At 49.9% G+C, this 115,343-nt stretch carries 104 protein-coding genes and 3 tRNA genes (2 of these 107 cut by a window edge); 26 read left to right on the top strand and 81 right to left on the bottom strand.

Going from position 1 to position 115,343, the window contains the following annotated elements; genetic code table 11:
• The 4 genes in view from murA to rseP are tightly spaced (at most 28 nt apart) and all read left to right on the top strand, a layout consistent with a single transcriptional unit that may run on beyond the window.
• A protein-coding gene (gene murA, locus T496_RS0100795) for a UDP-N-acetylglucosamine 1-carboxyvinyltransferase (protein ID WP_027449048.1) crosses the window boundary here: on the top strand, window positions 1-1,094 show its 3' portion. The gene continues 211 nt to the left of window position 1, outside the view; the window shows 1,094 of its 1,305 coding nt (coding positions 212-1,305); its start codon lies beyond the left edge, outside the window; its stop codon occupies window positions 1,092-1,094.
• Window positions 1,091-1,597 (top strand): ribosome maturation factor RimM, encoded by a 507-nt coding sequence (gene rimM / locus T496_RS0100790; protein ID WP_027449047.1) that lies wholly within the window; start codon window positions 1,091-1,093, stop codon window positions 1,595-1,597. The genes murA and rimM overlap by 4 nt, the downstream gene beginning before the upstream one ends.
• The gene (locus tag T496_RS0100785; protein ID WP_027449046.1) at window positions 1,594-2,739 is read left to right on the top strand and encodes a 1-deoxy-D-xylulose-5-phosphate reductoisomerase; all 1,146 of its coding nucleotides are present in this window, start codon (window positions 1,594-1,596) and stop codon (window positions 2,737-2,739) included. Before rimM ends, T496_RS0100785 begins: the two co-directional genes overlap by 4 nt.
• Window positions 2,740-2,767: 28 nt before the next feature.
• Complete coding sequence (gene rseP, locus T496_RS0100780; RefSeq protein ID WP_027449045.1) at window positions 2,768-4,135, top strand: RIP metalloprotease RseP; 1,368 nt, start codon at window positions 2,768-2,770, stop codon at window positions 4,133-4,135.
• Here rseP and T496_RS13095 read toward each other — a convergent pair.
• Window positions 4,109-5,149 carry a ComEC/Rec2 family competence protein gene (locus T496_RS13095; protein ID WP_081783486.1) on the bottom strand — a complete coding sequence of 347 codons (1,041 nt, stop codon included), beginning with the start codon at window positions 5,147-5,149 and terminating at the stop codon, window positions 4,109-4,111. The two genes, rseP and T496_RS13095, sit on opposite strands and share 27 nt — an antisense overlap.
• Window positions 5,150-5,167: 18 nt before the next feature.
• Complete coding sequence (locus T496_RS0100770) at window positions 5,168-6,001, bottom strand: sensor histidine kinase (protein WP_081783485.1); 834 nt, start codon at window positions 5,999-6,001, stop codon at window positions 5,168-5,170.
• Between the two features lie 145 nt (window positions 6,002-6,146).
• On the opposite strand from T496_RS0100770, the gene T496_RS13090 reads away from it, so the two are divergent.
• Window positions 6,147-7,403 carry a glycosyl hydrolase 53 family protein gene (locus T496_RS13090; protein ID WP_081783484.1) on the top strand — a complete coding sequence of 419 codons (1,257 nt, stop codon included), beginning with the start codon at window positions 6,147-6,149 and terminating at the stop codon, window positions 7,401-7,403.
• Between the two features lie 449 nt (window positions 7,404-7,852).
• Here the strand turns inward: T496_RS13090 and T496_RS0100760 are convergent, their stop codons facing one another.
• Window positions 7,853-11,179 carry a DUF5107 domain-containing protein gene (locus tag T496_RS0100760; RefSeq protein ID WP_027449043.1) on the bottom strand — a complete coding sequence of 1,109 codons (3,327 nt, stop codon included), beginning with the start codon at window positions 11,177-11,179 and terminating at the stop codon, window positions 7,853-7,855.
• A gap of 42 nt (window positions 11,180-11,221) precedes the next feature.
• Window positions 11,222-12,538, bottom strand: a complete 1,317-nt coding sequence (locus tag T496_RS0100755) for a sugar porter family MFS transporter (RefSeq protein WP_027449042.1) — start codon at window positions 12,536-12,538, stop codon at window positions 11,222-11,224.
• 232 nt (window positions 12,539-12,770) lie between these two features.
• On the opposite strand from T496_RS0100755, the gene T496_RS13085 reads away from it, so the two are divergent.
• Window positions 12,771-13,694: an AraC family transcriptional regulator gene (locus tag T496_RS13085; RefSeq protein WP_044108969.1), complete on the top strand. Its 924-nt coding sequence runs from the start codon at window positions 12,771-12,773 to the stop codon at window positions 13,692-13,694.
• A 16-nt stretch (window positions 13,695-13,710) separates the two neighbouring features.
• The gene (locus T496_RS0100745) at window positions 13,711-16,266 is read left to right on the top strand and encodes a family 78 glycoside hydrolase catalytic domain (protein ID WP_394331331.1); all 2,556 of its coding nucleotides are present in this window, start codon (window positions 13,711-13,713) and stop codon (window positions 16,264-16,266) included.
• A 71-nt stretch (window positions 16,267-16,337) separates the two neighbouring features.
• On the opposite strand, the gene T496_RS0100740 is transcribed toward T496_RS0100745, so the two are convergent.
• From T496_RS0100740 to T496_RS0100725, 4 genes are all read right to left on the bottom strand, one after another.
• The gene (locus T496_RS0100740) at window positions 16,338-16,649 is read right to left on the bottom strand and encodes a hypothetical protein (RefSeq protein WP_027449040.1); all 312 of its coding nucleotides are present in this window, start codon (window positions 16,647-16,649) and stop codon (window positions 16,338-16,340) included.
• Window positions 16,650-16,662: 13 nt separating this feature from the next.
• Window positions 16,663-16,977: a thioredoxin gene (gene trxA, locus T496_RS0100735; protein ID WP_027449039.1), complete on the bottom strand. Its 315-nt coding sequence runs from the start codon at window positions 16,975-16,977 to the stop codon at window positions 16,663-16,665.
• A 69-nt stretch (window positions 16,978-17,046) separates the two neighbouring features.
• Window positions 17,047-20,832, bottom strand: a complete 3,786-nt coding sequence (gene dnaE / locus T496_RS0100730; RefSeq protein WP_027449038.1) for a DNA polymerase III subunit alpha — start codon at window positions 20,830-20,832, stop codon at window positions 17,047-17,049.
• Between the two features lie 8 nt (window positions 20,833-20,840).
• Window positions 20,841-21,146: a Dabb family protein gene (locus T496_RS0100725; RefSeq protein WP_027449037.1), complete on the bottom strand. Its 306-nt coding sequence runs from the start codon at window positions 21,144-21,146 to the stop codon at window positions 20,841-20,843.
• A 239-nt stretch (window positions 21,147-21,385) separates the two neighbouring features.
• Between T496_RS0100725 and T496_RS0100720 the strand changes: the two genes are divergently transcribed.
• Genes T496_RS0100720 through T496_RS13080 form a run of 3 tightly spaced genes read left to right on the top strand, consistent with a single transcriptional unit; the run spans window position 21,386 to window position 23,163 of the window.
• On the top strand, window positions 21,386-22,075 hold the full coding sequence (locus tag T496_RS0100720) for a phosphatidylserine decarboxylase family protein (protein ID WP_027449036.1): 690 nt from the start codon (window positions 21,386-21,388) through the stop codon (window positions 22,073-22,075).
• Between the two features lie 21 nt (window positions 22,076-22,096).
• Entirely contained in the window at window positions 22,097-22,771 is a 675-nt protein-coding gene (locus T496_RS0100715) for a CDP-alcohol phosphatidyltransferase family protein (protein WP_027449035.1), read from the top strand.
• 11 nt (window positions 22,772-22,782) lie between these two features.
• The gene (locus T496_RS13080; RefSeq protein WP_044109398.1) at window positions 22,783-23,163 is read left to right on the top strand and encodes a DUF4834 family protein; all 381 of its coding nucleotides are present in this window, start codon (window positions 22,783-22,785) and stop codon (window positions 23,161-23,163) included.
• 7 nt (window positions 23,164-23,170) lie between these two features.
• On the opposite strand, the gene pyrH is transcribed toward T496_RS13080, so the two are convergent.
• Both pyrH and T496_RS0100700 read right to left on the bottom strand, forming a co-directional pair.
• Complete coding sequence (gene pyrH / locus T496_RS0100705) at window positions 23,171-23,881, bottom strand: UMP kinase (RefSeq protein ID WP_027449034.1); 711 nt, start codon at window positions 23,879-23,881, stop codon at window positions 23,171-23,173.
• 53 nt (window positions 23,882-23,934) lie between these two features.
• Window positions 23,935-24,651 carry a biotin--[acetyl-CoA-carboxylase] ligase gene (locus T496_RS0100700; protein ID WP_027449033.1) on the bottom strand — a complete coding sequence of 239 codons (717 nt, stop codon included), beginning with the start codon at window positions 24,649-24,651 and terminating at the stop codon, window positions 23,935-23,937.
• Window positions 24,652-24,832: 181 nt separating this feature from the next.
• Between T496_RS0100700 and T496_RS0100695 the strand changes: the two genes are divergently transcribed.
• From T496_RS0100695 to T496_RS0100685, 3 genes are all read left to right on the top strand, one after another.
• A complete protein-coding gene (locus T496_RS0100695; protein WP_044110295.1) occupies window positions 24,833-26,998 on the top strand; it encodes an alpha-galactosidase in 2,166 nt (721 codons plus the stop codon).
• Window positions 26,999-27,097: 99 nt separating this feature from the next.
• Window positions 27,098-27,262 (top strand): hypothetical protein, encoded by a 165-nt coding sequence (locus tag T496_RS14810; protein WP_155808562.1) that lies wholly within the window; start codon window positions 27,098-27,100, stop codon window positions 27,260-27,262.
• 108 nt (window positions 27,263-27,370) lie between these two features.
• A complete protein-coding gene (locus T496_RS0100685) occupies window positions 27,371-27,814 on the top strand; it encodes a nucleoside deaminase (RefSeq protein WP_027449031.1) in 444 nt (147 codons plus the stop codon).
• 54 nt (window positions 27,815-27,868) lie between these two features.
• Here T496_RS0100685 and T496_RS0100680 read toward each other — a convergent pair whose 3' ends face one another.
• Both T496_RS0100680 and rsmI read right to left on the bottom strand, forming a co-directional pair.
• On the bottom strand, window positions 27,869-28,720 hold the full coding sequence (locus tag T496_RS0100680; protein WP_027449030.1) for a Cbp1 family collagen-binding glycoprotein adhesin: 852 nt from the start codon (window positions 28,718-28,720) through the stop codon (window positions 27,869-27,871).
• A gap of 48 nt (window positions 28,721-28,768) precedes the next feature.
• Complete coding sequence (rsmI, locus tag T496_RS0100675; protein ID WP_027449029.1) at window positions 28,769-29,440, bottom strand: 16S rRNA (cytidine(1402)-2'-O)-methyltransferase; 672 nt, start codon at window positions 29,438-29,440, stop codon at window positions 28,769-28,771.
• 137 nt (window positions 29,441-29,577) lie between these two features.
• Here rsmI and T496_RS0100670 point away from each other — a divergent pair, with 137 nt between their 5' ends.
• Window positions 29,578-30,186 (top strand): thymidine kinase, encoded by a 609-nt coding sequence (locus T496_RS0100670; protein ID WP_044109396.1) that lies wholly within the window; start codon window positions 29,578-29,580, stop codon window positions 30,184-30,186.
• Between the two features lie 63 nt (window positions 30,187-30,249).
• Window positions 30,250-30,322 (top strand) — tRNA-Lys (locus T496_RS0100665).
• Between the two features lie 425 nt (window positions 30,323-30,747).
• On the opposite strand, the gene T496_RS0100660 is transcribed toward T496_RS0100665, so the two are convergent.
• Genes T496_RS0100660 through T496_RS0100645 form a run of 4 tightly spaced genes read right to left on the bottom strand, consistent with a single transcriptional unit; the run spans window position 30,748 to window position 32,500 of the window.
• Complete coding sequence (locus T496_RS0100660; protein ID WP_027449027.1) at window positions 30,748-31,008, bottom strand: DUF1294 domain-containing protein; 261 nt, start codon at window positions 31,006-31,008, stop codon at window positions 30,748-30,750.
• 14 nt (window positions 31,009-31,022) lie between these two features.
• On the bottom strand, window positions 31,023-31,268 hold the full coding sequence (locus T496_RS0100655; protein ID WP_027449026.1) for an MPN domain-containing protein: 246 nt from the start codon (window positions 31,266-31,268) through the stop codon (window positions 31,023-31,025).
• Window positions 31,265-31,471: a DUF4250 domain-containing protein gene (locus tag T496_RS0100650; RefSeq protein WP_027449025.1), complete on the bottom strand. Its 207-nt coding sequence runs from the start codon at window positions 31,469-31,471 to the stop codon at window positions 31,265-31,267. The genes T496_RS0100655 and T496_RS0100650 overlap by 4 nt, the downstream gene beginning before the upstream one ends.
• Before the next feature lie 48 nt (window positions 31,472-31,519).
• Complete coding sequence (locus tag T496_RS0100645) at window positions 31,520-32,500, bottom strand: DUF3089 domain-containing protein (protein WP_231477969.1); 981 nt, start codon at window positions 32,498-32,500, stop codon at window positions 31,520-31,522.
• A gap of 99 nt (window positions 32,501-32,599) precedes the next feature.
• Here T496_RS0100645 and T496_RS0100640 point away from each other — a divergent pair, with 99 nt between their 5' ends.
• The 3 genes from T496_RS0100640 to T496_RS15070 all read left to right on the top strand — a co-directional run bounded on the left by T496_RS0100640 (window position 32,600) and on the right by T496_RS15070 (window position 35,080).
• Window positions 32,600-33,328 (top strand): peptidylprolyl isomerase, encoded by a 729-nt coding sequence (locus T496_RS0100640; RefSeq protein ID WP_027449023.1) that lies wholly within the window; start codon window positions 32,600-32,602, stop codon window positions 33,326-33,328.
• Window positions 33,321-34,781, top strand: a complete 1,461-nt coding sequence (locus T496_RS0100635) for a Y-family DNA polymerase (protein WP_231477968.1) — start codon at window positions 33,321-33,323, stop codon at window positions 34,779-34,781. Before T496_RS0100640 ends, T496_RS0100635 begins: the two co-directional genes overlap by 8 nt.
• 131 nt (window positions 34,782-34,912) lie before the next feature.
• Window positions 34,913-35,080 carry a hypothetical protein gene (locus tag T496_RS15070; protein ID WP_197018910.1) on the top strand — a complete coding sequence of 56 codons (168 nt, stop codon included), beginning with the start codon at window positions 34,913-34,915 and terminating at the stop codon, window positions 35,078-35,080.
• A 5-nt stretch (window positions 35,081-35,085) separates the two neighbouring features.
• On the opposite strand, the gene bglX is transcribed toward T496_RS15070, so the two are convergent.
• The 12 genes from bglX to T496_RS0100570 form a co-directional block, all read right to left on the bottom strand.
• Window positions 35,086-37,347: a beta-glucosidase BglX gene (gene bglX, locus T496_RS0100625; protein ID WP_027449021.1), complete on the bottom strand. Its 2,262-nt coding sequence runs from the start codon at window positions 37,345-37,347 to the stop codon at window positions 35,086-35,088.
• Between the two features lie 8 nt (window positions 37,348-37,355).
• Window positions 37,356-39,560 carry a beta-glucosidase gene (locus T496_RS0100620; RefSeq protein WP_027449020.1) on the bottom strand — a complete coding sequence of 735 codons (2,205 nt, stop codon included), beginning with the start codon at window positions 39,558-39,560 and terminating at the stop codon, window positions 37,356-37,358.
• 58 nt (window positions 39,561-39,618) lie between these two features.
• Complete coding sequence (locus T496_RS13075; RefSeq protein WP_081778410.1) at window positions 39,619-40,461, bottom strand: glycoside hydrolase family 16 protein; 843 nt, start codon at window positions 40,459-40,461, stop codon at window positions 39,619-39,621.
• An 84-nt stretch (window positions 40,462-40,545) separates the two neighbouring features.
• Entirely contained in the window at window positions 40,546-44,529 is a 3,984-nt protein-coding gene (locus T496_RS0100610; RefSeq protein WP_081783483.1) for a glycosyl hydrolase, read from the bottom strand.
• A 105-nt stretch (window positions 44,530-44,634) separates the two neighbouring features.
• The gene (locus tag T496_RS14805; protein WP_155808418.1) at window positions 44,635-44,811 is read right to left on the bottom strand and encodes a hypothetical protein; all 177 of its coding nucleotides are present in this window, start codon (window positions 44,809-44,811) and stop codon (window positions 44,635-44,637) included.
• A 17-nt stretch (window positions 44,812-44,828) separates the two neighbouring features.
• Entirely contained in the window at window positions 44,829-46,997 is a 2,169-nt protein-coding gene (locus tag T496_RS14285) for an Ig-like domain-containing protein (RefSeq protein ID WP_081783482.1), read from the bottom strand.
• A gap of 461 nt (window positions 46,998-47,458) precedes the next feature.
• Entirely contained in the window at window positions 47,459-50,281 is a 2,823-nt protein-coding gene (locus tag T496_RS13065) for a galactose-binding domain-containing protein (protein ID WP_081783481.1), read from the bottom strand.
• Between the two features lie 69 nt (window positions 50,282-50,350).
• Entirely contained in the window at window positions 50,351-51,418 is a 1,068-nt protein-coding gene (locus T496_RS13060) for a glycoside hydrolase family 16 protein (RefSeq protein WP_052341989.1), read from the bottom strand.
• A complete protein-coding gene (locus T496_RS14280) occupies window positions 51,419-52,915 on the bottom strand; it encodes a glycosyl hydrolase (RefSeq protein WP_081783480.1) in 1,497 nt (498 codons plus the stop codon).
• Between the two features lie 6 nt (window positions 52,916-52,921).
• Entirely contained in the window at window positions 52,922-53,758 is an 837-nt protein-coding gene (locus tag T496_RS0100580; protein WP_027449018.1) for a hypothetical protein, read from the bottom strand.
• Window positions 53,759-53,797: 39 nt separating this feature from the next.
• Entirely contained in the window at window positions 53,798-55,378 is a 1,581-nt protein-coding gene (locus T496_RS0100575) for a RagB/SusD family nutrient uptake outer membrane protein (protein ID WP_027449017.1), read from the bottom strand.
• Window positions 55,379-55,411: 33 nt separating this feature from the next.
• A complete protein-coding gene (locus T496_RS0100570) occupies window positions 55,412-58,579 on the bottom strand; it encodes a SusC/RagA family TonB-linked outer membrane protein (RefSeq protein WP_197018909.1) in 3,168 nt (1,055 codons plus the stop codon).
• Window positions 58,580-58,846: 267 nt separating this feature from the next.
• On the opposite strand from T496_RS0100570, the gene T496_RS0100565 reads away from it, so the two are divergent.
• Window positions 58,847-61,732, top strand: a complete 2,886-nt coding sequence (locus T496_RS0100565; RefSeq protein ID WP_081783478.1) for a triple tyrosine motif-containing protein — start codon at window positions 58,847-58,849, stop codon at window positions 61,730-61,732.
• A 576-nt stretch (window positions 61,733-62,308) separates the two neighbouring features.
• Window positions 62,309-62,842, top strand: coding sequence for a hypothetical protein (locus tag T496_RS0100560; RefSeq protein WP_027449014.1), 534 nt, complete (start codon window positions 62,309-62,311; stop codon window positions 62,840-62,842).
• 152 nt (window positions 62,843-62,994) lie between these two features.
• On the opposite strand, the gene T496_RS14800 is transcribed toward T496_RS0100560, so the two are convergent.
• The 13 genes from T496_RS14800 to T496_RS0100500 form a co-directional block, all read right to left on the bottom strand.
• Window positions 62,995-63,066 (bottom strand) — tRNA-OTHER (locus tag T496_RS14800).
• Between the two features lie 330 nt (window positions 63,067-63,396).
• Window positions 63,397-64,026: a hypothetical protein gene (locus tag T496_RS0100555; RefSeq protein WP_027449013.1), complete on the bottom strand. Its 630-nt coding sequence runs from the start codon at window positions 64,024-64,026 to the stop codon at window positions 63,397-63,399.
• A gap of 1,146 nt (window positions 64,027-65,172) precedes the next feature.
• Complete coding sequence (locus T496_RS0100550) at window positions 65,173-66,348, bottom strand: penicillin-binding transpeptidase domain-containing protein (protein ID WP_231477966.1); 1,176 nt, start codon at window positions 66,346-66,348, stop codon at window positions 65,173-65,175.
• The gene (locus tag T496_RS0100545; protein ID WP_027449011.1) at window positions 66,345-66,728 is read right to left on the bottom strand and encodes a LytTR family DNA-binding domain-containing protein; all 384 of its coding nucleotides are present in this window, start codon (window positions 66,726-66,728) and stop codon (window positions 66,345-66,347) included. The genes T496_RS0100550 and T496_RS0100545 overlap by 4 nt, the downstream gene beginning before the upstream one ends.
• Before the next feature lie 183 nt (window positions 66,729-66,911).
• Window positions 66,912-67,991, bottom strand: coding sequence for a trypsin-like peptidase domain-containing protein (locus T496_RS14275; protein WP_081783477.1), 1,080 nt, complete (start codon window positions 67,989-67,991; stop codon window positions 66,912-66,914).
• Between the two features lie 210 nt (window positions 67,992-68,201).
• On the bottom strand, window positions 68,202-68,594 hold the full coding sequence (locus tag T496_RS13045; protein ID WP_052341982.1) for a hypothetical protein: 393 nt from the start codon (window positions 68,592-68,594) through the stop codon (window positions 68,202-68,204).
• 52 nt (window positions 68,595-68,646) lie between these two features.
• Window positions 68,647-69,189 carry a hypothetical protein gene (locus T496_RS0100530; RefSeq protein WP_155808560.1) on the bottom strand — a complete coding sequence of 181 codons (543 nt, stop codon included), beginning with the start codon at window positions 69,187-69,189 and terminating at the stop codon, window positions 68,647-68,649.
• Window positions 69,190-69,691: 502 nt separating this feature from the next.
• Window positions 69,692-70,711, bottom strand: a complete 1,020-nt coding sequence (locus T496_RS0100525; protein WP_027449009.1) for a DUF3871 family protein — start codon at window positions 70,709-70,711, stop codon at window positions 69,692-69,694.
• Window positions 70,712-71,054: 343 nt separating this feature from the next.
• Window positions 71,055-72,800 carry a hypothetical protein gene (locus tag T496_RS0100520; RefSeq protein ID WP_231477965.1) on the bottom strand — a complete coding sequence of 582 codons (1,746 nt, stop codon included), beginning with the start codon at window positions 72,798-72,800 and terminating at the stop codon, window positions 71,055-71,057.
• Window positions 72,801-72,920: 120 nt separating this feature from the next.
• Window positions 72,921-73,406, bottom strand: coding sequence for a hypothetical protein (locus tag T496_RS0100515; protein ID WP_044110288.1), 486 nt, complete (start codon window positions 73,404-73,406; stop codon window positions 72,921-72,923).
• Window positions 73,407-73,588: 182 nt separating this feature from the next.
• Complete coding sequence (locus T496_RS0100510; protein ID WP_027449006.1) at window positions 73,589-74,428, bottom strand: hypothetical protein; 840 nt, start codon at window positions 74,426-74,428, stop codon at window positions 73,589-73,591.
• 61 nt (window positions 74,429-74,489) lie between these two features.
• Window positions 74,490-75,707 (bottom strand): site-specific integrase, encoded by a 1,218-nt coding sequence (locus tag T496_RS0100505; RefSeq protein ID WP_027449005.1) that lies wholly within the window; start codon window positions 75,705-75,707, stop codon window positions 74,490-74,492.
• A gap of 123 nt (window positions 75,708-75,830) precedes the next feature.
• Window positions 75,831-75,903: transfer RNA gene (locus T496_RS0100500), tRNA-Pro, on the bottom strand.
• A gap of 159 nt (window positions 75,904-76,062) precedes the next feature.
• Here T496_RS0100500 and T496_RS0100495 point away from each other — a divergent pair.
• From T496_RS0100495 to T496_RS0100470, 6 genes are all read left to right on the top strand, one after another.
• Window positions 76,063-77,322 (top strand): 3-phosphoshikimate 1-carboxyvinyltransferase, encoded by a 1,260-nt coding sequence (locus tag T496_RS0100495; RefSeq protein WP_044110286.1) that lies wholly within the window; start codon window positions 76,063-76,065, stop codon window positions 77,320-77,322.
• A gap of 9 nt (window positions 77,323-77,331) precedes the next feature.
• Window positions 77,332-77,541: a hypothetical protein gene (locus T496_RS0100490; protein WP_027449003.1), complete on the top strand. Its 210-nt coding sequence runs from the start codon at window positions 77,332-77,334 to the stop codon at window positions 77,539-77,541.
• 15 nt (window positions 77,542-77,556) lie between these two features.
• Window positions 77,557-80,484: a type IX secretion system periplasmic lipoprotein PorW/SprE gene (gene porW, locus T496_RS13040; RefSeq protein ID WP_052341981.1), complete on the top strand. Its 2,928-nt coding sequence runs from the start codon at window positions 77,557-77,559 to the stop codon at window positions 80,482-80,484.
• Between the two features lie 4 nt (window positions 80,485-80,488).
• Window positions 80,489-82,039 carry a T9SS response regulator signal transducer PorX gene (porX, locus tag T496_RS0100480; protein ID WP_027449002.1) on the top strand — a complete coding sequence of 517 codons (1,551 nt, stop codon included), beginning with the start codon at window positions 80,489-80,491 and terminating at the stop codon, window positions 82,037-82,039.
• Between the two features lie 91 nt (window positions 82,040-82,130).
• Window positions 82,131-82,556, top strand: a complete 426-nt coding sequence (tsaE, locus tag T496_RS0100475) for a tRNA (adenosine(37)-N6)-threonylcarbamoyltransferase complex ATPase subunit type 1 TsaE (protein WP_027449001.1) — start codon at window positions 82,131-82,133, stop codon at window positions 82,554-82,556.
• 2 nt (window positions 82,557-82,558) lie between these two features.
• Window positions 82,559-83,104, top strand: a complete 546-nt coding sequence (locus T496_RS0100470) for a M48 family metallopeptidase (protein WP_081783476.1) — start codon at window positions 82,559-82,561, stop codon at window positions 83,102-83,104.
• On the opposite strand, the gene T496_RS0100465 is transcribed toward T496_RS0100470, so the two are convergent.
• The 40 genes from T496_RS0100465 to rplJ all read right to left on the bottom strand — a co-directional run.
• Complete coding sequence (locus T496_RS0100465) at window positions 83,097-84,803, bottom strand: CotH kinase family protein (protein ID WP_027448999.1); 1,707 nt, start codon at window positions 84,801-84,803, stop codon at window positions 83,097-83,099. The two genes, T496_RS0100470 and T496_RS0100465, sit on opposite strands and share 8 nt — an antisense overlap.
• 93 nt (window positions 84,804-84,896) lie before the next feature.
• On the bottom strand, window positions 84,897-85,418 hold the full coding sequence (rplQ, locus tag T496_RS0100460; RefSeq protein WP_027448998.1) for a 50S ribosomal protein L17: 522 nt from the start codon (window positions 85,416-85,418) through the stop codon (window positions 84,897-84,899).
• A gap of 66 nt (window positions 85,419-85,484) precedes the next feature.
• Window positions 85,485-86,477, bottom strand: a complete 993-nt coding sequence (locus tag T496_RS0100455) for a DNA-directed RNA polymerase subunit alpha (protein ID WP_027448997.1) — start codon at window positions 86,475-86,477, stop codon at window positions 85,485-85,487.
• A 17-nt stretch (window positions 86,478-86,494) separates the two neighbouring features.
• The gene (gene rpsD / locus T496_RS0100450; RefSeq protein WP_027448996.1) at window positions 86,495-87,103 is read right to left on the bottom strand and encodes a 30S ribosomal protein S4; all 609 of its coding nucleotides are present in this window, start codon (window positions 87,101-87,103) and stop codon (window positions 86,495-86,497) included.
• An 82-nt stretch (window positions 87,104-87,185) separates the two neighbouring features.
• A complete protein-coding gene (gene rpsK / locus T496_RS0100445) occupies window positions 87,186-87,575 on the bottom strand; it encodes a 30S ribosomal protein S11 (RefSeq protein WP_027448995.1) in 390 nt (129 codons plus the stop codon).
• 37 nt (window positions 87,576-87,612) lie between these two features.
• Window positions 87,613-87,993, bottom strand: coding sequence for a 30S ribosomal protein S13 (rpsM, locus tag T496_RS0100440; protein WP_027448994.1), 381 nt, complete (start codon window positions 87,991-87,993; stop codon window positions 87,613-87,615).
• Window positions 87,994-88,111: 118 nt separating this feature from the next.
• Window positions 88,112-88,228, bottom strand: coding sequence for a 50S ribosomal protein L36 (gene rpmJ, locus T496_RS0100435; protein WP_009160995.1), 117 nt, complete (start codon window positions 88,226-88,228; stop codon window positions 88,112-88,114).
• 20 nt (window positions 88,229-88,248) lie between these two features.
• Window positions 88,249-88,467, bottom strand: coding sequence for a translation initiation factor IF-1 (gene infA / locus T496_RS0100430; RefSeq protein WP_027448993.1), 219 nt, complete (start codon window positions 88,465-88,467; stop codon window positions 88,249-88,251).
• Between the two features lie 9 nt (window positions 88,468-88,476).
• On the bottom strand, window positions 88,477-89,277 hold the full coding sequence (gene map, locus T496_RS0100425; RefSeq protein WP_027448992.1) for a type I methionyl aminopeptidase: 801 nt from the start codon (window positions 89,275-89,277) through the stop codon (window positions 88,477-88,479).
• 4 nt (window positions 89,278-89,281) lie between these two features.
• Window positions 89,282-90,646 carry a preprotein translocase subunit SecY gene (secY, locus tag T496_RS0100420; RefSeq protein ID WP_027448991.1) on the bottom strand — a complete coding sequence of 455 codons (1,365 nt, stop codon included), beginning with the start codon at window positions 90,644-90,646 and terminating at the stop codon, window positions 89,282-89,284.
• Between the two features lie 7 nt (window positions 90,647-90,653).
• Entirely contained in the window at window positions 90,654-91,100 is a 447-nt protein-coding gene (gene rplO, locus T496_RS0100415; RefSeq protein WP_027448990.1) for a 50S ribosomal protein L15, read from the bottom strand.
• Window positions 91,101-91,131: 31 nt separating this feature from the next.
• Entirely contained in the window at window positions 91,132-91,308 is a 177-nt protein-coding gene (gene rpmD / locus T496_RS0100410; protein WP_027448989.1) for a 50S ribosomal protein L30, read from the bottom strand.
• A 14-nt stretch (window positions 91,309-91,322) separates the two neighbouring features.
• Complete coding sequence (gene rpsE, locus T496_RS0100405; protein ID WP_027448988.1) at window positions 91,323-91,835, bottom strand: 30S ribosomal protein S5; 513 nt, start codon at window positions 91,833-91,835, stop codon at window positions 91,323-91,325.
• Between the two features lie 6 nt (window positions 91,836-91,841).
• Window positions 91,842-92,186 (bottom strand): 50S ribosomal protein L18, encoded by a 345-nt coding sequence (gene rplR / locus T496_RS0100400; protein ID WP_027448987.1) that lies wholly within the window; start codon window positions 92,184-92,186, stop codon window positions 91,842-91,844.
• Between the two features lie 33 nt (window positions 92,187-92,219).
• Window positions 92,220-92,789, bottom strand: coding sequence for a 50S ribosomal protein L6 (gene rplF / locus T496_RS0100395; protein WP_027448986.1), 570 nt, complete (start codon window positions 92,787-92,789; stop codon window positions 92,220-92,222).
• Window positions 92,790-92,803: 14 nt separating this feature from the next.
• On the bottom strand, window positions 92,804-93,199 hold the full coding sequence (rpsH, locus tag T496_RS0100390) for a 30S ribosomal protein S8 (protein WP_027448985.1): 396 nt from the start codon (window positions 93,197-93,199) through the stop codon (window positions 92,804-92,806).
• Window positions 93,200-93,338: 139 nt separating this feature from the next.
• A complete protein-coding gene (gene rpsN / locus T496_RS0100385; protein ID WP_027448984.1) occupies window positions 93,339-93,641 on the bottom strand; it encodes a 30S ribosomal protein S14 in 303 nt (100 codons plus the stop codon).
• 5 nt (window positions 93,642-93,646) lie between these two features.
• Complete coding sequence (gene rplE, locus T496_RS0100380) at window positions 93,647-94,201, bottom strand: 50S ribosomal protein L5 (RefSeq protein WP_027448983.1); 555 nt, start codon at window positions 94,199-94,201, stop codon at window positions 93,647-93,649.
• Complete coding sequence (gene rplX, locus T496_RS0100375; RefSeq protein ID WP_027448982.1) at window positions 94,201-94,518, bottom strand: 50S ribosomal protein L24; 318 nt, start codon at window positions 94,516-94,518, stop codon at window positions 94,201-94,203. The genes rplE and rplX overlap by 1 nt, the downstream gene beginning before the upstream one ends.
• Window positions 94,519-94,538: 20 nt before the next feature.
• Entirely contained in the window at window positions 94,539-94,904 is a 366-nt protein-coding gene (gene rplN, locus T496_RS0100370) for a 50S ribosomal protein L14 (protein WP_027448981.1), read from the bottom strand.
• Window positions 94,905-94,906: 2 nt separating this feature from the next.
• Complete coding sequence (rpsQ, locus tag T496_RS0100365; RefSeq protein ID WP_044109388.1) at window positions 94,907-95,173, bottom strand: 30S ribosomal protein S17; 267 nt, start codon at window positions 95,171-95,173, stop codon at window positions 94,907-94,909.
• A 2-nt stretch (window positions 95,174-95,175) separates the two neighbouring features.
• A complete protein-coding gene (gene rpmC / locus T496_RS0100360; RefSeq protein ID WP_027448979.1) occupies window positions 95,176-95,370 on the bottom strand; it encodes a 50S ribosomal protein L29 in 195 nt (64 codons plus the stop codon).
• Window positions 95,371-95,375: 5 nt separating this feature from the next.
• Window positions 95,376-95,804, bottom strand: a complete 429-nt coding sequence (rplP, locus tag T496_RS0100355; RefSeq protein WP_027448978.1) for a 50S ribosomal protein L16 — start codon at window positions 95,802-95,804, stop codon at window positions 95,376-95,378.
• Between the two features lie 17 nt (window positions 95,805-95,821).
• On the bottom strand, window positions 95,822-96,559 hold the full coding sequence (gene rpsC, locus T496_RS0100350) for a 30S ribosomal protein S3 (protein ID WP_027448977.1): 738 nt from the start codon (window positions 96,557-96,559) through the stop codon (window positions 95,822-95,824).
• A 4-nt stretch (window positions 96,560-96,563) separates the two neighbouring features.
• Window positions 96,564-96,971, bottom strand: coding sequence for a 50S ribosomal protein L22 (rplV, locus tag T496_RS0100345; RefSeq protein ID WP_027448976.1), 408 nt, complete (start codon window positions 96,969-96,971; stop codon window positions 96,564-96,566).
• Window positions 96,972-97,017: 46 nt separating this feature from the next.
• Window positions 97,018-97,284, bottom strand: coding sequence for a 30S ribosomal protein S19 (rpsS, locus tag T496_RS0100340; RefSeq protein WP_027448975.1), 267 nt, complete (start codon window positions 97,282-97,284; stop codon window positions 97,018-97,020).
• Window positions 97,285-97,306: 22 nt separating this feature from the next.
• Window positions 97,307-98,134 (bottom strand): 50S ribosomal protein L2, encoded by an 828-nt coding sequence (gene rplB / locus T496_RS0100335; protein WP_027448974.1) that lies wholly within the window; start codon window positions 98,132-98,134, stop codon window positions 97,307-97,309.
• A 5-nt stretch (window positions 98,135-98,139) separates the two neighbouring features.
• Entirely contained in the window at window positions 98,140-98,436 is a 297-nt protein-coding gene (gene rplW / locus T496_RS0100330; RefSeq protein WP_027448973.1) for a 50S ribosomal protein L23, read from the bottom strand.
• A 16-nt stretch (window positions 98,437-98,452) separates the two neighbouring features.
• Window positions 98,453-99,082, bottom strand: a complete 630-nt coding sequence (gene rplD, locus T496_RS0100325; protein WP_027448972.1) for a 50S ribosomal protein L4 — start codon at window positions 99,080-99,082, stop codon at window positions 98,453-98,455.
• Window positions 99,083-99,084: 2 nt separating this feature from the next.
• Window positions 99,085-99,699, bottom strand: coding sequence for a 50S ribosomal protein L3 (rplC, locus tag T496_RS0100320; protein ID WP_027448971.1), 615 nt, complete (start codon window positions 99,697-99,699; stop codon window positions 99,085-99,087).
• 382 nt (window positions 99,700-100,081) lie between these two features.
• On the bottom strand, window positions 100,082-102,097 hold the full coding sequence (locus T496_RS0100315) for a protein-disulfide reductase DsbD family protein (RefSeq protein WP_027448970.1): 2,016 nt from the start codon (window positions 102,095-102,097) through the stop codon (window positions 100,082-100,084).
• A 150-nt stretch (window positions 102,098-102,247) separates the two neighbouring features.
• A complete protein-coding gene (gene rpsJ, locus T496_RS0100310) occupies window positions 102,248-102,553 on the bottom strand; it encodes a 30S ribosomal protein S10 (protein ID WP_027448969.1) in 306 nt (101 codons plus the stop codon).
• A gap of 122 nt (window positions 102,554-102,675) precedes the next feature.
• Window positions 102,676-104,802 (bottom strand): elongation factor G, encoded by a 2,127-nt coding sequence (fusA, locus tag T496_RS0100305; protein ID WP_027448968.1) that lies wholly within the window; start codon window positions 104,800-104,802, stop codon window positions 102,676-102,678.
• A 39-nt stretch (window positions 104,803-104,841) separates the two neighbouring features.
• Window positions 104,842-105,318, bottom strand: coding sequence for a 30S ribosomal protein S7 (gene rpsG / locus T496_RS0100300; RefSeq protein ID WP_027448967.1), 477 nt, complete (start codon window positions 105,316-105,318; stop codon window positions 104,842-104,844).
• A 159-nt stretch (window positions 105,319-105,477) separates the two neighbouring features.
• A complete protein-coding gene (rpsL, locus tag T496_RS0100295) occupies window positions 105,478-105,858 on the bottom strand; it encodes a 30S ribosomal protein S12 (protein ID WP_027448966.1) in 381 nt (126 codons plus the stop codon).
• Window positions 105,859-106,114: 256 nt separating this feature from the next.
• Window positions 106,115-106,435 (bottom strand): DUF3467 domain-containing protein, encoded by a 321-nt coding sequence (locus T496_RS0100290; RefSeq protein ID WP_027448965.1) that lies wholly within the window; start codon window positions 106,433-106,435, stop codon window positions 106,115-106,117.
• 104 nt (window positions 106,436-106,539) lie between these two features.
• Window positions 106,540-110,871, bottom strand: coding sequence for a DNA-directed RNA polymerase subunit beta' (gene rpoC, locus T496_RS0100285; RefSeq protein WP_027448964.1), 4,332 nt, complete (start codon window positions 110,869-110,871; stop codon window positions 106,540-106,542).
• Window positions 110,872-110,912: 41 nt separating this feature from the next.
• The gene (gene rpoB / locus T496_RS0100280; protein WP_027448963.1) at window positions 110,913-114,725 is read right to left on the bottom strand and encodes a DNA-directed RNA polymerase subunit beta; all 3,813 of its coding nucleotides are present in this window, start codon (window positions 114,723-114,725) and stop codon (window positions 110,913-110,915) included.
• Between the two features lie 133 nt (window positions 114,726-114,858).
• Window positions 114,859-115,239 carry a 50S ribosomal protein L7/L12 gene (gene rplL / locus T496_RS0100275; protein WP_027448962.1) on the bottom strand — a complete coding sequence of 127 codons (381 nt, stop codon included), beginning with the start codon at window positions 115,237-115,239 and terminating at the stop codon, window positions 114,859-114,861.
• Between the two features lie 50 nt (window positions 115,240-115,289).
• Window positions 115,290-115,343, bottom strand: partial view of a 50S ribosomal protein L10 gene (gene rplJ, locus T496_RS0100270; RefSeq protein WP_027448961.1) — the final stretch only. It continues 462 nt past the right edge of the window; 54 of the gene's 516 nt are visible here — the last part of the coding sequence; the start codon falls outside the window, past its right edge — the gene reads right to left on this strand; its stop codon occupies window positions 115,290-115,292.

Genomic DNA, 115,343 nt, shown 5'->3' with positions numbered 1-115,343 from the left:
CCTATACGTTCACGGCAGACGACCTGGACCTGAAGTACCTGGAGAGCGACGAGTTCGTACAGAAATGTGCCCAACTGCGTGGCTCAGTCATGATGATTGGACCACTGCTGGCACGTATGGGTAAGGCCATCATCGCCAAACCCGGTGGTGACAAGATTGGCCGCCGCCGTCTGGACACCCACTTCCTGGGCTTCCAGCGCTTAGGAGCACAGTTCAACCACGTAGCCGAACGCAACGTTTACGAGATAGCAGCCACACGCCTGAAAGGCACCTACATGTTGCTCGACGAAGCTTCGGTCACCGGTACGGCCAACATTGTCATGGCTGCCGTTCTGGCTAAAGGCACTACAACGATCTATAACGCAGCATGCGAACCCTACCTGCAGCAGCTCTGCAAGATGCTGAACAGCATGGGTGCACGCATCAGCGGCATTGCATCCAACCTGCTCACCATCGAGGGCGTTGACCACCTTCATGGCACCACCCACCGCATCCTGCCCGACATGATTGAGGTAGGCTCATTCATTGGTATGGCAGCCATGGTAGGCGATGGCATACGCATCAAGGACGTCTCTATCAAAGACCTTGGTATCATCCCCGACACGTTCCGTCGCATGGGTATCAAGGTGAAGGAAGAGGGCGACGACCTCTTCATCCCCCGCATGCGTCACTATGAGATACAGTCTTTTATTGACGGCACCATCCTCACACTTGCCGATGCACCCTGGCCTGGCCTGACGCCCGACCTCCTTTCGGTGCTGATCACCGTGGCCACACAGGCTCGCGGTTCTGTGCTGGTGCACCAGAAGATGTTTGAGAGTCGCCTGTTCTTTGTCGATAAGCTCATCGACATGGGCGCACAGATCATTCTTTGCGACCCCCATCGTGCGGTGATCGTGGGTCACGACCGCAAGCTTCAGCTTCGTGGCGGCCGCATGTCGAGTCCCGACATCCGTGCAGGTATTGCCCTGCTCATTGCAGCCATGAGTGCTAAAGGTGTGAGCCGCATCGACAACATCGAACAGATAGACCGCGGTTACGAGAATATTGAAGGACGCCTGAATGCCCTTGGCGCAAAGATTCAACGCATATGATACGCAAAGAAGACGTCTATAAGATAGGAAAACTGGGAAAGGCGCACGGCGTGAAGGGCGAAATCAGCTTCATGTTCGATGACGACATCTTCGATCGTGCCGATGCCGACTACCTCATCCTGGAGGTCGATGGCATCCTGGTGCCGTTCTTCATGGAAGAATACCGTTTCCGTTCCGACTCCACCGCGCTGGTGAAGTTCTGCGACATCGACACACTTGAGCGCGCAAAGGAACTGACCAACTGCGATGTGTTCCTGCCACGCGACATGAACGAAGATCAGGAGGACATCACCTGGACCTTCCTTGTTGGCTTTTCTATCATCGACCACGACAGTCAGAAGACGGTGGGACGCATTGCCAGCATCGACGATTCCACCATCAATATCCTGTTTTGCCTGGAAGACGGACAACTCATTCCCGCCTCCGAGGATCTTATCACAGCAATTGATCAAAACAAGAAAACAATAACAATGGCCCTGCCTCAGGGCATCTTTGACATATGAAACAAATAGCAATTCTTGGTTCTACAGGCTCTATCGGCACACAAGCCCTTGAAGTCATCGAGGAGCATGCCGACCTCTACGAGGTGTATTGCCTGACGGCCAACAATAAAGTGGAGCTTCTGGCTCAGCAGGCCCATAAGTTCAAGCCTGCTGCCGTTGTCATTGCCAACGAAGCTCGCTACGAAGAACTCAAACAGCTGATGAGCGACATGCCCGACGTGAAGGTCTATGCCGGTGCGCGTGCGCTCGACGAGATTGTGGAAGCAGGTCCTATCGACATGGTTCTGACCGCCATGGTTGGTTTTGCCGGCCTTTCTCCCACCATCCATGCCATCAAGGCTCATAAGACCATCTGTCTGGCCAACAAAGAGACACTGGTGGTGGCCGGTGAACTGATCTGCAAGCTGGCCCTTGAGAACCGCGCCTCCATCCTGCCTGTTGACAGTGAGCATTCTGCCATCTTCCAGAGCCTGGTGGGCGAGGACAACAACCCCATCGACAAGATTCTATTGACAGCCTCTGGCGGTCCTTTCCGCCTGAAGAGCATGGAAGAGATTGCACACGTCACCAAGGCTGATGCACTGCGTCATCCCACCTGGGATATGGGCGCCAAGATCACTATCGACTCTGCTTCGATGATGAACAAGGGCTTCGAGGTGATTGAAGCCAAATGGCTCTTTGGCGTCGAGGCTTCGCAGATACAGGTATTGGTACACCCCCAGAGCATCGTACACTCGGCCGTACAGTTCCAGGACGGTTCGGTGAAAGCACAGCTCGGCGTGCCCGACATGCGCTTACCCATCCAGTATGCCTTCTCTTTCCCACAGCGTCTGCCCCTCAGCGGTCAGCGCCTGGACTTGTTCAAGCAGCCCCTCGAGTTCTTCGAGCCCGACCTCAACAAGTTCCGCTGTCTGGCCATGGCCTACGAAGCCATCCGTCAGGGAGGCAACATGCCCTGTATTGTCAATGCAGCCAACGAGATCGTGAACCGCGCCTTCCTCGAGGACCGTTGCGGATTCCTGCAGATGGGCGACATCATTGCCCAGACCATGCAGCGCGCCACCTTTGTGAAGGCACCCACCTACGAAGACTATCTCAACTCCGACGCCGAGGCACGTCGCATCGCCACGGAGCTCTTATAATTAACCACAAACACCCAACAAGAACAACATGGAAGTATTTCTCATAAAACTCCTGCAGTTCATGCTTGCCATCGGACTGCTTGTGCTCCTTCACGAAGGAGGCCACTTTTTCTTCTCTAAGCTCTTTGGCGTACGCGTAGAGAAGTTCTACCTCTTTTTCGACGTCAGCATCGCCAAATGGAAAGGTGCCCTTCTCAAGTTTAAGCCTAAGAAGAGCGACACCGAGTACGGCATCGGTTGGCTTCCCCTGGGAGGCTACTGCAAGATTGCCGGTATGATCGACGAGAGTTTCGACACCGAGCAGATGAAACAGCCCGTGCAGCCCTGGGAGTTTCGCGCTAAGCCCGCATGGCAGCGCCTGTTCATCATGATTGGCGGTGTGCTGGTCAACTTCCTCCTGGCGCTGTTCATCTATTCTATGGTGCTCTACACTTGGGGCGAGTCGTATGTACCCGTCAGCGAGATGACACAAGGCATGGAGTTCAACAAGCAGGCCCACGAGCTTGGCTTCAAGGATGGCGACGTCCTGCTGGCTGCAGACGGCCAACCCTTCGAGAAGTTTGGCAGCGACCTGTTCCGCTCTATCTCAGAAGCAAAGCAGGTGGACGTGCTGCGCCAAGGACAGCCTGCCACCGTCACTCTGCCTGGCGACCTGAACCTGCTAGAGATGATTCAGTCGGCACCCATCTTCTGTCGTGCCTATCTTCCTGCCGTGGTCGATAGCGTACTGCCCAACACAGCAGCTGCTGCCGCCGGTCTTCAGAAAGGTGCCGTATTGCTGAGCATCAATGGCAAGGCCATCAACTCCTACAATCAGTTTGTAGATGAGATTGGCAGAATGAGCGATGTGTTCAAAGCCGCACAGACACCACAAGAGCAGTTGGCTGCCCGTGCTATCACCCTCGTCTATCGTCAGCAGGGCCGCACGTACCGCGCCAGCACCACATTGAATTCCGAGATGAAACTTGGCTTCTCGCCAAAGGCTATCTACGAGCCTGTCACCACCGAGTATAGCTTCTTTGAGAGCTTCCCCGCTGGTATAAAGTACGGTTGGAACGTGCTTGCCTCGTATGTGGACGACCTGAAGTATGTCTTCACCTCTGACGGCGTCAAGTCGCTCGGCGGCTTCGGCACTATTGGCAACCTGTTCCCTGCCACTTGGAACTGGCATCAGTTCTGGCTGATGACGGCTTTCCTCAGCATCATCCTGGCCTTCATGAACATCCTGCCTATCCCAGCCCTCGACGGTGGTCACGTGCTGTTCCTCATCTACGAGATGATCACACACCGCAAGCCCTCTGAGGCCTTCATGATACGCGCAGAGTATGTAGGTTTCGGCATTGTCATCCTGCTGATGATCGTTGCCAACCTAAACGATATTTTGAGACTTCTGTAAGAGCTTTAGGACGGCTGCATACCAGCATCCAAAGCCCACATAGATAAGTATGGTCTGCACCACTGAAGGATGCAGATTGTCAATCACTGAATAAGGTATTTGTGCCAACAGCGCAAGTACCTTATTTAATATATGTACCACTCCCACCAGCAGCTCACCGACCACATCGAAGGGTGTCACCCAGAAAATCAATGCCAGATACAGGATGACGGTGACCGAAGGAATAGCTATGAGGTTGGTCAACAGGAAATAGGGGGAGAACGTACCGAAATGATAGGCCAACAGCGGCGCCACGCCTATCTGCGCAGCTACCGACACCACCATCAAATCCCACATCCATTTGACAAGCGGATGCGCCATCATCCAGCTCTTATCCACCAGTTCATCGACCACAGACGTGATGAAGATGATAGACAATACCGCTGCAAACGACAACTGGAAACCGATGTCATACACCACCATACGGTCGGCCAACATCAGGATCAGGGCCGTCAGTGCCAACACGTTGAGCGGTTGGCCGCGCCGCCCACCCAGCGACAGCAGCGAATAGACGGTCAGCATGATAGCAGAACGCACCGTGCTCGTGGCCAGGCCCGTGAGCAGCGTGTAGCCCCACACCATCGAGAGGATCAGCGTCTGCACCAATATGCTCCGCTGTCTGTTCAGCGTCAGCCTCATCAGCAACATATAGATGATGCTGAGATGCAATCCGCTCAGCGCCAGCACATGGGCAGCCCCCGTCACTGCGTAGATCCGCCTCAGTTCGCGGCTCACCCCTTTCTTTTCGCCCAGTGTCATCGCCGCCAGCACACTGCGGTCGGCCTCATCGGTGGTCAGCGTGGCATATCGCGCAGCCATCTGGTGACGATAGTTATCCATCATTTTGTGCGCAGAAGGAGCCTGTGAAGCGTGCCGCGCCTGCTCATCGGCCGGGTGGAAGCTATTATACAAAATGAGACCCACCATCATACAAATGGTGAGTCCCAATAGTGCTGTGAAATGCAATCGCCTCATGCCGATGTTCACGTGTGTTTACTCTTCCAATGGTTTGATGGGCAGCTCCAGGACAAAGCGTGTGCCCTCGTAATACGTACGGTCGATATACAACTTACCGTGCAACGCCTCGGCAAGACGACGACTAATGGGCAGACCCAGTCCGACGCCCTCGCTATATTCGTTCAACTTGACGAAGTTCTCGAACACCTCGTCAAACTTATCCACTGGTATGCCGATACCCGTGTCGGTGACTGTGATCTGGAGGTTGAACTCGTGCAATCGGCAGCCCAACGTGATGCCACCCTCCTCCGTAAACTTCACGGCATTGTTGAGCACCTTATTCAATATCTCGGTCACGATGTTCGGATTACTATTGATGATGTAGTCGTCGGGCAACTCGCTCTCGAACGAGAACATCAGATCCTTACGCTGGGAAGCCTTGGCCAGGTTCAACACATTTTTGCACACCTCGTTCACGCGCATCGGCGTGCGCTCCTGTTCCACCACGATACTCTCGCCGTGAGCCAGTTCCAGCAGTTCGTTGATGATCACGGTGATGATCTCCACATTCGTCGATATGCGCTGTTCCAGCTCCATACGCTCATGCTCGCTCAGGTCCATGCCGTTCAGACAGAGCACCTGCGAGAAACCATTAATAGCATTGAGGGGTGTTCGTATCTCATGACTCATCGAGCGGATGAAGGCCGACTTCATGCGGTCGGATTCTTCTGCACGGTCGAGTGCGATACGCAACTGCTGATTGCGCTTCCAAATGGTGCGCATCAAGTTCCTTCGTCCCATGATATAGACGAAGATATAAACAAAGAGTGATATGTAAAAAATGAGTTCCCAGTTCATCGTTGATCTCATTAGGTTATTGCAAAAGTAGAAAAAAAATTAAGTATCCGCAAAGAATTTAGGAGTTTTAACTAAAATAGAACAATATTTTACGTTCGAATATTGAAAAAAATAGTAATTTTGCCAACAGAAGAAAATCACTTAAAACACACTAACAATGAATCTACGCAAATTAACCCTTCTATTTTTTATCATGGCGAGTGTCGGTCTATCGCATGCACAATCATTCTATCTCTGCACTCAAGGCGACACGCGCACAACTAGTCAGGTGACGTTTTCCAACAATGGTTCCACGCTGAATGGCAATATCCAGACTAATACCATAGACAGCATCACCATGCATGTGCCAGCGTTGAAGTACGTTGGTGGCGACATATCCCTGCTACCCAAATACGAAGAGCAGGGGGCTCAGTTCAAAGACAAGAATGGCAATGCCATTACCGACCTGGTGTCTTTCGTCAGGGAACAAGGTTGGAACACCATCCGTGTGCGCTTGTTCGTTGACCCGGTAAAAGGCCAGGCCATCACCGACGATGTCAACAAGAAAGAGGTGGTTCAGGACCTCGACTTCGTGACAGCGCTGGGCAAGCGTATCAAGGATGCCGGCATGCTGTTCATGCTCGACTTCCACTATAGCGACACTTATGCCGATCCCAGCAAACAGTGGACACCACAAGACTGGCAGTCGCTCAACAACGACCAGCTGAAGACGAAGCTTTACGAATACACCCGCGACTGTCTGCAACAGCTGAAAGACAATGGTGCTGCCCCCGACTTCATCCAGACTGGCAACGAGATTAGCTATGGCATGTTATGGGGTGTCAAGGGTACCTCGGCCAACAGGTGCTACAGCACATCGGATGCCGCCAACTGGAATCGCTTCTTCGACCTGTTGCGCCAGGCAGGCAAGGCTTGTCGCGAGGTGTGCCCACAGGCCAAGATCATCATTCACAGCGAGCGCGTGCCGAAGGTCGCCATCTTGACAGATTACCTCGACCGCATGAAGAATGCCGAGATTGACTACGACATCATCGGTCTGAGCTACTACCCCTACTTCCACGGGGCACTGTCTGTATTAGACAACACCCTTACTACGCTGGAAAACAAGAAATATGGCAAAGACATCCAGATAGTGGAAACCGGCTATCCATGGCAATGGGTCGTACCGGGTACTACAACTGATTTGCGGAGCACATACCCCTACTCCAACGAAGGACAGAAGAAATACACCACAGACTTGATTTCTCTTTTGAAGAATCATCCACAGGTGAATGGTCTGTCGTGGTGGTGGGCCGAGGCCAATGCCAAGGGCGCCACTGGCAACCTGAACACAGATTGGTATAACGCCAGCCTCTTCGACAACGAGACGGGCAAAGCGCTGGATGCACTCTACGAACTGCAGAATTTCAAATAAGCAACAAGTAGCCTGTTTCGTAGGTTTCAGAGCATAACTGCAGCTAGCCAACCCCATAAAAGCTATGGTTTTGCATCGCAAAAGCAGCCGTTTCATTTCCTAAGAGTGGCAGTATTGACTTCTAATTCGGTAAGTTTTGATCCGCATCCAGCCCCTGGAAGTTCGCTATCCAGGGGCTGGATGCGCTCATTCTAGGGGCTAGATCCACCCCATCCAGGGGCTGGAATAGACCATTCCAGGGGCTGGAACAAAATCAAAAGTAAAACTACTGGTGTTTTAAACTCTTTCTCTTACCTCTCAAAAGAGAAAGAACAGGCCCTCCATTCTTCCCAAACAAAAGCATAAAAGAACCAATCCCTCCCCTCGGGGAGGTGAGGAGGGGGTTACAAAAATAGGCAGCGCTCTTTGTGGTGACACAAACAGCAACTGCCTATTCCGGAATACAATTATTATAATAGGTTGATTAACGAGCGGAACTGCTGGATACCCTGATGGTTATTGTCCAGGGCTTCCACTTCAGCCAGATAGCGCAAGGCATGAGCTTTGTCGCCCAGTCCGTAGTAGCCCAGCGCCAGCATATACTTACAGTGTATCTGATTCTTTAAGTCAAGCGAGTCCTCCCATATCAAGAGGTCTGGCAGCGACACGGCGAAATAGTCCATCACCTGATGCTCGAAGATGTGCTGTTTGCCATAGTTGATCAACTTGTTAAACAGTCCGCGGGCCTTGTCTTCCTGTCCCAGCTGGCGATAGCACAGACCGGCATAGAATATCTTGTCGGGCTTGGCATCATTATAATACATCGCTGCAGCGGGCTCGGTGGGGCCGGCGGTGCCTTCCTCGTAGCGTCCCAGGAAGTAGAGGAAGTCATTGTCCTGAGCGCCATACAGCTTGCCCTCGCCCAGATGGGCAGGATAAACCAGACATTCCTCCAGCAACTTCTTCGCTTCGGCCGACTGCGGGTCGGCCTTCAGCAACTGCTTAGCCCGCTCCACACGACATATCTGATACTGTGCAGGCACCTTGCCTTCGCCGCCCTCCCATGGGTGGAAGATGTGGGCATCCAACTTCTTCATGGCTTCCTCATAGCGGCCCACCTGGTTCAGCAGGGTGATTTCCTCAAGCACCAGGTCGTCGCGCTGGGCGATGAGCTGCGGATAGCGCTGCAAGAACTGCAGGCGCTCTATGTGCGGACGATGCAGGCGCTTGTAGAGTTGATCCAGTTCCATCAGCACGCGTGCATCGCTCTCGTCGAGATGGAAGGCACGCTCCATGCACTCCAGCGCCAAGGCCTCGCGGTGCTGCTTGTTGAAGTAAGCCAGAGCCAGATTGCGCCACACCGTCGGGAAGTCGGCCTTGCGCTGGCTGGCCATCTCCCAGTTTTCCACAGCCAGGTCATACTGACGGGCTGCATAATAGAGGCAACCCAGGTAGTAGGGTGCCAAGGCACAACCATGTTTCTTAGCCTCTTCCAGCACGATAACATCCTCCTGTCGGTTGGGGAAGCAATAGTCGGGGCATACCTTCTCGGCCTGTTCGAAGTAGGCGGTGCCGTCGGCCTGCTGCTGTTCGGCGATAAAGCCCATATAATAATAGGTCATCGGTGTGACGGCCTTAGCCTCGATGGCCAGTTGCCAGATGGCCATCGCCTCGTCGTCGAGACCGGCAGCCTGATAGTCGAGCGCCAGCTCGTCGTAGTTCTTGGCCAGTCCCTGCATCAGTCCTTGCAGTTCGTCGAGCGTAGCCTGACTATTGCTGATGAGATACTGCTCGTAGCGACAACCATAGTTGAAGAGGTCGGTCTTCAGCGCTGCCTCGCACACGTGCTCGGCACAGTCGGCCTTGCCCATGCGGCGAAGCACGGCAGCCTTCAGTGCCAGCGCTTTCTGGTTGTGGGCGTTGAACACCAGCGAACGGTCCAGTTCGTCGATGGCCTCATCATAGCGACCCTGTCGGGCACTGATCTTGGCGGCCTCAAAGAAGCCTGCGTCGGCCCACGCCTTACTCCATGTGGCTTTCCAGAAGAGCTCGTAGGCCTCATCGTAGCGCTGCTGATACTTCAGCGCCAGCGCCAGGTTGTAGATGGGCTCACTGTCGTAGGGGTTAGGATTGCGCTTCTGCGACAGTTTCACGGCCTTGCGCAGATAGGTCTCGGCCAGTGCGAAGCGTCCCTTACGGATGTACCACAGTCCCATGGCGTTGAGACAGCGGATGTCGTTAGGATCGCGTCGCAGTGCCTCTTCGTAGTAGTCCAGCGGACTCCACGTGGCGTGGCGATACTGCTCCAGATGCAGACCCGTGAGGTACAACTGCTCGTTGGTCTTGATCTGCTCGGGCAGCAGCGCTGCTTCGGCACTGTCGGGTATGGGACGGATCTCATCGGGCTCGGCATGCCATTGCAGCACGCAGCGTTCGGTGTTGTTGTACATGCGTTTGTAGATGCTGAGGTTCAGCGTCTGCAGGTCGGCCAGCGGGAAGGTCTCGGTCAGCACGGCCTCGGGTGTGAGCTCTTTTTCCTCGTCATAGAGCACCTCGCCAGCATCTGTTGCCAACACGAGTCTCACCTGCTGACGCGAGGTGGCAAACACCTTCATCATGGTGCGCTGCTGACCCTCGGCATCCTCGGTCAGATCTACATTCACCAAGAGGTCTTTAGAGGCTTCCTTCACCACGCCCAGCTCACGGTAGGGCATGAAGTACTGCACAAACTGCTTCTCCTCATAAGGCATGAGCCACGAGAAGTCGGGCTGGTTCTCGGTATAGACGCCGGCCATCAACTCGATATAGGGACGGAAGCCCGGTTTCAAGTGAGAGGTAAGAGGTGAGAGAGACGAAGTGTCCTCACCTTTATCGTCGGCGATATCGTCGGTGAGGTTGCGGTCCCAGGCGCGTCCGAAGTCGCCATTGCCCCAGGTCCACTGTTTCTTTCCGGGCGAGAAGTGATGACTGGCCACGTGCAGCATGCCTGCGTGGGTGTCATTCTCGTAGCCGCCCTCGAAGTTATAGCGTGAGTTCACGCCCATATACGAAGTAGGCACGTAGATGTTCTTATAGTTGGAGATATCTACACCTGCCGAATAGTCCATCTTATAATAGGTGCCGGTGGCGATGGGGAACGATGAAACGGCACGTTTTCCGTGGTCAAACACGGCATTGATGTCGGGTGGGAACACCGACTGATAGGCGTCGTTCACCTCTACTGCGGGATTGGCCCACCAGAGGAAGGTTTGTGGCACGTCGGTGCGGTTGTACAGCACACCGCGAATCTCCAGGTAAGCACAGCCCGGGCGCAGCACAAAACCGGCCATGCCCTTCTGGTGGAACATCTTCTCCATCTCGCTCACCCACACACATACCGAACCGTCTTCGCGCTCCTCGATGGTGCAGTCGGCCGGCATAAACGTGGTGGGACGATGGTGCTGGGGCCAGTTGAACTCTATACCGCCCGAAATCCAGGGACCTACCAGACCTACCAGCGCAGGCTTGATGACGTGGTTGTAGTACACAAAGTGGCGCTGGGCTATCTTGTCGTAGGCCATCTGCACCCTGCCGCCCAACTCGGGCAGCACCATCACCTTGATATATTCGTTCTCCAGATAGACGGCCTTATACTCCTTGTCCACCTTCTCATTGCTGATGCTCTCTATCACAGGATAAGGATAGACCACACCACTGGACCCCTGATACACGCGTTTCTCCAGGAACATGGGGTTCTTGTCGGGACGTCCCACCTCGTAGGTAGGTATCGTCACCATCTCTCTCCAGGCTTTTACCATTTTTTTATGTTATATGCTATGTTGTTTTTATGAATGTTTCTATTACTCTTCTGCCAGCTGCTTTCCCTTGGTCTCAGGACAACGGCGATACAGGAACACCAGTGCGCCGGCACAGATTACGGCATAGATCCAGAACGAACCGCTGCTGCCCAGGGCGGCATTCATCGAGGGGAACGAGAACGTCAGCGTGCAACAGCCCACCCACAGGGCAAACGTGCAGATGGACATGGCCAGACCACGGATGCGATTGGGGAATATCTCGGCCAGCAGCGTCCACGTCACTGGGCCCAGGGTCATGGCATAGACCGAGATGGCTGCCACCACCAGCACCACCATGACCAGGCCCTTCACCTCGAAGTAGTAGCAGGTGCCCAGCGTGAGGTAGATCAGGGCCAGTCCGCTGGCACCCATCAGCATCAGCGTGCGACGTCCCCACTTCTCGATGGTGTAGAGGGCTACGAAGGTGAACACCACATTGGCCACACCGGTAATGACGATATTGATAAACATGCCATCCACATCGAAACCGGCACTGGTGAAGATCTCTTGTGCATAGTTGAAGATCACGTTGGTGCCGCACCACTGCTGGAACACAGCTATTACCAGGCCAAGCAGCAGAACCTTACTGTATTGTGGAGAATTGAAAAGTTGAAAGATTGAAGGATTGAAGTTTTTTCCTTTAGATTTCAATCCTTCCATTCTTCCACTCTTCAATTCTTCAATTCTTCCATTCTTCAATTCTAAATACACCGGACTTTCGGGGATGAAGCAGCTCAGCAACAGGAACAGGGCTGCAGGTATGGTCTCGGCCCAGAACATCCAGCGCCAGCCCCACTCCACGTTCCATGACAGATTGTCGGCCACGGCCGAGTCGCGCGCCAACAACATGTTGACGACCTGTGCAGCGAGGATGCCCAGCACGATGGTCATCTGGTTGAGACTCACCATGCGGCCTCGGATATGTGCCGGGCTGACTTCCGCGATATACATGGGAGCCAGCGCCGATGCCACACCGATGCCCATGCCTCCTACGAGGCGGGCTATATTAAACAAGGTAAAGTCACTGAATGCGCCTGTGGCCACGGCAGACACGGTGAACAGTACGGCCGAGGTAAACAGCAGCGGCTTGCGTCCGTACCTGTCGGCAGCAACGCCTGCCACCATGGCACCCATCAGACAGCCCACCAGCGCCGATGTCATGGCTACGCCCTGATACAACGGACTGTCGGCAATCGAGAAAAACAATTCGTAGAAAGGTTTGGCTCCACCTATCACCACCCAGTCGTAGCCAAAGAGCAAACCGCCCATGGCCGACACCATACAGATGAAATAGATGTAACCTTTACTGTGATTTTGCATAAGGCTTTTATAGTTTATTGGTTATTTAGTTTATAATTTCGGTGCAAAGGTAGTTATTTTCCGCATTCCAGTTTATAGACTTTTCTCTTCTTTATATGGACTATTTCACTTCAATAACGCACACGTTTATCAATTATTGTAGTATTTTTCTCTAATTCTTATGGTTATTAGCCGCACACGCATGTCAACATAAAGAAATAATGCCTACCTTTGTAGCGCTAAATAGTATATCATGCCAAAACTAAAAGACGGATTCCTTGGGGAACAATCAATCATACTACCACCTATGATCGTAGATATAGAGGAACGCGACCCGCTGGTCAGCAGTCTGTATATCACCGACATCGGTTTCTATCCCATGGCTGAGCATCATTATCGCAGCCGCAAGAATGGCATCGACCAGTATGTGCTCATCTACTGCGTCGATGGCAAGGGGTGGTATCGCGTAGGCGACAAGGAATATCAAGTAGAGCGCAATCAGTATTTTATTCTCCCGGCCGGTGTACCCCACTCCTACGGGTCGTGCGAAGGACAGCGCTGGACCATCTATTGGGTGCACTTCAAAGGGGCACATGCTGCCATCTATGCCGAGGGGGCACAGAAGCCGCAGACCATCGGTGTGGCTATCAACTCGCACATCAGCGAGCGCAACAACATCTTCGACGAGATTCTCAACACGCTGCGGGCAGGCAACGAGATTGAAGACCTGCGCTATGCCTCCAGCCTGTTGCACTACTATCTGGCCTCCATGCGCTACTTGCAACAGTGGCGACGGGCGCCCCAACTGGTTGACATCGTCGAGGCTGCCATCCACTATATGGAAGAGAACATCGAGCGGCGCATCACACTGCAGGACGTCACGCATTACGTGGGCTTCTCGATGAGCTATTTCTCGGCTCAGTTCAAGAGGAAGACGGGCGTCAGTCCGCTGGCCTATTTCAACAGGCTCAAGATCAGACATGCCTGTCAGCTGCTGGAGGGCACTGACCTGCACGTCAACCAGATATGCTACAAGCTGGGGTTCGAAGACAGCCTATACTTCTCCCGCCTTTTCTCAAAAATCATGGGAGTATCTCCCACGACATATCGTCAACAAAACAAACCGAATCAACAAAACCAAACTAAAAACAACCAAGATGAAAAAGAACACCTTTAATGTGTGGTGCTTGGCAATGGTCATGATGAGCATGACTGTCAGTAGTAGTTGTATGGCTAATGGCCACCATGTTTCAGGAAAGCGCGTAGAAGCGCTCAGCACCTCGGCTTGGAAAAAGTCGAAGTGGATTTCAGTGAAGAACGCCCCTGTTGTGACGGGCGAAGTGAGAGACGGCAGCCGCGCTGCCGACGGTGCCAACTGGTTTATGTGCACCATTGACAACGAGCAGAAGGTGCGCAAGGCCACGTGGATGACGGCATCGCTGGGCGTGTCGGAACTCTTTGTCAACGGCAAGCGCATTGGTGAGGAGGTGCTGCGCCCTGGTTTCACACATCGCGAGAAGACCAAGCGTTCGTTCACCTACGACGTGACCGACGTCTTTCTCAAGAAAGCGGGACAGCGCAATGTGCTCTCGGTACAGGTCACCCCGGGCTGGTGGGCCGACAAGATTGTCACGCCCTGGGGTACCAATGGCATGATTGGACATAAGTGTGCCTTCCGTGGCGTATTAGTGATTGAGTATGCCGACGGCAGCAAGCAGACCTATGGCACCAACCTCCAGGATTGGAAAGCTGGCATCGCCGGACCGGTGACGCATGCTGGCATCTACGACGGCGAGGCCTACGATGCACGTATCGCTCAGGGCTTCAGCACGCCAGAGGCCTTCTCGACACCTGAGGAGAACACCGAGTTCCGAGGCGATATCCTACCCTCTTGCGGTGCTGAGGTCTATGCCCGCGAAGACCTGGCACTGCCACCTGTTCAAGCCTACATCTGGAAAGAGGTCAGCGGTGCCCGCGACGGTGAGTTTGGCAAGGTGGTCATAGACCGCACGTTCAAGCCTGGACAGGAGATAACGCTGCATGCCGGCGAAACACTGGTGGTTGACTTCGGTCAGAACTGTGCCGCCGTGCCTTCCTTTGTCTTCAAGGCTGCTGCAGGCACACGCCTCAGCTGTCTGCCGGGCGAACTGCTGAACGACGGCAACGGTGCACGCAGTCGCGGCATGGACGGGCCCGAGGGTAGCGTACATCGTGAGAACCTGCGTGCGCATGACAACTGTTTCCGATTGGACTACACCTTTGCCGGCAATGGTCAGTATGAGACCTATCAGCCTCGTGCCACCTTTTTCGGCTATCGCTATGTTTCTATCTCGGCCACAGCCACCGTGTGTATCAAGTCGCTGAAGTCTGTTCCCATCACCTCTATCCACAGAAACCTTGAGATAGGCACCATCAGCACTGGTCATGAACTGGTGAACCGCCTGATCTCCAACACGCTGTGGGGACTGCGCTCCAACTACCTGTCTGTGCCTACCGACTGCCCTCAGCGCAACGAGCGACTGGGATGGACGGCAGACACACAGGTGTTTACCGAGACAGGCACATTCTTTGCCGACACCAAGAAATTCTTCCACAAATGGATGCGTGACATGAGCGACTCGCAAGATGCGCTGGGCGGTTACCCGGGCGTGGCTCCCGTGGCACAATACGGTGGTGAGTGTATGCGTCTGGGATGGACCGACGCTGGCATCATCGTGCCCTGGACCATCTGGAAACAGTTTGCCGACACCGAAATCATCAACCAGAGCTGGGAGTCTATGAAGCGTTTCATCGATCGCGTCAATGCCACCTGCTATCGCCATCAGGACCTGATTGGACAAAACGGCAACTACCAGTGGGCCGACTGGCTGAGCTATGAGCCACTGGAGAGCTGCGGTGGTTCGGCCTTCGATAGCCATGGTCCGCTGCCCGAGGCGGTGGAATACTGGAACTACCTCAGTGCTTGCTACTGGCAGATGGATGCCGAGATGATGCGCGACATGGCAAAAGCCACCGGTCGCGACTATAAGACCTACGAGGAGATGGCACTTCGTGCCAAGGCCTACACCAAGGAACACTTCCTCAATGCCGACGGTACCTTCAAGACACAGATTCTGAACACCATGCAGACCCCTGCCCTCTTTGCACTGAAAAACCACCTGGTGGATGGACAAGCCAAGCAGCAGATGGTGGCACGTCTGCGTCAGAACTTCAAGGACCATGACGGCTGTCTGCAGACGGGCTTCCTCGGCACCTCTATCATCATGGGCACACTGACTGACAACGGCATGGCCGACATCGCCTACGACCTGCTTTTCCAGCGCAAGAACCCCAGCTGGCTTTACAGTATAGACAATGGTGCCACCACCATGTGGGAGCGCTGGAACAGCTATATGAAAGACAAGGGCATGGGACCTCGCGGTATGAACTCGTTCAATCACTATGCCTATGGCGCTGTGTGCGAATGGATCTGGGAGACCGTGGCAGGCATTGCTGCCGACCCCACACAGCCTGGTTTCAAGCATATCATCATGCGCCCCGTGCCCGACAAACGTTTAGGTCATCTCGATGCTCAATACCAGTCGGCTGCCGGCCTCATCAAGAGCCACTGGCACTACGACAAGGATGGTCAGTGGACCTGGCAGTTCACCATCCCCAAAGGCGCTTCCGCCACCGTCTATCTGCCGGGAGAGACTATGCCTAAGGAATACAAGAGTGGTACTTACAAGATTAAAAAAGTACAAGAGTAGTACTTACAAGATAAAGAAAGCATATAAAAAAAGTACACTGAGCATGCTCAGTGTACTTTTTATGTTTGTTATCAGCAGTTTTGCTCCTGAAAGTCGAGGTCGGCCTGAACGATGAAGAAGACTTCCTGGGGATCGAACGCCCCCTGTTTCTCCTTCTTAGCCTGCTGACAGACATAGTCAGCAACCTTCTCTAGGTCGATTTCCACTTCCTCGTCGGCACTTTCGAGGATGCCAGAAGAGAAATAGTAGTCAACAATGGTATCCATCATCCAGAGGATCTGGGCATCGGAATACTTCTCTTTGACATCAGCGGGCACCTGTTTGCGGATAAACGCCAGCTCGCGGCGGTTCTCCTCCTCGTCCATGAGGAGTTCTTCGTCCATCGTTGCCATGGGCTTAGAGCAAAGACTGGAACTTCTCGTCGAATACCTGCTTTGACATGGCGCCAACAACCTTATCTACCTGCTGGCCACCCTTGAAGAAGAGTACGGTAGGGATGTTGCGGATGCCGAACTCCATGGCGAGCTCTTCGTTCTCCTCTACATCACACTTACCTACAACAATCTTACCATCATATTTCTCTGCAAGTTCAGACAGGATAGGACCTACCAGACGGCAAGGACCACACCATGTTGCCCAGAAATCGAGCACGAGTGGCAGGTTGCCATTCTTCAGCTCCTTAAAATTCTCGCTTGTGATTTGTACTTCCATAACTTTTCACTTTAATTTGTTAATACTAGGATATTTCATAAATAGTCTGTGCAAATATCATGCCAATGACTAATTGATGGTGTAGTCCAGCGCCTCGGTGCGCTCGATATAGTCTATGAGCGTGTGGCGCACATCGATGGCTTTGTTCTGCGAGCGCAGCAGCATGTGGCGCTTGCCTGTGGTGTCGCGCAGCAGGAACAACAGTTTGGTACTGCCAGGATGTTCGTCGATCAGGTCGTTGAGCTCGGTCACGATCTGATCGTTGAGCAGTTCTACGTTGAGCTGGATGGTGATGGTCTCAATAGCCTTCTCCTTGATGGTCTGCAGATACTCCACATTACCCACCTTCAGTTCTTTCTGATTCTCATTGTAGAAGCGCGCCTTCATCTTACCTGTGATATAGACGGCTGCACCCTCTGTGAACCAGCCATTGAAGCGGCCCCAGTCCTCGCCAAAGAAAGCCAGCTCGCCAGATCCATTGAAGTCTTCGAGCGTGACGAAACCGCAGGGCTTGCCCGTCTTGGTGAAGCTGGAGCGCACATTGGTGACAATGCCTCCCAGCACAATATCCTCGCGGTCGTTCATCTGCGACTGGTCTTTCAGTTCCTCGCAACGGGTGTTGCAGAGGTTATCGAGAATGATCTTATATTCGTCGAGCGGATGGGCCGAGAGATAGATGCCCACCAGGTCGCGCTCTTTATTCAATCGCTCGATGTCGCTCCAGCGAGCATCGGTTTTTGGGACGGGCGGTGTAGCTATCTCGATATCATCGAAGCCACCGAAGAGCGAGTTCTGCGCTTCGTTTTTAGCCTGCTGATACATCTGACCATAGCGCACCAGCGAGTCGAGGAACAGCTCGCCCTTGTTGTTCTCTGCAAAATAGATCTCACGACGGATGCCAAAGCTGTCGAAACCGCCACTCAGTGCCAACGACTCGAAAGCCTTACGGTTGACACTGGAGAAGTTGATGCGCTGGGCAAAGTCGAAGATGTCCTTATAGGGGCCGTTGGACTCACGCTCGGAAATGATGGCCAGGGCAGCATTGTCGCCCAGACCCTTGATGGCTGCCAGACCAAAACGAATCTCACCCTTATGGTTGACACCGAACTTCTGATAGGACTCGTTCACATCGGGACCCAGCGTGGCAATGCCCATCTGCTTGCACTCATCCATCAGTTTGGTGATCTCAGTGATCTGATCGCGACGGCGACTCATGATGGCTGCCATGAACTCGGCAGGATAGTTGGCCTTGAGGTAGGCAGTCTGATAGGCCACCCACGAGTAGCAAGCAGCATGCGACTTGTTGAACGCATAGGAAGCAAACTTCTCCCAGTCGGCCCAAATCTTGTCGAGCACCTTCGGATCGTGACCATTCTTCTTACCGCCCTCGATGAACTTAGGCTTCATGGCATCTACGATATCCTTTTTCTTCTTACCCATGGCCTTACGCAGGGCGTCACTCTCACCACGGGTGAAGTCGGCCAACTGACGGGAGAGCAACATCACCTGCTCCTGATAGACGGTGATGCCATAGGTATCCTTCAGGTATTTCTCCATACAGGGGATGTCGTACTTAATCTCCTCACGTCCGTTCTTACGGGCAATGAACGAAGGGATATAGTCCATAGGTCCCGGACGGTAGAGGGCGTTCATGGCAATGAGGTCCTCGAACACAGTGGGATGGAGCTCGCGCAGATACTTCTGCATACCTGCCGACTCAAACTGGAAGGTACCGATGGTGCGACCTTGCTGATAGAGCTCGTAGGTCTTGGGGTCGTCAATGGGGATGTGGTCCAGGTCGATATCGATGCCGCGTGTCTGCTTGATGATGGCGCAGGCCTCCTTCTGCTCGGACAGCGTTTTCAGGCCCAGAAAGTCCATCTTGATGAGTCCGGTGGACTCGATGACGTGGCCGTCGTACTGCGTACAGTTGGTCTTGGTATCCTTGAAGTCGGGGTCGTCGGCCGTAGAGACTGGCACCCAGTCGCTGATAGGGTCGCGGCAGATGATGAAGCCACAGGCATGAATACCCGTACCGCGCACAGTGCCCTCCAGCATCTTGGCATACTTAATGGTGTTGGCCAGAACAGGGTCGCTAGAGGCTTCGGCATCGCGCAACTCGGGAACGCACTTGATGGCGTTGCTCAGGTTCATCTTCAACCCATCGGGCAGACGGTCGGGGATGGCCTTACACAGCGCATTCGACACGCTGAGTGGCAACTTCTCGACACGTGCCACGTCCTTGATAGAGTTCTTGGTGGCCATCGAGGCATAGGTGATGATGTGCGCACAGTTCTCGTGTCCGTACTTGTCCATCACCCACTTCAGCACCTTACCGCGACCGTCATCGTCGAAGTCGGTATCGATATCAGGCAATGAGATACGGTCGGGATTCAGGAAACGCTCGAACAGCAGGTCGTACTTTAGTGGGTCTATCTTGGTGATACCCAGACAATAGGCCACCACCGAACCGGCTGCCGAACCACGTCCGGGGCCCACCCACACGTCGAGTTCGTCGCGCGCCGAGTTGATAAAGTCTTGCACAATGAGGAAGTAGCCCGGGAAACCCATGGTCTTCATGATGTGCAGCTCAAAACGGATGCGGTCGTCCACCTCCTTAGGCAGCGACGAGTGTAATATGGTATAATGTGATTGGGGATTGCCGGTGTCCACCTCTACCTTGTCGAGCACCAGCTCGTCGTTGGGCAGATAGCGTTCCTTACCGCCTTTATAGGCAAGCTCGGCCAGATAGTCGGCCTCAAACTTGATGCGATAGAGTTTGTCGTAGCCTCCCAGCTTTTTGATTTTCTTCTCACCATCCTCACGCGACATGGGGTTCAGTCCGTTTTCGTCACGGGTGAACTCCTCGTAGAGCATCTCCTCGGTGATGCGCTCGCGCCACGCTTCCTCAGTACCAAAGCTCTCGGGAATGGGATAGAATGGCATGATAGGGTCGTGGTCGATGGAATAGATCTCGCACTTATTGAGAATCTCGAGTGTGTTGCTCAAAGCCTCGGGCACATCGCTGAAGATTTCATTCATCTCGGCCTGAGTCTTGAACCACTCCTGCTTGGAGTAGAGCATACGCGAGGGATCGTCTAGATCCTTACCCGTGGAAAGACAGAGCAGGTGGTCGTGGGCCTCTGCATTCTCCTGGTCCACGAAGTGAACATCATTAGAACAAATCAGCTTGATGCCATACTCACGGGCCAGCTCAATGAGCACCTTGTTGGCCTGCTGCTGCAGTGGGAAGGTCTCGCGGTTGGCACGCTGCGAAGGGTCTTTCACCTCGTGGCGCTGAAGTTCCAGGTAATAGTCGTCGCCAAAGATATTATGATACCATTCGAGCGCCTCGCGTGCACCAGCCATATCGCCAGCCAGAATCTTATGAGGTACCTCGCCGGCAATACATGCCGAACAAACAATAAGTCCCTCGTGGTAGCGCTCCAGCTCGGCACGGTCTGTACGCGGACGCATGTAGTAGCCATCCACCCACGAGTTTGACACCAGCTTGATCAGGTTCTTATAGCCCTGATAGTTCTTAGCCAGTACGATGAGGTGATAACCGCTCTGATCTTCACGACCATTCTTCTGCTCCTTAGGACCATGCTTCGCCACATACATCTCGCAACCGAAGATGGGGATAAAGGGATCGAGACCCTCCTTCTTGCGGCCTTTGTTCACGCCCATCACGATGTCGTGAAACTCCTTGATGCCGAACATGTCGCCGTGATCGGTGATGGCCATGCCACGCATGCCGTCCTTGATGGCTTTGTCCACCAAGTTCTTGATCTTTGACTGTCCGTCAAGGATGGAATAATATGTGTGTACGTGCAGGTGTATGAAGTCTTCCATGCGCCGATTTAAATTTCGAAGTCAAGACACGTACGACTAACAGTATAGGGACGAACCTTGCTGTTGGCCACAGCCACATGCTCAGGATGCTGGGCATAGCCTTTCAGCGCCTCGGCCGACTCGAGTGTGGAGTCGAGCATCACGTCGGCATTCGACGAGTCGAGACGTCCGTCGATATGCACTTTCACTTCGAGAAGTCCGGGCACCTTGCCCATGAGTCCTTCGAGTCCGGCCTTGATACCTGCCTTTATTTCTTGCTTTTCACTTTCCGATAGTTCGGGATTTAATGTCCAAAGAATGATATGCTTTACCATAACTAAAAATATTATGAGGGCAAAGTTACGAAAACTTGAGCGCAATACAAAGAAAGTATTTTCTTTTTTTTCCGAAACCCATTTATTTTTTTCTTCCCAATGCTAAGTAAGTTCGAAGCGAGAGCGCCAAAGTGGCGAAAAAAGGTCTATTCAGTAGCAAAAAGACAAAGAAATCAATAAAAACTTTGATTTATTGACAGAAAAGCATTACCTTTGCAGGGTAAATTTTAAAACTAACCATGGGAGAAAGAATTAAGAAGCTCAAGAAGATCAGAATTCACCGTGAAGGAACGGACGAACTTCTATATAGTTTGTTTTTCGTCATTGCCGTAGCAGTGATCCTCTGGCGCTCTTTTGACACACCTATACCATTCGCCATATTCATCGCTATTTTCGGCACGGCCTGGCTGCTGATGCTGAACTTCTATCGCTGTCCTATTCGCTACTTCAATGGCGACACAGAGAAGACGGTGGTAGCACCTGCCGACGGTAAGGTGGTGGTGATTGAAGAAACAGATGAAGACGAGTATTTCCACGACAAGCGACTGATGATTAGCATTTTCATGAGTCCGCTGAATGTACATGCCAACTGGTTTCCTGTTGACGGCCGCGTGAAGTTCGTGAAGCACTTCGACGGCAACTATCATCGTGCATGGTTGCCCAAGGCTAGTCTGGAAAACGAGCATGCCGACACCATGATTGAGATGCCTAACGGCGAAAACATACTGGTGAGACAGGTGGCTGGCGCTATGGCCCGCCGCATTGTGACCTACGCAAAAGAGGAAGAGGATTGCTACATCGACGAGCACCTGGGCTTTATCAAGCTGGGCTCACGCGTGGATGTCTATCTGCCACTGGGCGCTCAGCCCTGCGTCAAAATGGGACAGCCCACCACGGGCGACCTGACCGTCATTGCGAAACTGCCCTAAGCTGTTCAAAGAAGCACTGCTATGAAGAAGCACATACCTAACATCATCACGTGCTGCAACCTGATTTCTGGTTGCATCGCCACCTATTGGGCCTTTCAGAGCGAACATCAGTTGGCACTGCTATTCATCGTGATTGGTGCTGCCTTCGACTTCTGCGACGGCATGACGGCTCGCCTGCTCCACGTGTCCTCGCCCATTGGCAAGGAACTGGACTCGTTGGCCGACGATATCACCTTTGGCTTTGCGCCCTCTGCCATCATCTTCGATTTCTTGTGTCAGCAGCATATCCACCACCCACTGGTGCCTTTCCTGGCCTTTATCATGGCTGCCTTCTCGGCATTACGACTGGCTAAGTTCAACCTTGACGAGCGACAGGCCATGGGATTCATCGGACTGCCCACACCTGCCAACGCCCTGTTCTGGGGTGCACTGATAGTAGGTGGCGGCGACTGGCTGAGTTCTTCACCATTATATATATATGGTATGCTGGCACTAGTATTTGTGTTCAGCTATCTGCTCGTGTCAGAGGTTCCCATGTTTGCACTGAAATTCAAGACGTGGGGATGGAAAGGCAACGAGGTGAAGTATATCTTTGTGATCAGCAGCGCCGTGATGCTGGCCGCTCTTGGCATTGCAGGCATCGCTGTGGTCATTCTGTGGTATATCATCCTATCAGCCCTTTGCTATAAACGCTAAAAAGACTTCGCATGGATTTCTTCGTATTTTTGTTTCTCGCCCTTGTCGTTGCAGCCGCCTCGGTTTTCCTGGTGGTGATGTTCTATATTGGCAGAATCATACGCATGGTACGCAGATACATGCATGGAGAGATGAGCGACGAGGAGTTTCAGCGCAAGTCCAACAAATACTACTATCAGCAACAAGAGCGACAAGGTCCGCAGTTTGCAAAAGACTACTTCAAAGGCAGCAATGAGCGCAGTCAGAAGAACTATCAGGAGCAAGCTAAGCAGCACAAGACCTACACCACAAGGACCGAAGACGGACACACCATCTTTGATCAAAGAGAAAATACAAGCAAAAAAATATTCGCCCAGGATGAGGGCGAATATGTAGATTTCGTTGAGGAGTAAACAACGATTAGTTGTGCACCAAGGTGCCAATCTCCTCGCCTTCCATCACCTTTTTCAGATTGCCCACGATGTCCATGTTGAACACATAGATAGGCAAATTATTGTCTTGACACATGCAGATGGCGGTGAGATCCATCACCTTCAGACCGCGTGCCAGCACCTCCTTATAAGTGATATCATTAAACTTGGTTGCCGTGGGATCCTTCTCGGGGTCGGCCGTGTAGATTCCATCCACACGAGTACCCTTCAACATCACATCAGCCTCAATCTCGATGCCGCGCAACGATGAACCGGTGTCGGTGGTGAAGTAAGGAGAGCCTGTGCCTGCAGAGAAGATGCACACCTGTCCCTGCTCCATAGCCTCGATGGCCTTCCACTTGGTATAGAACTCACCGATTGGCTCCATGCGGATGGCAGTCATCACCTTGTTCTTCACGCCAATGGCACCCAGTGCCGACGAGAGAGCCAGCGAGTTGATGACTGTGGCACACATGCCCATCTGGTCGCCCTTCACGCGGTCGAAGCCTTTCTGACTGCCACTGAGGCCACGGAAGATGTTGCCACCACCAATAACGATGCCAATCTGCACACCCATCTCGGCTATTTCCTTAATCTGCTGAGCATAGTCGCTCAGACGCTCAGGGTCGATACCGAAGCCCTGCTTTCCCATCAGACTCTCGCCCGAGAGCTTCAGGAGGATTCTTTTAAATCTTGCCATAATCAATAATATTTTGTTTATACTTTGTTTCGTTGCTGAGAGATCGTAACAACCTATATAATGAAGCTCACCTCCTTGAACGCATAGCGCCGCTTCTGTACATTGTCGTCGCACAGACAAAGATGGCCATCCGCCTCAACATCTGTTATCTCGGCCATAAAAGGACCATTCGCATCGGCATAGGGATGAAAGCCCTTGCGACGATAGAGACGGGCACAATAGGCAGCCTTCAGGTCTTGACCCAACAAGCGGTCGAAGGCTTGCAGAATATCCTCCAACAACTGCTGACGACTGGTCTCATGCCCATGAATCTGAAAGAGCGACACCGGATTGGGGGCTTTCGACAGAAACTGGCGCTGATTCACATTCAGACCAACGCCAATGATGCTGTCATGGATGACAGTCCCCTGGAGTTGGTTTTCTATTAGGATGCCCGCCAACTTACCGTTGCGCCAATAGATATCGTTGGGCCACTTGATGCTGACATCGCCTATCTGCTGGTCGAGGACCTGACAGATGGCCAACGAGATAGCCATTGAGATATGAAACTGCTTGGCGGCGGGCAACGACTTGGGGTGAATTAGCATCGAGAACAGCAGGTTCTTGCCGCGTTCCGACTCCCAGGTGTTGGTACCACAGCCGCGTCCTGCCGTCTGATAGTCGGTCCATACGGCAATTGGCTGTTCACCATCCACTGCCGACTGTCCCTGTTCACGCAGCCATCGGTTGGTGCTGTCAGTCTCATCTATATGAATGAGTTTCCATTCCACGATGCAAAAGTACGAAAAAAATCCGTGAACCCTATTCTGTTCTCACAAAATAATTCGCAACTTTATTTCGAATTCTAACTTAATTAATTTTTATTAAGAGACACTGGTAATGGGTTGTATTATTATTTTTTGTATCTTTGCAGCAATGAAATGCCTAAACAACACTTAACCCCATAATCCAATGAAAAAAATCTTTTCTTTGCTGGCGTTCTGCCCATTGCTTTTTTCCGTGGGCAAACTCTCTGCCAAGGACGTGTTTGTGAACACGCCCAAGACCACCCTCATGCTCTCGGTCAACGAGGGTTCCACTCCCCGCATCCATTACTACGGTTCGCGCATCAGCCACAGTCAGGCGCAGGAAATCTATGATGCCATGAGCATCAACTACGATGCATACCCTGCCTTCGGGCGCACCAGTTTCGACGAGACGGCACTTAGCGTGACACACGCCGACGGCAACATGAGCACAGAACTCGCCATTACGGGATCGCGTCAGGAGGGCGACCTCACCATCATCTCGCTCAAGGACAAGGCGTACAAATTCTTCGTTGATCTCTATTATAAGGCGAACTCGGAGAGCGACGTCATAGAGACCTGGACCGTCATCCGCAACGGCGAGAAGAAGCCCATCCGACTCGAGCAATACGCCAGTGGTGTGATGACCCTCCGTCAGGAAGGTGCATGGATAACCCATTTTCACGGCACATGGGCCGCTGAAAGTCAGATGACGGAAGAACCCCTGACACCAGGTCTGAAGACCATCGTCAACCACGACGGCGTGCGCACTGCTATGGACGACCGCGCAGAGGTAATGATTTCGCTCGACGGCAAGCCCCAGGAAAACAGCGGTCGTGTTATTGGCGCAGCACTCTGCTGGACGGGCAACTACAAACTGCGGTTGGAGACGCGCGGTAAATATCGCCACACGCTCATTGCCGGCATCGATGAACTCCACACCGCCTACACCCTCCGCCCGGGCGAATCGTTCCAGACACCCGAACTCGCCCTCACCTACAGCACCGAGGGAAAGGGTGGTGTCAGCCGTGCCTTCCACCGCTGGGGGCACAACGTCAAACTCCACAACGGCCATCAGGTTCGCGACATCCTCCTCAATTCGTGGGAGGGCGTGTACATGAACGTCAACCAGGAAGTCTGCGAGCAGATGATGGACGGCATCAGGGAACTGGGCGGCGAACTCTTCGTTGTTGACGACGGTTGGTTCGGACGCAAATACCGCCGCACCGACGACACTCAGGGCCTCGGCGACTGGATGACCGACACGCAGAAACTGCCCGACGGTGTGCCCGCTCTGTTAAAGGCAGCCGAGGACCGCGGCCTCAAGTTTGGTATATGGATTGAGCCTGAGATGACCAACTCAAAGAGCGAACTCTACGAGGCACATCCCGACTGGGTGCTTGCACATCCCACACGCGAACTGTCGAAAGGCCGTGGCGGCACGCAGCTCGTGCTCGACATGTCGAACCCCAAGGTGCAGGACTACGTATTCAGCATCGTAGACAACCTCGTCAAGGGAAACCCCAAGCTGCACTACATTAAGTGGGACTGCAACATGTCGATGAATAACTACGGTTCCAGCTACCTCACCTCCGACAGGCAGAGCCACCTCGTTGTCGATTTCCACCGCGGTCTGCGCAGCACACTGGAGCGCATCCGTGCCAAATACCCAGACCTCGTCATCCAGCTGTGCGCCGGTGGCGGAGGGCGTGTCAACTGGGGATTCATGCCCTACTTCGACGAGTTTTGGGTAAGCGACGACACCGATGCCCAGCAGCGCCTCTTCATCCAGTGGGGCACGAGCCATTTCTTCCCCACGATGGCTATGGCGCAGCACGTCAGTGCATCGCCTAACCATCAGACCGGGCGCATCATCCCCCTGAAGTTCCGCTTCGATGTTGCCATGACAGGTCGCCTCGGTATGGAGATGAAGCCCAGCGACCTCAACGACCGCGAGCGCGAGTATGCCAAGAAAGCTGTCGCGTTCTATAAGGAGATTCGCCCCGTCATTCAGCTCGGCGACCAGTACCGCTTGCTCTCGCCCTACGAAGGCAATGGTTTCTGCAGCCAGATGTTCGTCACCGAGGACAAGTCGGAGGCCGTATTCTTCTGCTATAAGTTCGAGCACTATGTCGATCTCCACACCCCCCGTTGGCACATGGCAGGCCTCGACCCCGATGCCACCTATCGCCTCACCGAGTTCGAGTGTTCCGAGCACGAGCATTACTTCGAGGGCAAGACCTTCTCGGGCAAGTTCCTCATGGAGACAGGTCTCGATGCCAACCTCTCCCGGCAATTCTCCTCGCGTGTGATTCGCCTGAAGAAAATCTGACCAGCTAATAAAAACGAAAAGCCGCACATCCGTATTTGCATGGACGTGCGGCTTTTTTGTCTGCAGTGAAATAGGGTGAGGGAAAGGCAATATTTGGCAATGTCCAGGGAAAGTCAAGAGGAGTTGGCTAAAGATGAACTTTGCCCTGCCCGTTTGGCTTGTCGAATGCGTTTGAGCGGTGCTGCGAAAATCCTGAAGAAAGGCCGTCTCTTCATTGAGAAGAACGGACAGCGCTTCAATGCCCTGTGTATTGACATGAAGTAGTTCACACCAATCACCTATAACAAGTGGCGGATGGCATCTCGTACCATTCCGCCACTTTTTGTATCTATAATATTTGCTTATATGCTTACTTCTTAGTACTTTTGCATCATGGAGCAACAAAATAAAGACGAACAGTATATGCGCAAAGCGCTGGCTGAAGCCCAGCTGGCACTGCGCGAGGGAGAGATACCCATTGGGGCTGTTGTGGTGTGCAAGGACAGAATTATTGCCCGCGCACACAACCTGACCGAGACGCTGACCGACGTGACAGCGCATGCCGAGATGCAAGCTATCACGATGGCTGCCAACGAACTAGGAGGTAAATACCTCACTGAATGTACGCTCTACGTCACCGTTGAGCCTTGCGTGATGTGCGCCGGTGCTATTGGCTGGGCACAGATACCAAGGGTAGTCTTTGGTTGTGCCGACGAGAAGCGCGGCTATCAGAAATATGCCGCCCACGCCCTGCATCCGAAAGCGCAGGCCATAGGCGGTGTACTGGAAGAAGAATGTCGCGAGTTGATGCAGACGTTCTTCCGCGAAAAACGCTAATCTCATAAAAACAACATGCGACAACCCGATGGGCTGACGCATGTTGTTTTTATATTACTTTACCTGAACAACCAGGTACTTGCTGGTGCTCCAGAAGCGCTGGGGATCAGTGATGCGCAGCACATACTGCTTGTTGGCATCACGCAACAGGTTGTAGGTTCCGGCAGGATGATTGGTGAGCAACTTAGCATCACGAGACATCAACTTGATTTCCTTGTCCACACGGATGTCTATCTTCGTGAAGTAGTTCTTGTTGAAGTTGCCCTGCAACACCTCACCCTTCTTCAGGATGTTCTGCTCTTTCAGCTCTTTCTTTGTGCCAAACACAAACCAAGCTGTGTTCAACTCCTTATCCTGCGTCGTGATGGTCTCCTGCTTGTGCTTGTTGTCCTCGGCCAGCGTGCTCACATTATCTGCCAGATTGCTTACCTTTTCATCGAGCTCAGCAATGTGGATATCTTTCTCAGCCAGTTCCTTACGCAGTTCCTCGAGCTCGGCAGTCTTGGCCTGCAACTGTTCCGACAGGCTCTCCACCGTCTTCTTCAGTTGTTCGCTGGCAATGCTGCCTTCACGCAGACGGATGCGCAACTTATTGATCAACTCACGGTTCTCAGCAAGTTTCGACTGGATAAACTGCACATTCTCACGAATCTTGGTCTCGTTGTTAGCGCCTTCACCTGTACGCTCCACGGTGACGCGACCTTCAGCCTCGTTGATGGCCTTAAAACCTTCCTGTATCACGTTCAGGGTTTCCAGCATATCGCTAATTTCGCTATCCTTCTGATAGTTCACTCTGTTCAACGAATCAATCGTATGATTCAGAGCCAAGTCATTGGCATCCTTAGCACCATTCTTACATGCGACAACAGCCAACATGCAAACGCACCATACCAAAATCTTTTTCATATACTTTATTATATTTATTATGTTCAAAAACTAAGATTTTAAGCAAACTCAACTCTTTCCAGCCAGCACAATGACTATCTCGCCACGGGGCTCAGTAGTCGTAAAGTGCGCAATGACCTCCTCAAGACTGCCACGCACGCTCTCTTCGTGTATCTTCGAAATTTCACGGCACACACTCACCTGGCGGTCGGCACCAAAAAACTCAGCAAACTGCTGCAGGGTCTTCAGCAATCTGTAGGGCGACTCATAGAAAATCATGGTGCGCTCCTCGTCAACCAGCGACTGCAACTTCGTCTGGCGTCCTTTCTTCTGAGGCAAGAAGCCCTCGAAGGCAAAACGGTCGCAGGGCAGTCCGCTGCTCACCAGCGCCGGCACAAAAGCCGTTGCTCCAGGTAGGCACTGCACCTCCACCCCAGCCCTCACAGCCTCACGGGCTAGAAAGAAACCAGGGTCGCTGATGCCGGGCGTTCCTGCATCGCTGATCAGTGCCACGTTTTGTCCGGCCAGCAATCGTTGAACCACCGAGGCACTGGTGCCATGTTCGTTGAATTTGTGATGGGAAAGCAACTGATTCTTAATGTCGAAATGCTTCAGCAGGATGCCCGATGTACGGGTATCCTCGGCCAATATCAAATCGACTTCTTTCAGGATGCGTATGGCGCGCAGCGTCATATCTTCCATATTGCCCACAGGCGTGGGTACTATATATAATGTTCCCATATCGGATGCAAAGGTAGTGATTTTTAGTTCATTGTTTGTAGTTCGCAATTCATAATTGGCGCAAATTAACAACATTTTACTAAAAAAAACTCTGACCAACGAACTACGAAGTATAAACTTTTTGCTATCTTTGCACCATGATTACATATCCTACAACAGGCGAGAACCATCGTCCCGGCAGAATCGAAGTGGTTTGCGGATCCATGTTTTCCGGAAAGACCGAAGAACTGATCCGACGCATGCGCCGCGCTCAGTTTGCCAAGCAGCGCGTGGAGATATTCAAACCAGCCATTGATGTGCGCTATTCCGAGGAAGACGTGGTGAGCCACGACCAAAAACATATCCAGTCAACACCCATTGAATCCTCGGCCAGCATTCTCTTGCTGACCAGTGACATCGACGTGGTGGGCATCGACGAGGCTCAGTTCTTCGACGATGGCATTGTCAACGTGTGCAACGAACTGGCCAACCGTGGCGTTCGTGTCATCGTGGCAGGACTTGACATGGACTTCCGTGGTGTTCCCTTTGGTCCTATGCCTGCCCTTTGCGCCATTGCCGACGATGTCACCAAGGTGCATGCCATCTGCGTCAAATGCGGTTCGCTGGCTTACGTCAGTCACCGAAAAGTGCAAAACGACAAGCGCGTGCTGCTGGGCGAAACACAAGAATACGAGCCCCTTTGCCGCACTTGTTATCAGCATGCCATAGCCGAAGAAAAAGCAAAAAACGAAAAAACATCGCAATAAATTTGGCGGGTTCAAAAAAAGTTCGTACCTTTGCACCCGCTTTTATTTAAAAGCACTGAGGTTGATCCGCTAGCTCAGTTGGTAGAGCACAACACTTTTAATGTTGGGGTCTTGGGTTCGAGCCCCAAGCGGATCACAAAAAGAAGAGGTCGCAAGACCTCTTTTTTTGTTTTCTCACGCTTGAGCCTCTCACCCAAGGGTTCTTTCAGTCGCTATGCTTGGTGAAAGCGAGCAAGCTCGAGCGCGAGCCACAAGCGGATCTGAAATCCAACAACGGCACTTTGATGGGGTTATAGCAGCACCTTTGTAACTCAATAGTGGCACTTTGGCGATCTTTCGACTTAAGTCGTGAGATCTGTTGACTCCAGTCGTGAGATCTGTTGACTCCAGTCGTGAGATCTGTTGACTTAAGTCGTGAGATCTGTTGACTTAAGTCGTGAGAACTGTTGACTTAAGTCGTGAGATCTTTCGACTTAAGTCGTAAATTAGAATAGTGGCACTTTTGGGTTAGTAAGGCGTTGTTGTTGGGTTACTAAAATGCAGTAACCAGGTGGGGAAAGATTAAATGAGCATTAAAGCCACCACTATTTGTAGCGCCATGATGAGCGGAACGCCATACCTGAACTTCTTATGCAACGTCTTATGATGGAAAAGCCTCATCGCAAACAGTGCACCGACGCTGCCACCAATCACTGCCAACATCAGAAGCGTACATTCCGAAATGCGCCAAGCCTTCCGTTTTGCCTTAGACTTGTCTATGCCGTAAACAAGGAATGTCAGGATGTTTACGCCAAGCAAATAATATAATACCCAATCACTCATTTCGACATGCTGAGTTACAACATCTGTTCTAGTACCTCGACAGCTTTGGTGATATCTTCCAGAAAACACGCATGGTCGTGCAAGAAATCCTCCTTACCATTGCTAATCAACGCATACAACTCCTGGTTCATAGAATCAGCATAGTCGGCAATAGCCATCTCGATGTCGTCTTTCTGCCAGTCGAGCGTGGAGTGTGCATAGATCCTCTGCTTCTGGTGCAGGAAGCTATAGGCTGTCTCAATACTATCTTTTGTCATCATCTTACTGCATCATAACCAATGGGGCGAAACTGCCGTTGCTGTTCACTGTACACAAAGCCGTTACCCTTTAGGTAACTCTTCAGATCTTCTGGCTCCGTATTAAAATTATAACATAGCGACTCCAAGGTATCGAACTCGTCGTCGCGCAGCAACATATTAACGCTCGATACCAGTATAGCAGGATCCTTGGGTAAGTATTCCATGATCTTAATGAGAAGTTAAATTGAGAGTTTAACGCAGAGGTTTTGAAATTATTCTTTGCGATGACGCCAGGCTTGGGCACGTACCTTGATATTTCGCTGCAGACACTCACTGTAGAGCCAGGGCTCGCAACTGTGGATGTCGCCCACGTTCAGGAATCCTTTATACGGCGGATACTCCTTGCCGTCATAGCCTTTCACCACCAGCACATGATGCTCGGGCGACAGTGTCACGGTGATGGTGTCGTGCAGCACTGCCGGTGTCGCATCCGTATGCCAGTTCACGGGGTTGATGCTCATACAGGTAGCCGCAATCACGGGATGGGCATACTTCACATCTTTCACCGTGTTATAACAGATGGTGACACCCGTATCGCTCTCGCCTTGCGCCGCCTTCAGGTGCTTCGACTGCAGCGTGTCGGCCTCCGTCACCTTGTAGCCCAGCACATAGGCGGCTGCCAACTGGCGGTAGGTGTCGTCGCTCATGTGTTTCAGCAGTTCTACCACGGCCATGCCGCCCTGACTAAATCCTGCCACTATCAACGGACGCGTAGAGTCGCGTCGCGCCAGGAAATAGTCGAAGGCTGCGCACACATCGTCCATCGCCATGCGAGCACGACGGCGAATACTGTCTTCATCGGCCACCATGAAGGTCTCTATCGTAGCGTGGCGGTAGTAGGGCGCGTAAAACCTGTTGCCTGGTGCCATATAGGCTGCCACCTTGTTCATCTCGCGGGCCATATGTTTACGATGATGCTCGTTCCACACATCGGCATAGTGACTGGTTCTGCCAGCCTCATCCTGCCAGTCTTCCTCCCATGTGGACACCACATAGAACACGTCGGCACCGTTGCCACAACTGTCGCCATCCACCGTTATCCACATGGTGGAGTCACTATAGTCTGGCGCCTCGGGCACCAACACCATTTCCTGTGTTATATCACGTTGTGTTGCCGACAGCGCATACAGCGCCACTGCACCTATCAACAGCACAGCTGTCAGCATCCATAGCTTCTTGCGTTTCATCTTCATTATTTTAAAAACCAACTGCAAAGATAGTTATAATTTCCCTTTTTTTTGTAATTTTGCACCGATAAATAATTAGAAAACCACTAAGTATCAGCGATTACTATGAAAGTAAATATCCAAACCATGCTAGGCGACATCATTGTCCGCCTCTACGATGAGACCCCTATCCACCGTGACAATTTTATCAAGTTGGTGAAAGAGGGCTACTATGATGGCACCCTGTTCCATCGCGTGATTAAAGACTTCATGATTCAGGGCGGAGACCCCGATTCGAAAGGTGCCCCTGCCGGCAAGATGCTGGGCGTGGGTGGTCCCGACTATACCCTCGAAGCCGAGATCAAGAGCAACCTGTTTCATAAGCGCGGGGCCCTGGCTGCAGCCCGTCAGGGCGACGAGGTGAACCCCGAACGTCGCAGCAGCGGTTCGCAGTTCTACATCGTCTGGGGACAGGTTTACAACGAAGGACAGCTGCGCCAGTTCTCCAAGCAACTGCGCATGCAGAAGGTTCAGGATGTCTTCAACGCACTGGCTGCCCAGCATCGCGACGAGATCATGCAGATGCGCCGCGAGCGCAACCGTGCCGGTCTGCAGGAGCTGCAAGACAAACTGGTAGCCGAGGCCGAGGGCCAGGTGGGCAAGGAAGGTCTTACTGACGAGCAGTTGAAGCTCTACTCTACCGTCGGCGGCACACCGCATCTCGACGGACAGTACACGGTCTTTGGTGAAGTGGAGCAAGGTCTCGACGTGGTTGAGATGATCCAGGGCACCGCCACCGGTCGTGCCGACAGACCTGTTGACGACATCGAGATGCGCATCACCGTGGTTGAGTAAACCACTGCTTTTCCCACAAAGTCTTTCGACCGTCTTGTCGTCACAACGAACATACATAGCCATTGACCTGAAGTCGTTTTATGCTTCAGTAGAGTGCGTGGACAGGGGACTCGATCCTCTGTCCACCAATCTCGTGGTGGCCGACGAGAGCCGCACCGAAAAGACCATCTGTCTGGCAGTGACGCCATCACTGAAAGCCTATGGCATCGGCGGCAGAGCACGCCTGTTTGAAGTTTATCAGAAGGCAAAGGGCGTTGACTTTATCATTGCCAAACCACGAATGGCACACTACATCGAGGTCAGCGCCAACATCTACAACATCTACCTGAAGTACCTCGCGCCCGAGGACATCCACGTCTATTCCATTGACGAGGTCTTCATGGACGTCACGGCCTATCTCGGCTCCTATAAGATGACGGCCCACCAGTTGGCCATGACCATGATACGCGATGTCTTGCAGCAAACGGGCATCACCGCCACCGCCGGCATCGGCACCAACCTGTACCTCTGTAAGGTGGCCATGGATATCGTGGCCAAGAAGATGCCTGCCGACAAAGATGGTGTACGCATTGCCGAACTCGACGAGCAGACCTACCGACAGCAACTGTGGGACTACCGCCCCATCACGAAATTCTGGCGTGTGGGCCATGGCATCGCCGAGAAACTGGCCCGCCACGGCATCGAGACCATGGGACAGTTGGCCCGCCAGTCTGTCCTAAGCGAAGAACTGCTCTACAAGCTCTTTGGCGTGAATGCCGAACTGCTGATAGACCACGCCTGGGGATGGGAACCATGCACCATGGCGGCCATCAAGGCCTATCGCCCCGAGAGCAACTCCTTCAGCAGCGGACAGGTGTTGCAGTCGCCCTACAGCGCCGAACAAGCGCGCGTGGTGGTGCAAGAGATGGCAGAAGGCATGGCCTTAGACCTGGTGCGCAAACGACTGGTCACCGACCAACTGGTGCTCACTGTGAGCTACGACACCGAGTGTCTCACGCGTCCCGACATCCGCGATCGGTATCAGGGCGAGATCACCATCAACTACTACGGCAAACCGGTGCCCAAACATGCACATGGCTCCTACTCGTTTGCCACACCCACATCGTCATCGCGCCTCATCATGGAAGGGGCCACCAGCATCTTCGACCGCTGCGTGAACCCTATCTTGCTGGTTCGACGTCTGAGCCTCACCACCAATCATGTCACATCGGAAGTCACCGCCCAACCACAGCAGAACACGGTTCAGCAGCTGGACCTCTTCACGGACTATGACCAACTGCAACAACAGCAGCAGGAAGAGCAAGACCGGTTGGAGAAGGAACGCAAACTGCAAGAGGCACAACTGAAGATCAAACAGCGCTTTGGTAAGAATGCCATCCTGCGCGGTCTGAACTTCAAAGAAGGTGCCACCGCCAAAGAGCGCAACAGCCAGATTGGAGGGCATAAGGCGTAGTGCGACTTTGTCGCAAAGTGAGAGGTGAGTGCGCCTTTGGCGCAAGATGAGAGATGAGAGGTGAGAAGTGAGAGGTGCGGCGTTGCCGCAAGATGAGAGGTGAGAGATGAGAGATAATAATAGTTATTATTATGGATAACTACGACGATATTATAAATTTGCCACACCACGTGTCTAAGCGACATCCGCAGATGTCGATGTGGAACCGTGCTGCACAATTCGCTCCGTTTGCAGCACTGACAGGCTATGATGCTGCCATTGCCGAAACGGAGCGAAAACACGAACAGTCGGAAGAATAAGACTGTTATTCTACACGAAGTGTCGCTGTTGACACACGACGGCTGTCTGAACCTATCATCACATCGAAGACGCCTGGTTCCAGCACACTGTTGCCTTCAGCATCGTAATACTGCAGTTGTTCACGACCGATGCGGAAAGTAACTTTCTTTTTCTCGCCAGCCTTCAGTTGTATTCTCTGAAAACCTTTCAGTTCCTTCACGGGGCGTGCCACCGAGGCTGCCTGCTGATGGATATACAACTGCACGATCTCATCGCCATCGCGCTTTCCCGTATTTGTTACGGTCACACTGGCCTCTATGCTGCCGTCTGCTGCCATCACGGCACTGCTGAGCGACAGGTCTGAGTAGTTGAAAGTGGTATAGGTCAGTCCGTAGCCGAATGGATAGAGCGGATCATTGCGCAGTTCCAAGTAGTTACTCTGATACTTACGATAGTTCTTAGCACCCTCTGGCACGGGGCGACCTGTGTTCAGGTGGTTATAGTACATGGGCACCTGACCGATGGCCTGTGGCATGGTCACTGTCAGTTTGCCACTGGGCGCAGCCTCACCAAACAGTACATCGGCAATGGCATCGCCAGCCTCCGAACCTGCAAACCACACGTTCATGATTGCATCCACATGCTGCTGTTCCCAAGTGAGCACCGTGGGGCGACCCGAGAAGTGGAGCAGCACGACGGGCTTGCCCAACTTCACCAGTTCGGCCAGCAGCTCGCGCTGTTCGTCGGGCATCTCCAGCGTAGCACGACTCGACGACTCGCCCGAGAAGTCGGCACACTCACCCATGGCGCATACGATGATGTCGGCCTTCTGGGCAATGGCCAGCGCCTCTGCCTTCGCCTGCACAGCATCCACACGAGGAATGGTCTTTCCAAACTCAGCCGCCTTTTGCAAAGCCTCATCGCGCGTCAGGTTGCAACCCTGTGCATAGAGCAGCTTGCCTTTGGGCAGGCGGCGCTCCAAAGCCTCTTTAATGGTGGCATAGCGCTCTGGCGTATAGGCCACACACCACGTACCAGCAATGTTGGCACGGTCGTTAGCCATCGGACCTATCAGGGCAATGGTCTTATCCATAGTCAGAGGCAGCAGCTCATCCTGGTTCTTCAACAGCACGAAAGTCTCTGTTGCGATGCGTCTGGCAGCAGCACGATGTTCGTCGGTAAAGATATCCTTGGCTCTGCGCTTGGCATCCAGATGACGGTAAGGATTGTCAAACAGTCCCAGTTTCCATTTAGCTTCCAACACACGACGACAAGCCTGGTCTATGTCGGCCATCGTCACCGAACCGTCTTTCAGCGATGCTGCTAGCGTGTTGATAAATCCATTCGAGCACATGTCCATATCTGTTCCGGCCTTCAGTGCCTTGGCCGAGTTGCTCTTCAGGTTGCCAAAGCCCCAGGTGGTCATCTCGCCAATAGAGCCATAGTCTGTCACCACAAAGCCATTAAACTTCCACTGATTGCGCAGCACATCGGTCAGCAGCCAGCGGTTGGCCGTGGCATGCTGTCCGTCAACGATGTTAAAGCTCGACATATACGAGCCTGCACCGGCCTCGGCAGCTGCCTTATAAGGAGGGAAATACTGGTTATACATACGCAGTCGGCTCATATCCACCGTGTTATAGTCGCGTCCGGCCTCCACTGCTCCATAGAGGGCATAGTGCTTCACGCAGGCCATCACATGGTCTGGCGTATAACTGTCGCCCTGATAGCCGCGTACATAGGCCTTCGCTACCTCGCCGCCCAGGAAGGGATCCTCGCCGGCACCCTCTGCAATACGTCCCCAACGGGCATCCACACAGATATCCACCATGGGCGAATAGACCCAGTTGATGCCGTCGGCCGAAGCTTCGCGCGCAGAGATACGCGCCATCTCTTCAATCGCTTTCAGGTCCCACGAGCATGCCAGTGCCAGTGGTATCGGAAAGATGGTCTCGTAGCCATGAATCACGTCCATACCCACGATGAGCGGGATGCCCAGTCGCGACCGTTTCACGGCGATGTCCTGCAGGGCGCGTATCTTATCCACACCTTTCAGGTTGAACACGCCGCCCAGCAGACCATCGGCGATGCGCTGTCCTACCTCTGTATTCACAGCACCTCCCGTCACGATCTCGTCACTGGCAGGCGCCAGGTTCAACTGTCCCAACTTCTCCTCCAGCGTCATCTTGCTCATCAGCCTACTGACAAAAGCATTCATGTCGCCGGTCTGTGCCTGCATGTTCAGACACAGCATACTCATCATTACCGATAAAAGTGTTATTCTCATATTGACGTTCAATCTTTCAGTTTAAACGTGATTTTATCCGATATATTGTCTGAGGCATTACCAATCAGTGCCTCGAAGGTGCCTGCCTCTGCACGCCAGTCGTGAACGGATTCGTCGTAGAAGCTCAACGCCTCGCGACCGATGGTCAGCGTCACCACCTTGCTCTCGCCGGGCTGCAGGAACACCTTTGCAAAGGCTTTCAGTTCTTTTTTAGGGCGCTCTACCGAGCATTCTTTGTCAGCGATATAGAGTTGAACGACCTCTGCGCCGGCACACTTACCGGTGTTCTTCACCTTGACATCAAACTGATACTGTCCGTTGCCCTTGTCTGTCCACGACTGACAGTTCATGGCAAACGACGTATAGCTCAGTCCATGACCAAAGGCAAACAGCGGTTTGATGTTCTGCTTCTCCAACCAGCGATAGCCCACAAACACACCTTCTTTATATTCCTCGTCAATGATACGCACACCACTGCGCCATGTGCCGGGATAGGTGCCCAGAGCATGCGCCCCACAGTCGGCCAGTTGTTTATACCATGAGAAGGGCAACTTACCACTGGGGTTTACCTTTCCCAACAGCACGTTGACCAGGGCCTCGCCACTCTCAGAACCAATAAACCATCCCTGAACGATGGCAGGCACCTTGCTGGCCCATGGCATCTCGACGGCATTGCCCGAGATATTGACAAACACCAGGCGGGGATTTACCTTCAGGATGGCCTCGATGACGGCGTTCTGTCCATAAGGCAAGGCATAGTCCTTGCGGTCATGTCCCTCGCTGTCCTGATAATCGCTCTTGTTCAGTCCGCCGAAGAACACCACGTAGTCGGCCTGCTTTGCCTTCTCCACAGCCTCAGCAATCAGCTCTGACGGTGTACGCATGTCGTAAAGACTGCGGCCCACCTTCACACCATTGTAGCTCTGCACCGTATCGCCCACATAGCCACGGGCATAATCGGTAGAACACTGTGCAGCAAAAGCATCTAATGGCAGAATCTCTTTTTGCACCTTCAACGATGAAGAACCACCGCCAACAGTCATCATCTTGATGGCGTTCTCGCCCACCACCAAGATACGCTTGCCCTGTTTCAGGGGCAAAAGCCCACGCTCATTCTTCAGCAGTACGATGCCCTCTTCTGCTATTCTGAGTGCAGCATCGTAGTGACTCTCCGAGCACAGGAAGCCCACGGGCTTGTTCTTTTTCATCGTGGTACGATAATACAGGCGCAGCACGCGACGCACCTTCTCGTCGAGCTCCTTCACTGAGTACTTGCCCTGTTGAATCAGCTTCTTATATGGCAATGCCAGATAATAGCTGTCGTAAGCATTTGAAGCGCCCTCGGTCAGTCCGTTGGTCCACGAGCCGAACTCCATGTCAAGTCCATTCTCGATGGCCTGTTCAGTATCGTGGGTGCCACCCCAGTCAGACACAACAACCCCGTCAAAGCGCCAGTCGTGCTTCAGTATCTTGTTCAGCAACGTCGCATTATGACAACAGTGCTCATTCTTATAAAGGTTATAAGAACCCATGATGGCCCAGGCACCGCCTTGCTGGACAGCAGCCTTGAAGGCAGGCAGGTAGATCTCGTGCAGCGCACGGTCGCTCACCACCACATTCACGTTGAAACGATGCTCTTCGTCGTTGTTCAGTGCATAGTGCTTCACACACGATGCCACACCATTCGACTGGACCCCCTGTACGTAGGGAGCCACCATCTGCGACGCCAGGAAGGGGTCCTCGCCCATATATTCGAAGTTACGACCGTTGAGAGGCGTACGGTTGATGTTGACGCCAGGTCCCAACAGCACATGTTTTCCGCGGTAAAGCGCCTCCTCACCCAGGCTCTCGCCATAGAGTCGGGCCATCGCAGGATTCCACGAAGCAGCCAGACAGGTCAGCGCCGGAAAAGCCACACACGAGTCGTTGGTTTGTCCGGCCTGCTCCCACTCGTCCCACAACACGTCTGGACGAATGCCGTGAGGACCATCAGTGGTCCACAGGTCAGGAAAGCCTAATCGTTTTACACCAGGAGCCGAGAACTTCGACTGCGCATGAATCACCGCAATCTTCTCGTCGAGTGTCATGCGGCTCAGTGCGTCTTCAATGCGTTGTTCCACTGGTTTGCTATCGTCCAGATACACGGGCAACTGTCGGGCTTGCGCCCCCGTCCAGGCACAGAGCAGCATTACAGATATGAAAAGTTGTTTCATGATAATATAAGTATTGTTTATGAGTCAAAGATATGCAAGGAGCTACAAAGGCCACTCCTCATTGCTTTTGGTACACACGAACATAGTCAACCTGCATCGTGGCTGGCAGTGCACCATCGTCAACGCCCTCAGCGCCACCCCAGTCTCCACCCCATGCGAGGTTGAGGATGATATAGAACGGAGCATCGTAGGGCCAGTCGTCGCGTCCCAGTTGTCTGTTGTCATAGCTCAGCTGCACCTCACCGTCCACATAGGTCGTGATGTTCGTTGCGGTCCAGAGGATACCATAGGTATGGAACTCCCCTTCGGCACCGTCGCACAACATCTCATGGGTCACCTGCGTGTTGTTGGAGTGAACATGCGAGTTGGCATGCAGGCTAGACGACACATAGTCGGGATGGTAGCCCACCTCTTCCATGATGTCTATCTCGCCATCGGCCGGCCACGACCTGAAGTTCACCGGCATCATCCAGAAGGCTGGCCATGTGCCTTTACCTTTCGGCAGTTTGATGCGGGCCTCCATATAGCCGTAGGTCCACCCTTGCTTAGACCTGGCATACACACGTCCTGAATAGACCTTACCATTCTCCTTCAGTGCCGTGATTCTGAGCGTACCATCTTTCACCTGGGTCACCAGCTGACCTTCGGGCGTCTGGTGGTTCACATAGTTCTGCAACTCATGGTTCACCCATCCCGCTGCCTTTACCTCGTGTGTCCAGTCACAGCTGTTCAGTTCTGTACCTGTATCAAACTCATCTTGCCACACCAGCCGATAACCATCCGGCACACCGATTGTATCTTCAGAAGTGGAACACACGGACGCGGAGGTCATCCGGTCGCTGTCAGCAGTGCCGAAGCCCATGAGGGCTACGGCGAGAGAGAGTAATAGAGTACTATACATGTAACGTTTTATTGATTGTGTTTATTATCTTTTGCTTTGACTTTGTTTCTGCAAAACACGAACATGGTCATGATTCGTGCCTTCTCATTTCCCGATTATTTTCTGTCCGTTCCTCACAAAGATGCCCTTCGCCGGCTTTACGACACGCCGTCCGGTCAGGTCGAACAAGTCGCCATGTTCAGTCTTCACCGCATCACGCTTATCGCTGATGACCGTTGCCTTCACATCGCCATAGACCCAGATGTGGCTGACCTTCTCGCCCCAGTCGGTGGCAGCACGAGAACTGTGGAACTTCAAGTAGCGCACGCCATTGGCTACCCCCGTCAGGTTGCAGACACACAACTGGCTGCTATTGTTTTCCACCGCACACACTTGCTGCCACTGCTCACCATCGGCAGATACCGAAATCGTATAGTCGGCAGGCAATGCCGGACTGAACGAAATATTCAGGAACTCCACATTACAAAGGTCTGTCAGATCTATCGTGAAGTAGGTGTCGTGCATGCGCTCCGGCGTGTCGTTGCGCAAGAAGAAGTTCTCGGCATAGTCGTCCGTGTTAGCCAGCACAGCAGGGCGTGGTGCCGAAGCCTCGGGATTCAGTCCGCCAATCTGGCTCAAGCTGAACAGCAGGTTCTGGCGCGAGGCATCGGCCACATAGATACGGTGTGTGTTGGTCACGCCATTGCACGTAGCTACAATGGCATACTGTCCCATCTTCGTAGCGCGGAACGTCAGGTGATGATTGTCCACCGCATTCAGGGTGGCATCAGTGGTTTCCTCTTCGTCCGTAGCCGTCAGCCTACGCAGAGCGAAGTCTATGAGCTGACTGGCAGGCTGACCAAACTGATTCAGAGCTTCCGCCACCACATCGACAGGTGCATCCTTCGTGGTCTTGTCGTCGGCAGTCACCGTGATAGAAGTCACTCGCAAGGCCTCCTCAACGACGAGTTGCTTAGAGGCAGTCAAGCCTCCCACCGTCGCCGTGACATTCACCTTGCCATAGACAGAAGGTGTAAACGTGCTACCGTCAAAGTTGCCGTCAGCACTACTCCACGTGGCCGCCACGGTCTGTTGATTCTTGGCATAGTCATAGCCCACAATATTGAGCGTAGTGGGAACACCCTGTTTCAGTACATCTACCGGACTGCTTATCATGACGCCCATCAATGTGGAGCTTGGTGCCGACGACGGTTTTCCATATACCTCCAGTTCATAGAGCGAGATACCGTATTGAGTGGCACGCGTCTTTCCCACCAACTTAACATAGCGTCCGCTCACATCGCCCAGCAGAATGTTGTCTTGTCCGCCACTGCTCAGGCAACTCTTGACCAGCGTCCAGTCGTTGGCATTCTCAGAAACATAGATATCATACGCCGAGGCATAGGCCGTTTCCCAACTGATACGCACCTTATATATCTGACAGTTCTCACCCAGATCCACGTAGAGCCATTCACCGTCCTGATGCGCACTTCCCCAGCGTGAGCCCTTGTCGCCATCGGTGGCATGAGCAGCCACGCAACCGGCATTCTCCCAACTGCTCACAGTGCAGGACTTGCCCAGTGCCAGATTCGGCATGATCAGTTCCTCGCGCAGGTCGGGTTCACTATGATCAACAGGATAAATCTTCGTGACACCCGTGTACACACTGTCCTTCACCTTCATCTGACGGGCAGGCACCACAAAGCTGGTGCCATCGCTATAAGTCACCGTGAGCGGAGCATCCGTGGGGTTATAGGCAATATACGCATTCGTATATTTACGAGCTGTAGGAATAGAAGCCGTCACCGTCCAGTCGATATCGCCATAGGTGCGATGAGCATGCGTCACGTAGTAGGTGATGCCACGCGTAGAACTGTTGTGCATGGTACCCCAGTTGTTGTCCCAGCCTTGGTCAAAGATGGCCGCCGCATCGTCAGGATCGCTGAACTGTCGGTACGTGAGCACCACATTGCCCCAGTCTGAGTCGCGCAGGTCAGCCGTACCGATACCGCCCTGTCCGTCCCATCCCTTATGTTCCTTCAGCTCCATCAGTCGCTGGTAGTCCCATGCTGCAAAAGCCTTGTCCTCGCCCAGATAGTCGAGTGCGGGCGACACGGGCATCCACTGTATGCCCTGCATAAACACCGGATCGCCACCGAACCAGGTCCACCATCCCACGCCGTGGCTCGTCAGGTTCGAGTTGTAGGGAATGATATAGTCGGGGTTCTGGTGTCTGAACTTGTCGTAGTCAATATTATAGTCGTCCGTCTTAGTGATATGGAAGTTGTCATCGACCGTCTCGCCATGACGGTCGAACCAATATTCGGCCGTGGCACGACTCTCGTTCACCCAACCAAAGATACCGGCATCGCGCATCTCGTCGTCGCCCAGTGCCACACCCAACAGAAAGAGTCCGCCCCAGCCCTGCATGGCCTCGGAGGTTGATTCCTGTCCGTTGCCGGCACCATCGCCCATGCCACCAGCATACGAGTGTCCCTCCCAGGGGTCGAACATACGCAGGAAGCAAGCCCATGAGTCGCGCTTATAGTTGGCATAGTCTCGAGCCACCAACTTCATCATATCGCCATAGTTCTCACGAAAGTCGTCATCGACCATGGCCAGCAGTGCTGCTGCCAGGGTGAAGTAGCCATAATGGAAGTGATGGTCGTTGTAAGTCTCGCTGTCGTAACTGGTGGCATAACCAATGAGTCCGCCCCAGCGGTTGTCGCGTGCAAAGAAGAAGTTCTCCTCGCCAGGCGTATAGGTGAGCCAGTTCACCAACGCCTCTTTCAGTCGGGCATGGCACTGGTCGAACAAGAGCTCGTCGCCCAGCTCGCGGGCAAACGTCATGTTCAGTGCCATCTGCGTCAGTCCTTTACCGCCCCAATAGGTGTCGGCACCGAAGGTACCCTCTGAGGCATATTCTCTAACCAACTGCAACATTCGGTCTTTGTTGAACGCATGCTCGCCGCCATCGGTAGGTACGGCATACCAAGGCAGCATACCTGCAAAACGGTAGCTGATGTGCTGGCAACTGCCAGCTGCCACCTTCAGCGTTCCGCGAGGGGTGGCATAACTATTGATGGGCGCCAACGAATGGGTGGCATAGCGCTCGCGGTAGTGGTGAGGAATGAATCCCTGCAACACCTGACTGGTGGCAGCACCCGTGCGGAGATTTTCTGCCGAGACATCATAGGTCGTGGTCAGCAAGCCATTGGCATAGTTCCAGCTCACCTGCGTGTTCACCGGTTTGCTGTAGGCATAGGTGCTATAGACATCCAGGTCGGACTCTTGTTTCAGCAGTGCCACCACCACGTAGGGTGCCGTCAGCGTAGCCCGTCCGCTGGCAATGGTCACAGTGGTATTCTCTGGGAGGTAGATGCCATAGAGATCAGCGGTCTCGCCATTGGCTATCTTGACAATCAAGCGTGTATAGTTGCCGCTGCCTATCGGTGTGCCATCGGCGGTCAGGAAACTGACGTTGGCATTGCCCGTCAGTCTGTTGTCAGCCCCATCATTGTTGGTCTTGACGGCGGTCAGCGTCAGCGTGGTATTTTCAGCCTCTATCCAAGTAAAGGGAGAGCCATGCATCAATGTGGCTGTCAGTTTCCGGTTGGCATCCGATTCCGAGAAGGTCACGGTCCAGTCGCTCCAAGCCTCGGCCAGCGGTGTCTGGGCATGGAAGTCAGCGCCCGTCACCACCAGTTTCGACTGCGCCTTCATCTCGGTGCCGTTGTCCACCCAGTATTTGGGATAATGAATATCCATGCCGTACCTCATGCCCTGCACATAGCCAGGATAGGCCCACAGGCGACCCGTCACCTCGTCGCCCGTGCGGTAGCGGTCGGCATTGATCAGGTCTGTCCACCACTTATTGGTGGGGATGGGTGTATTAGCACGCTCGTTGATATAGAGTTTGCGGTACTGCATATACTGACTCTGGTCGCCACCGTGTTCGTTGGTGCGACTCATCGACAAGGGGGTGTATGCTGCATAGCTGCCCCTACCCACTCTGATGATTTGTTGTGCCACGGCATCCATCGTGCCCAGCAGGCAAAGCATGGTTGCGGCCAATATATGGATTCTCATTTCTACTTATTCACTTTGTTTTTTTTAAAAAAGGAGTCAGTGTCCGTCACGGAGTCTGACTCCTGTCAATACAAAAAACTAATAACTACTATTATTAACTAGATATCAATATTCGTCTTCTTCGTCTGTCCAAATATCGTAAGAACGACTATCTACATAGCCCGTCGTGACTTCTTCCTCGCTCACAACGGCCTTCCTCTCGTTCGGGTTACTGACAGCCATCATTTGGGTTGTGGCGATGGTCACAATCTCTGTCCATGGTTTGATATAATTCTGTTTCATATCACTATTCTTCCTTCTTATTTCATCATTACTTTCTTACCATTCACGATATAGAGTCCCTTGACAGGTCGCTGTATGCGCTGACCCTGGAGGTTGTACACGGGAACCAGCTCCACATGGTCGGCTGTGACGGTTGCGACGCGGGTGGTCGAGCCGTCAACGAGAATAATCTCGCGAGAAGCGTACGAACCAGACAGACCTGTGAAATAGCTGCGGAAGCATCCAACCGTGGCACCGTTGAGTTTGTTCAACTGAAGGGCTGCGCCCACGTCGCCATAGACGCCATACTGCGTTCCATCAGTCACGAAGGGGGCATAGTTGCCCTTGAAAACTACGGCAGCCTGTTCCACGCTTGAGGGTGTAGCGCCCAGATAGAAGTCAACCTTACCCGTTGCCACGATATCTACCGGTGCGTCGGTGGTGTTGTGAATCACGACCGGTGTGGCTGCCGGGATGATGTGTGCATTGGCACCATCACGCCTTGTCAGCACCGGCGCATCTCCTTCCATGGCCGTAAACGTGTAAACATCGATGGCATCGTTCTGTGTCGATGCGAAAGGCAGATAGGATGTGGCCCATTTGTTGGCTGCAAGCGTACGACTGATGGTGACGCCCTCGGCCTGAGCATCGATGGTCATGGTTCTGGCAATGGCATCGGTATTGCTGTCGACGAAGGTCAGCGCCTTGCCCGTGGCCGAACGATAGTACAAGCCATCAAAGACCACCAGATTGTCGGCATCGACCGACTGACTGGGCACACGCCCCGTTCCTTCTACCAACACGATGGCATTCGGATTGGCAGGCGACAGCGTGACAGCTTCCACGATATTGGCGCCTCGCATATCGACAACAGGCGCTGTAGAAGCGTTGATGATGGTTTCGTCGGCGGTGGTCACGTCGCCCGATACCACACCATTGACTACCGAACAGGGATTCACGACAGAACCTTTCGCATAATAGATATTAGAGAATATCAGCAGACCGTCCTTGACCGAGTCGTGATAGCGGAAGGTCAGATAGTTCACATTCTCGGGGGCAGCAATCTCTGAGGTGGCCACCTGCAGCTCGTTCCAACCGGCGTTCAGGTTGAAGAGTCGCGATGTGCCCTCGCCCTCGAAATAGAGGGTCAAGGTATGGGCTTCTGCCGACCACACGTCAACCACCAGTTTGTCGCGCTCGCTATAGTCCTTCAGCGGATTAGGTATCTGCATGCCGCCCAGCTTGCTGCCCTTACGACAGGTCTTGCCGTCGATCGACACATTTTCCTGCTGACTGCCCCAGCCCCAGCCTTGGTCAGACCATGCACCTATAGTGCCGTCGTAAACAATGGTCACGTCATCGCCTGTGGGAGCGGCAGGTGCCGTTGTCGGCATGTCATAGACCTTCACCTGGACCGTTGCCGAACGCCCTTCAACACCCGAACCAACCGTGATTGTAGCCACACCGGTGGATACGCCCGTGACAAGACCCGAGCCAGAGACCGTGGCCACAGCCTCATCACTACTTTCATAGGTAGGCGTGATGACATAAGGTGTGCCAACCTGGTCAAGTGCGGTATAGGACACCTGCGAACTATTACCTGAAAAGATGGCCAGATTGCTGATGCTGGCCGTCAGCGTTGTCAGCACAGGCGTATAGGTGTCGTAGGCCACAAATGTTCTGATCTTCACACCCCAGCCGTAGTTTGTTGCCGTGGTGGGAACAAACACGATGTAGCGTCCGCTGTTGGCAACGGTCACCGTGGCATTCTTGACCGTCTCCTGAGCATTCGAGAACGAAGCAATCTCTGTTTCGTCGCTCAGCGTACCATCGTCGGCCGGTTGGGTGTTGGTCACATAGACCTTACCACCTGCGGCAGCCCCCTCCCATGTGGTGTTGATATTGCCAATGGTCTTCGCCTCACCTAAGTCAATATAGAAACCTTGTATGCCCAAGGCCTTATTGTCGTCGGTGTTGTAGCTGCCGCCTTCTTCCGGAAAGAGATAGACGTTCGACGTATTTCCGTTGACTGTGATTTTCTGTAATTGCGAATTGTCAATCGTGTAAGTAGTAGTACCATCATTTTTGGTAAAGGTCTTCAAGCCACCCAGAGGGACCACAGTCCTTCCGGAAGTCACATTCGTCTGAGCCGATGTGCTCAGTGCAGTTGTCATGAAAACTGCAAATAGTAATAATAAATGTTTCATCGTTTTTGCTGTTAGTATCTATCTAAAATGGTTCATTAATTATAGTTTGGGTTTCTGTTGCAAAAGTAGAGGAATTACGTAAACCAACCATAAAAACGACCACACAAAAAACTCACTTTTGCACTTTAATTAGCCCATTCTATCGGTATTATGGCGCCATTCCAACTCATTTTCTTCGCAATACGAGCCGGATCATCTCGCAAGAGTGGCCGAATGAACTCGCAATAGTGGCCGAATGAACTCGCAATAGCGTTAGTTTTGGGTTTGATCTAGCCCCTGGCCGACTGCATTCCAGGGGCTGGATGGAGTCTGGCCAGGGGCTAGAAAAGAGTCATCCAGGGGCTAGAAACCGATCGTCTAGCCCCTGGATTGACAACAACATCTTAACTCTTTCAGTTTGAGACCTTTACTTTTGCAGTGCAGCACTGCCGCTCTTGCGGTCTCAAACCGCCGCTTTTATATCACTTAACCACTACTTTCTTGCCGTTGACTACATAGATGCCGGCCTTTGGCTGCGCCACGCGAACACCCTGAAGTGTGTAGTACGCAGGCGCTTTCTTGACAGCCACCTCGCGGATCTGGTCGGCCACCTTCTTCTTGTAGAAGTAGATATTGTCCACATACAACGTGGTGCTCTTGTCGCCACCATCAAACTTCAGTTGGAAGGTGTTCACCAGATTGATCGGCGACTCCCAGTCGGTTGCGGCAATATCAAGACTGGTCCACTGGCCTTCGGTGATCTCGAAGGTCTTGCTCTTCTCGCCAGCCAGCGTGATGGGCGTGAGACCCACGGTGCTCATCTCGGTAGAAAGCACATCTGCATGAAGGGCAAAACCGCTGAGGTCGGGATTGGCCTCGAACTGATAGCCCACATAGTTGAAGTTCTCGATCTTGGTCACCTGGTCGGCCTCGCTGAGCTGCACGCCAACAGGACTGCCGCCACCCCAGTCGGCAAAGAAACCTGCAGGGGCACTTGAGGTGTAGGCATCTGAATAGATGGCATAGATGTCGTACGCCTCGGTGCTATGCTGAGGAGCAGGTGCTGCAGTCAGGACAAAGTCTTTCTGTGTGGTGAACGACACAATCATGGGGGCAGACACATTATCTTTGTCGTCTTGGGCTGTCACAGAGAGGTTGTATTCAGTCTCGCCAGTCAGTCCGGTGAGCTGGATGGTCATTTCTTCGCCAGCCTTACCACTGCGGGTGGCCAGCTCTACCTCACCATTCTTCACGCTGTAGAGCAGCGTGCCTTCGATATTATCGGTGGCACAAACAGTCAGGACAGCCTTATGGTCTCTGACCTTAGAAGCATCAACCTTGGTCATCACGGGGGCCTCGGTATCCTCTACCGTAGAGGGTGCCTTCCAGAAGTAGATGTTATCCACATAGACCACGCCATTGCCATTGTCTATCTTCAGCTGATGGCTCAGGTTCGAGAAGTCCATATTGTAACCAGACAGAGGGATGTCGAAGCTGTTCCATTCTTTCACTTTGAGCGTGCCCACCAACTGTGAGTTCTCGGTGGGAGTGCCTGCCACGAGGATAGGCGTCATACCAAAATTCATTTCCTGCATGGGCAGGATATCGATGTGCAGATACTGCATGGCACTGAGATCCAGTTGTGTCTGGTATTCAAAGCCCAGATAGTTGAAGTTTGTCAACTTCAGCATCTCGTCTTCATCGACGGTGACAGGCTCTACAACGGTGCTCTGTCCCCAACCGCCATAAGTATAAGTGGTGGCAGGCTGATAGGCATTGCTATAGACAGACACCACATCATTGGCACGACGCTCGGCAGGTGTGGGAGCAGCTGTCAGCACAAAGACATTACCTGCAGTAGTGGCAGACAGTTCCTTGATGGCAGAGCGACCGCCATTGGCATTGATGGCAAAGATGGCAAAGTTGTAAGTGCTACCACTGGTCAGACCATTCACAACGATGGTGGAAGCCTTGCCACTATCGCCCTTGAAGTAGCGAGCTGCAACACCATTAGCAGCGACCTCGTACATCACAAAGGCAGAATTAGCATTGGTGGCAGTCAGACTGAAAGTCACACTCTCCTCGCCTGTTTCGCTGACAGCGCCGGCAGTAATTTCAGGATTCGAGAACTGTACGTCGGCAGTCTTCACGCCAACAACAGAGAAGTCGTAGATTTTCACTCCCCACTCGCTGGAAGCCTTTGTGCTCAGGAACTTCACATAGCGTGCGCCAGTCACGTTCTCACCCGAGAACTTCTCGGTGTGGTTACTGATACCGGTGGCGCCACCATTATAGACGGCATCGCCAAAAACGCCGTCATTGCCGGCAAACGACAGGGTGAAGGCTTCAGAACAAGCACCTTCGAAGTGGATAGAGATGGTGTTGACATCGTAGATGGCACCCAGGTCTGCTATGAAACCCGTCTCATAACTACGGGCAGCCTCATCGGCAGAGGTTGTCTTATGCAACTCCCAAAGACTGCCGTCATTGTCATCGAAGGCGCCTACAAGCGAGGCTGTCTCCGTGGCACTGCCCAAGGGATAGATGCGATACTGCCAGTTGTTCATCAGGTCTATTTTCTCGCCAGCTGCAACGGTGATCTCTACCTGGTTAGAGGTGATCTGTCCGGAAGTAGCCGTGATGGTGGTGGTACCGGCTGCAAGAGCGGTGAACACACCATTTTCGACAGTTCCCACCGTAGGATTCGTGCTCTGCCAGCTCAGGGTGCCCGTTTCGATGGCGCCACCCATCTGGTCTTTTCCTACTGCCGAAATGGCAATGGTGCTACCTACCGTGGTCTGATTGCTGGCCGCAGCGATGTTCAGGCTTGACAGCGTAAGACTCTTATCGAGGTTATACACGCTGAACTCCCAGAAGCTATAGCCATAGTTGGTACCGCGGGCAGTTCCTCTGAACAAGATATAACGAGCTGTTGTTTCCGCAAAAGAGAAGTTCTGCATGTAGGGAAAGCCGCTCAACGACTGGTCTGCGACGCTGACCAGGGCAGTACCTCCGGTCAGGTAGCCATCATCGCCCAGCGTGTTTCCTGCCTCAATCGTGAATGACTTTGCATAGGCTCCTTCCCACAGGATAGAGATGGTGTTGAACGCCGTAGTTTCGCCCAGGTCAACCTGCCACAGCTGCGGGTCTTCCTGTGCGGATTCCCAGCGTGTGTTGGTATTGCCATCGGCTGCCAGAGCAGCATTTCCAGAAGTGGCCAATGTTGCTTTTCCCGACGCCAGATTGTCGGCGAAGCTGGTCAAGGTTGCCATTGCGGCAAACAAGAGTAAAAATACCTTTTTCATACTTCTTACTGTTAGTGATTAATAAATATAGAATGGTTTTATGGTATTGCTTTTTTTATCTGCCCCCTACTACTTGGTCATCACCTTGACAAAGCCCTTGTCGGTGCGCACCAGACAGATGCGATGCTTGGGCAGGCGACTGAGCTGGCGGCCCATCAGGTCAAAAACGGCAGACACCTCGGAAGTGCTGCTTGGGGCTACTTCCGAGATGCGTGTGCTATATCCCTCCGGTACAGTGATAAACGACGAGTTGTCGTTCTTCTGATAGACCCGCACATAGTCTATATACATCTTTGCTTCATCGCCGCTATTCGGCAAGGCCGTGATCTTATTGGGCTCGAGTATGCCTGTATAGAGGCCACCCACCGCCAGGTCGAAGACTATGAAGAAGTCCTTGTTGAAGTAATGCCCCGTGCCCCAGTCGTCCTCGAAGCTTTCCACGCCTATCTCATAATAAGGTGAGGCATCCGGGTTGCGGTCCAGATCGAGATACATGCGGATCTTATGTTCGTCCCAGACGGCGGTGAACAAATGGAACTCGCCATCTTGCAGACTGTAGGGGGCATTCGAACTGCGGGCATAATTGGGATACTGCCCCTGACCGTTGTAGTAGCCCCAATGGCAGGCACCGTTGAAGCGGTATTCCTGTTTCTGCTGACTGATGCCGGTGCCATCGCCCATCTCCAGGATATCCACCTCGCCGCAGCGTGGCCATCCCACCTGCTGGAAGTCGTTGCCCAACATCCAGAATGCGGGCCACAGACCGTTGGCTGTCTTCGGCAGCATGATGCGTGCCTCCACACGGCCGTAGGTGAAGAACAGTTTGTTTTGAGTGTTCAGGCGCCCCGACACAAACGATTTGCCGCGGTAGTTCTTGCGAGCAGCCGTCAGCGTCAGACAACTGGCACCGCTGGTGGGCTCGGTCTCGATGGTGACGTTATCACGCGTGTAGTACTGCAGTTCCTGGTTTCCGCCACCATTGCCGTTCACCTCGACGTTCCATGCGCGTTCGTCGAGGCTGGTGCCGTTGAACTCATCGCTCCACACCAACTGGTAATCGTCTGTCATCTCCTGGCCGGCCTGTGCACTTGCGGTGACAGCAGCTGCCAGCGTCATCATCATAATAAGTTGTTTCATCTATTTAGTGAAAATTTTCTTGGTTCCTGTTTCTGTGCGGACCACATACAGTCCGCTTTTCCTGGGTGCACGCACCTGCTGACCCTTCAAATCGTAATAGCGGATGCCGGCGGACGCCTGAGGACGGGTGCCCTGAATGGCCGACACCTGGCTACCTCTGGGCAGGCCCGTGGCCTGCTTCAGGTCGGGGTCGTCAGCGCTGAAGGCCTTCTCCAGTCGGATGAGCGACAGGTTGCAAGCGCGGGCATTGTCTTTCTGCAGGGTGATGGTCTGCCGACCGGCTTTCAGTTGGAGGTCGAAGACATAGGGAACATAGGTCAGAGCGGTCTCGCCCGGTTCCATCACATACTTGCTGACCAGCACCTGGCCGTCGCCATCGAGGATGTTGAGACGTGGTGTCAAGGTGGCACTACCTTCGGCACGAGCGGCACGAAGGAGCAACTGATACTGTCCGTCCTCGGGCACGTCAATCTGGTAGGTCAACGACACGCTGGCTCCCATGCCAATCTCCACGCTATCGCGCGTCTGGGGGTCAAGGCCCCACTGGATGTCCTTCAGGTTGGATGCATCAACAAAGGCGTTGACCGGGATGGTGTCGCCAGGCTTGTAGAACTTCAGCGTGTCGCATGCAGACATATGAACATAGGCAAAACCCAGTTTGGTGAGCGTGCCTGCAGGAATCTGCTTAGAAACATTGGGATATTCCACCAAGTTATAGTAAGGATAGCTGTTGCCATTGCGTGCTTTAAACCAAGCATAGCGTTCCACCCACTGGCTGCGCTCCAGCAACACCAGCTTCTGGACCATGGTCTGCTGCTGGGTCTCAGCCGTCAGACTCTTGTTTTCCCATGCGCAGAACTCAGTGAGCCACACTTTCTTACCATAGGTCTTGGCAAAATCCTCCACAAAACCGATCATCGCCTGCGGATTGTCCATGTAGCAGTGAAGCGCCATGAAGTCGATGCGAGGCTCACGACCGTCGTTTTGCTCCTTGTAAGCCTTGATGAAGCCATCCATCCATGCTTTGGGTTGATAGGTCACGCCATCGTTGATGGCACCGTCGGGATAGTTCAGGGCAGGTGCCACCAGCTTCAGGTCGAGCTCCTCGGCCAACTGCTCCAGGGCGACCCACTTCTCGGCGGCCTGCGCCGGTGTCATGTTGGCCTGCGCCCGGAAGTTGGGCTCGTTGAAGCCCAGCAGGAACTTGTCTTGCGGATGACTCTGATAGTACGCACGCAAGTTGTCAACATTGTAGTTGCCGTTCCATGCCATCGGGGTGAACTCCATCTGCCCGCCCGCAGCAAGGTAGTTCTCGTGGGTATTGTTGGAGGCACCGCCCCAGTTATACCACCACGTGCAACCTTGTGCCAGGGCGCTCAGATCCTGAATATAGCCCAGATTATTCTCGCCAAAGCCTCGCTTGTAGCTGCGCTGAGCCTGCAGGCCCAGCACAGCACCAAGCATCCAAACAGTAATAATGACGAATGTCTTCCTCATGTGTTGTTACTTTACAAACATTTTCTTTACTTTGTCGCCGCACTTGGTGATAACCAGTCCCTTGCGCTTGGCAATGCGCTGACCGTTCAGGTTATAGAAACCATCAGCAGCCTTCTTGCTGGTCTTCACCGTGTTGATGCCATTGGCAACCTTGGGTCCATGGAAGAACACAGCATCGTAGTTGACAACAGTGCCCTGAACGCCGCCGGCCAGCAGTACGAAGTAGTTCTTGTCGGCATAAGCTGAAGCGTCGGCAAACGTAAACTCAGCTTTATCCTCGAACCAAGTCATGGGAATATCGATGTTGTACCACTCACCGTCGCGGGGGAAGTCGGCTACAGGCTGTACGCCATCGATGGGGTCCTTACCAAGCACAATCTTGGCTTCCTTTCCGTTGGCATCGGTCAGCTGGAAGCTCACGGTCTGCGCAGAAGTCATCTTAACGGCGAAATGTAACGACCAGTTGCTGTCGATATAACTGAGGTCGATAGGATTGGCGGCAGCAATATTGTAGCCAAGTCCGCTCCAGCCCACATTACCTACCTCCATAGCCATATACTCACCGGGAACACCAAAAGAGTTCAAGTCGCTGGCCGTAATACCATTGAAGGTGTTCTCCCATATCCAGAGGTTGCGACCTGCATTCTCGTCAGGACCGATATAGATGTAGTTTTCATCTGGAATGTTTGCCTTTTGGGTCTCTTCACCCATGTAGATACTTACATACGACTCATTGGTTGAGAACGTGAAAGGATGTTCTTCTGCCATAGTAACAGATACTTCCTGTGCCATTGCTGAGATACCACACAGCACTGCGGCTGCCATCAGATAAAATTTCTTCATAATAGTTTTTGATTTTAAGTTATTAATATAGCTAATGGATTAATAATTCGGATTTTGGGTGAGCTTGCCCAGCTGTAGTTCCTGGGTGGGAATGGGGAACACTTCGTTCTTGCCTTCCACAAAGGTGCCCCACTGCTGTTTGGCCTCGTCGTTCTCCTGAGCGATATAGGCATCCATGGTCTGCTTGGCAATGCCCCAGCGCACGAGGTCGAACCAGCGGTGGCCTTCCATGCCCAGCTCCACACGACGCTCGTGGCGGATGGCTGCACGGAGGTCGGCTTGGGTGTCGGTAAAGGTCTTGGTGGTCTTCTGAATGGTGGCGCTATAGGGGAAGGGAGCCAGACCGACACGCGAGCGGACCCTGTTGAGCATGGTCTTGGCCGTGGCCAGGTCGGCAGCCGTGCCTACCTCGGTCAAAGCCTCAGCATACATCAGCAACACGTCGGAGAAACGAATCTGACGGTTGTTGAGCGGACCACGCGAATGGTGGGCCAATGCCGAGAAGGTGTTGTCCTTGTTGTACCAACCCTGTTTCTTCGAGATGTACGTATTGCCGCAATAGGTCTCTTCGGCCTCGTTGGTCATGTCGGCAGGTGAGGGTGTGAGGATGGTCAGCTCACGACGGGGGTCGGCAGGCTCATACTCGTCGTAGAGGTTCTGCGTGGGACGATTGAAGCCCCAGCCGCCACCGAGATTGTTGGAGCGTGAACGTGTCAGGATCTGCGTGAAGGTGCCACGGGTGAAACCAAAACCGCCATAGTCGCTCATATCGTCTTCCATATACTGGATCTCGAAGACGCTCTCGATGCCATTCTCGCCAGGCAAGGTGAAGTTGTCGTAATAGTCGCCAAACAGGTCATACTCGCCCGACTTGACCACTTTCTCGCCCCACGACTTGGCCGTGGGATAGTCTTTGCGATAGAGTGCCACCTTCATCAGCATGGCCTGTGCGGCACCTTTGGTGGCACGGCCCAGGTCGTCGGGTCCCATGGCGCTCTTCAAGGCCAGGCCTTTCTCGGCTTCCTCGAGGTCGGCCACGATGAAGTCATAGCAGTCGGCAACACTGGCACGCGTGGGATACCACTTATTGCTGCTGTCCACGATATAGTCCACGATGGGCATGCCGCCAAAGACCCGCACCAGACGGAAGTAATAGTAGGCACGCAGGAAGTGAGCCTCAGCCAACAGTCGTGTGCGCAGCTCCTGGGTCAGGTCGTCGGCCTTCAGCTCTGGCAGTTTCTGGATGGCCAGGTTGGCACGCGAGATGCCTGTCCACTGGGCGCGCCAGTAGTTCAGCAGCATGTCGTTGTCGGCCTGCACCTTGAAGTTATCGATGTCGTAATAGTCGCCACCATCGGCAATGTTCTGACCGCCCTTCAGCGCATCGTCGGAAGCAATGTCGCCAATGAACCACTCCGCGCAATAGGTAGAACCGAAGTCCCACTGCAATGGGGTGTAGGCCGCGTTGACGATACTCTCGGCAGCCGACTGCGAACCCGTATTGAAATAGTCGTCGAGACGTGTGATGCCCGGTGTTTCTTCTTCGAGCCAATCATTACAACCGGTCAGCGAGGCCACGGAAAGCCCCATGAAGAGATATTTAAAGTATTTGGTGTTCATGATGTATATGCTTTATTGATCTTACGCTTGTAATTAGAAAGTCAGTTGTGCACCCATGAGGAACGTGCGAGCCTGGGGATAGTTGCCATAGTCCACGCCACTGCCCACCTCGGGGTCGTAGCCTTTATAGCTGGTAATGGTAAAGAGGTTGCTGCAAGAAGCATAGATTCTCAGTCGGCTGATGCCGGCCTTCGCGATGAGGTTCTTGGGCAGCGAGTAGCCCAACTGGATATTCTTCAGGCGAAGGAAGCTGCCGTTCTCAACGAAGCGGTCGGAGATGGCGCTATTGATAGAGTTGTAGGGGTTGGGGATGCTGCCTTCCTGACCGATGATGTTGCCATTGTCGTCATAGACATTGTGCCACACACTGCCCATATAGTCGGCCAGCGCGCACTCTGTGCCTGTGCCTTCCAGTCGGCGGCGCATGTCGTTATAGATCTTGTTGCCTGCCTGACCGGCGAAGAACATGGAGAAGTCGAAGCCCTGATAGTCGGCCGTGAGGTTGAGACCATAGGTCACCGTGGGGAAAGGATTGCCTATGTCCACCTTGTCATACTCGTCGATCTTGCCGTCGGGCTGTCCGTCAGGTCCCGCCACATCTTCGTATTTTGCATCGCCTGCATGATAGGGCTGGGCTGCACCATAGCCCCACATGGCTGTGGCGGCCTCCTCATCGGTCTGATAGACGCCCAGGTACTTGTAGCCCATGAAGGTGTAGAGGGGATAGCCCTGGTCGCAGATGCGGATGCCATCGCCATTGCGCACGATGTCGCCACCATTCAGCGAAGAGAGCTCGTTCTTGATGAACGACACGTTGGCATCGACAGAATAGTTCAGTTTGCCAATGCTGTTGAAATGACCTAACTGGATCTCCACGCCCTGATTGCGCACCTTGCCGACATTGGCTTGTGCGTCATAGAGGTTGCCAATCCAGGCTGGACCTTTCACCGTGAGCAGCATGTCCTTGGTGTCGCGGATGAAGCCTTCGATGCTACCATAGAGCTTCTTGTTCCACAGACTGAAGTCAACACCCAGGTTCCAGGTCTCGGTCAGTTCCCAGCGGCCACCCTGGTTCTTCCAGGTGATGACGGTGGCACCCCCGGTCAGCGCCTGGGTCTGGCCCAGCACATAGCTCACAAACGTGGGGGCTGTGGTCTGAACGGTCTGGTTGAAGGCATCATTGCCAATCTTATCGTTGCCGATGCGGCCCCATCCGAAGCGCACCTTCATGTTGTCCAGGCAGTCCACCTTTTTCAGGAAGTTCTCTTCGCTGGCACGCCAGCCTAGAGCCAGCGAGGGGAAGTAGCCCCACTTGTTCTCAGGGAACTTGTTGGTGCCGTCGGCACGCACATTGAAGGTGAAGAGGTAGCGGTCCTTATAGCTATAGAACACGCGACCCAGCCAGGAGAAGCGGCGTGAGCGACTGACGTCGTCGCCAGCCAGACGGGTGGCCTGGTCGGTGTAGTTGATGTACCAGTGGTTCTGGTTGCTGCCATCCTGCACGTAGTTGCCCGATGCCGACAGGCCATACATGTTATACTCCTCGCCAGTTTGACCGGCCATGATGGAGAAGTTGTGGTCCTGAATCTTGTTGGCATAGGTCAGGATGTTGTTCCAGATCACAGAGCTATAGCGATAGATGCTAGACGAGACACCGTCCTTTGTGGAGTAGTCGTAGTCGGAGTGCTGATACTTCTCGCCATAGCCACGGCCGCGATTCCAGGTCATGTCGGCGCTGACGTCAGTGCGGAAGGTGAGACCCTTGAACGGCGTGATCTCGGCATAGAGATTGGTGACGAAGCGCTCGTTGACATTCTTAGGATGAGAATGCTCGACCATGGAGAAGGGGTTGGTGACGTTCTTGAAGTTGCTGCCGGCAGCAATCTCACCGCTCAGGTCCTTGCCCTTGCGGGTGAGCGAACCGACAGGATAGTGGGTGGGATCCCAGGGAGCCATGGCCAGCGCAGCCGAGATGATGGAAGCGCCTGCCGAGGCATTGTTGTTCATCACGGTGCGACCGTGGCTGGTCATATAGGTGGCGTTCTCGCCGACCTTCAACCAGGGCTTCATCTGGAACGAGGTGTTCACGCGCAGGGTGTAGCGCTGATAGTCGCTGCCGATGATGGTGCCGTCCTGGTCATAGTAGCTGCCACTGATGGAATAGGTGCTCTTGTCCGTAGCGCCATCGATAGACACGTGGTGGTTTTGCATGGCTGCACCAGAACGGAACACTTCGCTCTGCCAGTCGGTGTCCACGGCCGAATAGTCGAAACCTGCGTCGGGGTGGGCTGCATCCCAACCCAGCACGGCGGGGAAGTACTCGCTGGTGGAGGTCACATAGCGATTGATGAAGGCATTGAAGCCGTTATTATAATAATAGTTGTGCTTAGAGCGGGCCACACCCGTCATCGAGAGCTGCGTCTCGAGGAAATCCTGGGACTTCATCACGTCGAGCATCTTGGTGGCGCTTTGCCATCCGTAGTAGCCGTCGTAGGTGATCTCGCTATGACCGGTCTTGCCCGTACCGTTCTTGGTGGTGACCAGGATGACGCCGTTGGCACCGCGCGAACCATAGATGGCGGTGGACGAGGCGTCTTTCAGCACCTCCATAGAGGCGATGTCATTGGGAGAGAGGAAGGCGATATTGTCGGTGATGACGCCATCGACCACATAGATGGGGTTGGCATCATTGACGGTGCCGATACCACGGATGCGGACAGTGGCACCCGAGCCGGGCTGACCGGAGTTCAGGTTCACCGACACGCCAGCTGCACGTCCCTGCAGGGCCTGGTCTATGCTGACGGCTGGCACCTTCTTCATCTGGTCGGTATTGACCGTGGCCACCGAACCGGTCAGGTCGCTCTTCTTCATGGTGCCATAGCCGATGGCCACCACCTCGTCGAGCATCTTGGAATCGCTGGCCATGCGCACATTGATCGTAGCCGACTTGCTGAACGCGCGCTGCACGCTCTTATAACCAATATAAGAGAACGAGAGGGCGCCTGCCTTCGTAGCCGAAAGCGAGAAGTGGCCATCAAGGTCGGTGACGGTGGCTTGCTGGGTACCGGTAATCATGACAGTGACGCCAATCAGCGGTTCGCCGTCTTGATCATCTACTACCGTTCCTTGCAGTTTGATGCTTTGAGCTGCCATCAATAGAGGTAGCATCAGTAGCGCTAAGGTAAATAGTTGTTTATTCATTATTACTTTTGGTTTTTGGTTATTGATTCGAAAATCTGGATGCAAAGATAGGCTGAATCGGACATCATTACAAAAAAAGCGCCACATAAAAAACTCACTTTTTTGCTTTTTTAGCTATTGCCAATGGTGGAAAAATACCGAAGGAATGGGCGTTTTTTATAAAATACGTAAAAAAATGCACCTCAGCACAAAAAAGAAAGAAAAAAGGTGCCACATTATATTATTTATTGTAACTTTGCGGCAACCAATAACTTAAAACCATACGACATGAGAACTGTGTTTTCATTGCTACTGACATTTTGCATGCTTTTAGCGCCTTCACCGCTCGGAGCTCAGCACCTCACTTTGCGCAACTTCGACCGCCACGCCTATCATGCTGGCACCCAGAACTGGAGCATCGCGCAGGGAGCCGACGGGCGCATGCTCTTTGGCAACGCGCTGGGCCTGCTCACCTTCGACGGGGGACAGTGGAACGTGTATCCGAACGGCAACTATAGCGACGTGCGCGCGGTGTTTTTCGACCAGGAGGAGAACCGCATCCTGGTGGGAGGCACCAAGGAACTGGGCTACTTTCAGGGCAGCAGCCGGGAGAATAAGCTGGTGTATCACAGCTTGAAGCACTTGCTGAGCAACCAAGACCTCAACGAGGTGGAGGTGTGGAACATCTGCAGCTGGAGGGGCTATGCGGTGTTTCAGAACAAGACATCTATCCTGCTGTGGGACTTTAAAGACAAGATGAAGGTGGTGAGGGTGCCTCATCGCATCGAGTCGATGGCCACCGACGAAAGGGGCATCCTGATTGTGTGCAACGAGAAGGCCTACAGCTACCAGGGGCAGCAGCTCGTAGAACTGAAAGGCTTGGAACCGCTCTACGGCAAGAACGTTCGCTCTGCCCTGCCCTATCACGGCAACTACCTGCTGGCCACCGAGGAGGACGGACTGTTTCTCTATCTGCCACGGGAGCAGCGGACGGTGGCTTTTGAACTGGACATCAGCTCTTTTCTGAAGAAGAACCAGATATTCTGTGCGGCCATCCTCGACGAGACGCTGGCCATTGGCACCATCCGCAACGGACTGGTGCTGAGGAATCTGCAGACGGGACGCACCGACTACGTGAACAGCGCTCACGGACTGGAGGAGAACACGGTGCTGGCCATAGGCTTTGACCGCCAGCACAACATCTGGATGGGACTGAACAACGGCATCGCCTATGCGCTGACTTCGGGCAGCTACTACAAACTGCTGAACAATCATATTGGCTCGGGATGCGCCTCGGCACTGATGGACGACAGGCTATACCTGGGCACCAGCCAGGGCCTCTTCATGGCGGGCTACCCGCTGAAGAACGGACCGACACAGGAGGAGGTGAGACTGGTGGACGGCATGAACGGACAGGTGTGGTGCCTGACACCCGCCGACGGCTACTTGATCTGCGGCACCGACCACGGGGCTTTCGTCATAGACAAGGGGAAGTCGCAGCGTATCAAGGGGGCGCTGGGCACACTGCAGGTGGTGCCACTGAGGCATCATCCGGGCTATCTGCTGGGATGCGACTACGAGGGATTCTTCATCCTGAGCCAAACGGGGGCTCGCGTCACGCTGACCCACCGACTGAAGGGCTTTCCGGAGATCAGCGGAAAGATACTGGAGGACAGCGATGGCAGCATCTGGGTGTCGCACTGGCAGAAGGGCATCTATCACTTCCGCCTGAGCAGCGACCTGCTGAAGGCGGAACAGGTGGAATACTTCCACGAGGGCAACGGCCTGCTGGTGGACAACCTCAACACGATCTGCAGGATCAAGAACAGGGTGTACGTCTCGTCGGTGGACGGACTGCATCAGTACGATGCCAAGCGGCGACAACTGGAACTGAACAAGGACATCAGCAGCATATTCAATAAGTATGGCAGCCCGCTGACCATCTACGAGACGCCCGAAGGCGACCTCTGGGCCTACACCGTGGGCTTCATGGCTCTGGCACAGCGCAAGGGCAAGGGCTACGTGGTGGACAACGTGTCGTACAACGGCATGATAGACAACCTGCAGATGTCGATGGGCGACCCGAGCTTCCTGGAGCGCCAGACCATCTTCAACGGTCTGGACGGCTTCTACGTGGCCTTCCACGACGAGCACCCCATGAAGTACGAGTCGAAGGTTTACGTGAGACGCATCTACAGCACCAACGAGGGCGACTCGCTGGTGTACATGTACTTCCCGCAGAAGGAGCAACAGCCACTGCGGGTGGCCCACGGCCAGAACTCGCTGCGCATAGAGTTTATCATGCCCGAATACCGCGACCCGCAGGCTGTGGCCTACTCCTACTGGCTGGAGGGCTACGACAAGGCGTGGAGCTCGCCACAGGTGGTGAACAACAAGGAGTACACACACCTGCCTAAGGGCATCTACACCTTCCACGTCAAGGCACTGAACCGACTGACCGGACAGGAGGACGAGTTCCTGCAGCGCATCGAGATTCTGCCGGCATGGTATGAGACGTGGTGGGCCTACCTTATATATATAATACTGCTGGGACTGACAGTCTATGCGTTGGCTAAGTATCAGAAGGCGCGCTACAACGACAAACTGCGCCGCGTGAAGAAGGAACAGGAGCGACAACTGCGCGAACAGGAACGCGAGTTCCAGATACAGCAGGCCCAACAGGAGAAAGAGCTGGCACTGCTGCGCAACGAACAGCTGAACATACAACTGAAACACAAAGCCAGCCAACTGGCCGACTCGACCATCAACCTGGTGCGCAAGAACGAGATGCTGCAGGAGATAGACCAGTCGATGTTTGAACTCTCGGAGGGCGTGAAGCACGACGAGGCGAAAACGGCCATTCAGAAACGCATCAAGGACATCAGACGGGGCATAGACATGAACATGAGCGACGACTCCAACTGGCAGAAGTTTGAAGAGAACTTCAACCTGGTCTATGACAACTTCATGCAGAAGCTCACCGAACAATTCCCCGACCTGAAGATGAACGACCGCAAGTTGTGCGCCTACCTGCGCATGAACCTGTCGTCGAAAGAGATTGCCTCGCTCATGAACTGCAGCGAGCGCAGCATCGAGACCGCCCGCTACCGATTGCGCAAAAAACTGGCTCTGGACCAGGGCGACAACCTCGTGGCCTTCCTGCAGAAATACTAACGGCAGGCCACCGGGGCGGCGTGGCAGCATCTTTCTAGCGGCGTGGCAGCACAAAAGTGCCGCTTCTGCAACGCAATAGTGGCACTATTGCATCCTAATACTTATGGTTTTGACTTGCAATAGCGTAACTTTTGATCCCGATCTAGAGTCTAGACTACACCATTCTAGACTCTAGATTGACCCGATCCAGACTCTAGAATGACCTTATCTAGACTCTAGAAATGTACTTTCCAGACTCTGGACCAAAAACAAAAGCGCCACTATGAGGGGACAAAAGTGCCACTATGAGGGAGCAAAAGCGCCACTACGAGGCGCAGGAAGCAGCCGTTTTACGCAGCCGAAGTAGCACTATAATGGATGGAAAAATATTCAATTATTTAATAATTATTTAATTTTATTGCCAGAAATTTGGCAATTTCGAACAAATTATTTACCTTTGCGAGGAATTTCTACTATAACATATCATAAACTGTCAAAAAGAATCGACATTATGTCGAAACCTTTAAAACAATGGAAGATGAAGTAGTGAAGAAACCTCAAAACTTATAAAAGATAACATAATTTACACACGATAAGATGGGACAAAATACAAACAACTGGACTTTAGGAGAAGTTGCCGTGCTCCGAAAACAAGAGCGAATCTTGAAGAAAAGCGGCAAAACCACATATAAACAGTACGTAAACTCTCGCTATCTGTGCATACGCGAAGAGAGCGCCAACGAGCATGGCATACTACTGAAGGTGCTTGGCAAGACAACGCCCAAGCATATAAGTTTTTGCGCTGGTGAGCCATTCAGCAAAGACGATATCGACACCCAATTCTACAGCAGTGTTTACTATGGCTACCCCTACGTCTCAAGCAACAAACTAGAGGAGGCCTTGAGCATTCTGCGCGAGAATCCCAAACTACTGAACCTGCTAGAGGAAGCATCCATGCGCACCAACCCCGACTCTACGTTCTGGGTGAGGGATACCAAGCGCAACCTGCTGTTTCAGAAGCAACTGCAGTATATGGACGGAAAGACAGGCGAGCTTTGCAGCCCCAGCGACAACGAGCCTCGCTATCGCATCTCGATTGTGTATTTCTATAAAGGTGAACTGATCTGGTAAGCATACCATCATGATAATAAAAGAAGGTCGAACGGCTAACACCCGCTCGACCTTCTTTTATGCCATTACCCCCCTGGGGAGACCAGGAGGGGGGGGCTCCCACAAGACACAAAAAAAATCCAAACTACTGAAACAGTAATTTGGATTCTCTTTGGTCGGGATTACTGGACTCGAACCAGCGACCTCGCGCCCCCCAGAAGCTACACAACTGACGCTAAATCCCACTGACTTTCAATAATTTAGGAGTTATCACTCTTATTTGAGTGACGGATTTCGTGACGGTTTTCATCACGTTGGATTAAACTTCAATATTTCATGATTCTTTTAGAATCGTCGCAAAGTTACAAAGAAAAATCGAATAAAAGTGCAGTTATGCTCTCTATTTTTAGTGAACGGTATCAATTATTTAAAGAATGCGATCTCTCAGAGATTACCGTTTTTGTAACGTTCATCTTTTCTGTAAAACAATATAAAATGTCACAGACATCCTGAAACAAAAAAAAGCAACCATCACGAAATCAATCGCGGTGCTTGCATCCTATTAAATAATTCATTCACCATCGAAGTGGTGAAGACGATATCTTATGATTAGCAATTTCTTCATCTGTAAGTGTTTCAGGATAGAACTCCTTTACTATTTCGTATTCGGACTTTTTGTCGATTATAAAAAGCTGGTTGTTAAGTAACCATATCCCTTTATCGTCACGTTTGATATAGCCTAAATCATCTGCTTCTTTTAGATAGCGGTCAACTGTCGATTTAGAATAGACCAACGTATCAGCAAGCTCTCTTACCGAGTATTGACAGAGATTTGTAAAGTTGTAGCATCTTAACTTTAGTTGAGCAAGAAAGCCGATTAATTCTCTTTTTATCGGCTCTTTCAGTAAATCCATGCTAATTAGTGAGTAGTTATCGGTATATAGACAATAGTGATTAAACAAGAAAGCACCACTATCTCCTTTTCTACGCTCAGTTATCTTCTTAATTATTCCTGCTTTCGCAAATCTGTTTATGTGAGTTGAAATAGTTTCTCGTCTTAAGTTTGCAGCTTTTGCCAAAGTATCTTCATTAACATTACTTTCGTTAGTTTCAAAATCTGATTTAGAAGCTAAAACCAAATAAACATATGCTTCTAAAGGTTTCAATTTATCAGCAACTGACTGGGGGATTTTTCTGTAATTCATCGAAGTTTGCTACGCTTGAATTATTGATTACTCTAAAATTATCTTCTTTCCACAATTTATTAAAGAACTATTTTCCAAAAAATTTCTTAGCATCTTTTCGATTGGAAAACCTTTGCATCGTTGGAATGTACTCTATCATAGTATTTTTTTCTTTTCAATTCATCTCATCTTTGTTTGACGGAAATCTGAAAGATTTCTGCTTAATAGGGATTAGTATTATAGGTATTAGTATGTTGTTAACTTAATGGGACACCTCATGTTAGCCAAATGGGACAGTTAAAATTTCGACCTCAGACAGATCTTGTCGTCATTATATAGCATAACTGTTATGATGGCTTAGAAAAAAAATGCATTTCTACGCCCTCTGTTCCCCCATAGATCTGAAAGTTCCTATAGTTATTATCTCACAGCGATTATATTGTCATTTTTCATTTAGTCAATTAAACTGACTATAGCATTTTTATGTCAATCATAGGCTACTGAAATCACTGTGTGTTGTCAAAAAAGGTGTTTCTTTGAATCGTACTATATTTATGCATTGGATAGCCACTTGAATTTTTGAAACAAGTAGTTCGTTATGCTAACGATTCTGTTTGTACCGGAACACGGTGAACTGAGACCAATTTTTGAGCGGAATATTATTTTTACTTTTTGTAGTGTCGTTTTGAAAAATTTGCTTCCGTATCAAAGAGAAAGCAAAGGAACGCCATTTATAGACGCTCCCTTGTATCATTGCAACTGTAACTAAAGATATTATTGCTTACCTGAAATCCAAACTTAAAAAATGTTAATCAAGGTTCGGCGTGCAATTGGTGACATTTTTCAAAACAGCATATAAAACAGTTATTCTTTATATTGCGGCAACACCTAATATTAAGATGGAGAAGAGAAATAAAACGATGAGGCTGTGTGTCACCCAATAAGCGTATTTGATGATTCTCTTTGACTTAGGACAATAAAATGCTAGCAACAGCATGACGTTGTAGAGTCCTAGCATGAAGATGACAAAAATTGTTATTCAAACCCATATTTCTCCGTATGTAATGCCAAGGGTATGTGCCAAGTCATTACTCCAAAGGATAACCTCATTACAGAGCCTATCTGAAAGATTCCTTACTTTTACAATCGTATCGTTTACCATAGCTACTATTTTATCATTCCGTTATCAATCATCCATTCAACAATATTATGAAAAGCCTCACCAGCCATTGCACCACCACTTGCAGGTAGTCCGAGCTTATTCAGACTTACAATCATGCTGTATTTAGGTTTATCAGCAGGATAGTAACCACAGAAAGCAAGGTGATATTCAGAAACTGTATTATCTCCTTCATAGTATTCTCCTACCTGGGTTGTGCCTGCCTTTCCTGCAACTTTTATGCGTTTACTGCCAGCAAGTTTTCCTAAACCTTGACTAACAACATGCTCTAATGCTTGCTGTATTGATTCAATATTCTTTCTGCTAGCAATCTGTTCATTTATCACCTTTGTAATCCCAGACTGTAACGTTGGCTTCACCATCTTTCCATTATTAGCGATGGCATTATAAAAAGTCAGCATTTGTATTGGTGCCATTTTCCGATCGTAACCTATAGAGCTCCAAATAATATCCTTGTTTACCCAATCGGAGTCTTTGGGAGTATGATAGGATGTTGGACTCAATCTTTCTATTCCAACAATGCTGTCAGGTTGTCCATAATTCATAGAGTCAAGTTTGTTGAAATAATCTTGTTCGTGACCTTTAAACAAATTCCAGATGGTCTTACTTATTCCGATATTTGAACTGACCTCCAAGGCACGTTCCAGTGTCATCAAGCCATATCCACCTCTTCGCCAATTGTGGTCTCTCAATGTCCTGTCATCATCAATTATCCAGACACCATCTTTTGTATCTACGACATCATCTAATGTGACCTTCCCAGTTTCCAATGCGACAAGAAGTGACGCTGTCTTTACCAAAGAACCTTGTTCCTGCTGATAGGCAAAATTTTTACAAGGCTGAAACTCTCCTTCATAGTCACGCTCACGACCAACCATAGCAAGTATCTCACCAGTCTGAACATTCATAATGATTACCTGACCTTGCTGACCGTTTATTTCTTTTAGTTTGTCCTGTAGCAATGAGTCTGCAACATATTGTAATGCAGGTGAAATGGTAGATCCTTCCTGGGGCATCGGTAAGGAACGATCTGTAGAGCCAAACCTATTATATAAAAGACAGGCTATTGCCAGTAGAATCACACTTACAACAACGGCTATCCATTTCCAGCTTTTTTGTTTGGTGTCACTACCAAGCACCTGTAGTTCATCATTATTCTTCATAGTCTATCCTCCTTTCCCCTCTCTGATTCAAGCAAAGTCTTCAACTGTTTCAATGCCTCCTTAGAAGCCTGTAGCTCAAAAGCTATATTCACTTCCGAATTAGACATAAATAGCAGTTGTTTATTCGGATTAATCTTAAAGATGTATGCTCTGTTTACTATCAGCTGCTTACCTAAACGGATGAAAGTCATAGCCTCCTTACCCAGCTGTTCCTCCATCAGTTGTTGACAGTGAGCTAGATTCATAGTAAACACTTGTTCTGTTTTATCATGCAACACCAAAGTGGAATAGTTCCCGTCTGACTCCACATAAACCACCCGTTCAGGTTTTATCCTAACGAGTTCGTTAGCATTCGATATGATTAGTACCTTGTTACTCATATCCTCTCTTTTTCTGGTTGCAAAGATAGTTCTTAATTTTTGAATAGTAGTATTATTCGATGGTTAGTTGTACGAAATATAAGTCTTATTGTATGAAAAACCCAACCACTCACTATATTTTTTGTATGAAATGGGTGGTTGGGCGTGAATAAAAAATTTTATTAATATTCTGCTTTTAACAAATTACCTGTACCGATTCATAATATATAATAAGTCTCTGCAAAAATTCAAGTTAGCACCAGAGTCATCTCTTCCTGCTGATGTTATGCCAATGGCTTCTCCATATTCATTTAATAGTACACCTCCGCTACTTCCGTGATCAATAGGAGCTGTAATTTGAATATAACCTAGTTCTGTACGGTATTGAGAAATTTCACCAGATGAGAATGTATTTTCAAGACCTTTAGGGCTACCTATAGTATAAACCTTGTCACCGACTTCACTCCTTTGATAGGCAATCGGTATAAATGGGGTACTAAACAAGCCTGCAACTTTGAATATGATGTAATCTTCACTTTTGCTATATGCCAATATGTCGTTTTTGGAAATTTCATGGAAGGTATCACTTCCATATAATTTTATGGCAATCTTATTTGCATCCTCAAAATTATGGTAATTACTAACTGCTAGTCCGTTCGAATTAACAAAGAAACCAGAGCCCTGCCATATTTGTTCAGCATTAGATGTCGCGCCGTAAATCATAAAAACTGCATTACTATATTTCTTAAATATATCTCTTCCTTTTAAAACTTTCCGATTAGTTGAAGATGAATAGGTTGGACTAATTCTTGATAGTGCATTTACACATATATATTGTTCTGAATTAGATGATACGGATTCTAATAGTGTTGGTACACGCGCAGGTGCTGTTGTATATGTAGGCGTGTATGTTTGAACTGGTTTGGGCTTCAGCGTTATATTATAATAAGATTCTTTTTCTTTGAAAGTAGTAGCGTTGTTCGTCTCAAAGAAGCCATATGGTATAAGAATGATATTTGCGAGATATAATGGATTAAATTTTGACTCAGTATATATGCCCGCATCTTCATAACCATTCATAGATAAATAAAAATTATGATGGGCTTTTCCTTCGTAGAGAAAAGGTGTTTGCCCAACATATTCGCCATCATCACGATAAATAAAAGCGCCTGAAGGAGTTGAACTAATATAAACCTTTTTATAAATACCAAACATAGAGACACAACTAGAAAAAATAGTACAGACAAGAACTGCCATCGAAAATAATGTAGATAACTTTTTCATAATCTCAATTTTTTAGTTTGACAATCAACAAAATACCAAGCAATCCCAAGAAGTCAGAGGATTATTTTTTAAGAGTGTGGGACTATTGCCATTATCGTCATAAGGTTCTGGACTACCTGCTACAAACAATGAACAATAGCCCACACCTTAGAACATATCATTCCTATAAGGGTACAATAATCCGACATGGAAAAAACAAATAGTTAGGTTTTATTTCTCAATATAATGGACTTCATATTCGAGAGCATTTAACTGAGCCATAACGTCAGGATATTGGTTCATGAACTGTTGTTCAGTTAAGGTATTCCCGTTTGTGTTATAGAAAGTATCACTACCGCGAGTTCCTGGATGTGTTGTGCCTGCGATTTTTCCATTTGAATGGTAGACAGTAACTGTTGTTATGACGCCATTGCTTACATCAATCTTCACAGTCTTTCCATCACTACTCCACGCAGTTCCCGTAAAGACAGTTCCGACTTTTTTGTACGCGAACTCATTTCTTCCGTCTCTTCTAAAATCAAGGTCAGTGAAGTGAGTTTTACCTAAATTGTCACATGAGATTAAACATGTGAACATTACCCAAATAACAAGTACTTTTTTCATTTTTTATAGGATAAGAATTATTGACAATCGAAATAATGACCCCAAAAATGGGTTATTCCTCTCCCCATCGAACAGAACTACCTCCTCTAATCGTATATTGTAGATTTGAATTATTATGCACCAAATCTGTACTATTGCCTATGTACCTTATGTAACCGTATTTGTTGGGAGCTGTTCTTGGAAACTTTGAGTATTTTTGTTTTATAGTATTAGCCAAAATTTTTGAATCCGTTTTCATATGTTCAAAAACAATTTTCCAAAACCTATTGCTATAGAACCATAAGGCTACACTCAAAAACTTAGCCCCTTCACATTCTATATCCCCGTCAATTACAAGAACATCAGAATCGCCACCAGAACTTTCACGATAGCGTATCCCTAACTTACTTAACTTTTTCAGAGCATCTACTTCTGTTGTGACACCAAGGGTGCAACCAAGAAAATCACTTGGGATGCGGTCTGAAGATAAAATTACTGAACGATTGTTTGAAGAAGCATAAGGAGGGTTAAATATCAGTGGTGATTGATTAGCATATTGTGCTAACACAGGTACAGTCATTAATAAGAGAAAACTGAATGCAATTATTTTTTTCATGCTCTTAATTAATTTGGCCAACCAATCCCAAGAAGTCAGCGGATTATTGCTTAAAGAAGCGTGGGACTACTGCCTATTATCACCCCAGAGGTCGTGGAATTACCTATCAGCTAATAATGAAGCAATAGCCCACGTGTTAAGATATATCATGCCCTTAAAGGGTACAATAATCCCAAACGTGAGCATATTGCCATTACCCTTGCTGATTAGAAATTTTCCACGTTTCTGAGGAAGGATAAACGTCAATCGCTCTTTTGATATGTCTGAGTCATTAAAACGTACTCCAACACGTTGGGTACTTAAAACTCGCTTGCAAAAGTAGCAATTAGTTCTGAATAATGCAAGAAACCAGACAGATAATTCGATTTGTTTGTGTGAAATATCCACTTGATTGTATGAAATGCACCATCTTTTTAATTCAGATTCTGTCTTAGTCCGTTGAACACATTAGAAAAGAGGACACCACCCATATATAATAAGGTGATGCCCTCCGCTCTATCAACTAACCAAGAAACCATTGGTAAGTCATATCACCACGCAAGGCATTGTTAAGCCCCACACTGACATCTGTGGCATTAACAGCTCTTTGGAGGTAGCTGTCAATGTAGCTTGATTTGTTAGCCTCAGTCAGAAGATTGTGGAAGTTCCACATGGAAAGTGATCCACCTTTACCACCGAAATCCTCACTGTGATAGTATTCACGGCAAACATTGTTTATCTGACTGTCAGTAATCAGCAGCCTAGGAATTCTTCTGGAGAGTCCTTGCGGTAGTGCCTGATAGAGTCTCATGCGTCCAATCACCTGTGCAAACTGAGTTTCAGTCAGGTAAGTGTTGGAAAGGGTCTGCATCAAGTGAATGTCTTTTGCAGGGTTAAACTGATTGAAGAGTTCCATCACCTGTTGGTAGAGTTGTTTCAAGTCCATTACCTCCAGAGAGAGTTTCACCCCTTGACCTGTTAGCACCTGATTGCTACAGATTCTTACTCTCCATCCCACAAACACACAGAACTTTTCCACTCCTTTAGAAGAACGGTAGAGGTTCAGGTCATTGTAATTACGGACACCACCCACGCATAGTTCCAAACGTTTGCCATCGACAGTCTCATAAATTGTTGGAATAGTGAAAGCAAATGCTAAACGCTGGTAGAACTGAGTCTTTTCACACTCCAGAAGCTCAGATGCTCGTTTCCCTAAAGCGTTAGGAGTTCTTCCTCTGACAATGTGAGAAACACGAATGGAGGGTGCTGTTACTGCTTCACCCTGATAGAAAGACTTTGCGGCATCGTGAACAGATTCAATGAAGTCCTGATGAGAGATTGTTAACTCCTGATTAGCCCATGTTGGAACAACACACTGAGATTTCAACTCATCCATGGTGATGTGGTTGGTGTTTGCATCCAAGAAACTGACGTAGGAGTTAATAGAAGTTTCAGGCTGTTCTAAAACTTCTTCGTAGTCAGCGTACTCAAACTGATTGCTGTTATTAGTAGCCACAGCAGGCATTAACAGTAAATTGTTCATAACAAAATGAATTAAATGGTTATTGATAGAGTGAATTGTGTGAGGTACGTGTTTACCTCCTAGAGGTACAGTCGCTATAAATATTGACTACGTTTTAGATATTTGACTGAGGTTTCCTCTATGGAATTTGTTTTACCATCTTTCAATGGGTGGGGGGCTAATTGTTATGTGGTGTGGCGTGCTCGTAACAAAAAGATATTTTGAAAATGGTTACTTCTGAGGATTGTAACATAAACAAAGAAAAGCGGACTCCGAAGAAATCCGCGATATCGGTTTGCTAGTTAAATTGGTGACAAAAACGTAAAAAGGTATATAAAACCAATATTTCAGTAAAAAAGTCACACTAGGCAAATCGAGGTGATATGAGAAAATATCCTCTTCCACCTACCCGTTTTTTCACCTCTTTGGCCTCAAAGTATTCGGTAATGGTGTGTGAAGTGACAGCCTTAGAAGTAGGAATGTTCAGCTCAGCAAAGATTTCCTTGATTTTTTCTTTAATAGTCTTGGCCGAGTACCACTGCTGGGGAAAGAAGAACGTGTTAATAAGCTGGATGGCATCTGTGGCGTGAGCCTTCACCTGATGTTTTTTCAGAATAATTGCTTCACGCATTTTAGTGACCGAATATCTGAGTTGTTCGATTTCCTCCTTACCCAACAAATCATATGCTTCGACAATCAGAGAGTCGGCAAATGCAAGATCACGCTTGTATTGACATTCTGCCTCAGTTTCACAGGTTCCGAGTTTTTCCAGTTGAGAGACTATCTCCTTGCGTTTCTCTCTGATGGAAGCAGCCTTACTTTCAATCTTCAATCGCTCATAATCTCCGAATTTACAATATCTGGGAACACGAGTAACATTGAAGTAGCCGCACTCTTGATAAGCTTGAAGCACTCTACCATAATTATTATAGATAACCTTTATCATCTCTTCATCAATGTAGTTGTCAACCTTGTACGGGTCGATTTTGTTGTCTTCATCAAAAAATCGAGTAAACGGAATTGTTGCCTGAGCCCTTCGAAATTCTTCTCGTTGTGTAGCTGTTGATGCAGAATAGGCCATCTTACCCAAGTATTCGTAGACATTCTGTTGAGCATGAAACGTTTCCTCTATCTGCTCTCTGCTCTTAATCGGATTTCTCTTATCGAAGTTACTGACATGGTATATTCCGTTAACACCGTTTCGGAACCTACCTACGATTTGGACAGCATCCACGTACGGGTCTATCATGGTGTACTCAGCTGTATAGCAATCTGTCAGCATCACAACATTTGGAGATTCCTGTAATTCGATGTCGAGTGCGCTGTAGAATCGGCTTGTCATCCAATTATAGCGAACCATTTTTGATTCTTTCCATTCCTCGTAAGCATTTCTAAATTTTAAAGATTTCAGCTTATCAACGCTCTTCTCGGAACAGAACACTGCCGATTCGTTCATGATTCCCAACTGCTTCATAAGTGAGTAAATCATATCGGTCGAATTGACGAAAAAGAAAACTGGTCTCTCGTCCGAAGCCAGAGATTCCAGTAATTCACGACTACTCTGCAACACATTATTAGTAGTATATAGCTGCAAATCCATTTGGTAGTCGTAATCAGGAATAAGCTTGACCATCTGAAAATCGTTAAAACGTGTGTCGGCATATTGTGTTGGTGGAGTTGCTGAGACTATAGCCTTATCCCTGCACTCGAAGAACAAGTCCATTGGTAAAGTGATGTCTGACCTGTAGTCACAGTCCTTCACCATTTTCTGACACTCGTCGAATAGTAGGAAGTAACCATCAAATCGTATATCAATATCGAGGTCTCCGAAAGCTTTTAGCACTTTCCTAAAACTTTCTGGAGTCGTCAATATCTTAACCCACTTGTTATCACGGAGGCTGTTCTCAACGTAATCCGTAACCATGTCCGATGTAACTCCTTGGCAGACACCCATCAAATTGTCATTCTTGTGCTTCGAGTCGTGAGTCTTACCATAAATCACGGGTCTTGTTGGCTCGATAATGATTGAATGTCTGGGAGCCTTGATTTCTGAGTAAGTTGCACCGATTCCCGTAACAGTTTTGTTGAGGATGGTGTTAGTCTCAATCATGGGGTAGATATCATTGAGATGCAGCATCTTACCATTCACTTTTGAAATCTGTATTTCTTTTACTAACATAGAAATAATAAGGTGTAGGGGAAGGAAGCATAACCTTCCCCCACGATTAAGTTAAACACTCTGCTTATGCTCACGCAGATAGTCAAGATTATCTGACGTGCGAGGAATGCGGAAAAAGACCGTACCCTTGAACATCGACTTCATTGCTGATATCTTGTCGTTGTATTCTCGGAACAACGGAGTGTACTGTAATGACTGACCGTTCTCTATGAACAGTTTCATGACTTCCCACTGGTAGTCTTCGTCAGCCTCTAGAGTATCACTCTTCATTGGGTCGCCAGCATATTCACTGACCTCACCTGTCATCAGATAGTGAATAAGGTTGTTCGCGCGCTCGGCATCCAATTCATATTTGAAGCCTGTCACGGTCTTGGATTCAACCCAAGCGTAAGGGTGCTGAGACTTCGTTGTTCCAAACTTAACCGAAAGCTTGTCGCCACGGTTCATCATTTTCTCGACTTCGGCATGAGCCTCATTGTTGGGGTACTGCAGTTCCTTGGCAGTTGTCTGTGTTGAAAATTCAAATTTTAAATTCATAATTCTTTGTTTTTTCTGACCTTTGCACCATGCGAGGCGGCGTCTTAACCTCCAGAACTACTTCAACTCGCGCGCTGTTGTTTCGTTCTGGGTGCAAAGTTAGAGGAAAAAGAAATGCAAAGGAAGAAAAAATGAAAGACTGGTTGAGGTAAACTGTCAAAGTGAGTTTACCTCAAAAATAATCAGTCTATCATATTCAAATATGGATTGTAACAGTAACATGACTTGTTTCGGTCTGGAGTTGCTTTGCAGCATTTTGTGTTGTCTTTTATGTATTTGCCTACATCTTTGACTGGTGTTTTTTCCATTTTGACTATTGTATTACCATCTATGTTCTTTAGTGTTCGCTCCGTTATCTCATAGCCAACAAGATATTTCTTATCTTCAAGATAGCCCACGATGCAAAGGATCTGTGCGGTAAACATCCAATCCTTTCGACGTGATGTATTGTTGGCATATGCTGGTATATTGTTAACGAGGAAGTAATCGAGCATGTCCATGAAGAACTTTACCTTATGCCATAGCACATTGTCTTGGGTAGTGCTTATGCATGGATATAGGTTCGCATTATCACTATGTAGGTAAGACATAAGCAACTCTTTAAGTCCGTTCTTAATGAATAAAGTGTTGATATGAGCTGACTCTGTCTTGTTGCTAATAGTCAACTCACATGTAGAAGCATCAAGCATGGCAAGCATCTTTTTGATGTTATCAGCTACTGACACTTCATCGAACACCCATGACTCTCCAAAGCAGGATTCCGTGAAGTCTTTGAGGAAAAGCAGTAGGAGCCAAAACTTCTCAGCGTCAAGATTGTACTTCTCGACCTTTGCCTGCATGGTTTCCGTGGACTTGTATAAGTCGTAGTTTGAGGCACAATCTATCATGTCTGTTCTCCGTTGAAACAGATCACGGGCATTCTCTACAACATATTCTTCCCAGCCTGGCTCACAAAGGTAGCAGTACTTTCGTGCTACAAAATCGATGTAGGCCATATCTTCTACTGAATAATTCTTCTCCATAGCTGCAAAAGTAACAAAAAAAACTCCACCTGGCAAAGAATCAAGTGGAGTTTCCTGTGTTTTACAATAAGTTTTGCATTGCAAAATCTATCTGCTCATTATCAAATTGGCTCAAATATATCTGTGTAGTCTTAATATCTTGATGTCCTAATGCCTGAGAAATGATGCCAATGTTAACACCAGATTTCTTTAACACTGTTGCAAAGGAGTGACGGGCTACGTAGGTTGTAACATCTTCTTTGATCTTCAAGTTAGCCGCTATCTTGTGAAGCTCCTTATTTAGTTGACAGCACAACTTACGAACTCGGTTAAATTTCTGCATCGGAGTAATATGCTTTCGATTATCCAGAATCGGGAACAAGTAGCCAGCCCGTTTTTGATAGGTAGAATATTTCTCAATAATGACTTTAGCTTCATCAAGCATTACCAAGTTTATCATCCCATGCGTTTTCTGACGCTCATAAATCAGTCGTCCATCGACAATATTTTCAGACGTAAGATTAGCGACATCGACAAGTGAGATTCCACCACAATAATAGGAGAATGAGAAAACATCATGTGCTAGACGTGCTTTCTCACTCATGCAGGAACAATCCATTTTCAAAATCTTCTTCACACTCTCTTTAGACAACGCTCGTTTTTTTGTTTTGGTACAGAATCGGCTCAGCTTGTATTCAATGAACGGACTCTTTTCACGGTCTGCACATTTAGTCTCTACAGCCTTATTGTAGGTAGCTCTAAGTGTACGGAAATAATAGTGCATCGTAGTATCTTCAAACTGATTCTTACGCATCCACGCTTCAAACTTATTGCAGAAACTAACATCTACAGCATTAAAAAGAAAAGTCAATTTCTTTCCGTAAAAGTTCTGTAAAGTGGTACGCAGATTCAGGTAGGCATAACTGTTACCCACCTTACCGTTATCCCTTAACTGATGGATGTGTGAGGTTAGAAAGTCCCCAACGGTTACAAGTCTTGTTTTGGTAGCCGTACTAGTTAGAATCTCCGAAGCCGTATAGTCCTCTTGCTTTGCTTCCATATCAAGTTGAATTGCTTGGTATTTCTGTAAAGCATTAGTAATAATGCTCACAACATGACTCCTATTAGGACAACTACTTTTAGGTCTATCCCGTTCAAAATCCCAATATTTAGGGTTGAGGGATATTCCCAAAGTTTTCAAACTACGTTTTCCGTTTTTTGTAATTTTCACCATTAGGGGAGCTTCTCCATTACTCAAAATCTTGCTTTTGTAGCACGTTACCGAAATTTTAGCGTTCATAAATAGGTGACGGTTTTAGTGACGGATTCCGTAACGATTTCCGTCACTCCAAAGATATTGAGTAAACTTTAGGGAATAAAGAAAGGAGTTGTAACCTATTGGTTTCCAACTCCCTTTCTCCAGTCGGGATTACTGGACTCGAACCAGCGACCTCGCGCCCCCCAGACGTGTGCGCTACCAACTGCGCTAAATCCCGATCATGATGCGCTTCTTTCGAATTGCGGATGCAAAGGTACTGACTTTTTCCGAAACCACCAAATTTTTCTGCATCTTTTTCACGTTTTTCCAAAAAACTTTAATTATTAAGGGGTGACAGTAGCATTATGACATTTATTTTGTAACTTTGCCGTCAATTATGGAGACTTATAATATCATAGCACCAGAGAGGCTGCAGGCGACCATCAAACTGCCTGCCTCGAAGAGCATTTCTAATCGTGCACTCATCATACACGCACTGACCGGCGGCAACACTCTGCCCGACAACCTGAGCGACTGCGACGACACGGAGGTGATTGTACGCGCACTGGAACAGATGCCCCACGTCATCGACATCAAAGCGGCCGGCACGGCCATGAGATTCATGACGGCATTCCTGTCGGCCACGGAGCACGGCGAACACGTCATCACGGGCACCGACCGCATGAAGCACCGCCCCATCAAACTGCTGGTGGACGCGCTGAGACACCTGGGTGCCAACATTGAATACGAGGGGGAGAACGGTTTTCCGCCACTGAGAATCAACGGGCAACAGCTGGAGGGCGGCGAGCTGGAGATAGCCGGCAACATGTCGTCGCAATACACCTCGGCCCTGCTGATGATAGGCCCGGTGCTGAAGAAAGGACTGACACTGCGACTGACGGGCGAGATCATCTCGCGCCCCTACATAGACCTGACGCTGTGGACCATGCGCGAGTTTGGCGCTGACGCCGAATGGACGTCGATAGACACCATCACCGTGCAGCCTAAGCCCTACGTGGCACGCCCCTACCTGATAGAGAACGACTGGAGCGGCGCCAGCTACTGGTACGAGATGGTGGCGCTGAGCAAGGACGAGGAGGCCGAGGTGAAGCTGAGCGGACTGATGGACGGTTCGAAGCAGGGCGACTCGGGCGTGCGCTATCTGTTTAGCCTGTTGGGCGTGAAGACCATCTTCGAGACGAAAGAGCCGGGCGTGCCCACCACGGTGACGCTGAAGAAGAGCGGACGCCACGTGCCTAGACTGGAATATGACTTTGTGAACATGCCCGACCTGGCGCAGACGTTCGTGTGCACGTGTTGCGCACTGGGCGTGCCCTTCCACTTCACAGGACTGCAGACACTGAAGATCAAGGAGACCGACCGCATAGCGGCGCTGCAGACTGAGATGAGGAAGATGGGCATCGAACTGAAGAGCATCAACGACAGCGAACTGATGTGGGACGGCAAGCGACAGCCTACAGCCAACGGCAACGCGCCCTACGTCATCGACACCTACGAGGATCACCGCATGGCACTGGCCTTTGCGCCAATGGCCTTCCGCATGCCTATCAGCATCAACAACCCGCAGGTGGTGAGCAAGTCGTACCCCATGTATTGGGACGACCTGGAGAAAAATGGATTCACAATCAACAAGTAATAAAAGAATATGCAGTTTGCACTAATTTGTATCATCTCACTGGCAGTGCTGGGCATTGTGGCAGCACTGTCGTCAATGCTGACGAAAGGCGGCACCGACGCGCCCGTAGTGGAGGGCGAGGACTGTGCCACATGCAGCAGCAAGGTATCGGGCGATTGCAAGATAGCCTGCCTGATGGAAGAGAAAAAACGCCGCGAGGGCAATAAAACGGCCGTTTAGGAGTTTTTCTTTTAGATGCGTAGATTATTATATATAGGTATAGGTAGCGTCATCAGCTTCCTGCTGATGACAGCTTGCTCTACGCAAAAAAATACGGGGAATAGCCGCTTCTGGCATTCTTTCACAGCCAAATACAACACTTACTACAACGGCTCGCTGGCCTACATAGAGGGCGACGAGGAGAAAGAAAAGGGCAACAAGGACAACTTCACGGAGATGTTGCCCCTCTACGTGGTGGGCAATAAGAAAAGCCGTGACCTGGGAAAAGGAAAGTACGACCGCACGATAGAGAAGATGGAGAAGACCATCAAACTGCACTCTATCAAGGCGAAGCCGGTGTGGAACAAGACCAGGAAAAAAACGGCACGCGACAGGGAATGGTTGTCGCGCGGCGAATACAACCCGTTCCTGTGGAAGGCTTGGATGCTGATGGGACAGGCACAGTTTCAGAAGGGGGCCTTCGACGAGGCGGCGGCCACCTTCTCGTACGTCAGCCGCCTGTATCAGGGGCAGCCGGCTATCAACGGCATGGCACGCGCCTGGCTGGCACGCTGCTACACCGAACTGGACTGGCTGTACGATGCCGAGGACGTGATCAGAAACATGAACCGCGACAGCATCCACTACAAGGCGCAGAAGACATGGGATGCCACAATGGCCGACTTCTACCTGAAGAATGGCGAACTGGAAAAGGCACTGCCCTACCTGCACAAGACGGCCAAGCACGAGAAGCGCACAGCGCAGAAGGCACGCATATGGTACCTGACAGGACAGGTGGAGGCGGCGCTGAACCACAAGGAGTTATCGTACAAGGCATACCAGAAGGTGGTAAGACTGAACCCACCCTACGAACTGGAGTTCAACGCACGGATAGCGCAGACCGAGGTGATGGCCAAGGGAAATGCGAAGAAGATGATTAGCCGACTGAAGCGTATGGCGGCATCTGACAATAACAAGGACTACCTGGACCAGGTGTATTATGCCATCGGCAACATCTACCTGATGCAGAACGACACGGCCAAGGCTATCGGGGCCTATGAGAAAGGCAACGAGAAGGCGACGCGCAGCGGTATAGAGAAGGGTGTGCTGCTACTGAAATTGGGCGACCTGTACTGGATCAAGGAGAAATACAACGATGCGCAGCGTTGCTATGGCGAGGCCATAGGTCTGCTGGACAAGGATCGAGAGGACTACGAGGAACTGGCTCACCGCTCGAAGGTGCTGGACGAACTGGTGCCCCACACGGATGCGGTGTATCTGCAGGACTCGCTGCAGGTGCTGGCCAAACTGCCCGAGAAGGAGCGACTGGCTGCCATCGACCGCGTGATTGACGCACTGAAGAAAAAGGAAAAGGAGGAACGCGACAAGGCGCTGGAGGCCCAGGTGAACAAGTTGCAACAGAGCATCAGCGCCACCAACGGACGTAACACACGCAACACGACGCCACAGCAGAACAACACGACGTCGAGAGACGGCAAGTGGTACTTCTACAACCAGATGGCGGTGAACCAGGGTAAACAGCAGTTCCAGCGACAATGGGGCAAGCGTGAGAACGTGGACGACTGGCAGCGCGCGAACAAGACGGTGGTGAACCTGCAGGGGGAGGCCAACGGCGAGGAGACGACCGACAGCCTGAACACGGCGGAGAACGAGGAGAACAACGAGGTGAGCAACGAGAGCGACACGGCGGAGAACGACACGCTGGCCAACGACCCGCACAACCGCGAATACTACTTGGCACAGATACCTTTCACCGAGGATCAACTGGCAGAGAGCAATGCGACCATCATGGACGGACTGTTTAACTCGGGCATCATCTTCAAGGATAAACTGGAGAACCTGAAGCTATCGGAGAAGCAGTTGCTGAGACTGACATCGCAATACCCTGAATACGAGCAGAACGACCAGGCTTGGTATCATTTGTTCTTGCTATACTCGCTGAGGGGCGACACACTGATGGCCAACAACTGTCTGGCTCGCATGCAGGCGGACTATCCGGAAAGCGAATGGACCATCTTGCTGAGCGACCCATACTTCGAGGAGAACGCTCGCTTTGGCGAACATCTGGAGGACTCTATCTATGGCGCCACGTACGAGGCTTTCAAAGCCAACAAGCACGAGATGATTCAGGCCAACGCCAAACTATCGGCAGAACGGTTCCCACTGGGTGAGAACAGGGCTAAGTTCTTGTTCATCAACGGACTGAGCCTACTGAACCAGGGCGATGCCAAAGGCTGTGTGGAGAACCTGAAGACGGTGGTGGAGAAATATCCGCAGAGCGAGGTGTCGGAGATGGCGGGCATGATCGTCAAGGGCGTGCAGGAGGGAAGAACGCTGCATGGCGGCAAGTTCGACCTGGACGATATATGGTCGAGACGCGACATCACGGCAAGCAACGACTCGGTGGCTGCCGACACGCTATCGGCTGAGCGCAACGTGCCGTTCCTCTTCATCTTGGTTTATCAGCCTGACTCGCTGAATGAGCACTCAACAGAAGGACGCGCGACTTCGGGAGAGAACCAGCTGCTGTTTGAGATGGCACGGTTTAACTTCTCTAACTTCATGGTGCGCAACTTCGACATGGAGATTGAACGTGACAACGGCATCAACCGTATGATGATACGGGGCTTCCTGAACTTCGACGAGGCGCTGCAATATGCCAGACAGCTGCATGCTGCCGAGGCCATGGGCAAGATGCTGAAACGATGTCGCACGCTGGTGATCAGCGAGCATAACCTGGCGCTGATAGGCACGCGCTATAGCTACAAGGACTACGACGAGTTCTATGAGAAGACGTTCTTGCCACTGCCCATCTCCAACGAGGATCTGCTGCAGCAGCCAGACTACGAGCAGCCTGTGATAGATGCTGAGGACGAGCCAACCTCTAAACAGGAGGAGGACAGCGGCGATGACGACGAGTTTGAACTAGAAGACTTATGGTAACGATATGACAAACGGACAACTGCTATGGGTGGATGATGAGATGGAGCTGCTGAAGGCCTATATCATCTTTCTCGAGAAAAAAGGATACGAGGTGACAACGGTATCGAATGGTACTGATGCCATAGACTTGTGCGAGGAGCGCTCGTTTGACCTGGTGATTCTGGACGAACAGATGCCGGGACTATCAGGGCTGGAGACACTGCAACGCATCAAAGAGATTGCACCCGCAACTCCCGTAGTGATGGTTACCAAAAGCGAAGAGGAGAACATCATGAACCAGGCCATCGGACAAAAGATTGCCGACTACCTGATAAAACCGGTGAACCCCAACCAGATTCTGCTGACATTGAAAAAAAATATTCACCGACGCGAGATCGAGACGGAGGTGACTCAGAGTCAGTATCAGCAGCAGTTTCAACAGATTGCCATGCAAATCATGGACTGTAACACTTGGAACGACTGGGTGGAGGTGTATAAACGACTGGTGCACTGGGAACTGCAGCTGAGCAGCACGGACTCGCAGATGTCTGAGATGCTGGCCATGCAGAAAGAGGAGGCTAACCTGGGATTCTCGAAGTTCGTGAAGAAGAACTACATGGACTGGATCACGGACAATAAGCCTGCGCCGCTGATGTCGCATCGCATCTTCAAAGAATGTGTGTTCCCCCTACTCGACCAGAAAGAGAAGGTCTTCATGGTGGTGCTCGACAACTTTCGATATGACCAATGGCGCATGCTGGCACAGGAGATTGGCGACCAGTTTGACATTGACGAGAATGTGTATTCGTCGATACTGCCCACGGCTACGCAATATGCACGTAATGCTATCTTTAGCGGACTGATGCCCAACAAGATTGCAAAGATGTTCCCAGACCTGTGGGTGGACGAAGACGAGGAGGAGGGCAAGAACCTGAACGAGGGACCACTGATACAGACGCAGTTGGAGCGCTATCGCAGGCACGAGGCGTTCTCATACCATAAAATCAATACATCGGCAGAGGCTGAGAGGTTTATGCAACAGTTGAACACACTGGACAAAAACCAGTTGAACGTGGTGGTATTCAACTTTATCGACATGCTGAGTCATGCCAGAACGGAATCGAGAATGGTACGTGAACTGGCTAACAGCGAGTCGGCCTACCGCAGCATCACACTATCGTGGTTCCGCCACTCGGTGATTGCTGAATTCTTTAAATGGCTGGCACAGACGGACTACAAGGTGATTGTGACCACCGACCACGGCAGTATCCGTTGCACAAAACCGGTGAAGATTGTGGGCGATCGCAACACGAACACCAACCTGCGCTATAAACTGGGAAAGAACCTCTCGTACGACTCTAAGGAGCTGTTCGTCATCAAGGAACCGGAAAAGGCGCAGTTGCCCTCACCCAACCTTTCGACAAGCTACGTATTTGCCACCAGCGATGCGTTCTTTGCCTATCCAAACAATTATAACTATTATGTGTCATACTACAGAGATACATTCCAGCATGGAGGCATCTCAATGGAGGAAATGATTATCCCACTCATCACAATGACGGGAAAGAAAAGATAATGCAGTATCGAAGAAAAGATAATGTAATAGGAAATAAAGATAATGCAATAGGAAAAAAAGATAATGCAATAGGAAAAAAAGATAATGCAATATGGAAATAAAGATTGAAAGCATCGAAACAATTCGCAACGCTGCACGCGAATTTATCAATAATCTGGGCGAACACCGCGTGTTTGCCTTCTACGGAAAAATGGGAGCCGGAAAGACGACCTTCATAAAAGCTATCTGCGAAGAATTAGGCGTAGAAGACGTCATCACCTCTCCTACATTCGCCATCGTCAACGAATACAGCATTTCACAACCCATAGAGGGTATAGACAATAGTCTGTTCCACTTCGACTTTTACAGAATTAAAAAACTGGAAGAGGTATATGACATGGGCTACGAAGAATACTTCTACAGTGGTAGTCTATGCTTTATAGAATGGCCAGAACTCATCGAAGAGGTACTACCTGAAGACGCCGTGCGTGTCACCATCGAAGAGAATGCCGATGGCTCACGAAGCGTGAAGTTCTAAGAATGAAGATTGTTGTAACATACCGACAAACAAGCCGACTATCCATGCGCATCGTCAAGAATGGCGATGTGCATGTTTCTGCTCCACGACTCCTGTCACGCACAAAAATAGAACAATTCATCGAGCAACACCGTGACTGGATAGAGAAAGCACACAAGAAAAAAATGGAGGCAGAGCAGAAACGAAAACAGTTTTACGCACAACTGCCCCTAAAGAAGCGATCTGAGCGCTCCGAAGCCGTTAAGCGGCTAGACACCAAGGTAAGCCCCTTATTGGCCTACCACGCCCCTAAAATGGGCGTAAAACCCTCCGAGATTATATACAAAGCCACCACCTCACGCTGGGGTATGTGTAATCCACGCACAAAACAGATTTGTTTCAGCCTATATCTACTCCTGCTCCCTGACTGGTGCATAGAGCACGTCGTCGTTCACGAGCTAGCCCATCTCATAGAAGCCAACCACGGTCCCCGCTTCTATGCCCTAATGAACCAGCACTTCCCCATGTGGAAAGAAGCCAAGAAAGCAACAGCGAAAATAGTTATTTAACCATCACTTTCCTACCCTTATACAGATAGATTCCTGATTTAACAGGTCTTTCTCCTAACTGACGACCGTCGAGAGTGAACCACTCTTCCTGCGCATGGTTGTCTGTGCTTTGTTTGATACCTGTATCATAGGCGCCCCATTGCTCTGTGAGGAACTGGACTTTGCGACTCAGATTCCACTTGAAACTATCTTTTCTTCCGTTGATGTTATCTTGGTTATACTGTGGCCAGCGAATACCATCACACTGGCTGGCTTCTGCTATCTGATTAATAAACTCATCAATATAGGTATCTACTTGTGAGTAATTAACAGACAAAAAGTGCCACCATAGTTGTTTTACACGTTCCTGGAAACGAGGATAACGGGCTATCTCCCCTATCCAGCTCTGCGAGAAGCTGGGCTTATCATAAATAAAACGCAGATGATCACGACGGAAGGCATTACCGAAGTCCCATACTGGACCAAACTTTAGTTTACTGTCAAAGCCTCTGTCCTTACTGATAAAACAACTGCCATGAAACGACTCACAATCATCCATGATTTCTTGAACAATGTAATAACGTGCAAGGACGTCCATATCTATTTTTTTCTCCCATTCCGTAGAACTCTTATCTGTCTGATAGATGGCGGCATCTGTAGCTTTCAGGCAATCGGACAGATAGTCATATTGCTCTTCTGAAAGTGTATCAGGAGAGTGGTATGTGAAACGAAGCATTTCACCATTAGACTCACAGAAACGTATTTGTTGATCATCATCGTAGTTGTCAATCTCTATCAGCCAACCACCTGTGATGTTATAAGGATCAGTTTCACGATTGTCTTGCTCCACAATATTCACTCTATCATGGGCAACACGAATCTTTTCTGTAAGCATATATAGTCCCTTGTAATCGCCATTGAGGACCAATTCTACGGGACGCTGAGAAGGGGTATAGTCAAGCCCCATAAGGCGACTCAGTTCAAAGCCGACTGTATTGCGTAGCGTTGCATAGTCGTCATCTGCATTGGCCATCAATACAAAATGACGGCTTTGGGTCAAACCCATGGGTGTCACTTTCTCTTCAAACTTCAGTCGATATGGCTTTTTCTCAAAGGCAGACCATGTATAGTTTCCACGTCCTTTAATCCATAACGACAATGGAGCTTCTTCACTGCCCAACGGGCTATACGCGCTACCGTTTGGAACATTCAAGAAACAAGAGCCATGAACATAGTTATCCTTGGAGTCAACAGGATTCTCGGTATTGATATACAGAACTGGTAATGTACCGGAGAAGGATTGCGCTATTGACTCATTCAAGGTAATATGATAACGGAACTCAGACGGAACTATTTCAATGGTATAAGTACCTGAAGTACGCGCCAGATACCAAGCTCCGCCATCTACGACCATTTCTCCCGACAGCTCCTGGCAGCCATCATAGGGAGCACATAAAAGATTCTTCCAGAAATCACTCCGTCCAAAAACAGAAGAAGGCACAATCTTAAACCAACCTTCATCTGTATTACAGGAGACCGTTATCTTCCAAGTCACACCATCATCTTGCAAAACAAAGGGATAATCCTTGTTTTGTTGATCCCAATTGTTGAGCCATCCTATTAAATAATAGCTCTCGGGAGTCTGCGCCTTAGACTCCTGGGCAAAACAGGTAAATGGTATAAATATATAAATAAGAATGCTGAAGACAACGAATCTCATAATTCAAATAATTAGTGGAATAAAAAAAGTGCCCCCACCTTCACGATGGGAGCACTTAATATATTTACATCATAAAACTCGTTTAACGGAGTCTTACTCTGCCTTTGCCTCTTCAGCAGCAGGTGCCTCAGCAGCAGGAGCTTCCTCAGCCTTAGCCTCCTCAGCAACAGGAGCCTCCTGTGCAGGAGCTTCAGCCTTAGTAGCCTTGCGTGAACGACGAGTAGTCTTCTTCTTGGTCTCAGTCTTTGCCATTTCTGGATCGAAGTCTACGAGCTCGATGAAGCAAATCTGAGCAGCGTCACCCTGACGAGCACCCAGCTTGATGATGCGGGTGTAACCACCGGGACGATCGCCTACCTTCTCAGCTACCGTAGAGAAAAGCTCCTTGATAGCGTCCTTGTTCTGAAGGTAGCTGAATACTACACGACGAGAATTAGTTGAATCCTCCTTTGCCTTAGTTACAAGGGGCTCAACATACTTCTTGAGGGCCTTAGCCTTAGCCACGGTCGTAGTGATTCTTTTGTGCATGATCAGCGAGATAGCCATGTTAGCAAGCATGGCACTGCGGTGAGATGCAGTACGACCGAGATGATTGAATTTCTTATTATGTCTCATTGTTGTTTTTACTTTTTATTGGGCAATTCCAATTCTCAATTGTCAATAATGAATTGTCAATCAAAATTATTCCTTGTCCAGTTTATACTTGGTAATGTCGGTTCCAAACGACAGATTCAGACTCTCTAGCAAATCATCAAGCTCAGTGAGCGATTTCTTACCAAAGTTACGGAACTTCAAGAGATCTGTCTTGTTGTACTGTACGAGATCACCGAGTGTCTCAACATCAGCAGCCTTCAAGCAGTTGAGAGCACGAACGCTGAGGTTCATATCAACAAGCTTAGTCTTCAGCAACTGACGCATGTGCAGTACTTCCTCATCAAACTCCTGATTAACCTCACTCTCGTTATTCTCAAGTGTGATCTTCTCGTCAGAGAACAGCATGAAGTGATAGATAAGGATCTTAGCAGCCTCTTTCAGAGCCTCCTTTGGGTGAATGGAACCGTCCGTTGTTACTTCGAGTACGAGCTTATCGTAGTCGGTCTTCTGCTCAACACGATAGGGCTCAACTGCAAACTTAACGTTACGGATTGGGGTGTAGATAGAATCAATGGGAATTACATTGACATCTGTGCAGAACTCACGGTTCTCCTCAGAAGGAACATAGCCACGACCTTTATTAATGGTCAGATCTATCTGCATTGAAGCTTTAGCGTCGAGATGACAAATCACCAAATCGGGATTTAACACTTCAAATCCAGTCAGATACTTGCCTATATCACCAGCCTTAAATTCAGTAGAATTCTCAACGGTGATGCTGACTTTTTCGTTCTCGAATTCTTCTACTACTTGACGGAACCTTACTTGCTTCAGGTTCAGGATAATATTGGTTACATCTTCCTTAACACCAGGAACTGACGAGAACTCATGCTCAACACCCGTGATACGAATGGTGTTGATAGCATAACCCTCGAGCGATGAAAGGAGTATGCGGCGCAAGGCGTTACCGATGGTTACACCAAAGCCAGGCTCCAACGGACGGAATTCGAACTTGCCGAATCGGTCGTTGGCTTCCAACATTACCACTTTATCGGGTTTTTGAAATGCTAATATCGCCATTAACTTAATGATTTTTATTAGTTCTTAGAGTACAACTCAACGATTAACTGCTCCTTAATATTCTCGGGGATGTCAGCACGCTCAGGCTTGTGAAGGAACTTACCTGCCTTCTGCTGCTCGTCCCACTCGATCCAGGGGTACTTGCTGTGGTTGAAGCCAGCCAATGCGTCAGCGATAACCTCGAGAGACTTAGCCTTCTCACGAACACCAACTACCATACCAGGCTTTACAGCAAATGAAGGAATATTAACTACCTTTCCGTCAACAACAATATGACGATGGCCTACCAACTGACGAGCGGCTGCACGTGTAGGAGCGAGTCCCATACGGAATACCACATTGTCAAGACGGCTCTCCAAGTTCTGAAGCAGCACCTCACCGGTGATACCCTCAGCCTTAGCGGCCTTCTCAAACATGATGCGGAACTGGCGCTCGAGCACACCATAAGTGTACTTAGCCTTTTGCTTCTCTGCCAGCATGACTGCATACTCCGACTGCTTGCGGCGGCGGTTATTGCCATGCTGTCCAGGAGGGAAGTTTCTCCTAGACAAAACTTTGTCCGGTCCGTAGATGGCTTCGCCAAAACGGCGGGCAATTTTAGATTTCGGTCCAATATACTTTGCCATAATATCTTAGATAATTTTCTTTAAATAATAAAATGATAGGTTTAACTCTGTCCTTTAAGCGGTGAAAGTCGAAACCAAATAATTATACGCGACGACGCTTTGGAGGACGGCAGCCATTGTGTGGCAATGGAGTAACGTCAACGATCTCCATAACCTCAATACCAGCGCCATGGATAGCACGGATAGCTGACTCACGACCGTTACCGGGACCCTTTACGTAAGCCTTAACCTTACGCAGACCCAGGTCGAATGCAACCTTAGCACAGTCCTCAGCTGCCATCTGAGCAGCATAAGGAGTGTTCTTCTTAGAACCGCGGAAACCCATCTTACCTGCAGATGACCAAGAGATGATCTGACCCTCGTCATTTGCCAAAGATACAATAATATTATTGAAAGAACTGTGAACATGAAGCTGACCTACTGCGGTAACCTTCACATTTCTTTTCTTTGAAGTGACTGTTTTCTTTGCCATAATTCTTTTAAACTTTAAACTCGTTAAACTTTAAACTTTACTTCGTGGCCTTCTTCTTATTAGCAACAGTCTTCTTCTTACCCTTACGAGTACGAGCATTGTTCTTAGTGCTCTGACCGCGTACAGGAAGACCATTACGATGGCGGACTCCACGATAGCAACCAATATCCATCAGTCGCTTGATGTTCAACTGGATCTCTGAACGGAGATCACCTTCAACTTTGAATTCAGCGCCGATGATTTCACGGATTTTGGCTGCCTGGTCGTCATTCCACTCGCTGACCTTCAGGTCGCGGCTAACGCCTGCCTTATCCAATATCTTTGCTGAACTACTTCGACCTATACCATAGATGTAGGTCAATGCGATTTCGCCACGCTTATTCTGGGGCAAATCTACTCCAACAATTCTTATTGCCATTTGTTAAATAAATGAATAAAAAAAAATAATGTTTAAATTTCGAAATTTGCTAAAAAGCATGCAAAGGTAAGGAAATAAATTGATATCTCCTTACTTTTTGCTGCTTCTTTAACTTTTTTTAGCCCTGACGCATCTTATACTTAGGGTTTTTCTTGTTGATAACGAACAGACGACCCTTGCGACGTACAATCTTACAGTCTGGGGTACGCTTCTTCAACGATGCTCTTGTCTTCATATCTTTGAGTAATGATTTTATTATTTGTATCGAAACACAATTCGTCCCTTAGTCAGATCATATGGACTCATTTCAACTTTCACTTTGTCGCCAGGAAGAATACGAATGTAGTGCATACGCATCTTACCAGAAATGTGAGCGATGATCTGTACACCGTTCTCAAGTTCTACGCGGAACATTGCGTTCGAGAGGCTCTCGACGATTGTTCCGTCTTGCTCTATTGCGGATTGCTTTGCCATGCTTTGCTTTTAGTAAAGTTTACCTTCAAATGTTTCAACTTCTTCGAAAGAAGAAAGGATCTCAGCTTGTCCTCGTCTGATTGCAATAGTATGTTCGAAATGTGCGGCTGGTTTTCCGTCGCGTGTGCAAACACTCCAACGATCGGGTTTTAGGTAGATTTCGCGACTTCCCATTGTAATCATAGGTTCGATAGCGATACACATACCAGCTTTCAACATTACACCATTACCACGGCGACCATAGTTAGGAACCTGTGGATCTTCATGCATCTCGCGTCCGATGCCATGTCCTGTCAGTTCACGAACAACTCCGTAACCTTCAGCTTCACAGTGGTCTTGCACTGCGCTACTGATGTCACCGAGATGTCTGCCTGCAACTGCGTTCTCTATACCTTTATATAAAGACTCCTTAGTGATACGAAGTAACTTCTTAATCTCATCACTGACCTCGCCTACACAGAAAGTGTAACAAGAGTCACCGTTGAAACCATTGAGAAGTGTTCCACAATCGACCGAGATAATATCACCATCTTTAAGAACAGTCTCCGCATCGGGAACCCCGTGAACGACAACGTCATTGACCGAGGTGCAGATGCTGGCAGGAAACGGCCCTCCATAGGGATTAGGGAAACCCTTAAAGGTAGGTATGGCCCCATGGTCGCGAATAAATTCGTCGGCCACTTTATCCAACTGGAGGGTCGTTACACCAGGTTTTATATGTTGAGCCAATTCGCCAAGCGTCTTACCAACGAGTTGGTTAGCCTGACGCATCAACTCTATCTCTTCTTCTGTCTTCAGAAATATCTTCATCAGCTTAGTAGGCTGCTACACCACCGCGACCATGAATACGACCTGAGTTCAGCAGACCATCATAGTGGCGCATGAGCAAATGACTTTCAATCTGCTGCAGCGTATCCAACACCACACCAACGAGGATAAGCAAAGATGTACCACCGAAGAACTGTGAGAACTCGTCCTTTACATCGAGCAAGCTTGCGAATGCAGGCATGATAGCGATGAAAGCGATAAACAGAGAGCCAGGCAGAGTAATGCGCGACATAACTGTATCGATGAATTCAGCAGTATCTTTACCAGGCTTAACACCAGGAATGAAGCCATTGTTACGCTTCATATCCTCAGCCATCTGCGTAGGATTCAAGGTGATTGCAGTGTAGAAATACGTGAATGCGATGATGAGAACAGCAAAGACAGTATTATACAGCCAGCTGTGGTGATCAAGCATATTACGCATGAACCAGCTTGCATTGTCAGGATTCGAATACTGAACCACTGCCAAGGGGATGAACATCAAAGCCTGAGCAAAGATGATAGGCATCACATTAGCTGCGAACAACTTCAGAGGGATGTACTGACGTGCACCACCATACTGCTTGTTGCCAACCACACGCTTAGCATACTGTACGGGAACTTTGCGAACACCCTGTACCAACAGGATAGAAGCGCAAACTACAGCGAGAAGAATAAGCATCTCGATAAGGAACATCACCAGACCGCCACCAGTTACAGAAGCGAAGCGTGAACCTACTTCCTGAGCAAAAGCTCCTGGGAGACGAGCGATAATACCGATCATAATGATCATCGAGACACCATTACCAATACCCTTGTCGGTGATGCGCTCACCAAGCCAGAGGATAAACATACTACCAGCAGCCAAGATGATGGTTGCAGGAATCATGAATGCCATCCAACTGATACCGTCGGTAAGAGCAGGACCAACCTGCATTCTCAGATTAATGAGGTAGCTCGGTGCCTGAAACAGCAGGATTGCTACTGTCAGGTACCGAGTGTACATACTAATCTTTTTGCGGCCACTCTCGCCTTCACGCTGCATCTTCTGGAAATAAGGTACAGCCACAGCGAGAAGCTGCATTACGATAGAAGCAGAGATGTAGGGCATGATTCCCAAGGCAAAGATAGATGCCTGAGAGAATGCACCACCCGAGAACATGTCGAGGAGAGACATCAGACCTTCCTTGGTCTGTCCACCAAGACCGCCACCGGCCTCGTTCATGCTCTTTAAGATACCATAGTTAATACCAGGGAGCACGATTTTTGAACCAAAGCGATAAATCGCTACGAAAAGGACGGTGATGAGGAGACGCTGACGGAGATCCTCAATCTTCCAAATGTTCTTAAGGGTATCTATAAACTTCTTCATGTTTAGTTTAGATTATTGTTGCGGTTCCACCTACTGCTTTGATAGCCTCTTCTGCGGTCTTAGAGAAAGCGTTAGCTACTACTTCGAGCTTAGCCTTCAGTTCACCGTTGCCAAGAACCTTTACAAGCTCCTTGCCATTGGTAAGACCAGCTGCTACCAGCTCGTCAACACCAATCTTGGTGAGATTCTTCTCCTCTGCAAGCTTCTGCAGAGTAGAGAGGTTGACAGCAAAGTACTCCTTGTGGTTGATATTCTTGAAACCAGCCTTAGGAACACGACGCTGCAAAGGCATCTGACCACCTTCAAAACCAATCTTTCTCTTATAACCTGAACGAGCCTTGGCACCCTTGTGACCACGGGTAGAGGTACCACCCAGACCAGAGCCTGGACCGCGACCGATTCTACGACGTGAATGTGTAGAGCCCTCTGCAGGTTTCAATGTATTCAGTTTCATGATAGAATTCTGTTTAAATTGTTATTACTGTTTAGTCAATAACGGCCACCAGATGATGAACCTTGCGAATCATACCGCGGACAGCGGGAGTATCTTCCTTCTCAACCACCTGAGAGATCTTACGAAGTCCAAGTGCCTCGAGAGTACGCTTCTGGTCAACGGGATAACCGATCTTACTCTTAATCTGCTTAATCTTAATTGTTGCCATAGTATAATCTCCTTTTATCCTCTAAATACTTTTTCCATACTGATACCACGAGTACCTGCTACAGTGTAAGCGTCGCGCATCTGGCTCAGTGCCAAGATTGTAGCCTTCACCAGGTTGTGGGGGTTAGAAGAACCCTTTGACTTAGCGAGCACGTCCTTAACACCAACGCTCTCGAGCACAGCACGCATAGCACCACCGGCAACAAGACCGGTACCGGCAGCAGCGGGCTTCAGGAATACCTGAGCACCACCGAAGCGAGCTTCCATCTCGTGGGGAATAGTACCTTTAAGAACAGGTACCTTCACAAGGTTTTTCTTAGCAGACTCAACGCCCTTGGCAATGGCAGCAGTTACCTCACCTGCCTTACCGAGGCCCCAGCCAATGATACCGTTGCCGTCGCCGACAACAACAATAGCTGCGAATGTAAAGGTGCGACCGCCCTTTGTTACCTTAGTAACACGGTTGATGGCAACCAGTCTGTCTTTCAGTTCAACGTCACTATTTACTTTAACTTTGTTCATTGCCATAATCGTTTAGAAATTAAGTCCACCTTTACGTGCTCCATCAGCGAGAGACTTTACGCGACCATGATACAGATAACCGTTACGGTCGAAGACTACTGCCTTCACGCCGGCTTCCTGTGCCTTAGCTGCAATCATCTCACCAACCTTCTCAGCCTGCTCAATCTTAGGCATAGCCTCGAGACCGAGTGAAGAAGCAGAAGCAAGAGTTTTACCTTCCAAATCATTAATCACCTGAACGTAGATCTGCTTGTTGCTGCGGAAAACGCTCATACGGGGACGCTCGGCAGTACCGAGAACGTTCTTACGAATTCTATATTTAATTTTGATTCGTCTTTCTACTTTCTTTGTTGTCATAATCTTTTAAATGTTAAGCATTAATTAATAAGATTACTTAGCTGAAGCTGACTTACCCGACTTACGACGGATAACTTCACCCTTGAACAAAATACCCTTTCCTTTGTAAGGCTCAGGCTTGCGGAACGAACGAATCTTTGCGCAGATAAGACCGAGCAGCTGCTTGTCGGCACTCTCAAGAACGATCTGAGGGTTTTGGTTACGCTCTGACTTGGTCTCAACCTTAACTTCCTTAGGAAGCTGAATGAAAATGGGGTGTGTATAGCCCAGCGCAAACTCAATAACGTTACCCTGGTTAGAAACACGGTAACCAACACCTACAAGCTCCATCTCCTTCTTGTAGCCCTCGCTTACACCAACAACCATGTTGTTAACGAGTGCACGATAGAGGCCGTGGAAAGCCTGCTTCTGTTTGATATTCACGGGACTTTTCTCATCGATTTCGAAGGTAACGTGACCATCTTCAATCTTAACGAGAATCGACTTGTCGACTTTCTGTGAAAGCTCGCCCTTGGGACCCTTAACGGTTACTACGCCGTCCTTATCCTGTGCTACAGTAACGCCAGCGGGAATACTAATTGGCAATTTTCCTATTCTTGACATATGCTATCCTCCAATTAATAAACGTAGCAAAGAACCTCACCGCCAATCTTCTGCTGTGCGGCCTCTTTGTCTGTCATTACACCTTTAGACGTGGATAAGATTGCGATACCCAGTCCGTTAATTACTCTCGGCATGTCTTTGTAACCAGTGTACTTACGAAGACCTGGTGTTGACACACGTTTCAAGAACTTGATGGCGTTCTCTTTTGTTACAGGGTCGTACTTCAAAGCAACCTTGATAGTACCCTGAGGGCCATCCTCGATGAACTTGTAGTTCAGGATGTAGCCTTTCTCGAAGAGGATCTTAGTAATCTCCTTCTTCAAGTTTGAAGCTGGTACTTCAACAACACGGTGATGAGCCATGATTGCGTTTCTCAACCTCGTCAGAAAATCTGCTATTGGATCTGTCATAAAATAAAATTGTTTAATTAATCGGGACTCCCCCGACAATATTAAATAAAAAATCTCTTAGTTTGCATGAAGGCCTTTAACTATTGGCCATTGGCTGTTATTAAAACAACCAATGCCAACAGTTTATTTCCTTAGCCTATTACCAGCTTGCCTTCTTCACTCCAGGAATCAGACCGCTTGATGCCATCTCACGGAACTGAATACGAGAGAGACCGAACTGGCGCATGTATCCTTTGGGACGGCCCGTAATCTTGCAGCGGTTGTGCAGACGGATGGGGTTAGCGTTCTTGGGGATAGCCTGCAGCTTGCGAGCAGCCTCGTAAGCCTCTGCAGCGTCTTCGCTGGTGGCGATGATCTTCTTCAGAGCAGCACGCTTCTCAGCATAACGGGCAACGAGCTTAGCACGCTTCACTTCGCGAGCTTTCATTGATTCTTTTGCCATATCTCTTAATCGTTTTTAGCGTTCTTGAATGGGAGACCGAAAGCCTTCAGCAGAGCATAACCTTCCTCGTCGGTCTTAGCCGTTGTAACGAAGGTGATGTTCATACCCTGGATGCGATCTACTGAATCGATATTGATCTCGGGGAAGATAATCTGCTCCTGGATACCCAGTGTGTAGTTACCACGACCATCGAACTTACTCTCGATACCCTTGAAGTCACGAATACGAGGCAGAGCGATGCGAACCAGACGCTCCAAGAACTCGTACATGCGCTCACGACGCAGTGTAACCATTACGCCGATAGGCATCTTCTTACGAAGCTTGAAGTTAGCGATATCCTTCTTAGAGTAGGTAGCCACAGCTTTCTGACCAGTGATGGTAGAAATCTCGTTGATAGCCACCTCAATAATCTTCTTATCCTGAGTAGCATCACCCAGACCCTGGTTGATGACGATCTTCTTCAGGACAGGAATCTGCATAGCAGAACTATAGTTGAACTGCTTCATCAATGCTGGAGCAATCTGCTCAGCATAGGTCTTCTTAAGTTGTGCTGTATTCATTACTTAATCTCCTCTCCTGACTTTTTGGCAACACGAATTACGTTCTTACCCTCGTGCTTGATAGCAACGCGAGTAGCCTTACCGCTCTTCGGGTCGATCAGACTTAAATTAGAAATATGGATGGGAGCCTCAACCTTCTCGAAGCCACCCTGAGGATTCTTGGCGCTGGGCTTTGTGCTCTTGTTGACGTAGTTGATACCCTCAACAATAGCACGCTGCTTTTCTACCAAGACCTTCAGCACCTTACCAGTCTTGCCCTTGTCCTCACCGGCCAGAACCATGACGGTATCGTTTTTCTTGATATGTAACTTGCTCATTACTTTTAAATCTTTTAATGTTAAAGAACCTCAGGTGCCAAAGATACAACCTTCATGTTAACTGCACGAAGCTCACGGGCTACAGGGCCGAAGATACGGCTACCGCGAAGCTCACCAGCATTGTTCAGCAGAACACAGGCATTGTCGTCGAAACGGATATAAGAACCATCGGGGCGACGAATTTCCTTCTTTGTGCGAACAATCAGAGCCTTTGATACTGCACCCTTTTTCACGTCACTCGTAGGGATAGCGTTCTTGATAGCAACAACGATCACATCACCTACGCTGGCATAACGGCGGCGGGTACCACCCAACACGCGGATGCAGAGAGCCTCGCGTGCGCCGCTGTTATCAGCTACTGTAAGTCTTGATTCTGTCTGTATCATATTTACTTAGCTTTTTCAACGATTTGTACTAATCTCCAGCGCTTTGTCTTTGACAGAGGGCGGGTTTCCATAATGAGTACGGTATCACCTACCTGGCACTCATTCTTCTCATCATGTGCATGGTACTTCTTCGTCTTCTGGACGAACTTACCATAAATAGGGTGCTTCTCCTTGAACTTAGCAGCGATAACAATGGTTTTATCCATTTTGTTGCTGATAACGACACCCTGTCTTGTCTTTCTTAAATTTCTTGTTTCCATCTGGACCATTGTTATTTGTTAAGTTCTCTCTGACGGAGCTCCGTCTTCATGCGTGCAATGTCACGACGTGCAGCCTTAATCAGTGAGGGATTCTCCAGCGGAGTGACGTTGTGATTGAACTTCATCTGGTTGAACTTGGCAACCTCAGTCTCAATGCGCTCGGCCAATTCCTTGGTCTCGAGTTCCTTAATTTCCTTCGTCTTCATACTAATTAAGCGTTTTTATCGTAGTCACGTCTTACAACAAACTTGGTCTTTACGGGCAGCTTCTGGGCACCGAGACGCAGAGCCTCTTTAGCCACATCGAAGGGAACGCCCTCTACCTCGAAGAGGATACGGCCTGGAGTCACAGGTGCAACCCATCCTGCGGGATCACCCTTACCTTTACCCATTCGGACGTCAGCAGGTTTGCGAGTGATGGGTTTGTCGGGGAAGATGCGGATCCATACCTGACCTTCACGGTTCATGTAACGGTTGATGGCAACACGAGCTGCCTCAATCTGACGGCTGTCAATCCATTTAGCATCAAGAGTCTTAATGCCGAAAGAACCGAAAGCCAATGTCGTACCTCTGTGGGCGTTGCCTTTATTGCCACGTCCGTCTTGAGGTCTTCTATATCTTACTCTCTTTGGCTGTAACATGATAGCTTCTCTTTCTTTTAACGGTTATTATTCTTCTTACCACCACGGAACTTACGGCCACCATTGTTACCGCCGTTGTTACGGCCACCTTGCTGCTTCTCCTGAGAGAAGTTAGGAGTGAGGTCTACCTTACCGTAGATTTCGCCACGGCAAATCCAAACCTTGATACCCAGCAGTCCTACCTTGGTAAGAGCTTCTGCCTGGCAGAAATCGATGTCAGCACGGAATGTGTGCAGAGGAGTACGACCCTCTTTCAGCATCTCGCTACGTGCGATTTCTGCACCATTCAGACGTCCTGAGATCTGAACCTTGATACCCTCGGCACCAGCGCGCATTGTGTTAGCAATAGCCTGCTTGATAGCACGACGATAAGCAATCTTGCCCTCGATCTGGCGAGCGATGTTTGTGGCAACGATTGTGGCATCCAGCTCTGGACGCTTAACTTCGAAAATATTGATCTGAACGTCCTTGTCGAAGAGCTTCTTCAGCTCGTCCTTCAAGTTGTCGACGTCCTGTCCACCTTTACCAATGACGATACCCGGACGAGCCGTGCAAATAGTAATGGTAATCAGCTTCAGTGTGCGCTCGATGAAGATCTTCGAAACGCTAGCCTTAGCCAAACGCTCGTTGAGATACTTACGGATCTTCTGGTCTTCAACCAGGTTGTCTCCGAAGTCCTTACCACCGAACCAGTTTGACTCCCAACCTCTAACGATACCCAGACGGTTGCTAATTGGATTTACTTTCTGTCCCATTCTATTATTCTTTTACGTCGTTAGTTTTAGCGTCAACAAACAGAGTGACGTGGTTACTGCGCTTGCGGATGCGATAGCCACGACCCTGAGGTGCGGGGCGCATGCGCTTCAGTGTAACACCCTCGTCAACGAAGGCGCGAGTGATGAACAGTTCGCCAGCCTCAGCCTTGCGATCGTTCTTCTGCTCCCAGTTATTAATAGCTGAGCGGAGAAGCTTCTCCACATCAGCTGCAGCAGCCTTCTTTGAGAAGCGCAGCACACCAAGTGCGCGGTTCACCTCCATGCCGCGAATCATATCAACGACATAACGCATCTTGCGTGGAGAAGAAGGACAGCCTTTCAGCTTTGCAAAATACTGTGTCTTAAGAGCTGCTTTTCTTTCTTCAGCCTTAATATGTTTTCTTGCTCCCATTGTAATTCTTAATTCTAATTTTTAATTCTTAATTCACCCTGGGGCATTACTTCTTATTACCGGCGTGACCACCGAAGCGACGTGTGGGTGCGAACTCACCGAGCTTGTGACCAACCATGTTCTCAGTAATGTAAACAGGGATAAATTTGTTACCGTTATGAACTGCAACAGTGTGTCCCACGAAATCGGGGGAAATCATTGATGCTCTGGCCCAAGTCTTTACGACGTTCTTCTTGCCGCTCTCATTCATAGCGAGAACTTTCTTCTCGAGAGCAACGTTGATATAAGGACCTTTCTTTAATGAACGACTCATAATTTAACTCTTGATTTCTTGTTTACTTCTTGTTAGCTCTTTCAATGATGTACTTGTTTGAAAGCTTCTTAGGTGCACGTGTCTTCAGACCCTTAGCGTACAGACCCTTACGTGAACGTGGGTGTCCACCAGACTGACGGCCTTCACCACCACCCATTGGGTGATCGTGGGGGTTCATAACAACACCACGGTTGTGAGGACGACGTCCCAACCAGCGAGAGCGACCAGCCTTACCTGATGCCTCCAGCGCGTGGTCAGAGTTACCCACAGCACCTACGGTAGCCTTACAAGCAGAAAGCACCTTACGTGTCTCTCCTGAGGGGAGCTTAATCACGCAGTAGCTTCCTTCGCGAGAAGTCAACTGAGCAAAATTACCTGCCGAACGAACGAGCAGAGCACCCTGTCCAGGACGGAGCTCAATGTTGTGAACTACCGTACCTACGGGGATGTTGGCGAGCGGAAGGGCGTTACCAATCTCAGGTGCTGCCTCAGCTCCAGACATCAGAGTCGTACCAACCTGCAGTCCATTAGGAGCAATAATGTAACGTTTTTCACCATCTGCATAGTAGAGCAGAGCAATGCGAGCTGAACGGTTAGGATCGTACTCGATTGTCTTTACTACAGCAGGAACACCATCTTTCTCTCGCTTGAAGTCGATCAGACGATACTTCTTCTTGTGGCCGCCACCCATGTAGCGAACGGTCATCTTACCGGTGTTGTTTCGACCACCGGTTGAACGCTTACCGTAAACGAGAGACTTCTCTGGCACGGATGCAGTAATATCCTCGAACGTGCCAATAATTTTGTGTCTTTGACCCGGAGTTACGGGCTTTAATTTACGTACTGCCATTTCTATTAATCAATATTGCTGTAAAAATCAATTTCCTCACCCTCTTTCAGAGTGACAATAGCCTTCTTGAAGGCATTCTTCTGTCCCTTCACGAGACCTGCCTTCGTGTAGCGCTGACTGCGCTTACCTGCATAACGGATTGTGTTTACATCCTCAACCGTTACGTTGTACATTGCCTCGACTTCCTTCTTAATCTCAAGCTTGTTAGCCTCAGGACGTACAACGAAACCATAGCGGTTAGGCTGCTTCTCCGTGATCTTGGTCATCTTCTCAGTGACCAGTGGTTTTACGATAAATGCCATATCTGTTGTATCCTTTTTACTTGTTTAAGATTCCGTCGATTGTCTCGAGTGATTTTTCAGTAATCACCAGTACATCTGCGTTCAGCACCTTATAGGTGTTAACCTTAGAAGCCTCGAGAACCTCGGTCTTCTGCAGGTTGCGAGCAGACAGATATACATTTTTGCTAGCCTCGGGCAAAACGAAGAGCAACTTCTTGCCGTCTACCTTCAGGTTCTTTGCAATGTTAGCCATTTCCTTGGTCTTGGGTGCCTCGAAATCGAAGTCCTCAAGTACAACAATTGCATTCTCCTGAGCCTTGTAAGTCAGAGCAGACTTACGAGCAAGAGCCTTCACCTTCTTATTCAGCTTGAAGCCATAGTCACGAGGTGTAGGACCGAACACGCGACCACCACCACGCAGCAGAGGTGAGTTGATATCACCATGACGAGCACCGCCGCCGCCTTTCTGACGACCGAGCTTGCGTGTAGAACCGCTAATCTCGCTACGTTCCTTTGACTTAGCGTTACCCTGGCGCTGGTTGGCCATGTACTGCTTTACGTCCAGATAGATGACGTGATCGTTAGGCTCAACTGCGAAGATGGCGTCATTCAGAACCACCTTTCTTCCGGTCTCCTGACCGTTGATATTCAATACACTAACTTCCATCTTTACTTCTCAATTAATACAGTTGAACCATTGCAACCAGCGCAGCTACCCTTCACGAGGAGGAGGTTGTGCTCCGGAATCACCTTTAACACTTTCAAGTTCTGAGTTGTCACACGATCACATCCCATGTGGCCACCCATGCGCATACCCTTGAATACCTTTGCGGGGTAAGAACAAGCACCGATAGAACCTGGCTTACGCAGACGGTCATCCTGACCGTGAGTGCTCTGACCTACACCACCGAAACCGTGACGTTTAACAACGCCCTGGAATCCCTTACCTTTTGATGTACCTACAACGTCTACGAACTCTGCATCAGCGAAAAGCTCTACGGTGAGAGTATCACCCAAGTTGTAGTCCTCATCAAACTTGAACTCGGCCAAGTGGGCCTTTGGTGTTGTGCCGGCTTTCTTGAAGACACCCATCATCGCTTTGGTGGTATTCTTCTCTTTCTTCTCACCGAATGCGAGCTGAACGGCCTTGTAGCCATCCTTCTCTACGGTCTTAACCTGTGTCACAACGCAAGGACCAGCTTCGATAACAGTGCACGGTACATTCTTACCGTCGGCACTGAAAACGGATGTCATTCCGATTTTTCTTCCTAATAATCCTGGCATTTCAGTTTTAATAATTTAAATAAATGAGTTATAAATAAGTTTTGTTACTATCTTTTCAAAGCATCGTCTTGCGACTACTATCTTATATACGCACGAAAAGAGACACAGCCCACCACCATACTTTGGATAAGGTTAAACTGCTCTTTTTCAGTGTATTGATAGCTTATAGCCAGCGCAACGACCACTTTTTGCGGGTGCAAAGGTACAAATATTATATGGAATCTCAAAGACCACGTACCTCCAAAACACCAACTTTTATGAAAGTTTAACTATTCAACAATACCAAAAAGGTATATTTCATCATTTTGGCATCATCTAAAAGAATGAAAAAAGGCAAGGAAAAATCCCTTGCCCTTGTATTTTCACTAAAAAACTAAAGTTATTATTGCCCCTGGCGGTATCGATCCAGTCCACCATCCAGGAACTGGAGGTAGGCGGCAACATCCTCGTCATAGGCACGACTGCCACTGAGGGGCTGAGCCGTAACGGGGTCGAGGATGACATAGTAAGGCTGCGCATTGGCACCGAACTTATGACTCTGCAGATAGCTCCACTTGGCGCCAACGGTGCGGAGAGTCTTAGTGTTTCCTTGATCGTCGGTAACCTCCATAGGCTCAGCCAGCGGAGTCTTGTCGTCCACGAAGAGAGAAATGAGAATATAGTCGTTGGTCAACTTGTCGGCTACACGAGGATCTGTCCATACGGCAGCCTCCATCTTACGACAATTCACACAACCAAACCCAGTGAAATCAAGGAACACGGGCTTACCTTGCTGGCGAGCAGCAGCCATACCGGCCTCATAATCGGTGTATTTAGCCTCTACCACCTTATTATTAAGATTGAAGTCCTGTGTATTAATAGGAGGAGCGAAGGCACTGACGGCCTTACAGGGAGCACCCCAGAGACCGGGAATCATATAAACGGCGAATGCAAACGATACAAGTCCACCCACGATGCAGATCACGGGCATGGGCTTATTCAAATCGCCACCAACCTCGTCTTCCTGAAACTTGAGCCAGCCACAGAGGTAAGCACCGAGCAAAGAGAAGATCACAATCCAGAGCGAGAGGAAGACCTCACGATCGAGGATGTGCCATCCATAAGCCAGGTCAGCCACTGACAAGAACTTCAAAGCGAAGGCCAACTCAACGAAGCCGAGTACCACCTTCAGCGTGGTCATCCATGAGCCAGAGCGGGGAGCCTGCTTCAACCATGTGGGGAACAGTGCGAACAGGGTGAAGGGCAAGGCCAAGGCAAAGGCGAAACCAAACATGCCAAGAGCAGGTGCCAGCCAGTTGCCACTGGTGGTAGTCTCTACGAGGAGCAATCCAATAATAGGAGCCGTACAAGAGAAAGACACCAATACCAAGGTGAAAGCCATCAGGAAGATAGACAGCAAACCACTGGTCTCGGAAGCCTTCGAGTCAACCTTATCAGCCCATGAACCAGGCAACTTGATTTCGAACCATCCAAAGAACGACAGAGCGAATATCACCAACAACAGGAACAGGAACACGTTGAAGACGGCATTGGTTGACATCGCATTAAGTGTATCACTTCCGAAGAAAGCCGTCACAAGGAGTCCCATACCCAAATAAATCACGATGATACTTAAACCATATGTAATCGCATCACGGATACCTTTCTTCTTATCAGTCTTAGCACGCTTCAAGAAGAAAGATACGGTCATAGGGATAATAGGCCAAATGCAGGGCATCAAGACCGCCAGCAGACCGCCAACAAAGCCCATCAACAGGATATAGAACAAAGAAGACGGAGTCTCGTTAGCACCATCATTCTGCAGAGAAGCGGGTTCCCAAAGAGCCGAGAAAGCAGAATCGACAGGCGCTGCGGCAACAGAGTCAGCCTGTGGCTCTACGACTTCAGGTATAGAATCCACTGCCTCACCCTGCTGAGCTTGATCTACAGGCTGAGCAGAGAGAGTCACGCGACCACTCTTCTTAAATTCAGCCTGAGAAGGAGGCATACACATCTCATCGTTGCATGAGCCATACTCCAGATAGCAATCGATCGTATATTGTGGTTTTGTGAAACGAACCTTCTGTACAAAAGTGGCTTTTTTCTCAAAAAAGCGCAACTCCATATCAAACATCTTATCATACTGTTTGATCACATGACCACGAGGTTTCAATTTACCAACAGTTTCAACACCATCCATCTTAACGGCATTGAACGAAGCAGAAACAGGACCATCATTTCCCAAATCAGTAGAATAAACGTGCCATCCATCATCGACAGTTGCCGTGAATACAATCTCGGCCTCGTCGTTTTCCAACATATTAAGCTGAGAACTGAAATGGACAGGATCCATCATCTGTCCCCAGATACTGGTGACAACGATCGTAGCCAACAAGCTAATAAGAGCGAATCTTTTCATTTCCTAAAGTAGAATAATCTAATAATAGTTTCAAATTGGTTGCAAAGGTACGAAAAAAGAGTCAAAATGAAAGCAATCGTAACATTAAATAAACAAAAAAAGCGGTGCCTCATTTCTGAAACACCGCACTTTAGTATCATATAAGGAGTACTACACCTTGATCTCAACCTCAACACCGCTGGGGAGTTCGAGCTTCATCAGAGCATCAACAGTCTTAGCTGTAGAGCTGTAGATGTCGATCAGACGCTTGTAGTCTGACAGCTGGAACTGCTCACGAGACTTCTTGTTTACGAAGGTAGAGCGGTTAACGGTGAAGATACGCTTGTGTGTGGGAAGGGGAATTGGACCGCTGATGATAGCACCAGTTGCCTTAACAGCCTTCACAATCTTCTCTGCTGACTTGTCTACGAGTTTGTGGTCGTAGCTCTTCAGCTTGATACGAATTTTCTGACTCATTGTCTTTTGTTTGTTTAATTGTTAATATATGGCCCCGCTAAAGAGTCATTTGCTCAGCGAAGCGAAGATTAGAAAGTGAAGAGCAGAAGCAAATGCTACGCTCTTCACAATTCATTTATCTATTACACGAGGTCAGCGCGACCCTTAACCTCCTCGAGCACAGCCTTAGCGATTGCGCTTGACAGAGGAGCGTGGTGATCATACTCCATTGAGCTGGTAGCACGACCAGAGGTGATGGTACGCAGAGCGGTTACATAACCGAACATCTCTGACAGGGGAACCATTGCCTTAACGACACGGGCACCTGAACGAGCCTCTTCCATACCTTCTACCTGACCACGACGCTTGTTGAGGTCACCGATTACGTCACCCATGTTCTCCTCAGGAGTAACAACCTCGAGCTTCATGATAGGCTCCATCAGTACGGGCTTAGCCTTAGCACAAGCCTCCTTATAAGCCATCTGAGCTGCGATCTCGAATGAAAGCTGGTCAGAGTCAACGGGGTGGAAACCACCATCAACAACAACAACCTTCAGAGAGTCTACAGGATAACCACCGAGGATACCATTCTTCATAGCAGTCTCGAAGCCCTTCTGAATTGAGGGGATGAACTCCTTAGGAATGTTACCACCCTTAACCTCGTTTACGAACTGCAAGCCGGGGTTATTCTTCAGATCGTAGTCCTCATCAACAGGACCTACCTTAACAAGCATCTTAGCGTACTTACCGCGACCACCAGACTGCTTCTTGTAGGTCTCCTCGATTTCTACTTCCTTCATGATAGCCTCTTTGTAGTTAACCTGGGGCTTACCCTGGTTACACTCAACCTTGAACTCACGCTTCAGACGATCGATAATAATATCGAGGTGAAGCTCACCCATACCAGAGATGATGGTCTGACCACTCTGCTCGTCGGTACGTACAGTGAATGTGGGGTCTTCCTCAGCCAACTTAGCAAGACCATTATCCATCTTAGCGATGTCAGCCTGAGACTTAGGTTCAACGGCAATAGAAATCACAGTATCAGGGAAGGTCATTGACTCCAGCACGATGGGCTTCTCCTCATCACAGAGGGTATCACCAGTGCGGATATCCTTGAAACCTACACCTGCACCGATATCACCAGCGTCGATTGACTCCATAGGAATTTCCTTATTTGAGTTCATCTGGAACAGACGGCTGATACGCTCCTTCTTACCTGAACGGGGATTGTAAACGTATGAACCAGCCTTCACGCTACCAGAGTAAACGCGGAAGAATACCAGACGACCCATGTATGGATCGGTTGCAATCTTAAATGCGAGAGCAGAAGTAGCCTCATCTTCGCTTGGCTTACGAGCTTCCTCCTCGTCAGTCTCAGGATTGGTACCGATAACGGCATCAGTATCCAGAGGTGATGGCAAGAATGCGCAGATATAGTCGAGCAGAGGCTGTACGCCCTTGTTCTTGTAAGAAGAACCACAGAGCATAGGAGTGCACTCCATAGCGATGGTACCCTTGCGGATAGCAGCGATGATCTCCTCCTCAGTGATAGAGTTAGGATCGTCGAAGAACTTCTCCATCAGAGCCTCGTCGAACTCAGCTGCAGACTCAAGAAGTTTCATACGCCACTCCTCGCACTCGTCAGCGAGGTCAGCAGGAATCTCCTCAACATCGTACTCAGCACCCATGGTCTCATCGTGCCACAGGATAGCCTTCATCTTGATCAGGTCAACAAGACCCTTGAAGTTCTCCTCAGCACCGATGGGCACCTGGATAACAACGGGGTTAGCACCCAGGATGTCCTTCATCTGCTGTACAGTCTCGAAGAAGTCAGCACCAGAACGGTCCATCTTGTTTACATAACCTACACGAGGTACGTTGTACTTATCAGCCTGACGCCATACGGTCTCTGACTGAGGCTGAACACCGTCGGCAGCAGAGTATGTAGCAACTGCACCATCGAGCACACGCAGTGAACGCTCAACCTCAGCGGTGAAGTCCACGTGTCCCGGAGTATCGATCAAGTTGATCTTATAGTTGTTGTTATTCCACTTCCAATTGCAGGTTGTAGCTGCAGAGGTAATGGTAATACCGCGCTCCTGCTCCTGTGCCATCCAGTCCATAGTAGCTGCACCATCGTGCACCTCACCAATCTTGTGGGTCTTACCTGTGTAGAACAGGATACGCTCAGAAGTGGTAGTCTTACCGGCATCGATGTGAGCCATGATACCGATGTTGCGGGTCAAATGCAAATCTTGTTTTGCCATTGTCTCTTTACCTTTTTACTATTATACCTTGATACTTTATTAGAAGCGGAAGTGTGCGAATGCACGGTTAGCCTCTGCCATGCGGTGCATATCTTCCTTACGCTTGAAGGCACCACCCTGGTTGTTGAATGCGTCCATAATCTCAGCAGCGAGCTTGTCAGACATAGACTTACCGCTACGCTTGCGAGCGAACTGGATCATATTCTTCATTGAGATGCTCTCCTTACGGTCGGGACGAATCTCGGTAGGAACCTGGAAAGTAGCACCACCGATACGGCGGCTCTTAACCTCTACCTGAGGAGTGATGTTGTCCAGAGCCTGCTTCCAGATTTCCAGGGGAGCCTTCTCTGCATCCTTCATCTTGTCCTTTACAATCTCCAGAGAGTTGTAGAAAATCTCATAAGACTTCGACTTCTTACCGTCGAACATCAGATGATTCACAAACTTTGAGACCTTCTGGTCGTTGAACACGGGATCGGGAAGGATCACGCGCTTCTTTGGTTTTGCTTTTCTCATTTTGTTGTTTTGTTCTTTTTGTCTGCTTGGGGCTGTTCTTTGTCTGTTCTTCAACGCCACGCTCTCGGGCATTTACTCAACCTGTCTATTAACAATTCTCCAGCAAAACGGGTTTGTTTCTTTTTGTTGTTTGGCCTTCTAACCTTCACCGGTTAGCTATTACTTCTTGGCCTTAGGACGCTTAGCACCGTACTTAGAACGACGCTGCGTGCGGTTTGCTACACCGGCGGTATCCAGAGTACCACGAACGATGTGATAACGTACACCAGGAAGGTCCTTTACACGACCACCACGCACCAGCACGATAGAGTGCTCCTGCAGGTTGTGTCCTTCTCCGGGAATGTAACTGTTGACTTCCTTCTGGTTAGTCAAACGAACACGGGCTACCTTACGCATAGCCGAATTAGGCTTCTTAGGAGTGGTCGTGTAGACACGTACGCAGACACCACGACGCTGAGGACAGTTGTCCAGAGCAGGTGACTTTGACTTGTCAACGATTTCCTTTCTGCCTTTGCGAACCAATTGTGAAATTGTAGGCATAATTACTTTAATTTTTTGTTTTTATTTATATATTTATATTGTATATATTCTATACGTCACAATATCCCCTCGTTAATCGCAGGGACATTTCGGGGTGCAAAGGTACGACATTTTCCCCAATCCACCTAATTTATAAGAAAAGAATATCCTCCAAAAAGAGTAAGTTTAACAAAAAATAAGGTTTTTAACAATTTATATCCCAAAACGAACTTCATTTTGGGATATAAACTGCTTAAGAAATTAATATAAGAACAGGTTAAGCCTCGCCCTTACCGGCATTGAATGGTGCAATGGTGCGTGGTCCTGATTGCTCAGGCATCTTGATGGGTCCGAAGGTCTTTTCATAGCGCATGATATTCTCCTGCAGTGCACCCAGCAGACGTTTTGCATGTTCTGGTGCTAAGATCACACGGCTACGCACCTGTGCCTTGGTTAATCCTGGCAGCATACGTGCAAAGTCAACGACAAATTCTGAAGAAGAATGAGTTATGATGGCAAAGTTTGCATATTCTCCTTGTGCCTTTTCTGGCAACAGTTCTACTTGAAGTCCAGGTTGCTTCTGATCGTTTTCGTTCATATTTATTGGTATTAAATGATTAATTGCCTGCAAATATAAACAAAAAAGCCGAAAGTACAAAAACTTTCGGCTTTTTATCTATTAGTATATTCGTTTAATACAAATTACTTCTCGTCAAGTACTGCCTCTTCAACGAAGTCAAGCACATTCTTGCGGTTAGCCTGCATGCGCTCATAGTCTTCCTTAGAGCCAACGATGATCTTCTCGAACTCGCGCAGACCAGTACCGGCAGGAATCAGGTGACCGCAAATTACGTTCTCCTTCATACCCTCGAGGAAGTCCTGCTTACCGCGGATAGCAGCCTCATTCAGAACCTTCGTGGTTTCCTGGAACGATGCAGCCGACATGAACGACTTGGTCTGGAGGGCTGCACGTGTGATACCCTGCAGGATCTGAGTAGAAGTAGCGGGCACAGCGTCACGCACCTGAACGGTACGCAGGTCACGACGTTTCAGAGAAGTATTCTCGTCACGCAGACGACGAGCTGTAACAATCTGTCCCTTCTGCAGGTTCTCTGAGTCACCGGCGTCAACGACAACCTTCTTACCCCAGATACGATCGTTCTCCTCAGCGAAGTCGAGCTTATCGATGATATCAGACTCGAGGAATGAAGTATCACCGGGATCGTTGATCTGTACCTTACGCATCATCTGACGTACGATAATCTCGAAGTGCTTATCGTTGATCTTGATACCCTGCAGACGGTAAACGTCCTGTACCTCGTTAACGATATACTCCTGTACAGCGGTGGGACCCTTAATAGCGAGGATATCGCTAGGAGTGATAGCACCGTCAGAGAGAGGAGTACCAGCACGAACGGCATCGTGCTCCTGTACCAGGATCTGCTTAGACAGAGATACCAAGTACTTGCGCTGGTCGCCAGACTTAGAAGTAACGATGATCTCACGGTTACCACGCTTTACCTTACCCATGGTGACCTCACCATCGATTTCTGATACGACAGCAGGGTTAGATGGGTTACGAGCCTCGAAGAGCTCAGTAACACGAGGTAGACCGGCGGTAATATCACCACCCTTAGCAGCAGCACGAGGAATCTTCACGAGGGTCTCACCAGTCTTCACGGTCTGACCATCCTCAACAACCACGTGGCCACCCACAGGGAAGTTATAAGTACCAATCTTCTCACCATTAACATCCAGTACATCACAGGTAGGTACCTTCGTCTTATCCTTAGACTCGGTCACGATCTTCTCGGTCAAACCGGTTGTTTCGTCGGTCTCGGCACGGAAAGTAACACCCTCGATGACATCATTGAATCTCAGTGTACCAGTGTACTCAGTTACGATAACGGCGTTGAATGGGTCCCACTGAGCGATCTTGTCGCCCTTGGCAACCACGTCGCCATTTTTGAAGTACAGTGAAGAACCGTAAGGAACGTTCACGGTAGAGAGAACAATCTTTGTATTTGGATCTACGAAACGCAGTTCACCCAGACGGCTCACTACCATCTCGCACTCACGTCCGTCCTCATCGAATGGTACGGTACGAACCTCTTCCATTTCGATGCGTGCGCTCTCGTACTTAGATACGATGCTGGCGTTGGCAGCTGCGTTGGCAGCCACACCACCGGCGTGGAACGTACGCAGAGTCAGCTGTGTACCTGGCTCACCGATAGCCTGTGCAGCGATAACACCGACAGCCTCACCCTTCTGAACCATACGACGGGTAGCGAGGTTACGTCCGTAACACTTCATGCAGACACCCTTCTTAGACTCACAGGTCAGAACCGAACGGATCTCAACGCTCTCAATCTCAGACTTCTCAATCTCGTCAGCGATAGCCTCGGTGATTTCCTCACCAGCAGGAACGATGACCTCACCAGTCTTAGGATTGATCACATCGTGTACAGACACACGACCCAGGATACGCTCAGAGAGAGAAGAAATCACCTCGTCACCGCTCTTCAGCGCTGTGCAAACCAGTCCACGGAGCGTGCCACAGTCTTCCTCGTTGATGATCACGTCATGTGAAACGTCAACCAGACGACGTGTCAGGTAACCGGCGTCGGCCGTCTTCATGGCCGTATCAGCCAGACCCTTACGAGCACCGTGCGTAGAGATGAAGTACTCCAGCACAGACATACCCTCCTTAAAGTTAGACAGAATTGGGTTCTCAATAATCTGGTGTCCCTCGGCACCTGCCTTCTGAGGCTTAGCCATCAGACCACGGATACCAGAGAGCTGTTTAATCTGGTCCTTACTACCACGAGCACCAGAGTCAAGCATCATGAATACAGCGTTGAAGCCCTGGTCGGCCTCGGTCATCTCCTTCATCAGGATGTTACCGATATCATTATTAACGTGTGTCCAAGTATCAATAACCTGATTATAACGCTCGTTATCAGTAATGAAGCCCATGTTATAGTTGTCGGTAATCTGCTGTACCTCTTCATTACCCTTAGCAATCAGGTCAGCCTTCTCCTTAGGAATGATAATATCATCAAGGTTGAACGACAGACCAGCCAGGTATGCCATACGGTAACCCAGGTTCTTAATACCATCGAGGAACTCGCAAGCCTCGGCGAAACCTACGTTTTTGATAACATCAGCAATGATGTCGCGCAGAGACTTCTTAGAGATAACCTTATTTACGAAACCAACCTCGTCAGGGATGATACCATTAACGATCACACGACCTACAGAGGTCTCGACCTGGTGACGAACCTTGATACCGTCAACCACATCGTCAACGATTACCTTCACCTGAGCGTGGAGGTCACACTTTCCTTCATTGTGAGCAATGATAGCCTCCTCAGCACCATAGAATGAGAGGCCCTCACCCTTAGCACCTGGACGAATCTTGGTGATATAGTACAGACCAAGCACCATATCCTGTGAAGGCACGGTGATAGGAGCACCATTGGCAGGGTTCAGGATGTTATGGCTCTGCAGCATCAGCAGCTGAGCCTCGAGGATAGCCTCGTTTGACAAGGGGAGGTGAACAGCCATCTGGTCACCGTCGAAGTCAGCGTTGAACGCCGTACATGCCAGTGGGTGCAGCTGGATAGCCTTACCCTCGATCAGCTTAGGCTGGAATGCCTGGATACCCAGACGGTGCAGTGTTGGTGCACGGTTCAGCAGTACGGGGTGACCCTTCATCACGTTCTCCAGGATATCCCAGATCACAGGCTCACGACGATCTACGATCTTCTTAGCGCTCTTCACCGTCTTCACGATACCGCGCTCGATGAGCTTACGGATGATGAATGGCTTATAGAGCTCGGCAGCCATCAACTTAGGCAGACCGCACTCACCCATCTTCAGCTCAGGACCTACGACGATCACCGAACGTGCTGAGTAGTCAACACGCTTACCGAGCAAGTTCTGACGGAAACGTCCAGACTTACCCTTCAGTGAGTCAGAGAGTGACTTCAAAGGACGATTGCTGTCGCTCTTCACAGCTGAAGACTTACGGCTGTTGTCGAACAACGAGTCAACAGCCTCCTGCAGCATACGCTTCTCGTTTCGCAGAATCACCTCAGGAGCATGAATCTCCATCAGGCGCTTCAGACGGTTGTTACGGATGATGACACGACGATAGAGGTCGTTCAGGTCAGAAGTAGCGAAGCGACCACCATCCAGGGGCACCAGAGGACGAAGCTCAGGAGGTGTCACAGGGATAATCTTCATGATCATCCACTCAGGACGGTTGATGCCCTTCTCTACAGAGTTACGGAAAGCCTCTACTACCTGCAGACGCTTCAGAGCCTCGTTCTTACGCTGCTGAGAAGAGTCGGTGTTAGCGCGGTCGCGCAGCTCATATGACAGAGAGTCGAGGTCCAGTCCCTGAAGCAGTTCATAAACGGCCTCTGCACCCATCTTAGCGATGAACTTGTTAGGATCGCTGTCGTCCAGATAGTAGTTCTCCTCGCTCAGCTGATTGTCGAGCAGATCGTTATACTCCTCTTCAGAGAGCAAGTCAAACTTCTGCGAGCCCAGCAGAGGATTACCCTCTGCATCCTTACGACCCTCCAGCACACCAGGCTGGATAACGACGTAGCGCTCGTAGTAGATGATAGCATCCAACTTCTTTGTAGGCAGTCCCAGCAGATAGCCAATCTTGTTAGGCAAGCTGCGGAAATACCAGATATGAGCTACGGGCACTACCAGTTCGATATGTCCGCTACGCTCACGACGTACCTTCTTCTCGGTAACCTCAACACCGCATCGGTCGCAGACGATACCCTTATAGCGGATACGCTTGTACTTACCGCAGGCGCACTCATAGTCCTTGGTAGGACCGAAGATACGCTCACAGAACAGACCGTCGCGCTCGGGCTTATAGGTACGATAGTTGATGGTCTCAGGCTTGGTAACCTCACCGTAAGAACTCTCGAGAATCTCCTCAGGAGAGGCCAATCCGATGGTAATCTTGGTGAAGTTATTCTTTGTCTTTGAATCTTTCTTGAAAGCCATATTTCAAATCTTCAATTTTCAATTTTCAATTATCAATTCACTTAATCGAGGGTTACGCTGAGTCCCAGACCACGCAACTCGTGCAACAGCACGTTGAGTGACTCAGGAATACCAGGTGTAGGCATAGGCTCACCCTTCACGATAGCCTCGTAAGCCTTAGAACGACCAACAGTATCGTCAGACTTGATTGTCAGAATCTCCTGAAGCACATGGCTGGCACCGAAGGCCTCCAGTGCCCAAACCTCCATCTCACCGAAACGCTGACCACCAAACTGTGCTTTACCACCGAGAGGCTGCTGCGTGATAAGACTGTATGGGCCGATAGAACGAGCGTGCATCTTATCCTCTACCATGTGACCGAGTTTCAAGAAGTAAGTGATACCTACTGTTGCGGGCTGGTCGAAGCGCTCACCGGTCTCACCATCATACAGGTGGGTAGAGCACAGACGAGGCAGACCTGCCTTGTCGGTCCATTCAGCCAGGTCTTCCAGCTTAGCACCGTCGAAGATAGGTGTAGCGAACTTCACGCCCAGACGCTTACCGGCAGCACCGAGGATAGCCTCGAAGATCTGACCCAGGTTCATACGAGAAGGCACACCCAGAGGGTTCAGCACCAGGTCAACAGGACGACCATCCTCGAGGAATGGCATATCCTCCTGGCGAACGACCTTAGACACGATACCTTTGTTACCGTGACGACCGGCCAGCTTATCACCCACACCAATCTTACGTTTCTTAGCTACATATACCTTAGCCATCTGCAGGATGCCTGAAGGCAGCTCGTCACCGATGGTGATAGCGAACTTCTTACGCTTCATCTCTGCATCAAGCAGCTTGTACTTCTTCATATAGTTGATGATGAGCTGAGCAATCAGTGTGTTCTTGTGCTCATCATTTGTCCAGTTGCTGGTCTGCACGTCACCATACTCCAGGTTCTTCAGGTTTGTCATGGTGAACTTAGAGCCCTTAGAGATAATCTCTGCACCAGTGTAGTCCTTCACACCCTGTGAAGTTCTGCCCTTGGTCAGCTCCAGCAGTTTGTCAACCAGGATATCCTTCAGGTCCTCAACCTTTGCCTCGTACTCCTCGTCGATCTTAGCCAGGATCTGCTTGTCCTGCATCTTGGTCTGACGAGTCTTGATAGCACGTGCAAACAACTTCTTATCGATAACGACACCTGTCAATGAGGGGTTAGCCTTCAGTGAAGAGTCCTTCACATCGCCAGCCTTATCACCGAAGATGGCACGAAGCAGCTTCTCCTCAGGTGAAGGATCGCTCTCACCCTTAGGTGAAATCTTACCAATCAGGATATCGCCTGGCTCTACGCGAGCACCAACGCGGATCACACCATTGTCGTCGAGGTCCTTCGTAGCTTCCTCGCTGACGTTAGGAATATCAGAAGTGAACTCCTCCATACCACGCTTGGTCTCACGCACGTCGAGAGAGTACTCATCCACGTGAACAGAGGTCAGCACATCCTCACGAACGATACGCTCGTTCAGTACGATAGCATCCTCATAGTTGTAACCCTTCCAAGGCATGTAAGCCACCAACAGGTTGCGACCCAGTGCCAGCTCACCATTCTCAGTAGCATAACCCTCAGTCAGGATATCACCCTTCTTCACGCGCTGGCCCTTGTTACAGATAGGACGCAGGTCGATGGTCATGTTCTGGTTGGTACGACGGAACTTAGCGATGCGGTATTCCTTCAGCGCAGGCTCGAAGCTTACGAACTCCTCATCCTCCGTACGATCGTACAGGATGCGGATGGTGGTAGCATCAACATACTCAATCACACCGTCGCCCTCGGCAGTTACCATGGTGCGAGAGTCCTCACATACCTGCTTCTCAATACCGGTACCTACGATAGGAGCCTCGTTGTGAAGCAGAGGCACAGCCTGGCGCATCATGTTAGATCCCATCAGTGCACGGTGAGCATCGTCGTGCTCCAAGAAAGGAATCAGAGATGCAGCGATAGAGGCAATCTGCTGAGGAGATACATCCATCAGGTTCACCTCTGAGGGAGGAACAACGGGGAAGTCGGCATCCTGACGACACTTAACGACAGGACGGATGAAGGTACCATCATCGTTCAGAGGTGCATTACCCTGACCAATGATAAAGTTCTCCTCCTCCTCAGCGGTCAGGAATACGATATCATCATTATTCAAGTTGGCGACACCATTCTCCACCTTACGGTAAGGAGTCTGGATAAAGCCCAGCTCATTGATCTTAGCATATACACAGAGCGAAGAAATCAGACCGATGTTTGGTCCTTCAGGGCTCTCAATAGGACACAGACGACCGTAGTGAGTGTAGTGTACGTCACGCACCTCAAAGCCGGCACGCTCACGAGACAGACCGCCAGGACCGAGGGCCGAGAGACGACGCTTGTGAGTAACCTCTGCCAGAGGGTTGGTCTGGTCCATGAACTGTGACAGTGGGTTGGTACCGAAGAATGAGTTGATCACGCTAGAGATTGTCTTGGCGTTGATCAGGTCGGTAGGTGTGAACACCTCATTGTCACGTACGTTCATGCGCTCACGAATGGTGCGGCTCATACGTGCCAAACCAATCGAGAACTGGTTAGACAGCTGTTCACCAACGGTGCGTACGCGACGGTTTGACAGGTGGTCAATATCATCGACAGCAGCCTTAGAGTTGATCAGCTGGATGAGATATTTGATAATCTCGATAATATCTTCTTTAGTCAGCACACGAACATCCATGTCGGTGTCCAGTCCCAACTTCTTATTGATTCTGTAGCGACCCACATCACCCAAGTCATAACGCTTGTCAGAGAAGAACAGGTTCTGAATCACCTCACGAGCACTGGCATCATCAGCAGGGTCAGCATTACGCAACTGACGATAGATGTAGAGCACAGCCTCTTTCTCTGAGTTTGAGGGGTCCTTAGCCAACGTATTGAAGATGATAGAGAAGTCCTGAGCCGTATTCTCGTCCTTGTGAACCAGAATCGTCTGAGCACCACTCTCCAGGATGTCAATCAAGTTGTCCTCAGTGATCTCGGTCTCACGATCCATGATCACCTCGTTACGCTCGATTGATACAACCTCACCGGTATCCTCATCTACGAAGTCCTCGTTCCAGCTCTTCAGCACACGTGCAGCCAGCTTGCAGCCAACTACCTTCTTCAGAGCTGTCTTATTGACCTTCACCTCCTCGGCGAGGTCGAAAATCTGCAGGATGTCCTTATCGGTCTCATAACCGATGGCACGCAGCAGAGTAGTAACAGGCAACTTCTTCTTACGATCGATGTACGCATACATCACATTGTTGATGTCGGTAGCGAACTCAATCCAAGATCCCTTGAATGGGATGATACGAGCTGAGTACAGCAAGGTGCCGTTTGCATGCACGTTCTGACCGAAGAACACGCCGGGAGAACGGTGCAACTGTGAAACGACAACGCGCTCGGCACCATTTATCACAAATGTGCCGTTAGCAGTCATATAAGGAATAGGACCGAGGAACACATCCTGGATCACTGTTCCGAAATCCTCGTGATCGGGGTCCGTGCAGTACAACTTCAGCTTGGCCTTCAAGGGTACACTATAGGTCAGACCACGCTCCAAACACTCGTCGATGGTGTAGCGAGGTGGGTCGATATAGTAATCCAAGAACTCAAGGACGAAATTATTACGAGTATCAGTGATAGGGAAGTTCTCTGCGAACACCTTATACAAACCGTCGTTCTTGCGTTCCTCAGGCGGAGTGTCTAACTGCAGGAAGTCTTTGAAAGACTTTAATTGCACATCGAGGAAATCCGGCAGCGGCATAGGATTCTTGACGCTACCAAAGTTTACTCTGTTGTCTATTACTTTCGATGTCATATGATAATGTAATGATTCTATAAAGCCGGAGATTCCGGAGTCTCCGGTCAAACCGGATCTATAAAAAGACAAGAAAAGGCTAGGAACCCTCTACTTGAGAGTCCCTAACCATAAAATATTGTTGTGCTTAAAATTACTTCAGCTCAACTACGGCACCAGCAGCCTCGATAGCCTTCTTCAGGTTCTCAGCCTCTTCCTTAGACAGGCCTTCCTTTACAGTAGCAGGAGCACCGTCTACCAGGTCCTTAGCCTCTTTCAGGCCCAGGCCGCAAGCTTCCTTAACAGCCTTTACAACCTGCAACTTAGCAGCGCCAGCCTCCTTCAGGATTACATCGAAAGAGGTCTTCTCCTCAGCTGCGGGAGCAGCGCCACCAGCAGCGGGACCAGCAGCTACAGCAACGGCTGCAGCAGCAGGCTCAATTCCATACTCGTCCTTCAGGACTGTTGCCAACTCGTTAACTTCTTTTACAGTAAGGTTTACCAACTCTTCTGCAATAGCTTTGATATCTGCCATTTTATTTAAAATTTTAATTGTTTTTAATGTGAATGAAATTACTTTTTCGCTTATTTGTTACGCTCAGCGACAGCGTCAAGCAGGCCGTGGATCTTGCCACCGGC

This window comes from Xylanibacter brevis P6B11 (assembly GCF_000621825.1).
GTDB classification, from domain to species: domain Bacteria; phylum Bacteroidota; class Bacteroidia; order Bacteroidales; family Bacteroidaceae; genus Prevotella; species Prevotella brevis.
Note: the sequence above shows the minus strand (reverse complement) of the source record. Positions and strands in the feature narration are given on the sequence as shown.

What these genes read in the sequence shown, in the direction of transcription:
- T496_RS14280 (WP_081783480.1), bottom strand. Translation starts at nt 52,915, where the DNA reads ATGAGGAAGACATTCGTCATTATTACTGTTTGGATGCTTGGTGCTGTG.
- T496_RS13095 (WP_081783486.1), bottom strand. Translation starts at nt 5,149, where the DNA reads ATGAGGCGATTGCATTTCACAGCACTATTGGGACTCACCATTTGTATG.
- T496_RS0100610 (WP_081783483.1), bottom strand. Translation starts at nt 44,529, where the DNA reads ATGAGAATCCATATATTGGCCGCAACCATGCTTTGCCTGCTGGGCACG.
- T496_RS0100455 (WP_027448997.1), bottom strand. Translation starts at nt 86,477, where the DNA reads ATGGCGATATTAGCATTTCAAAAACCCGATAAAGTGGTAATGTTGGAA.
- rplC (WP_027448971.1), bottom strand. Translation starts at nt 99,699, where the DNA reads ATGCCAGGATTATTAGGAAGAAAAATCGGAATGACATCCGTTTTCAGT.
- rpsN (WP_027448984.1), bottom strand. Translation starts at nt 93,641, where the DNA reads ATGGCAAAAGAATCAATGAAAGCTCGCGAAGTGAAGCGTGCTAAGCTC.
- T496_RS13060 (WP_052341989.1), bottom strand. Translation starts at nt 51,418, where the DNA reads ATGAAACAACTTATTATGATGATGACGCTGGCAGCTGCTGTCACCGCA.
- T496_RS0100505 (WP_027449005.1), bottom strand. Translation starts at nt 75,707, where the DNA reads ATGAACGCTAAAATTTCGGTAACGTGCTACAAAAGCAAGATTTTGAGT.
- rplP (WP_027448978.1), bottom strand. Translation starts at nt 95,804, where the DNA reads ATGTTACAGCCAAAGAGAGTAAGATATAGAAGACCTCAAGACGGACGT.
- T496_RS13090 (WP_081783484.1), top strand. Translation starts at nt 6,147, where the DNA reads ATGAATCTACGCAAATTAACCCTTCTATTTTTTATCATGGCGAGTGTC.
- T496_RS15070 (WP_197018910.1), top strand. Translation starts at nt 34,913, where the DNA reads ATGGATAACTACGACGATATTATAAATTTGCCACACCACGTGTCTAAG.
- T496_RS0100650 (WP_027449025.1), bottom strand. Translation starts at nt 31,471, where the DNA reads ATGGAATACTTACCCAAGGATCCTGCTATACTGGTATCGAGCGTTAAT.
- T496_RS13085 (WP_044108969.1), top strand. Translation starts at nt 12,771, where the DNA reads ATGCCAAAACTAAAAGACGGATTCCTTGGGGAACAATCAATCATACTA.
- T496_RS0100680 (WP_027449030.1), bottom strand. Translation starts at nt 28,720, where the DNA reads ATGAAAAAGATTTTGGTATGGTGCGTTTGCATGTTGGCTGTTGTCGCA.
- rpoC (WP_027448964.1), bottom strand. Translation starts at nt 110,871, where the DNA reads ATGGCTTTCAAGAAAGATTCAAAGACAAAGAATAACTTCACCAAGATT.
- rpsD (WP_027448996.1), bottom strand. Translation starts at nt 87,103, where the DNA reads ATGGCAAAGTATATTGGACCGAAATCTAAAATTGCCCGCCGTTTTGGC.
- T496_RS0100760 (WP_027449043.1), bottom strand. Translation starts at nt 11,179, where the DNA reads ATGGTAAAAGCCTGGAGAGAGATGGTGACGATACCTACCTACGAGGTG.
- T496_RS14810 (WP_155808562.1), top strand. Translation starts at nt 27,098, where the DNA reads ATGTCCAGGGAAAGTCAAGAGGAGTTGGCTAAAGATGAACTTTGCCCT.
- rsmI (WP_027449029.1), bottom strand. Translation starts at nt 29,440, where the DNA reads ATGGGAACATTATATATAGTACCCACGCCTGTGGGCAATATGGAAGAT.
- T496_RS0100725 (WP_027449037.1), bottom strand. Translation starts at nt 21,146, where the DNA reads ATGGTAAAGCATATCATTCTTTGGACATTAAATCCCGAACTATCGGAA.
- bglX (WP_027449021.1), bottom strand. Translation starts at nt 37,347, where the DNA reads ATGAGAATAACACTTTTATCGGTAATGATGAGTATGCTGTGTCTGAAC.
- T496_RS13080 (WP_044109398.1), top strand. Translation starts at nt 22,783, where the DNA reads ATGGATTTCTTCGTATTTTTGTTTCTCGCCCTTGTCGTTGCAGCCGCC.
- map (WP_027448992.1), bottom strand. Translation starts at nt 89,277, where the DNA reads ATGAAGATATTTCTGAAGACAGAAGAAGAGATAGAGTTGATGCGTCAG.
- secY (WP_027448991.1), bottom strand. Translation starts at nt 90,646, where the DNA reads ATGAAGAAGTTTATAGATACCCTTAAGAACATTTGGAAGATTGAGGAT.
- tsaE (WP_027449001.1), top strand. Translation starts at nt 82,131, where the DNA reads ATGGAAATAAAGATTGAAAGCATCGAAACAATTCGCAACGCTGCACGC.
- rpsH (WP_027448985.1), bottom strand. Translation starts at nt 93,199, where the DNA reads ATGACAGATCCAATAGCAGATTTTCTGACGAGGTTGAGAAACGCAATC.
- T496_RS0100640 (WP_027449023.1), top strand. Translation starts at nt 32,600, where the DNA reads ATGAAAGTAAATATCCAAACCATGCTAGGCGACATCATTGTCCGCCTC.
- T496_RS0100655 (WP_027449026.1), bottom strand. Translation starts at nt 31,268, where the DNA reads ATGATGACAAAAGATAGTATTGAGACAGCCTATAGCTTCCTGCACCAG.
- T496_RS0100525 (WP_027449009.1), bottom strand. Translation starts at nt 70,711, where the DNA reads ATGAACAATTTACTGTTAATGCCTGCTGTGGCTACTAATAACAGCAAT.
- pyrH (WP_027449034.1), bottom strand. Translation starts at nt 23,881, where the DNA reads ATGGCAAGATTTAAAAGAATCCTCCTGAAGCTCTCGGGCGAGAGTCTG.
- rpmJ (WP_009160995.1), bottom strand. Translation starts at nt 88,228, where the DNA reads ATGAAGACAAGAGCATCGTTGAAGAAGCGTACCCCAGACTGTAAGATT.
- T496_RS0100490 (WP_027449003.1), top strand. Translation starts at nt 77,332, where the DNA reads ATGCAGTTTGCACTAATTTGTATCATCTCACTGGCAGTGCTGGGCATT.
- trxA (WP_027449039.1), bottom strand. Translation starts at nt 16,977, where the DNA reads ATGGAAGTACAAATCACAAGCGAGAATTTTAAGGAGCTGAAGAATGGC.
- dnaE (WP_027449038.1), bottom strand. Translation starts at nt 20,832, where the DNA reads ATGGAAGACTTCATACACCTGCACGTACACACATATTATTCCATCCTT.
- rpoB (WP_027448963.1), bottom strand. Translation starts at nt 114,725, where the DNA reads ATGACATCGAAAGTAATAGACAACAGAGTAAACTTTGGTAGCGTCAAG.
- rpsG (WP_027448967.1), bottom strand. Translation starts at nt 105,318, where the DNA reads ATGAGAAAAGCAAAACCAAAGAAGCGCGTGATCCTTCCCGATCCCGTG.
- T496_RS0100495 (WP_044110286.1), top strand. Translation starts at nt 76,063, where the DNA reads ATGGAGACTTATAATATCATAGCACCAGAGAGGCTGCAGGCGACCATC.
- T496_RS0100465 (WP_027448999.1), bottom strand. Translation starts at nt 84,803, where the DNA reads ATGAGATTCGTTGTCTTCAGCATTCTTATTTATATATTTATACCATTT.
- rplN (WP_027448981.1), bottom strand. Translation starts at nt 94,904, where the DNA reads ATGATACAGACAGAATCAAGACTTACAGTAGCTGATAACAGCGGCGCA.
- rplV (WP_027448976.1), bottom strand. Translation starts at nt 96,971, where the DNA reads ATGGGAGCAAGAAAACATATTAAGGCTGAAGAAAGAAAAGCAGCTCTT.
- rpsE (WP_027448988.1), bottom strand. Translation starts at nt 91,835, where the DNA reads ATGGCAATGAACAAAGTTAAAGTAAATAGTGACGTTGAACTGAAAGAC.
- T496_RS0100545 (WP_027449011.1), bottom strand. Translation starts at nt 66,728, where the DNA reads ATGAGTAACAAGGTACTAATCATATCGAATGCTAACGAACTCGTTAGG.
- T496_RS0100555 (WP_027449013.1), bottom strand. Translation starts at nt 64,026, where the DNA reads ATGAATTACAGAAAAATCCCCCAGTCAGTTGCTGATAAATTGAAACCT.
- T496_RS0100620 (WP_027449020.1), bottom strand. Translation starts at nt 39,560, where the DNA reads ATGAAACAACTTTTCATATCTGTAATGCTGCTCTGTGCCTGGACGGGG.
- rplR (WP_027448987.1), bottom strand. Translation starts at nt 92,186, where the DNA reads ATGACAACAAAGAAAGTAGAAAGACGAATCAAAATTAAATATAGAATT.
- T496_RS13065 (WP_081783481.1), bottom strand. Translation starts at nt 50,281, where the DNA reads ATGAAAAAGGTATTTTTACTCTTGTTTGCCGCAATGGCAACCTTGACC.
- rpsK (WP_027448995.1), bottom strand. Translation starts at nt 87,575, where the DNA reads ATGGCAAAGAAAACAGTCACTTCAAAGAAAAGAAATGTGAAGGTTACC.
- rplF (WP_027448986.1), bottom strand. Translation starts at nt 92,789, where the DNA reads ATGTCAAGAATAGGAAAATTGCCAATTAGTATTCCCGCTGGCGTTACT.
- T496_RS0100670 (WP_044109396.1), top strand. Translation starts at nt 29,578, where the DNA reads ATGATTACATATCCTACAACAGGCGAGAACCATCGTCCCGGCAGAATC.
- rseP (WP_027449045.1), top strand. Translation starts at nt 2,768, where the DNA reads ATGGAAGTATTTCTCATAAAACTCCTGCAGTTCATGCTTGCCATCGGA.
- T496_RS13045 (WP_052341982.1), bottom strand. Translation starts at nt 68,594, where the DNA reads ATGAAAAAAGTACTTGTTATTTGGGTAATGTTCACATGTTTAATCTCA.
- fusA (WP_027448968.1), bottom strand. Translation starts at nt 104,802, where the DNA reads ATGGCAAAACAAGATTTGCATTTGACCCGCAACATCGGTATCATGGCT.
- porX (WP_027449002.1), top strand. Translation starts at nt 80,489, where the DNA reads ATGACAAACGGACAACTGCTATGGGTGGATGATGAGATGGAGCTGCTG.
- T496_RS0100290 (WP_027448965.1), bottom strand. Translation starts at nt 106,435, where the DNA reads ATGAACGAAAACGATCAGAAGCAACCTGGACTTCAAGTAGAACTGTTG.
- T496_RS0100740 (WP_027449040.1), bottom strand. Translation starts at nt 16,649, where the DNA reads ATGGACGAAGAACTCCTCATGGACGAGGAGGAGAACCGCCGCGAGCTG.
- rimM (WP_027449047.1), top strand. Translation starts at nt 1,091, where the DNA reads ATGATACGCAAAGAAGACGTCTATAAGATAGGAAAACTGGGAAAGGCG.
- rplX (WP_027448982.1), bottom strand. Translation starts at nt 94,518, where the DNA reads ATGAGCAAGTTACATATCAAGAAAAACGATACCGTCATGGTTCTGGCC.
- T496_RS14805 (WP_155808418.1), bottom strand. Translation starts at nt 44,811, where the DNA reads ATGAAACAGAATTATATCAAACCATGGACAGAGATTGTGACCATCGCC.
- T496_RS0100720 (WP_027449036.1), top strand. Translation starts at nt 21,386, where the DNA reads ATGGGAGAAAGAATTAAGAAGCTCAAGAAGATCAGAATTCACCGTGAA.
- rplQ (WP_027448998.1), bottom strand. Translation starts at nt 85,418, where the DNA reads ATGAGACATAATAAGAAATTCAATCATCTCGGTCGTACTGCATCTCAC.
- T496_RS0100645 (WP_231477969.1), bottom strand. Translation starts at nt 32,500, where the DNA reads ATGAAGATGAAACGCAAGAAGCTATGGATGCTGACAGCTGTGCTGTTG.
- T496_RS0100530 (WP_155808560.1), bottom strand. Translation starts at nt 69,189, where the DNA reads ATGAAAAAAATAATTGCATTCAGTTTTCTCTTATTAATGACTGTACCT.
- T496_RS0100580 (WP_027449018.1), bottom strand. Translation starts at nt 53,758, where the DNA reads ATGAAGAAATTTTATCTGATGGCAGCCGCAGTGCTGTGTGGTATCTCA.
- T496_RS0100575 (WP_027449017.1), bottom strand. Translation starts at nt 55,378, where the DNA reads ATGAACACCAAATACTTTAAATATCTCTTCATGGGGCTTTCCGTGGCC.
- rpsL (WP_027448966.1), bottom strand. Translation starts at nt 105,858, where the DNA reads ATGCCTACAATTTCACAATTGGTTCGCAAAGGCAGAAAGGAAATCGTT.
- T496_RS0100685 (WP_027449031.1), top strand. Translation starts at nt 27,371, where the DNA reads ATGGAGCAACAAAATAAAGACGAACAGTATATGCGCAAAGCGCTGGCT.
- rpsM (WP_027448994.1), bottom strand. Translation starts at nt 87,993, where the DNA reads ATGGCAATAAGAATTGTTGGAGTAGATTTGCCCCAGAATAAGCGTGGC.
- T496_RS0100565 (WP_081783478.1), top strand. Translation starts at nt 58,847, where the DNA reads ATGAGAACTGTGTTTTCATTGCTACTGACATTTTGCATGCTTTTAGCG.
- T496_RS0100470 (WP_081783476.1), top strand. Translation starts at nt 82,559, where the DNA reads ATGAAGATTGTTGTAACATACCGACAAACAAGCCGACTATCCATGCGC.
- T496_RS0100660 (WP_027449027.1), bottom strand. Translation starts at nt 31,008, where the DNA reads ATGAGTGATTGGGTATTATATTATTTGCTTGGCGTAAACATCCTGACA.
- T496_RS0100785 (WP_027449046.1), top strand. Translation starts at nt 1,594, where the DNA reads ATGAAACAAATAGCAATTCTTGGTTCTACAGGCTCTATCGGCACACAA.
- rpsQ (WP_044109388.1), bottom strand. Translation starts at nt 95,173, where the DNA reads ATGGTCCAGATGGAAACAAGAAATTTAAGAAAGACAAGACAGGGTGTC.
- T496_RS0100315 (WP_027448970.1), bottom strand. Translation starts at nt 102,097, where the DNA reads ATGAAAAGATTCGCTCTTATTAGCTTGTTGGCTACGATCGTTGTCACC.
- T496_RS0100550 (WP_231477966.1), bottom strand. Translation starts at nt 66,348, where the DNA reads ATGAAGAATAATGATGAACTACAGGTGCTTGGTAGTGACACCAAACAA.
- T496_RS0100755 (WP_027449042.1), bottom strand. Translation starts at nt 12,538, where the DNA reads ATGCAAAATCACAGTAAAGGTTACATCTATTTCATCTGTATGGTGTCG.
- rplL (WP_027448962.1), bottom strand. Translation starts at nt 115,239, where the DNA reads ATGGCAGATATCAAAGCTATTGCAGAAGAGTTGGTAAACCTTACTGTA.
- rplE (WP_027448983.1), bottom strand. Translation starts at nt 94,201, where the DNA reads ATGAATACAGCACAACTTAAGAAGACCTATGCTGAGCAGATTGCTCCA.
- rpmD (WP_027448989.1), bottom strand. Translation starts at nt 91,308, where the DNA reads ATGGCAACAATTAAGATTAAGCAGATTAAGAGTAAGATCGGTTATCCC.
- T496_RS0100510 (WP_027449006.1), bottom strand. Translation starts at nt 74,428, where the DNA reads ATGGAGAAGAATTATTCAGTAGAAGATATGGCCTACATCGATTTTGTA.
- infA (WP_027448993.1), bottom strand. Translation starts at nt 88,467, where the DNA reads ATGGCAAAGCAATCCGCAATAGAGCAAGACGGAACAATCGTCGAGAGC.
- T496_RS0100695 (WP_044110295.1), top strand. Translation starts at nt 24,833, where the DNA reads ATGAAAAAAATCTTTTCTTTGCTGGCGTTCTGCCCATTGCTTTTTTCC.
- T496_RS0100770 (WP_081783485.1), bottom strand. Translation starts at nt 6,001, where the DNA reads ATGAGATCAACGATGAACTGGGAACTCATTTTTTACATATCACTCTTT.
- T496_RS14275 (WP_081783477.1), bottom strand. Translation starts at nt 67,991, where the DNA reads ATGAAAAAGTTATCTACATTATTTTCGATGGCAGTTCTTGTCTGTACT.
- T496_RS14285 (WP_081783482.1), bottom strand. Translation starts at nt 46,997, where the DNA reads ATGAAACATTTATTATTACTATTTGCAGTTTTCATGACAACTGCACTG.
- T496_RS0100560 (WP_027449014.1), top strand. Translation starts at nt 62,309, where the DNA reads ATGGGACAAAATACAAACAACTGGACTTTAGGAGAAGTTGCCGTGCTC.
- rplD (WP_027448972.1), bottom strand. Translation starts at nt 99,082, where the DNA reads ATGGAAGTTAGTGTATTGAATATCAACGGTCAGGAGACCGGAAGAAAG.
- T496_RS0100520 (WP_231477965.1), bottom strand. Translation starts at nt 72,800, where the DNA reads ATGATTGAGACTAACACCATCCTCAACAAAACTGTTACGGGAATCGGT.
- rpsC (WP_027448977.1), bottom strand. Translation starts at nt 96,559, where the DNA reads ATGGGACAGAAAGTAAATCCAATTAGCAACCGTCTGGGTATCGTTAGA.
- rpsS (WP_027448975.1), bottom strand. Translation starts at nt 97,284, where the DNA reads ATGAGTCGTTCATTAAAGAAAGGTCCTTATATCAACGTTGCTCTCGAG.
- T496_RS13075 (WP_081778410.1), bottom strand. Translation starts at nt 40,461, where the DNA reads ATGTATAGTACTCTATTACTCTCTCTCGCCGTAGCCCTCATGGGCTTC.
- porW (WP_052341981.1), top strand. Translation starts at nt 77,557, where the DNA reads ATGCGTAGATTATTATATATAGGTATAGGTAGCGTCATCAGCTTCCTG.
- rpsJ (WP_027448969.1), bottom strand. Translation starts at nt 102,553, where the DNA reads ATGAGTCAGAAAATTCGTATCAAGCTGAAGAGCTACGACCACAAACTC.
- rpmC (WP_027448979.1), bottom strand. Translation starts at nt 95,370, where the DNA reads ATGAAGACGAAGGAAATTAAGGAACTCGAGACCAAGGAATTGGCCGAG.
- rplB (WP_027448974.1), bottom strand. Translation starts at nt 98,134, where the DNA reads ATGGCAGTACGTAAATTAAAGCCCGTAACTCCGGGTCAAAGACACAAA.
- T496_RS0100715 (WP_027449035.1), top strand. Translation starts at nt 22,097, where the DNA reads ATGAAGAAGCACATACCTAACATCATCACGTGCTGCAACCTGATTTCT.
- rplO (WP_027448990.1), bottom strand. Translation starts at nt 91,100, where the DNA reads ATGAAACTGAATACATTGAAACCTGCAGAGGGCTCTACACATTCACGT.
- T496_RS0100515 (WP_044110288.1), bottom strand. Translation starts at nt 73,406, where the DNA reads ATGAATTTAAAATTTGAATTTTCAACACAGACAACTGCCAAGGAACTG.
- rplW (WP_027448973.1), bottom strand. Translation starts at nt 98,436, where the DNA reads ATGGCATTTATCGTAAAACCACTGGTCACTGAGAAGATGACCAAGATC.
- T496_RS0100745 (WP_394331331.1), top strand. Translation starts at nt 13,711, where the DNA reads ATGGTCATGATGAGCATGACTGTCAGTAGTAGTTGTATGGCTAATGGC.
- T496_RS0100570 (WP_197018909.1), bottom strand. Translation starts at nt 58,579, where the DNA reads ATGAATAAACAACTATTTACCTTAGCGCTACTGATGCTACCTCTATTG.